The sequence below is a fragment of the Burkholderia sp. BCC1985 genome (assembly GCF_905339915.1).
In the GTDB taxonomy this organism is placed as follows: Bacteria; Pseudomonadota; Gammaproteobacteria; order Burkholderiales; family Burkholderiaceae; genus Burkholderia.
Genome location: NZ_CAJPGY010000014.1, coordinates 1 through 112,585 on the forward strand (window position 1 = coordinate 1; position 112,585 = coordinate 112,585).

At 67.5% G+C, this 112,585-nt stretch carries 104 protein-coding genes and 2 pseudogenes (1 of these 106 cut by a window edge); 43 read left to right on the forward strand and 63 right to left on the reverse strand.

Annotated features, from left to right (window positions below):
• Positions 1–235, forward strand: a pseudogene (locus U4Z31_RS16120) (hypothetical protein); the annotation flags it as partial.
• Positions 236–350: 115 nt separating this feature from the next.
• Here U4Z31_RS16120 and U4Z31_RS16125 read toward each other — a convergent pair.
• The 3 genes from U4Z31_RS16125 to U4Z31_RS16135 form a co-directional block, all read right to left on the reverse strand.
• Positions 351–707, reverse strand: a complete 357-nt coding sequence (locus U4Z31_RS16125) for an addiction module antidote protein (protein ID WP_124920616.1) — start codon at positions 705–707, stop codon at positions 351–353.
• A 2-nt stretch (positions 708–709) separates the two neighbouring features.
• The gene (locus U4Z31_RS16130) at positions 710–1,006 is read right to left on the reverse strand and encodes a type II toxin-antitoxin system RelE/ParE family toxin (protein ID WP_059449128.1); all 297 of its coding nucleotides are present in this window, start codon (positions 1,004–1,006) and stop codon (positions 710–712) included.
• An 89-nt stretch (positions 1,007–1,095) separates the two neighbouring features.
• Entirely contained in the window at positions 1,096–1,860 is a 765-nt protein-coding gene (locus U4Z31_RS16135) for a TetR/AcrR family transcriptional regulator (RefSeq protein WP_321810805.1), read from the reverse strand.
• A gap of 342 nt (positions 1,861–2,202) precedes the next feature.
• On the opposite strand from U4Z31_RS16135, the gene U4Z31_RS16140 reads away from it, so the two are divergent.
• From U4Z31_RS16140 to U4Z31_RS16170, 7 genes are all read left to right on the forward strand, one after another.
• A complete protein-coding gene (locus tag U4Z31_RS16140) occupies positions 2,203–3,369 on the forward strand; it encodes an efflux RND transporter periplasmic adaptor subunit (RefSeq protein ID WP_415750286.1) in 1,167 nt (388 codons plus the stop codon).
• Positions 3,366–6,536, forward strand: a complete 3,171-nt coding sequence (locus tag U4Z31_RS16145) for an efflux RND transporter permease subunit (RefSeq protein WP_321810807.1) — start codon at positions 3,366–3,368, stop codon at positions 6,534–6,536. The genes U4Z31_RS16140 and U4Z31_RS16145 overlap by 4 nt, the downstream gene beginning before the upstream one ends.
• On the forward strand, positions 6,536–8,002 hold the full coding sequence (locus tag U4Z31_RS16150; protein ID WP_321810808.1) for an efflux transporter outer membrane subunit: 1,467 nt from the start codon (positions 6,536–6,538) through the stop codon (positions 8,000–8,002). The genes U4Z31_RS16145 and U4Z31_RS16150 overlap by 1 nt, the downstream gene beginning before the upstream one ends.
• A gap of 129 nt (positions 8,003–8,131) precedes the next feature.
• On the forward strand, positions 8,132–9,466 hold the full coding sequence (locus U4Z31_RS16155) for a paraquat-inducible protein A (protein WP_321810809.1): 1,335 nt from the start codon (positions 8,132–8,134) through the stop codon (positions 9,464–9,466).
• Between the two features lie 39 nt (positions 9,467–9,505).
• Positions 9,506–11,101 carry an intermembrane transport protein PqiB gene (locus tag U4Z31_RS16160; RefSeq protein WP_321810810.1) on the forward strand — a complete coding sequence of 532 codons (1,596 nt, stop codon included), beginning with the start codon at positions 9,506–9,508 and terminating at the stop codon, positions 11,099–11,101.
• Positions 11,098–11,799, forward strand: coding sequence for a PqiC family protein (locus U4Z31_RS16165; protein ID WP_321810811.1), 702 nt, complete (start codon positions 11,098–11,100; stop codon positions 11,797–11,799). Before U4Z31_RS16160 ends, U4Z31_RS16165 begins: the two co-directional genes overlap by 4 nt.
• A 9-nt stretch (positions 11,800–11,808) precedes the next feature.
• Complete coding sequence (locus tag U4Z31_RS16170; protein WP_321810812.1) at positions 11,809–12,402, forward strand: helix-turn-helix domain-containing protein; 594 nt, start codon at positions 11,809–11,811, stop codon at positions 12,400–12,402.
• A gap of 126 nt (positions 12,403–12,528) precedes the next feature.
• Here U4Z31_RS16170 and U4Z31_RS16175 read toward each other — a convergent pair whose 3' ends face one another.
• From U4Z31_RS16175 to U4Z31_RS16210, 8 genes are all read right to left on the reverse strand, one after another.
• On the reverse strand, positions 12,529–13,254 hold the full coding sequence (locus U4Z31_RS16175) for an OmpW/AlkL family protein (RefSeq protein WP_321810813.1): 726 nt from the start codon (positions 13,252–13,254) through the stop codon (positions 12,529–12,531).
• A gap of 120 nt (positions 13,255–13,374) precedes the next feature.
• Complete coding sequence (locus tag U4Z31_RS16180) at positions 13,375–14,430, reverse strand: amidohydrolase family protein (RefSeq protein WP_321810814.1); 1,056 nt, start codon at positions 14,428–14,430, stop codon at positions 13,375–13,377.
• 78 nt (positions 14,431–14,508) lie between these two features.
• Entirely contained in the window at positions 14,509–15,540 is a 1,032-nt protein-coding gene (gene dmpG / locus U4Z31_RS16185) for a 4-hydroxy-2-oxovalerate aldolase (protein WP_321810815.1), read from the reverse strand.
• A gap of 11 nt (positions 15,541–15,551) precedes the next feature.
• Complete coding sequence (locus U4Z31_RS16190) at positions 15,552–16,499, reverse strand: acetaldehyde dehydrogenase (acetylating) (protein ID WP_321810816.1); 948 nt, start codon at positions 16,497–16,499, stop codon at positions 15,552–15,554.
• Entirely contained in the window at positions 16,496–17,305 is an 810-nt protein-coding gene (locus tag U4Z31_RS16195) for a 2-keto-4-pentenoate hydratase (RefSeq protein WP_321810817.1), read from the reverse strand. The genes U4Z31_RS16190 and U4Z31_RS16195 overlap by 4 nt, the downstream gene beginning before the upstream one ends.
• A gap of 26 nt (positions 17,306–17,331) precedes the next feature.
• Complete coding sequence (locus tag U4Z31_RS16200; protein ID WP_321810818.1) at positions 17,332–19,098, reverse strand: bifunctional 3-(3-hydroxy-phenyl)propionate/3-hydroxycinnamic acid hydroxylase; 1,767 nt, start codon at positions 19,096–19,098, stop codon at positions 17,332–17,334.
• On the reverse strand, positions 19,095–20,105 hold the full coding sequence (locus U4Z31_RS16205; protein ID WP_321810819.1) for a VOC family protein: 1,011 nt from the start codon (positions 20,103–20,105) through the stop codon (positions 19,095–19,097). The genes U4Z31_RS16200 and U4Z31_RS16205 overlap by 4 nt, the downstream gene beginning before the upstream one ends.
• 16 nt (positions 20,106–20,121) lie before the next feature.
• Positions 20,122–20,985 (reverse strand): alpha/beta fold hydrolase, encoded by an 864-nt coding sequence (locus U4Z31_RS16210; RefSeq protein WP_321810820.1) that lies wholly within the window; start codon positions 20,983–20,985, stop codon positions 20,122–20,124.
• Between the two features lie 155 nt (positions 20,986–21,140).
• Here U4Z31_RS16210 and U4Z31_RS16215 point away from each other — a divergent pair, with 155 nt between their 5' ends.
• Positions 21,141–21,842, forward strand: coding sequence for a TetR/AcrR family transcriptional regulator (locus tag U4Z31_RS16215; RefSeq protein ID WP_124519548.1), 702 nt, complete (start codon positions 21,141–21,143; stop codon positions 21,840–21,842).
• Between the two features lie 177 nt (positions 21,843–22,019).
• A complete protein-coding gene (locus U4Z31_RS37195) occupies positions 22,020–22,208 on the forward strand; it encodes a hypothetical protein (RefSeq protein WP_415750287.1) in 189 nt (62 codons plus the stop codon).
• A 212-nt stretch (positions 22,209–22,420) separates the two neighbouring features.
• Here U4Z31_RS37195 and U4Z31_RS16220 read toward each other — a convergent pair whose 3' ends face one another.
• Positions 22,421–23,170 (reverse strand): TetR/AcrR family transcriptional regulator, encoded by a 750-nt coding sequence (locus U4Z31_RS16220; RefSeq protein ID WP_124484818.1) that lies wholly within the window; start codon positions 23,168–23,170, stop codon positions 22,421–22,423.
• Positions 23,171–23,318: 148 nt separating this feature from the next.
• On the opposite strand from U4Z31_RS16220, the gene U4Z31_RS16225 reads away from it, so the two are divergent.
• The 7 genes from U4Z31_RS16225 (at position 23,319) to U4Z31_RS16255 (ending at position 32,460) form a co-directional block, all read left to right on the forward strand.
• Positions 23,319–23,627, forward strand: a complete 309-nt coding sequence (locus U4Z31_RS16225) for a hypothetical protein (protein WP_321810821.1) — start codon at positions 23,319–23,321, stop codon at positions 23,625–23,627.
• A gap of 12 nt (positions 23,628–23,639) precedes the next feature.
• Complete coding sequence (locus U4Z31_RS16230) at positions 23,640–24,710, forward strand: VOC family protein (RefSeq protein ID WP_044843128.1); 1,071 nt, start codon at positions 23,640–23,642, stop codon at positions 24,708–24,710.
• Positions 24,711–24,746: 36 nt separating this feature from the next.
• On the forward strand, positions 24,747–25,703 hold the full coding sequence (locus U4Z31_RS16235) for a fumarylacetoacetate hydrolase family protein (protein WP_321810822.1): 957 nt from the start codon (positions 24,747–24,749) through the stop codon (positions 25,701–25,703).
• On the forward strand, positions 25,700–27,694 hold the full coding sequence (locus U4Z31_RS16240; RefSeq protein WP_321810823.1) for an acyl-CoA synthetase: 1,995 nt from the start codon (positions 25,700–25,702) through the stop codon (positions 27,692–27,694). The genes U4Z31_RS16235 and U4Z31_RS16240 overlap by 4 nt, the downstream gene beginning before the upstream one ends.
• Positions 27,695–27,809: 115 nt before the next feature.
• A complete protein-coding gene (locus U4Z31_RS16245; protein WP_321810824.1) occupies positions 27,810–28,547 on the forward strand; it encodes an OmpW/AlkL family protein in 738 nt (245 codons plus the stop codon).
• Positions 28,548–28,601: 54 nt separating this feature from the next.
• Complete coding sequence (locus U4Z31_RS16250) at positions 28,602–31,580, forward strand: molybdopterin-dependent oxidoreductase (RefSeq protein WP_321810825.1); 2,979 nt, start codon at positions 28,602–28,604, stop codon at positions 31,578–31,580.
• Positions 31,581–31,590: 10 nt separating this feature from the next.
• Positions 31,591–32,460, forward strand: a complete 870-nt coding sequence (locus tag U4Z31_RS16255; protein WP_321810826.1) for a 4Fe-4S dicluster domain-containing protein — start codon at positions 31,591–31,593, stop codon at positions 32,458–32,460.
• Between the two features lie 139 nt (positions 32,461–32,599).
• Here U4Z31_RS16255 and U4Z31_RS16260 read toward each other — a convergent pair whose 3' ends face one another.
• The 9 genes from U4Z31_RS16260 to U4Z31_RS16300 form a co-directional block, all read right to left on the reverse strand.
• A complete protein-coding gene (locus U4Z31_RS16260) occupies positions 32,600–34,045 on the reverse strand; it encodes an NAD-dependent succinate-semialdehyde dehydrogenase (RefSeq protein ID WP_044843122.1) in 1,446 nt (481 codons plus the stop codon).
• 175 nt (positions 34,046–34,220) lie between these two features.
• The gene (locus U4Z31_RS16265; RefSeq protein WP_185733718.1) at positions 34,221–35,549 is read right to left on the reverse strand and encodes a c-type cytochrome; all 1,329 of its coding nucleotides are present in this window, start codon (positions 35,547–35,549) and stop codon (positions 34,221–34,223) included.
• Between the two features lie 16 nt (positions 35,550–35,565).
• Positions 35,566–37,785 (reverse strand): xanthine dehydrogenase family protein molybdopterin-binding subunit, encoded by a 2,220-nt coding sequence (locus U4Z31_RS16270; RefSeq protein ID WP_321810827.1) that lies wholly within the window; start codon positions 37,783–37,785, stop codon positions 35,566–35,568.
• 1 nt (position 37,786) lies between these two features.
• Positions 37,787–38,242, reverse strand: coding sequence for a (2Fe-2S)-binding protein (locus U4Z31_RS16275; protein WP_321810828.1), 456 nt, complete (start codon positions 38,240–38,242; stop codon positions 37,787–37,789).
• A 143-nt stretch (positions 38,243–38,385) separates the two neighbouring features.
• Entirely contained in the window at positions 38,386–38,685 is a 300-nt protein-coding gene (locus tag U4Z31_RS16280; protein WP_044843118.1) for a putative quinol monooxygenase, read from the reverse strand.
• A gap of 94 nt (positions 38,686–38,779) precedes the next feature.
• Positions 38,780–39,823 (reverse strand): NADP-dependent oxidoreductase, encoded by a 1,044-nt coding sequence (locus U4Z31_RS16285; protein ID WP_321810829.1) that lies wholly within the window; start codon positions 39,821–39,823, stop codon positions 38,780–38,782.
• A gap of 205 nt (positions 39,824–40,028) precedes the next feature.
• Positions 40,029–40,649 (reverse strand): TetR/AcrR family transcriptional regulator, encoded by a 621-nt coding sequence (locus U4Z31_RS16290; protein ID WP_044843116.1) that lies wholly within the window; start codon positions 40,647–40,649, stop codon positions 40,029–40,031.
• A 123-nt stretch (positions 40,650–40,772) separates the two neighbouring features.
• The gene (locus U4Z31_RS16295) at positions 40,773–41,783 is read right to left on the reverse strand and encodes a DNA-binding protein (RefSeq protein ID WP_044843115.1); all 1,011 of its coding nucleotides are present in this window, start codon (positions 41,781–41,783) and stop codon (positions 40,773–40,775) included.
• A gap of 246 nt (positions 41,784–42,029) precedes the next feature.
• Positions 42,030–43,376, reverse strand: coding sequence for a PLP-dependent aminotransferase family protein (locus U4Z31_RS16300; protein WP_124484830.1), 1,347 nt, complete (start codon positions 43,374–43,376; stop codon positions 42,030–42,032).
• A gap of 133 nt (positions 43,377–43,509) precedes the next feature.
• On the opposite strand from U4Z31_RS16300, the gene U4Z31_RS16305 reads away from it, so the two are divergent.
• From U4Z31_RS16305 to U4Z31_RS16315, 3 genes and pseudogenes are all read left to right on the forward strand, one after another.
• Positions 43,510–43,914, forward strand: coding sequence for a VOC family protein (locus U4Z31_RS16305; RefSeq protein ID WP_321810830.1), 405 nt, complete (start codon positions 43,510–43,512; stop codon positions 43,912–43,914).
• Positions 43,915–43,949: 35 nt separating this feature from the next.
• Positions 43,950–44,579, forward strand: coding sequence for a LysE family translocator (locus U4Z31_RS16310; RefSeq protein WP_321810831.1), 630 nt, complete (start codon positions 43,950–43,952; stop codon positions 44,577–44,579).
• A gap of 54 nt (positions 44,580–44,633) precedes the next feature.
• Positions 44,634–45,355, forward strand: a pseudogene (locus tag U4Z31_RS16315) (PhzF family phenazine biosynthesis protein).
• Between the two features lie 150 nt (positions 45,356–45,505).
• On the opposite strand, the gene U4Z31_RS16320 reads toward U4Z31_RS16315, so the two are convergent.
• On the reverse strand, positions 45,506–46,696 hold the full coding sequence (locus U4Z31_RS16320) for a helix-turn-helix transcriptional regulator (RefSeq protein ID WP_044843154.1): 1,191 nt from the start codon (positions 46,694–46,696) through the stop codon (positions 45,506–45,508).
• A gap of 281 nt (positions 46,697–46,977) precedes the next feature.
• Between U4Z31_RS16320 and U4Z31_RS16325 the strand changes: the two genes are divergently transcribed.
• The 5 genes from U4Z31_RS16325 (at position 46,978) to U4Z31_RS16345 (ending at position 52,329) form a co-directional block, all read left to right on the forward strand.
• The gene (locus U4Z31_RS16325; protein ID WP_321810832.1) at positions 46,978–47,916 is read left to right on the forward strand and encodes an alpha/beta hydrolase; all 939 of its coding nucleotides are present in this window, start codon (positions 46,978–46,980) and stop codon (positions 47,914–47,916) included.
• Positions 47,913–49,037 carry a bifunctional 3,4-dihydroxy-2-butanone-4-phosphate synthase/GTP cyclohydrolase II gene (gene ribBA, locus U4Z31_RS16330; RefSeq protein WP_321810833.1) on the forward strand — a complete coding sequence of 375 codons (1,125 nt, stop codon included), beginning with the start codon at positions 47,913–47,915 and terminating at the stop codon, positions 49,035–49,037. Before U4Z31_RS16325 ends, ribBA begins: the two co-directional genes overlap by 4 nt.
• 175 nt (positions 49,038–49,212) lie before the next feature.
• Entirely contained in the window at positions 49,213–49,635 is a 423-nt protein-coding gene (locus U4Z31_RS16335; RefSeq protein WP_321810834.1) for a helix-turn-helix transcriptional regulator, read from the forward strand.
• A 2-nt stretch (positions 49,636–49,637) separates the two neighbouring features.
• Positions 49,638–50,972 (forward strand): type II toxin-antitoxin system HipA family toxin, encoded by a 1,335-nt coding sequence (locus tag U4Z31_RS16340; RefSeq protein ID WP_321810835.1) that lies wholly within the window; start codon positions 49,638–49,640, stop codon positions 50,970–50,972.
• A gap of 121 nt (positions 50,973–51,093) precedes the next feature.
• The gene (locus U4Z31_RS16345; RefSeq protein WP_321810836.1) at positions 51,094–52,329 is read left to right on the forward strand and encodes an NADH:flavin oxidoreductase; all 1,236 of its coding nucleotides are present in this window, start codon (positions 51,094–51,096) and stop codon (positions 52,327–52,329) included.
• A 70-nt stretch (positions 52,330–52,399) separates the two neighbouring features.
• Here U4Z31_RS16345 and U4Z31_RS16350 read toward each other — a convergent pair whose 3' ends face one another.
• Complete coding sequence (locus tag U4Z31_RS16350; protein WP_321810837.1) at positions 52,400–53,527, reverse strand: 4-hydroxyphenylpyruvate dioxygenase family protein; 1,128 nt, start codon at positions 53,525–53,527, stop codon at positions 52,400–52,402.
• 357 nt (positions 53,528–53,884) lie between these two features.
• Between U4Z31_RS16350 and shiA the strand changes: the two genes are divergently transcribed.
• On the forward strand, positions 53,885–55,192 hold the full coding sequence (shiA, locus tag U4Z31_RS16355; RefSeq protein ID WP_321795535.1) for a shikimate transporter: 1,308 nt from the start codon (positions 53,885–53,887) through the stop codon (positions 55,190–55,192).
• Positions 55,193–55,223: 31 nt separating this feature from the next.
• Here shiA and U4Z31_RS16360 read toward each other — a convergent pair whose 3' ends face one another.
• The gene (locus U4Z31_RS16360; protein WP_321810838.1) at positions 55,224–55,964 is read right to left on the reverse strand and encodes an HNH endonuclease; all 741 of its coding nucleotides are present in this window, start codon (positions 55,962–55,964) and stop codon (positions 55,224–55,226) included.
• A 240-nt stretch (positions 55,965–56,204) separates the two neighbouring features.
• On the opposite strand from U4Z31_RS16360, the gene U4Z31_RS16365 reads away from it, so the two are divergent.
• Positions 56,205–57,506, forward strand: coding sequence for a UDP-N-acetylglucosamine 1-carboxyvinyltransferase (locus tag U4Z31_RS16365; RefSeq protein ID WP_044843107.1), 1,302 nt, complete (start codon positions 56,205–56,207; stop codon positions 57,504–57,506).
• A gap of 42 nt (positions 57,507–57,548) precedes the next feature.
• Here the strand turns inward: U4Z31_RS16365 and U4Z31_RS16370 are convergent, their stop codons facing one another.
• Complete coding sequence (locus tag U4Z31_RS16370; protein WP_044843106.1) at positions 57,549–57,962, reverse strand: PIN domain-containing protein; 414 nt, start codon at positions 57,960–57,962, stop codon at positions 57,549–57,551.
• Complete coding sequence (locus U4Z31_RS16375; RefSeq protein ID WP_044843105.1) at positions 57,949–58,182, reverse strand: AbrB/MazE/SpoVT family DNA-binding domain-containing protein; 234 nt, start codon at positions 58,180–58,182, stop codon at positions 57,949–57,951. Before U4Z31_RS16375 ends, U4Z31_RS16370 begins: the two co-directional genes overlap by 14 nt.
• A 162-nt stretch (positions 58,183–58,344) precedes the next feature.
• Here U4Z31_RS16375 and U4Z31_RS16380 point away from each other — a divergent pair, with 162 nt between their 5' ends.
• Positions 58,345–59,115 (forward strand): IclR family transcriptional regulator domain-containing protein, encoded by a 771-nt coding sequence (locus tag U4Z31_RS16380; RefSeq protein WP_044843104.1) that lies wholly within the window; start codon positions 58,345–58,347, stop codon positions 59,113–59,115.
• Between the two features lie 54 nt (positions 59,116–59,169).
• Here the strand turns inward: U4Z31_RS16380 and U4Z31_RS16385 are convergent, their stop codons facing one another.
• The 5 genes from U4Z31_RS16385 to U4Z31_RS16405 all read right to left on the reverse strand — a co-directional run bounded on the left by U4Z31_RS16385 (position 59,170) and on the right by U4Z31_RS16405 (position 65,264).
• A complete protein-coding gene (locus U4Z31_RS16385; RefSeq protein ID WP_321810839.1) occupies positions 59,170–61,470 on the reverse strand; it encodes an ATP-dependent DNA helicase in 2,301 nt (766 codons plus the stop codon).
• Positions 61,467–63,161, reverse strand: coding sequence for a VRR-NUC domain-containing protein (locus U4Z31_RS16390; protein ID WP_321810840.1), 1,695 nt, complete (start codon positions 63,159–63,161; stop codon positions 61,467–61,469). Before U4Z31_RS16390 ends, U4Z31_RS16385 begins: the two co-directional genes overlap by 4 nt.
• A 108-nt stretch (positions 63,162–63,269) precedes the next feature.
• On the reverse strand, positions 63,270–64,148 hold the full coding sequence (locus tag U4Z31_RS16395) for a MipA/OmpV family protein (protein ID WP_321810841.1): 879 nt from the start codon (positions 64,146–64,148) through the stop codon (positions 63,270–63,272).
• Between the two features lie 207 nt (positions 64,149–64,355).
• A complete protein-coding gene (locus tag U4Z31_RS16400; RefSeq protein ID WP_044843100.1) occupies positions 64,356–64,667 on the reverse strand; it encodes a hypothetical protein in 312 nt (103 codons plus the stop codon).
• A 297-nt stretch (positions 64,668–64,964) separates the two neighbouring features.
• The gene (locus U4Z31_RS16405) at positions 64,965–65,264 is read right to left on the reverse strand and encodes a hypothetical protein (protein WP_321810842.1); all 300 of its coding nucleotides are present in this window, start codon (positions 65,262–65,264) and stop codon (positions 64,965–64,967) included.
• A gap of 141 nt (positions 65,265–65,405) precedes the next feature.
• Between U4Z31_RS16405 and U4Z31_RS16410 the strand changes: the two genes are divergently transcribed.
• From U4Z31_RS16410 to U4Z31_RS16420, 3 genes are all read left to right on the forward strand, one after another.
• On the forward strand, positions 65,406–65,654 hold the full coding sequence (locus U4Z31_RS16410) for a hypothetical protein (protein WP_044843098.1): 249 nt from the start codon (positions 65,406–65,408) through the stop codon (positions 65,652–65,654).
• Positions 65,655–65,996: 342 nt separating this feature from the next.
• Positions 65,997–66,428, forward strand: a complete 432-nt coding sequence (locus tag U4Z31_RS16415; RefSeq protein ID WP_044843097.1) for a CBS domain-containing protein — start codon at positions 65,997–65,999, stop codon at positions 66,426–66,428.
• Between the two features lie 81 nt (positions 66,429–66,509).
• A complete protein-coding gene (locus U4Z31_RS16420; protein ID WP_321810843.1) occupies positions 66,510–67,010 on the forward strand; it encodes a PRC-barrel domain-containing protein in 501 nt (166 codons plus the stop codon).
• A 34-nt stretch (positions 67,011–67,044) separates the two neighbouring features.
• On the opposite strand, the gene U4Z31_RS16425 is transcribed toward U4Z31_RS16420, so the two are convergent.
• Both U4Z31_RS16425 and U4Z31_RS16430 read right to left on the reverse strand, forming a co-directional pair.
• A complete protein-coding gene (locus U4Z31_RS16425) occupies positions 67,045–67,689 on the reverse strand; it encodes a DUF4142 domain-containing protein (protein ID WP_321810903.1) in 645 nt (214 codons plus the stop codon).
• Positions 67,690–68,068: 379 nt separating this feature from the next.
• Positions 68,069–70,036 carry an ATP-binding protein gene (locus U4Z31_RS16430; RefSeq protein WP_321810844.1) on the reverse strand — a complete coding sequence of 656 codons (1,968 nt, stop codon included), beginning with the start codon at positions 70,034–70,036 and terminating at the stop codon, positions 68,069–68,071.
• A gap of 1 nt (position 70,037) precedes the next feature.
• Here U4Z31_RS16430 and U4Z31_RS16435 point away from each other — a divergent pair, with 1 nt between their 5' ends.
• Entirely contained in the window at positions 70,038–70,337 is a 300-nt protein-coding gene (locus U4Z31_RS16435) for a hypothetical protein (RefSeq protein WP_321810845.1), read from the forward strand.
• A 77-nt stretch (positions 70,338–70,414) separates the two neighbouring features.
• Positions 70,415–71,452 (forward strand): sigma-54 dependent transcriptional regulator, encoded by a 1,038-nt coding sequence (locus U4Z31_RS16440; RefSeq protein ID WP_321810904.1) that lies wholly within the window; start codon positions 70,415–70,417, stop codon positions 71,450–71,452.
• A 34-nt stretch (positions 71,453–71,486) separates the two neighbouring features.
• Here the strand turns inward: U4Z31_RS16440 and U4Z31_RS16445 are convergent, their stop codons facing one another.
• Positions 71,487–73,286: a methyl-accepting chemotaxis protein gene (locus U4Z31_RS16445; protein ID WP_321810846.1), complete on the reverse strand. Its 1,800-nt coding sequence runs from the start codon at positions 73,284–73,286 to the stop codon at positions 71,487–71,489.
• A gap of 242 nt (positions 73,287–73,528) precedes the next feature.
• Positions 73,529–73,783 carry a DUF3562 domain-containing protein gene (locus U4Z31_RS16450; protein ID WP_124484851.1) on the reverse strand — a complete coding sequence of 85 codons (255 nt, stop codon included), beginning with the start codon at positions 73,781–73,783 and terminating at the stop codon, positions 73,529–73,531.
• A 597-nt stretch (positions 73,784–74,380) separates the two neighbouring features.
• On the opposite strand from U4Z31_RS16450, the gene U4Z31_RS16455 reads away from it, so the two are divergent.
• Positions 74,381–74,791, forward strand: a complete 411-nt coding sequence (locus U4Z31_RS16455; protein WP_321810847.1) for a hypothetical protein — start codon at positions 74,381–74,383, stop codon at positions 74,789–74,791.
• A 530-nt stretch (positions 74,792–75,321) separates the two neighbouring features.
• Here U4Z31_RS16455 and U4Z31_RS16460 read toward each other — a convergent pair.
• The 8 genes from U4Z31_RS16460 to U4Z31_RS16495 form a co-directional block, all read right to left on the reverse strand.
• Positions 75,322–76,257, reverse strand: coding sequence for a universal stress protein (locus U4Z31_RS16460; RefSeq protein ID WP_321810848.1), 936 nt, complete (start codon positions 76,255–76,257; stop codon positions 75,322–75,324).
• A 259-nt stretch (positions 76,258–76,516) separates the two neighbouring features.
• A complete protein-coding gene (locus U4Z31_RS16465; RefSeq protein ID WP_321810849.1) occupies positions 76,517–77,899 on the reverse strand; it encodes an amino acid permease in 1,383 nt (460 codons plus the stop codon).
• Between the two features lie 269 nt (positions 77,900–78,168).
• Positions 78,169–78,438, reverse strand: a complete 270-nt coding sequence (locus tag U4Z31_RS16470) for a hypothetical protein (RefSeq protein ID WP_321810850.1) — start codon at positions 78,436–78,438, stop codon at positions 78,169–78,171.
• 44 nt (positions 78,439–78,482) lie between these two features.
• Entirely contained in the window at positions 78,483–79,685 is a 1,203-nt protein-coding gene (locus U4Z31_RS16475) for an MFS transporter (RefSeq protein ID WP_321810851.1), read from the reverse strand.
• A gap of 139 nt (positions 79,686–79,824) precedes the next feature.
• Positions 79,825–80,850, reverse strand: a complete 1,026-nt coding sequence (locus U4Z31_RS16480; RefSeq protein WP_321810852.1) for a DedA family protein/thiosulfate sulfurtransferase GlpE — start codon at positions 80,848–80,850, stop codon at positions 79,825–79,827.
• Between the two features lie 188 nt (positions 80,851–81,038).
• Positions 81,039–81,545 (reverse strand): cupin domain-containing protein, encoded by a 507-nt coding sequence (locus tag U4Z31_RS16485; protein WP_124519479.1) that lies wholly within the window; start codon positions 81,543–81,545, stop codon positions 81,039–81,041.
• Positions 81,546–81,895: 350 nt separating this feature from the next.
• A complete protein-coding gene (locus U4Z31_RS16490) occupies positions 81,896–82,366 on the reverse strand; it encodes a universal stress protein (protein ID WP_044843084.1) in 471 nt (156 codons plus the stop codon).
• A 174-nt stretch (positions 82,367–82,540) separates the two neighbouring features.
• Positions 82,541–82,693 carry a hypothetical protein gene (locus tag U4Z31_RS16495; protein WP_321810853.1) on the reverse strand — a complete coding sequence of 51 codons (153 nt, stop codon included), beginning with the start codon at positions 82,691–82,693 and terminating at the stop codon, positions 82,541–82,543.
• Between the two features lie 63 nt (positions 82,694–82,756).
• Here U4Z31_RS16495 and U4Z31_RS16500 point away from each other — a divergent pair, with 63 nt between their 5' ends.
• Together U4Z31_RS16500 and U4Z31_RS16505 are read left to right on the forward strand one after the other, a co-directional pair.
• Positions 82,757–84,799, forward strand: coding sequence for a PAS domain S-box protein (locus U4Z31_RS16500; protein WP_321810854.1), 2,043 nt, complete (start codon positions 82,757–82,759; stop codon positions 84,797–84,799).
• Positions 84,796–85,443 carry a response regulator transcription factor gene (locus U4Z31_RS16505; protein ID WP_124484860.1) on the forward strand — a complete coding sequence of 216 codons (648 nt, stop codon included), beginning with the start codon at positions 84,796–84,798 and terminating at the stop codon, positions 85,441–85,443. The genes U4Z31_RS16500 and U4Z31_RS16505 overlap by 4 nt, the downstream gene beginning before the upstream one ends.
• Before the next feature lie 69 nt (positions 85,444–85,512).
• On the opposite strand, the gene U4Z31_RS16510 is transcribed toward U4Z31_RS16505, so the two are convergent.
• The 7 genes from U4Z31_RS16510 to U4Z31_RS16540 form a co-directional block, all read right to left on the reverse strand.
• A complete protein-coding gene (locus U4Z31_RS16510; RefSeq protein ID WP_321810855.1) occupies positions 85,513–85,917 on the reverse strand; it encodes a lysozyme inhibitor LprI family protein in 405 nt (134 codons plus the stop codon).
• A gap of 281 nt (positions 85,918–86,198) precedes the next feature.
• Positions 86,199–86,528, reverse strand: a complete 330-nt coding sequence (locus U4Z31_RS16515; protein ID WP_321810856.1) for a DUF4148 domain-containing protein — start codon at positions 86,526–86,528, stop codon at positions 86,199–86,201.
• A gap of 296 nt (positions 86,529–86,824) precedes the next feature.
• Positions 86,825–87,700: a PilZ domain-containing protein gene (locus tag U4Z31_RS16520; protein ID WP_321810857.1), complete on the reverse strand. Its 876-nt coding sequence runs from the start codon at positions 87,698–87,700 to the stop codon at positions 86,825–86,827.
• A 78-nt stretch (positions 87,701–87,778) separates the two neighbouring features.
• On the reverse strand, positions 87,779–90,325 hold the full coding sequence (locus tag U4Z31_RS16525) for a penicillin-binding protein 1A (protein ID WP_321810858.1): 2,547 nt from the start codon (positions 90,323–90,325) through the stop codon (positions 87,779–87,781).
• A gap of 196 nt (positions 90,326–90,521) precedes the next feature.
• On the reverse strand, positions 90,522–91,529 hold the full coding sequence (gene lhpH / locus U4Z31_RS16530; RefSeq protein ID WP_124484865.1) for a trans-3-hydroxy-L-proline dehydratase: 1,008 nt from the start codon (positions 91,527–91,529) through the stop codon (positions 90,522–90,524).
• A gap of 60 nt (positions 91,530–91,589) precedes the next feature.
• The gene (locus U4Z31_RS16535) at positions 91,590–92,711 is read right to left on the reverse strand and encodes a branched-chain amino acid ABC transporter substrate-binding protein (protein WP_044843076.1); all 1,122 of its coding nucleotides are present in this window, start codon (positions 92,709–92,711) and stop codon (positions 91,590–91,592) included.
• A gap of 121 nt (positions 92,712–92,832) precedes the next feature.
• Positions 92,833–93,570: a FadR/GntR family transcriptional regulator gene (locus U4Z31_RS16540; RefSeq protein WP_044843075.1), complete on the reverse strand. Its 738-nt coding sequence runs from the start codon at positions 93,568–93,570 to the stop codon at positions 92,833–92,835.
• A gap of 261 nt (positions 93,571–93,831) precedes the next feature.
• Here U4Z31_RS16540 and lhpI point away from each other — a divergent pair, with 261 nt between their 5' ends.
• The 3 genes from lhpI (at position 93,832) to U4Z31_RS16555 (ending at position 96,153) form a co-directional block, all read left to right on the forward strand.
• Complete coding sequence (lhpI, locus tag U4Z31_RS16545) at positions 93,832–94,767, forward strand: bifunctional Delta(1)-pyrroline-2-carboxylate/Delta(1)-piperideine-2-carboxylate reductase (protein ID WP_321810859.1); 936 nt, start codon at positions 93,832–93,834, stop codon at positions 94,765–94,767.
• Between the two features lie 181 nt (positions 94,768–94,948).
• Entirely contained in the window at positions 94,949–95,356 is a 408-nt protein-coding gene (locus U4Z31_RS16550) for a response regulator transcription factor (protein ID WP_044843073.1), read from the forward strand.
• Positions 95,357–95,373: 17 nt separating this feature from the next.
• Entirely contained in the window at positions 95,374–96,153 is a 780-nt protein-coding gene (locus U4Z31_RS16555) for a helix-turn-helix domain-containing protein (protein ID WP_321810860.1), read from the forward strand.
• A 20-nt stretch (positions 96,154–96,173) separates the two neighbouring features.
• Here U4Z31_RS16555 and U4Z31_RS16560 read toward each other — a convergent pair whose 3' ends face one another.
• The 6 genes from U4Z31_RS16560 to U4Z31_RS16585 form a co-directional block, all read right to left on the reverse strand.
• Positions 96,174–96,527 (reverse strand): metal ABC transporter ATPase, encoded by a 354-nt coding sequence (locus U4Z31_RS16560; RefSeq protein WP_124665889.1) that lies wholly within the window; start codon positions 96,525–96,527, stop codon positions 96,174–96,176.
• Between the two features lie 169 nt (positions 96,528–96,696).
• Positions 96,697–96,936: a UDP-glucose 4-epimerase gene (locus U4Z31_RS16565; RefSeq protein WP_124519488.1), complete on the reverse strand. Its 240-nt coding sequence runs from the start codon at positions 96,934–96,936 to the stop codon at positions 96,697–96,699.
• Positions 96,937–96,952: 16 nt separating this feature from the next.
• Positions 96,953–97,243: a DUF1488 domain-containing protein gene (locus U4Z31_RS16570; RefSeq protein WP_044843069.1), complete on the reverse strand. Its 291-nt coding sequence runs from the start codon at positions 97,241–97,243 to the stop codon at positions 96,953–96,955.
• 103 nt (positions 97,244–97,346) lie between these two features.
• Positions 97,347–97,745 (reverse strand): DUF488 domain-containing protein, encoded by a 399-nt coding sequence (locus U4Z31_RS16575; RefSeq protein WP_321795472.1) that lies wholly within the window; start codon positions 97,743–97,745, stop codon positions 97,347–97,349.
• Positions 97,746–97,877: 132 nt separating this feature from the next.
• Positions 97,878–99,080, reverse strand: coding sequence for an amino acid aminotransferase (locus U4Z31_RS16580; RefSeq protein WP_124484872.1), 1,203 nt, complete (start codon positions 99,078–99,080; stop codon positions 97,878–97,880).
• A gap of 43 nt (positions 99,081–99,123) precedes the next feature.
• The gene (locus U4Z31_RS16585) at positions 99,124–100,509 is read right to left on the reverse strand and encodes an amino acid permease (RefSeq protein ID WP_124484873.1); all 1,386 of its coding nucleotides are present in this window, start codon (positions 100,507–100,509) and stop codon (positions 99,124–99,126) included.
• Positions 100,510–100,827: 318 nt separating this feature from the next.
• Here U4Z31_RS16585 and U4Z31_RS16590 point away from each other — a divergent pair, with 318 nt between their 5' ends.
• Positions 100,828–101,301 carry an Lrp/AsnC family transcriptional regulator gene (locus tag U4Z31_RS16590; RefSeq protein ID WP_044843065.1) on the forward strand — a complete coding sequence of 158 codons (474 nt, stop codon included), beginning with the start codon at positions 100,828–100,830 and terminating at the stop codon, positions 101,299–101,301.
• A gap of 48 nt (positions 101,302–101,349) precedes the next feature.
• Here the strand turns inward: U4Z31_RS16590 and U4Z31_RS16595 are convergent, their stop codons facing one another.
• Complete coding sequence (locus U4Z31_RS16595; RefSeq protein WP_321810861.1) at positions 101,350–102,261, reverse strand: EamA family transporter; 912 nt, start codon at positions 102,259–102,261, stop codon at positions 101,350–101,352.
• 343 nt (positions 102,262–102,604) lie between these two features.
• Here U4Z31_RS16595 and U4Z31_RS16600 point away from each other — a divergent pair, with 343 nt between their 5' ends.
• Both U4Z31_RS16600 and U4Z31_RS16605 read left to right on the forward strand, forming a co-directional pair.
• Complete coding sequence (locus U4Z31_RS16600) at positions 102,605–104,278, forward strand: alkaline phosphatase family protein (RefSeq protein ID WP_321810862.1); 1,674 nt, start codon at positions 102,605–102,607, stop codon at positions 104,276–104,278.
• Between the two features lie 111 nt (positions 104,279–104,389).
• A complete protein-coding gene (locus U4Z31_RS16605) occupies positions 104,390–105,808 on the forward strand; it encodes a cytochrome-c peroxidase (RefSeq protein ID WP_321810863.1) in 1,419 nt (472 codons plus the stop codon).
• Between the two features lie 24 nt (positions 105,809–105,832).
• On the opposite strand, the gene U4Z31_RS16610 is transcribed toward U4Z31_RS16605, so the two are convergent.
• From U4Z31_RS16610 to U4Z31_RS16630, 5 genes are all read right to left on the reverse strand, one after another.
• Complete coding sequence (locus U4Z31_RS16610; RefSeq protein ID WP_321810864.1) at positions 105,833–106,564, reverse strand: class I SAM-dependent methyltransferase; 732 nt, start codon at positions 106,562–106,564, stop codon at positions 105,833–105,835.
• A gap of 80 nt (positions 106,565–106,644) precedes the next feature.
• Entirely contained in the window at positions 106,645–107,955 is a 1,311-nt protein-coding gene (locus U4Z31_RS16615) for an FAD-binding oxidoreductase (RefSeq protein ID WP_321810865.1), read from the reverse strand.
• The gene (locus U4Z31_RS16620) at positions 107,952–108,707 is read right to left on the reverse strand and encodes an amino acid ABC transporter ATP-binding protein (protein WP_321810866.1); all 756 of its coding nucleotides are present in this window, start codon (positions 108,705–108,707) and stop codon (positions 107,952–107,954) included. Before U4Z31_RS16620 ends, U4Z31_RS16615 begins: the two co-directional genes overlap by 4 nt.
• Positions 108,704–109,360, reverse strand: coding sequence for an amino acid ABC transporter permease (locus U4Z31_RS16625; protein ID WP_059690035.1), 657 nt, complete (start codon positions 109,358–109,360; stop codon positions 108,704–108,706). The genes U4Z31_RS16620 and U4Z31_RS16625 overlap by 4 nt, the downstream gene beginning before the upstream one ends.
• Before the next feature lie 88 nt (positions 109,361–109,448).
• Positions 109,449–110,225, reverse strand: coding sequence for an ABC transporter substrate-binding protein (locus U4Z31_RS16630; protein ID WP_321810867.1), 777 nt, complete (start codon positions 110,223–110,225; stop codon positions 109,449–109,451).
• Between the two features lie 160 nt (positions 110,226–110,385).
• Between U4Z31_RS16630 and U4Z31_RS16635 the strand changes: the two genes are divergently transcribed.
• Complete coding sequence (locus tag U4Z31_RS16635) at positions 110,386–111,177, forward strand: IclR family transcriptional regulator (protein WP_321810868.1); 792 nt, start codon at positions 110,386–110,388, stop codon at positions 111,175–111,177.
• 203 nt (positions 111,178–111,380) lie between these two features.
• Here U4Z31_RS16635 and U4Z31_RS16640 read toward each other — a convergent pair whose 3' ends face one another.
• A protein-coding gene (locus U4Z31_RS16640; RefSeq protein WP_321810869.1) for a chloride channel protein crosses the window boundary here: on the reverse strand, positions 111,381–112,585 show its 3' portion. Its footprint extends 130 nt past the window's final position; the window shows 1,205 of its 1,335 coding nt (coding positions 131–1,335); its start codon lies off the right edge, out of view — the gene reads right to left on this strand; its stop codon occupies positions 111,381–111,383.

Consider the following 112,585-nt stretch of genomic DNA (forward strand, 5'->3'; position numbering starts at 1 on the left):
ACCAGTCATATCGATAATTCACGTTATGTCAACTACGAGGACTGACCAAACCGATGCCCCGAATCGGCAAAAACTGACGCCCGACGAAATGCTCGCTTGGCTCGGCGTGCACGCGTCGCATTACCTTTCGAGCCAGCGCAACCTCGTGCACTACGTGCGTGGCAGGAACGTCGTCGACGCGATTCGCGCGCGAAGCACGACGGCCCATTCGCCGCCGCCCTCGCGCGGTGATTGAACGACTGGCTCGACGAAGAAGTCGTGAGCTTCGATCCATACGCCATTCCGCCGGCCCAGCCGGCTGCATAGACCACGGTGGACCGGCGCGACATTCGCGGTCGGCCCCGGTGACGCTACGCATGCGCCGCAGTGCGGGCGCGCGTTCGTGTCGGAGCTGGCTCCGGCGTCGCTTCGGCCGCCGACTGTGCCGGCGCAACGGTCAGATGCAATCCCAACGCGCCGACAACCTTCATGATCGTTGCAAACTCCGCGTTCCCACCTTCCGACAGCGCACGATAGAGTGCTTCGCGCTTTACGCCGGACTCGCGCGCCAGCGCGGTCATGCCGCGCGCTTTCGCGACGTTCCCGAGCGCGGCCTGGATCAGGCGCGGATCGCCATCTTCGAACGCTTGCGCCAGGTAGTGACGAATCGTTTCCTCGTCCTTCAGGTACTTCGAGCCGTCGAATTCGGCCAGTTCGCTGATTTTCATCTTCAATCCTCCAGTTCACCGGCGATTTGCTTCGCCGTCTTGATGTCTTTTTTTTGCGTCGACTTGTCCCCGCCGCACAACACCACGACGATGATTTTTCCGCGCCGCACGAAGTAGGCCCGGTATCCCGGCCCTACGTCGATCTTCATTTCGTTGACACCGTCACCGACTGCGCGCCACTGGCCAAGGTTGCCGAGCTTCGCGCGCTCGATGCGCAGACTGATTGCCGCGCTGCCGACCGGATCGCGAAGCCCATCGAGCCAGCTATCAAATTGGGGGGTGGTCAGGACTTTGAACATGAATGAATTGTAACCCATAGGGGACACCATAGCCACTGCCTCGTCGCCCAACTGGATCGGCCGGCCCCCGCGTCGGCACCCACCAACCGTCAACTACTCTCCTCAGCGGAGAAGTCGCCGGGCGGCAATGGTCGATTCGCCACGTCCTTTGCTTCGGCGCGCGTCAGGCCGAGCGTCTGCAATACCATCGCCGCGGCCCGCTCGGGAAGCCGGCCTTCGTCTCCCGCCGGCTTCCTCGCTTCGCCCTCAGCCGTGTCGGCCGCGTAGCACTCCGCCGCGATCGCCGCCAGGATCGTCCCCGTCATCGCGAGCACGCTCATGAACGGATCGCCGACGACGAAGCGGCGTGCCGCGATTCCGCGCTCGCTGTCCCGCCGCAAGTGCCGGCCCAGCCCGTGGTCGAGCGCACGCGCGGAAAAGCCCTCCCGCATCAGGAACCGCCCCCAGAGCCGCTCGCGGCGCGCGCGCATCAGCGTGTGACGCACGCAAACCGACACGACCTCGGCCGGATCCGACAAACCGCTCGCAAGACGCTCAAGCCCGTCCGCGAAATCGTCGAACACCCACTCGGTCAGCGCGGCGAAGATGCCGTCCTTCGATTCGAAGTGGTAGTAAAACGAGCCGAACCCCACATCCGCCGCCTCGGTGATCTCGCTGATCGCGACGTTGTCCCTGCCCTTTTCCGCCATCAGGCCGAACGCCGCCCGCAGCAAGCGCATACGTGTCGCCTCCTTGCGCCGGGCGCCGCGCGGTTGACGCTGTCCCGCTTCGGCCACTGACGCATTCGGGCGACGCGGCCGGACCGGCTTGTCGTCCACGAGCGCACCTTCCCTTTCCATAAGAATTTTCTGCATGACGCAATTCTAGATGACTCACTCATACTTGACAACATTATCAGTTATGAGTCTAATCTCGAAAACAGCAGAACCGGTTCCTGTCCGGACACTGTTCCGGACCCACGTCAGCGAGCGTCGGTGACGCGCAGGCGGCCCCGTCGGCACACTCGGCGGCCATCGTCGCGCGCAAGCCGTGTCATGTCGGCAATCGGAACGATGTGCACCTCGAACGTCGGACTACTGATTGATCGTCATGCGCACCGTCGGCGGAGACGCCCTCGCGCGCCTGCATAAACCGGGGTGACCCGCCGTGGTCGCCGAACCATTTTTAGTTTGACCCTCACTTGTCTTGGAAACATCGTGAAATCACCCGGACTTGACGCGCGGACCCCAACGCGCCCGCTTCTGACACGCATCGCGCCACCGCTTCGGCGCGCCCCGATCGCATTCGCCTGCTGTGCGATTCTTCTCGCGGCTTGCCACTCGCACGAGGCCCCGGCGCCCGAACTGCAACCAGTGGTCGCGCTGCCGGTTCATGCGGACGACGGCGTAGTGCAGCGCGTGCTGCCCGCGCAGGTTCAGGCGCGATATTCGACGCCGCTGTCGTTCCGGGTCGGCGGCAAGATCGTCGAGCGGCGCGTGCGAATCGGCGACACCGTCAAGGCCGGCCAGGCCCTCGCGATGCTCGATCCGGCCGATCTGCACAACACGTTGCTGAACGCGCGCGCGCAGCTCGATGCCGCCGAGCATCGCGTCGCCTATGCGAAGCAGCAACTGGATCGCGACCGCGCGCAGGCTCAGGCCAACCTGATCGCGCCCGCGCAGCTCGAGACAACGCAGGACGCGTATGCATCGGCGGTCGCGCAACGCGATTCCGCGCTCGCGCAAATGGCGCTCGCGGGCGATCACCTGCGCTATGCGACGCTGGTCGCGGATCACGACGGCGTCATCACGTCGGAGGATGCCGATACCGGGCAGAACGTCGAGCCCGGCCAGGCGGTGTTTCATCTGGACTGGAGCGGCGACCTCGACATCGTCTGCGACGTCGCGGAGCGCGACCTGCGCGATCTCGCGGTCGGCCGCACCGCGCACGTCAGCCTGACGGCACTGCCGGGCAAGGTGCTCGACGCACGCGTGCGCGAAGTCGCGGCGGCCGCTGATCCGCAAAGCCGCACCTGGCGCGTGAAGCTGACGCTGGTCGCGCCGGGGCCGGACGTCCGCTCCGGGATGACCGCCAGCATCTCGTTCGACGGCGCCGCCGACACCACCGCGGACCACGCGATCACGCTGCCGGCCACCGCACTCTTCCATCGCGGCGAAGCGCCGGCGGTCTGGGTCATTCGCAAAGGCAGCGACACGCTGGAACTGCGCCCGGTGACGGTCGGACGCTACGACGAGCGTACGGTCACGGTCACGTCCGGCCTCGCGGAAAACGAGCGTGTCGTGATGCAAGGCGTCCATACGGTGAGTACCGGCCAGCACGTGCGCGTGGTGCCGCCGCTGCATGCGGAGGACTTCGCATCATGAACGGTCCAGAACACCGGTCCTCGACGGACGGTGCGCTCGGCGCACAAAGCGGTGCCGCGTCGCGCGACGACGGCGGTTTCAATCTGTCGGCATGGGCGCTGAAGCATCAGCAACTGGTGATCTTCCTGATCGGCCTCGCGACGATCTTCGGCATGATCGGCTATACGCGCCTCGCGCAATCGGAGGATCCGCCGTTCACGTTCCGCACCATGGTGATCCAGACCTATTGGCCGGGCGCCACCGCGCGCGAAGTGCAGGAACAGGTCACGGACCGGATCGGCCGCCAGCTCCAGGCCGCGCCTTACGTCGACAACATCAAGAGCTATTCGCGCCCCGGCGAGTCGATGATCTTCTTTGCGATGAAGGATTCGGCGCCGGTCGACCAGGTGCCGGAAACCTGGTATCAGGTGCGCAAGAAGGTCGGCGATATCCGGGCGACGCTGCCGAAGGGCACTGTCGGCCCGTTCTTCAACGACGAATTCGGCGACGTCTATACCAACATCTATGCGCTCGAAGGCGACGGCTACTCGCCCGCGCAACTGCACGATTACGCGGACAAGCTGCGCACCGTGCTGTTGCGCGTGCCGGGTGTCGCGAAGGTCGACTACTTTGGCGACCCCGCCCAGCACGTATTCGTCGAGATCTCGAACGCGCAACTGACGCGGCTCGCGATCACGCCGCAGCAGCTCGCGCAGGCCATCGACGCGCAAAACGCCGTCGCACCGGTCGGCACGATCACGACATCGGACGACCGCGTGTTCGTGCGGCCGAGCGGCGCGTTCAAGGACACGCAGGCGCTCGCCGACATGCTGATCACGGTGAACGGCCGGACGTTCCGGCTCGGCGACGTCGCGAAGGTCACGCGCGGCTACGACGATCCGCCCGTCACGCAGATGCGTACGAACGGTCACGCGGTGCTCGGCATCGGCGTCACGATGCAAAAAGGCGGTGACGTGATCGACCTCGGCAAGGCGCTCGACGCGAAGGCAGCCGAGCTCCGGGCCGGCTTGCCGGCCGGACTGAAGCTGGCCGCGGTGTCGAGCATGCCGCATGCCGTCAAGCACTCGGTGGACGATTTCGTCGAAGCGGTCGGCGAAGCCGTCGCGATCGTGCTCGTCGTCAGCCTCGTGTCGCTGGGCCTGCGCACCGGCATGGTCGTCGTCATCACGATTCCGATCGTGCTCGCCGTGACGGCACTGTGCATGCACGTGTTCGGCATCGGCCTCGACAAGGTGTCGCTCGGCACGCTCGTGCTCGCGCTGGGGCTGCTGGTGGACGATGCGATCATCGCCGTCGAAATGATGGCGGTGAAGCTCGAGCAGGGTTGGAGCCGCGCGCGCGCGGCGGCCTTCGCCTACACGAGCACGGCGTTCCCGATGCTGACCGGCACGCTCGTCACGGTATCGGGCTTCCTGCCGATCGCGCTCGCGAAATCGAGCACCGGCGAATACACGCGGTCGATCTTCGAGGTGTCCGCGATCTCGCTGATCGTGTCGTGGTTCGCGGCCGTCGTGCTGGTGCCGCTGCTGGGCTACCACATGCTGCCCGAGCAGCAGCGTCACGACGCTCATGCACATGGGCAGGACGTTTATGAAACGGGCTTTTACCGGCGGCTGTCCGGATGGATCTCGGCGTGCATCGAGCGCCGCTGGGTGGTGCTGGGCGTAACGGCCGTGCTTTTCGCGATCGCGATGGCGGCATTCACGCGCGTGCCACAGCAATTTTTCCCGAACTCGGAGCGCCCCGAACTGCTGGTCGACCTACGCCTGCCGGAAGGCGCTTCGTTCGACGCGACACTGCGTGAGGCCACGCGGCTCGAGAAGGTGCTCGACGGTCGGTCTGAAATCGATCACGTGGTCGATTTCGTCGGCACCGGTGCGCCGCGCTTCTACCTGCCGCTCGACCAGCAGCTCCAGCAGCCGAACTTCGCGCAGTTCGTGATCACGGCCAAGGACGTCGAATCGCGCGACCGCCTGTCGCATTGGCTCGAGTCGACGCTGGCAAGCCGCTTCCCGACCGTGCGCACGCGCGTCGCGCGCCTCGAGAACGGGCCGCCCGTCGGCTTTCCGATCAAGTTCCGCGTGAGCGGCGACGACATCGCAACCGTTCGCGGCATTGCCGAAAAAGTGGCGGACAAGATGCGCGCCGATGCCCGCACGCGCAACGTGCAGTTCGACTGGGACGAGCCGGCGGAGCGATCGGTGTCGTTCGAAATCGATCAACTGAAGGCACGCCAGCTCGGCGTGACGTCGGAAGACGTGTCGAGTTTCCTCGCGATGACGCTGTCCGGCTATACGGTCACGCAGTATCGCGAACGCGACAAGCTGATCGACGTCGACCTGCGCGCGCCGAAGCGCGAACGGATCGACCCTTCGCAGCTCGCCGGCCTGGCGATCCCGACGCCGCACGGCCCGGTGCCGCTCGGCACGATCGGCCACGTGCGCGACACGCTCGAATACGGCGTGATCTGGGAACGCGACCGCCAGCCGACCGTCACGGTGCAGGCCGACGTTCGTGGCGAAGCGCCGAGCATCGGCGTGACGCGCGCCATCGACGGCACCCTGGCGACGCTGCGCGCCACGCTGCCGACCGGTTACCGGATCGAGGTCGGCGGTGCAGCCGAGGAGAGCATGAAGGGCCAGACGTCGATCAACGCGCAGATGCCGCTCATGGTCATCGCGGTGGTGACGCTGCTGATGATCCAGCTCAAGCGCTTCTCGCGCACCTTCATCGTCGTGCTGACGGCGCCGCTCGGCCTGATCGGCGTGGTCGCGGCGCTGCTGCTGTTCGGCAAGCCGTTCGGCTTCGTCGCGCTGCTCGGCGTGATCGCGATGTTCGGGATCATCATGCGCAACTCGGTGATCCTGGTCGATCAGATCGACCAGGACATCGCGGCCGGGCAGCCACGCTTCACCGCGATCGTGGGCGCGACCGTGCGCCGCTTCCGGCCGATCATGCTGACCGCCGCGGCCGCCGTGCTCGCGCTGATTCCGCTGTTGCGTTCCGGCTTCTTCGGCCCGATGGCCACCGCGCTGATGGGCGGCATCACGATCGCGACGGTGCTGACCATCTTCTTCCTGCCGGCCCTCTACGCGACCTGCTTCAAGGTGCGCAGCGACGAACGCGAGTCGCGCGCGATGGACGTCGCGTCCTCGGAGACATGCTGATGAAATTTCCCCTTACCACATCGGTGCTCGCCGCGAGCGCGGCGCTCTGCCTGAGCGGCTGTGCAATGGCCCCGAGCAGCACGCCGCCCGCGATGCCGTCGCCGGCGCACTACGGCGCGACGCCTCAGGCGCCGCGCACCGCCGAAGCGGCAGGCGTCGCGCAGCAATTCGACGTCGGCGCCGCGCCCGTCCCGCAATGGTGGCGCCTGTATCGGTCCAGCGCGCTCGACGCGCTGGTCGACGAAGGCCTGCGCGCGAACCCGACGCTGGCCGCGGCGGAAAAGACGCTCGCCGCCGCGCAGGAGGAGCTGCGCGCGCAGATCGGCGCGTCGACGCTGCCGTCGATCGACGCGAACGCGCAGGTGGCCCGCACGCGCACACCGGACATCTCCGGCGCGGGCGCGCAAAGCCTGCGCTACAACGTCTTCGTCGGACAACTGCAGGCGCATTACACCTTCGACCTGTTCGGTGCCACGCGATATGCGAACGAGGCGAGCGCCGCGCGCGTCGACGTGCGCGGTTGCGAGCTCGAAGCGGCAAGGCGTGCGCTGGCGGCCAACATCGTCGGCACCGCCATCCGCGCCGCGACGCTCGACCGCCAGATCCTGCTGACGGAGCGCCTGGTCGCCGTTGCCGAGGCATCCGCGCTCGAAGACCAGCAGCGTTACGCGCTCGGCGCGGTGTCCCACGTGCAGTCGCTGGCGTCGACGCAGGGCGCGGCGTCGCTCGCCGCGACGCTGCCGCCGCTGCGCCAGCAGCGTGCGAGCGCGGTTCACGCGCTCGCGATCCTGCTGGGCCGCACGCCCGACGCGCCACCGCCGGTCCCCTCCTTCACCGGACTGTCGCTGCCGGAACACGTGCCCGTGGTCGTGCCGTCCGACCTGCTGAAGGCACGGCCGGACATCCGCGCGGCCGCGGCAACCGTGAAAGCGGCATCGGCGGACGTCGGCGAGGCGACCGCCCAGTTGTTCCCGAGCCTGTCGCTCACCGCGACGATGGGGCGCGGCGGCTTCAGCTGGCCAGCGCTGTTGTCGGGCGCGGGCGGGCTGTGGGCCGTCGGCGCCGGGCTGTCGCAGCCGATCTTCCACGGCGGTGCGCTGCTGGCTCACCGGCGGGCGTCGCGCGATGCGTACGACGCCGCGGTGCTGCAGTACAAGGCGGCGGTGCTGTCCGCATTCGGCGATGTCGCCGATTCGCTCGCCGCGCTGGACAACGACGCGCAAGGACTGGCCGCGAACGAACTCGCGGCGCGCGCGGCAGGCGAGGCTTTCCATGAAACGGCGCAACGCCGCACATTGGGTGCCGTTCCGATGTCCGCGCAACGGTCGAGCGAACAGCTCTATCTGAACGCGGAACTCGATGCGGTGCGTGCCGCGAGCCGCCGGATGACCGATACGGCGGCGCTGCTGCAGGCAATGGGCGAACTGCCGCCCGCCACCGGCACGACGGTCGCGGCCCGGCAATAGCCGCTGCTTGCGTCGATGGACCGGCTGCGCGCCTTCGGGCCGCACCGGTCCGCAATCTCGAAGCCCGATGCCCGGCGTACCGTGCATCGCGCGGCGCCGCGCCTTCATTACCCGCATGGTTGATTCCCGATGAAATCCGACAACCTGGTCGCCTGCCACGAATGCGACCTGCTGATTCAGCGTCCGCCGCGCCTGCGCGCGCTGACGGCGCACTGCCCGAGATGCCATGCTCGCGTGAGCGGTGCGGCGCACGGCCGCCGCTCGCTCGACCGGCTGTGCGCATTGACGGTCGCCGCGCTGGTGACGTGTTGCGTCGCGCAGGCCTTTCCGATCGTCGCGCTCGATGCGGCCGGCATCGCGTCGCATGCGACGCTCGGTGACGCGGTTCGCGCGCTATGGTCGAACGGTCAGCCGCTGGTGGCCGCGCTCGTGTTCTGCACGACGATGCTGTTTCCGATACTGGAGCTGGCCGCATGGATGTACCTGCTCGTGCCGTTGCGCGCGGGCCGCGTACCGCGCCACTTCGCGCAAGTGCTGCGCGGCATTCACCGATTGCGGCCGTGGAGCATGGTCGAGGTGCTGATGCTCGGCGTGCTCATCACGATCGTCAAACTGACGAGCCTCGCACACGTGCTTGCCGGGCCCGCGCTATTCGCGTTCGCCGGGCTTACCGTGATGCTCTGCGTGCTGTCGACGATCGAACCGGCCCGATTGTGGGAAGCGCACGACGAACTCGTCGCACTGCGGCCAGGCGATGCCGACCGTGCGAAACCGCCCCGCCCCGACACGACGCGACATGCGGCGCCCCGGGCCGCGGAAAGCAGCGGATCGGCGGGCATGACGGCCCGCGCCGCGGGATGGATCGCCTGTCACCTCTGCGCGCGCGTGCAGCCGGCACACACATGCGGCGAGCGCTGCACGCGCTGCGGATCGCCGCTGCACGCGCGCCGTCCGCACAGCATCGCGCGCACGGGCGCGCTCGTCGCTGCCGCTGCGTTGCTCTATATCCCGGCGAACCTGTTGCCCGTCATGCACGCGACCTCGCTCGGCCGGGCCGAGGACGACACGATCCTCGGCGGTGTCGCGTACTTCTGGACGTCCGGCGACTGGGCGCTCGCCGTCATCGTGTTCATCGCGAGTGTGCTCGTGCCGATGCTCAAACTTGCGGCCCTCGCATTCCAGGCGATCGCCGCCCATCGCGGCGTGCAATGGCGGCCGCTCGAACGAGCCCGGCTGCATCGGCTGGTCGAGCGCGTGGGCCGCTGGTCGATGCTCGACGTATTCGTCGTGGCGCTCACGATCGCGCTCGTGCATTTCGGCTCGCTCGCCGACATCACGCCCGGCCCCGGCGCGCTCGCGTTCGGCGCCGTGGTCGTGCTGACCATGTGCGCGTCGATGCAGTTCGATCCTCGGCTCATCTGGGACGGCGCGCCCCGCCCCGCCGCCGCCCATCACCAACCTTGAACCGGCGCAAGCGCCCGCTTTATTTCGAATTCCAAAACGATGTCTTCTTTCGATTTCTCGCCACCCGAGATCCGGCCGCGCAGCCGCTGGATCCCGTCTCTCGTCTGGATCGTGCCGCTCGTTTGCGCGCTGATCGGGCTGTCGCTCGTGATCCGGACCGTCACCGCCAACGGTCCGACGATCACGGTCACGTTCGCCAACGCCGAGGGCCTCGAAGCCGGCAAGACCAAGGTCCGCTACAAGGACGTCGATATCGGCTCCGTCCAGACCATCACGCTCACCCCTGATTTCAAGCGCGTGGTCGTCGGCATTCAGCTGACGCACGACGCCGCGCGCTTCGCGAACCGCGACACGCGCTTCTGGGTCGTTCGACCGCGCGTCGGTGCCACCGGCATTTCCGGCCTCGGCACGCTGCTCTCCGGCGCATTCATCGGCGCGGATCTCGGCCGCTCGTCGCAGAAGCAGACCGATTTCACCGGTCTCGAGACGCCGCCCGCCGTCACCGCGGACCAGCAGGGCCGACGCTTTCTGCTGCACGGCGACTCGCTGGGCTCGGTCGACATCGGCTCGCCGGTGTTCTACCGGCATGTGCAGGTCGGTCAGGTCGTGGGATTCTCGCTCGACAAGGACGGTACGGGCGTCGACGTTCAGGCGTTCGTGAAAGCGCCCTACGACAAGTACGTCAGCGTCAATACGCGCTGGTGGCACGCGAGCGGCGTGGATCTTCGGCTCGATTCGAGCGGCCTGAAACTCAACACGCAGTCGCTGGCGACCGTGATCGTCGGCGGTCTCGCGTTTCAGTCGCCGCCCGGACAAGCGGACGCGCCGCAGGCAGCCGACAACACGCCGTTCCGGCTCGCCCCCGACGAAGCCGACGCGATGCGCGACCCCGACGGCACGCCGCTGATGGTCGTCATGCGCTTCGACCAGTCGCTGCGCGGGCTGTCGGTCGGCGCGCCGGTCGATCTGCGGGGCATCGTGCTCGGTCAGGTCACGAACATCGGGATCGAGTACAACGAACACACGCGCAACTTCAGCATGAAGGTCGCGATGGCGCTGTATCCGTCGCGACTGAGCCGACACAGCGATACGGCGCTGCCCGCGCCCGATACGGCCGGCGGCCACGAACTGCTCCAGCACCTGGTGCTCCAGGGGCTGCGCGGGCAGTTGCGTACCGGCAGCCTGCTGACCGGTCAGCTCTATGTGGCGCTCGACATGTTCCCGAAGGCGCCGCACGCGAGCGTCGACGCGCGCCGCACGCCGGTGGAACTGCCGACCGTGCCCAACACGCTCGACGAACTGCAGGTGCAGATCGCCGACATCGCGCGCAAGCTCGATCAGGTGCCGTTCGACCGGATCGGCAACAATCTGAACGGCGCGCTTGCGCATGCGAACCAGTTGTTCGGTCACCTCGATGAGCAGGTCGTGCCGCAGGCGCGCGACACGCTGGCCGCCGCGCAACGCACGTTCAGCGCGGCAGAGTCGACGTTGGGGCAGAATTCGCCGATGCAGTCGGACGTTCATGAGGCGATGCAGTCGCTCACGCAAACGCTGCAGTCGTTGAATGCGCTTGCGGACTATCTGGAACGTCATCCCGAATCGCTGCTGTTCGGCAAGAAGGGAGACCGCCAATGAAAGCGCGTTCGTTCAGTCGTCTCCGTATGCCGGCGCGCATCGCGACGTGCGTCGCACTCGCGGTGCTGAGCGCGTGCGCGTCGCCGCCGGTGCATTTCCATACCCTCGCGGTGGCGGACGATGCGGGTGCCGAGGCCGCCGCATCGCATCCCGCCTGGCTGATCGACATCCAGGCCGTGCACGTCGTGGCGCCTGCGGACGGCAACCGGCTCGTCGTGCAACGCGGCCCCGATCGGACCGACATCCTGGAGCAGGAACGCTGGGCCGCGCCGCTCGGCGACGAGATGCGCGGCGGACTGTCGACGCGCGTCGCGTCCCGGCTCGGCACGATCGATGTTCATCGCGTCGCCCACCCGGACGGCGCGCCCGTCTACCGGGTCGCGGTGGACGTCCAGCGAATCGAATCCTGGCCGGCATCGCACGTGCTGCTCGATGCGACGTGGAGTGTGAGTTCCGGGTCCGGACAGCCGGCACTGACGTGCCGCAGCATCGTCCGGTCCGGTGCGTCGACGGGCTACGAAGCACTCGTCGACGCGCAGCGTCGCGCGCTCGATGCGCTCGCGCTCGGGATCGCCGCGGGCATTCGCGCGGCGGCCGCGCATGCCGCGCCGCCGGCCGATTGCCGCGCGGGCGCACTCGGGCGCCCGATCGCACGCCCCGCTGTCGATCGCGGCGCGCCGGACGCGCTCGACGATTGAATCTGCGCCGTGACGACGCGACATTTCCCGCGGCGCGATATCGCGCCGCTTCAGCCCTTTCCACTGCACGGACAGCCCAGGATGAAACCCGCCCGCCTCACCCGTATGCAGCGCCGGCTCGACACCCGCGAACGGCTCATCGCCGCCGCTCGCGAATGCTTCATTGCGAACGGCTTCGCCGATACGACCGTCGAGCACATCGTCGAACGCGCTGGCTATACGCGTGGCGCGTTCTATGCGAACTTCGGGCACAAGCGCGAGCTGTTGATCGAAATCCTGCGTCGCGACCGCCCGAAATTACTGGCGAAAATGCGGCCGGCAGCGCATGAGCACCGAGGCTCCCGCACCGCCAGCTCCGCAGACATCGCCGCCGGCTGGGAATGTTTCCCGCTGTGGGTCGAGGTGCACCTGTACGCGCTGCGCGATGCCGGGATCCGGCAGATCGTCGACAGGCTGCACGCCGAGCCTGCTGCGGCGAGCGGTGCGGCGGACACCTCGGAGCGCATGCCATCGTCGGCCGAATGCGCGGCAGTGCTCGGCGTCGCACTGATGCGTGCCGGTGCGTATGCGCACGTTACGACGAGCCGACGCAAGACGCCGTGATGCGCGCCGTTCGGGCGGCCGCCCGGTCCATCAATCCGGCCGTCCCGAACGACTGTCCGGACAATGGCGGACGCCAGCCTTCCACACAGGCTGGCTGTCGAATGGGCGCCAGCCGCTTGATCCCGTTCAGAACCGATACCCGACCGACACGAAAGTCGTGATCGGATCGATCTTGATCCGCGTCGAACTGGTCACGGTTCCGACCGCGGATCGCGTACTCAGGTCGGCTTTCGTCGACAGCCACACGTAGGCGACCGACACGCCGACCGACCAGTGCGGATCGATGTTGTACGTGAGCCCGGCGTTGACGATCGGCGCAAAGGAATGGCTCAGCGCCACCGACGTGGGGCCCTCCAGGCGATTGCCGAGCGTCGGCGAATACAGGAATGCGCCGCTCGCGACCTTGTTGCTCAGCTGTACGTCCCTGAACCATACATAGGTGAGGCCCGCGCCGACGTATGGCCGAAACCGGGCCGACGGTTCGCCGAAATGATATTGCGCGAGAATCGCCGGGCTCCATGCGCGAGCCGTCCCCAGTTCGCCGAGCGACGACAGGGAGCCCGTGCCGCTCAGATGCAATTTCGGCGGAATGCCCAGGATCGTCTCGACTGCGACGTGATCCGTGATGAAATAGGTCGCCGTCAGCGCGAACGTATCGGTATCGGCCACGCTCGCGCCGCTACCCGCCACCGTGCCCGAGCGCCCGAGCGCGTTGACCGTCAGCGGCTCGCTCGAATCCTGCGGCGCCATGTGCAGCCATCCGGCGTTCATGACCCACTGACCGGCCGATTGTGCGCGGGCGCACGACATCGCCGCGATCGACAGAAGAATTGCCGCGCTCGTATGCTTCATGGTGTCTCCGATTGTTGTGATGTGCAGGATGGCGCCGCCGGGGAAACGGCGGCATGCGTCGTCGCCGGACGGAGGTCATCCGCCCGGCATGCGCGTCCAGGGTTCCGGACGAAACGGGATTCAGCGGTCTCTGAGCCGGTCGATCAACCGGACGCCCGCGCCGGCAGCCGCGCGCCTGAGCGACGCCAGCGGGCCGTCCTCGGCCGAGGGCGTACCGGCGACACGCTCCGCGCCGCCGGCAAAACGCGGGAACAGGCGCAATGCGTTGCCGCGCTCGATGCCGGCGCGCGCGTCGGTATCCCACACGGGCGACCGTTCGAGCGTGTCGCGCTGCATGGCGGTGACCGGTGCCGGCGCGAACGGGAAATCGCTGCCGAAGAGGATCTGCGTCGGCTCGACCAGTTCGCGCAATGCGGCCTGCGGATACGTGGCGGGCGACAATGCCGTGTCGAAGTGGAATCGACGAATGGTCGTGAGCACGCCGGCCGGTACCGCAGCAAGGTATTCCGGCATCAGGTTGGCCAGCGACACACGCCACGCGACGTAAGGCAGGAATCCGCCCGCATGCGCGAGAATCCAGCGAATGTTCGGGTAACGCGCCAGCGTCCCCGTCAGCATCAGATTGACCGCCGCGCGCGTCGTGTCGCACAGGAATTCGATCAGGAATCCCGGCGCACCCAGCCCGAGCGCCTCGCTTGTCCGATGCAGGTTCGGATGCACGAACACGACGGCCTGCCGGCGATCGAGTTCGGCCATCAATTCGTCGAATTCCGGCGCGCCGAGAAACTTTCCTTCCGTACTGCCGAGCAGCACGACGCCGTCCGCCTTCAGCACGTCGAGTGCATGAACGGCTTCCGCGCAGGCCAGTTCGGTAAACGGCATCGGCAGAACCGCGAACGAACCGAAGCGGCCGGGATACGCATCGCAGAGCTGCGCCGAATATTCGTTACATTGACGTGCGAGCGTGCGTGCCTCTTCGACATCGCCGAAATACACGCCCGGCGCCGAGATCGACAGCAGTGCCGCCTGAATCCCGTTCACGTTCATCACGTCGAGCGACGCTTGCGCATGCCATTCCGGCAACGCCGCGCCGGCGACCTTCTGTATGCCATGCCTGGACATTGCGTCGCGATAGGCCGGCGGAACGAAATGATGATGGACGTCGATTCGGTGCACGATCTGCTCCGGCGCGAAACATTGATATGGATGACAAAATATTATTCAGGCGCGTCTTCGCGCAAAATGAATCGGTCGCTACGTTGCATACCCGGATGCGGCCCGTGCGTTCGACAGATCCAGCGCAACATCGACGATCATGTCTTCCTGCCCACCCACCATGCCGCGTCGCCCCAGCTCGACGAGGATATCGACCGTGCCGAGGCCATACTTTCGGGCGGCCAGTTCGGCATGGCGCAGGAAACTGGAGTACACCCCGGCATAACCGAGCGCGAGCGTTTCGCGGTCGACGCGCACCGGGCGATCCTGCAGCGGCCGAACGATTTCGTCCGCCGCATCCATCAGCCGGTACAGATCCGTACCGTGACGCCAACCAAGGCGCTCGGCCGCCGCGATGAATACCTCGAGCGGCGCGTTCCCCGCCCCGGCCCCCATCCCCGCCAAGCTCGCGTCGACGCGATCGCAGCCCTCCTCGACGGCGACGATCGAGTTCGCCACACCGAGACTCAGGTTGTGATGCGCGTGAATGCCCACCTCCGTTTCCGGTTTCAGCACGTCCTTGAACGCGCGGACGCGATCGCGCACGTCGTTCATGTTCATCGCGCCGCCGGAATCCACGACGTAGCAGCACGTCGCGCCATAGCTTTCCATCTGCTTCGCCTGCTCGGCGAGCCCGACGGGCGTGTGCATGTGACTCATCATCAGGAAGCCCACGGCCTCCATGCCGAGCTCACGCGCGGATTCGATGTGTTGGCGGGAAATGTCGGCTTCCGTGCAATGCGTGGCGACCCGCACGATGCGTGCGCCAGCGTCGTACGCGGCGCGCAGATCGTGCACGGTGCCGATACCGGGCAGCAGGAGCGTGGCGACCTTCGCGTGGGTGACGGCACCGGCGACCGCTTCGATCCATTCGATATCCGTGTGTGCGCCGAAACCGTAGTTGAAGCTGCCGCCCTGCAGGCCGTCGCCATGCGCGACTTCGATCGAATCGACCCGCGCAGCGTCGAGCGCCATGGCGATTTGCCGCGCCTGCGCGATGCTGTACTGGTGGCGAATCGCGTGGCTGCCGTCGCGCAATGTCACGTCGGAGATGTAAATCTTCTTGTCCATGGTCGGGAATCTCACGTTGCGTCGCGCAGCATGCGGGCGGCGACCCGTTCGGCCATCGCCATGGCTGCGCTCGTCATGATGTCGAGGTTGCCGGCGTAGGCGGGCAGGTAGTGGGCGGCCCCCTCGACTTCGAGGAAGATCGAAGTCTTGAGGCCCGACATGCGTTCGCCGACGCCCGGAATGCGGATCGGCCGATCGGATTCGATGCGATCGAACTGCACGCGCTGTTTCAGGCGATAGCCCGGCACGTACGACTGCACCGCTTTCACCATTCGCGCGACGGAGGCTTCGATGCGCGCTTCGTCGGCGAAATCGCTGAGGGCGTACACCGTATCGCGCATCATGAGCGGCGGCTCGGCCGGATTGAGTACGATGATGGCCTTGCCTCTCGCGGCGCCACCGACCGTTTCGATCGCGCGCGCCGTCGTTTCGGTGAATTCGTCGATATTGGCGCGTGTACCCGGCCCTGCGCTCCTGCTCGAGATCGATGCGACGATCTCGCCGTAGTGAACGTTGGCGACCTGCGACACCGCCGCAATCATCGGGATCGTCGCCTGTCCTCCGCACGTCACCATGTTGACGTTGGGCGCATCCAGATGGCGCTCGCCGTTCACCACCGGTACGCCGTACGGGCCGATCGCCGCCGGCGTCAGGTCGACCATGCGGATGCCGGGCTTGAACGCACGCAGGAGCGCATCGTTGTGCGCGTGGGCCGACGCCGACGTCGCGTCGAACACGATGTCGATGTCGTCGAAGCCGGGCATCCGCGCAAGCCCTTCGACGCCTTCGTGCGTCGTGGCGACACCCATCCGCGCCGCACGCCGCAGCCCGTCCGACGCCGCGTCGATGCCGACCATCGCGCCCATCTCGATGTGTTCGCCGTGCCGCAGGATCTTGATCATCAGATCCGTGCCGATGTTGCCGCTGCCGACGATACCGACCTTGAGTTTCCTGCTCATCGCGACGCTCCTTCGCCCAGGCGGCAATGCACGCTGCCGAGCGCGCCGATCTGCGCTCGAATGACGTCCCCGCTCGCCACCGCCACCATCGGGCCGAGCGCGCCGGACAGGATCACGTCGCCCTCGCGCAGCCTCTGTCCGTGACGCGCGATCGTGCAGGCGAGCCAGTAAACCGCGCGCAACGGATGGCCGAGACAGGCGGCGCCGACGCCTGTCGATACCACTGCATCCTGTTGCGTCATCGTCATTCCCAGTTCGCCGAGCGAAAGCCGGCCGAGTGCAATGGGCTGATGACCGAGCACGTATGCGCCGCACGACGCGTTGTCGGCGACGGTGTCCTCGAGCGCGATCCGCCAGTCGGCGATTGCGCTGTCGACGATCTCGAGCGCCGGCAGCGCATAGGCCAGCGATGACAGTACGCGGGCATAGCTCGGCGCGTCGTCGTCGAGATCGCGCCCGACGACGAATGCGATCTCGGCCTCGATCTTCGGTTGCAGCAGACGATTCATCGGCACATCGTCGCCGTCGAGATACGCCATGTCGTCGAACAGCACGCCGAAGTCGGGCTGATCGACACCGAGTTGCCGCTGCACCGCGCGCGACGTCAAGCCGATCTTCCTGCCGACGATGCGCGCGCCGGCGGCGATCCGCGCCGCCGTGTTCGTTTCGGCCACCGCATACGCGGCAGCGACCCCGGCAATGCCGAACCGCTCGGCAATCGGTTCGATCGGGATGCGCGTCGCGCGCGCACCGCGCAGCGCGTCGGCGGCGGCATGAATACGGGAGTTATCGGGCAATGGACACATGATCGGCGGATTGAGTGAGTCGGAATTCAGGCGGCCCTGGCGAGCGACGACGCCTCGGCCGGCACGGCAGCGCGGGTGCCGCTGCGGGTGTTCGGCACACCGAGCTGGTCGCGCAGGCGCGTCACGGTGCGTTCGAGTTCGGTCACTGGTACGACGGCGAATACGAACCGGTCGGGCCGCAGGATCGCCACGGCCTTGTCGCGAAACCCGGCCTTCGCGAACCACGCGATCATGTTGCCGTCGATGTCCTCGACCTCGGTTGCGCCGCCGTTGCGGTTGTCGCGTTCGACGCCTTCGAGCCCTTGCGGACGCCCGCCGTACGGATAGAGCGTGACGTACCGTACCGACAATGCCTGCAGCGCTTCGGCGGACGCATCGTCCAGATACCGGGAGGGATCGACGTTCAGGCCGACGAGCGAAAACCCGCGCCCGAGCACGTCGTCCATCCGTTGCCTCGCGCCGTCGAACCGGCGCACGTCTGGTTGCGGGGCGAGCGCGCCCTCCGGGCCGTTGCGGCGCCGCCGCGGCAAGCCGACGTACGCGTTCTTTTTATAGACCGGCGCCGGCTTGAAGCCCCCCTCCTGGAACCAGCGCTTGAGCGGAGGGATCATCCGGATGACCGCGAGCGAGGTGTCGCGCACGAGCGTGCCCAGCGGATTGCGCACGGACACGACGTTCTTGAGCAGCACGGACACGTCGATCATCGCCTTGGCGTGCGCGTGGCGCTCTGACTGATAGGTGTCCAGCAGTGCGTCGCCGGCGGCGCCGCGCAGCACGAGGTCGAGCTTCCATCCGAGGTTGTATGCATCGCGCACACCGGAACTGGCCCCCTGCCCCATGAACTGCGGCGTCATGTGTGCCGCGTCGCCCGCGAGCAGCACGCGGCCGACCCGCCATTTGGCCGCGATCAGCGCGTTGAACGTATAGACGAGCTTGCGCTTGACGACGAACTGGTCCGGATCGACGAACCGGGACAGGTACGCGCGCACCGTCTCCGGCCGTTCCATGTTCTCTTTCGTTTCACCGGGCATCAGCATGAATTCGAAGCGGTGGAACTTGTCGGGCTGAACGCAGCTCACGACCGGCAGCTTCGGGTCGACGACGAAATTGAAGTACGGCAGGTGACGCAGCGCGTCGGTACCCGGCTTGCGCTCGATGTCCACGACGAGCCACGGCTCGGGAAAGCTCTTGCCGGCCATGTCGATGCCGAGCCGCGTGCGAACGATGCTGCGCCCGCCGTCCGCGCCGACCATGTACCGCGCCCGCAACGACCGCACGTCGGGATCGTTGTTCATGCTCGTGCGTGCATCCGTCGCATCGCTGAAGCGCGCTTCACGCGTGGCCTGGTGCACGATGCCGACGCCGTCGGCGTCCTGCGAGAAATCGACGACTTCGCGCCCGCGCCGGATCGTGACGTTCGGATAGCGCGACAGCGTGTCCGACAGCGTCGTTTCGAGATACGGCTGGTAGAAGAAATTGATGATCGGCCAGCCGAGCGGCCGCTTGCGCGGCATGTATTGCGTGATCGGCGTGCCGTCGGGGCGCACGAGCTGCACCGGCGTTTCCATCATCATCCGTGCCTGCAATTCGTCGGCTACCGCCAGATGCTGGAAGATCCGCATGCATTCGTCGTCGGTATAAACAGCGCGGGCATTGCCGTAAAACACCGGCTCGCGCTCGAGCACGACGACGCGATGGCCAGCCTGGCCGAGCAGGTGCGCAAGCACGAGGCCGGTCGGTCCGAGCCCCACGATCGCGACGTCGCACGCATCGTCCTGATGCACTGCGTTCATGGTTGGTCTCCCTGGATGATGAATTCCGGATGCAGCAGCGATGCGAACGCACGCCGGGCACGGCCCAGCCGGCCGCGCAAAGTCAGGTTCTCCGGGCGATGGCCCCACAGGCTGATCCCCTGGTAGGTCGTCGTGCGCCACGCGCGCTCGTCCACCACGATCGGGTTCCAGCCCAGTTCAATCTCGAAGCCCGACGGTGTCCGAACGTAGAACGACAGCTCGCGGTCGTTCGGATGCTGGCCGATCGCATTGGCGATCGGGTATCCCATCGACCGGCACCGCAAGTAGGCCTGAGTCACGTCGTCCAGCGATACGCACTGAAGATTCAGGTGGTGGATCTGCGTGCGCAGCGGATTCATACGGATGCCGCGCGTCGACGCGGTTGCAAGCGAATGGTGGCGCTCGTTCAGTCGAAGAAACGCGAAGTTGAGATTCAGGCCGTCGATCTTGTCCTCGATCTCGTCCGACAAGCGTGCGTCGAACACCTTCTTCCAGAACGCCTGCATCGCTTCCGGCCGACGCGTCGTGATCGCGACGTGCCCCAGGCCGGATGCGCCGGTCACGAATCCGCTCGCCTTCATCTGCAATGGCGAATCGCTCAGCACCGCATCGGTGAACAGCTCGGTGCGCAACCGCTTCGGTCCGGTGAAGCACCAGAATCGCTGCACGCCTCGCAGCGCGGCTTCATTCGCGCTGCCCTGCCGGACATCGATGCCGAGCGCGGACAGCCGCGCGAGCACGAGCTGCAACGCCGCGTCATCGGCCAGTTGCCAGCCGATCGCGGTGACGTCTTCCGCTTGCCCCTCGTGGATAATCAATCGGCGCTGGTGCGCATCGATCCGACACGCGAGCACCGTGCGTAGCGGACGATCCGCATGCAGCCCGAGCCCCTCGGTGACGAATGTGCTCCACGCGTCCAGGCGGACGGACTGGATCAGCAAATAGCCGAGATGCACGCGACCGAACAAGCTGTCGGGCGCGGCCGGCGAACTGGCGATGGTAGGCATGGCGACGCGCTCCGGATCAGACGCGGCGGACGACGCGCGCGTCAACGCGGTCTTCGGCCAGAAACGCCACGACCATCGCGTTGAATTCGTCGGCGCGCTCCCACTGCACCCAGTGGCCGGTCTTGCTGAACAGGTGCACGTCGCAGTTCGGCATGCGCCGCTGCAGCGAGCGTGCGCCGCTTGGTCGATTGACCTTGTCCTCCGTTCCCCACAGCACGAGCGTCGGATTCTGTACGGCGGCCAGGCGCGGATCGCGCGTGAAATCGAGCTTCCTGAAATTCGGAATGCCTTTGGGCCCGAGCAACGGCGGGCTGGCGACGACCTCCGGATCGATGCTGGACTGAAAGCGCTCCTGGAGCGTCGCATCGGATACCAGGCTGCCGTCGTAGACGAGGTCGCCCCGGATGAACGCCGCGAGCTTTTGCAGTGTCGGGCCTTCGCCCTTGTAATAGTTCAGCAGACGTTTGAGGCCGGGCGTGGGCAATGCGCGCGTCGTGTCCACGCCGCCGGGCCCCATCAGCACGAGGCGCCCCACCGCGGCCGGACGCTCGATCGCCATGCGCAACGCACATGCCCCGCCGAGCGAGTTGCCGAGGACGTGCGCGCGCTCGATGCGCAGCGCATCGAGCATGCCGAGCATGCTCGCCGCCAGGTCGCCGAACGGATCGCCGCGATCCAGCCCCTTCGTCGATTTGCCGTAGCCCGGCATGTCGGGCACGACGACTCGGTGGACGCATGCGAGCGCGCCGACATTGCGGGCGTAATTGGACATGCCGGAAGCGCCGGGGCCGCCGCCGTGGAGCATGAGCACCACCGGACCCTCGCCTGCTTCGGTAAAGGAAATGGTCCGCGCACCGACCCGAACGGTACGTTGAATCATTGCGTGAGTCATGGACGGGGCATTCACGGCGTGGTCGCTCCAGACGGTTGATCGAACTTGCTTGGTGTTAATAATGAGACAGTTGTCATCATGACAATATTCTCGTTTTCACCTAGCGCCTCGGAGCGCCTGCTGCGTCGCCTTATAATTCCGCCATGAATGAAACGACCGTTGACCATCGGACCCGTGTGGCGGCAGAGCGTCGCGAGCGCATGCGTGCCCGGCTGATCGAAAGTGCGATGCTGGTGTTCGCAGAAAAGGGCGTCGGCGCAAGCGTCATCCAGGACGTCATTGCGGCCGCGGACGTATCGCAGGGCACGTTCTACAAGTACTTCCGCACCAACGAGGATCTGCTCGCGGCAGTGACGCAGGAGCTGAACGACGAGTTGCTGCGCCTGATCGAAACGGAAGTCCACGGCTATCGGGATCCGGCGCTGCGCATCGCGTGCGGTGTGCGCATGTTCCTGCACGCCGCGCGCGCGTATCCGCTGCTGGCGCGCTTCATTTGCGCGGCCGGCTTGCATTCGGCGGGGCCGAGCAGCCTGATTTACGTGTTCCTGCCACCCCACATCGAACAGGGGCTGGCGCTGGGACGTTTCAGCGATGTCGGCGTCGGAACCGCACTCGACGTGATCGCCGGAACCGCACTCGCGACGATCCTCAGAATCACCAATGAAGGCCCGCAAAACGTCGTTCCGGAGCCCGTGGTCGCAGCAATTCTGCGCGCACTGGGCGTCGGGCACCTCGAGGCGGAAAAGTTGGTCGAAACGGCATTGCCGCCGATTGAAACGCCCGTTGCATCACTGCTCGAACGCGGACAGGCACGGATGCAGGCCCAGGCGCAGCCCGCGATCTGACCGTTTCGGGAATGCTCGGTCCGGCACGAAGCGTCATGCTCGATGACGATCGCCGGGCCTCAGCCGTCGGCGACGAGTTTCGCGGTACGCCTTCAATCCTGGTAACGCGCCGGCCGAGCGCGATCGACGTGCATGGTGTCCGACACGACGAGGACCTTCCCTGTATAGCGTGTTGCCATCTCGATTCGGCGATGCCAATCGTCGCCAGGTTCGCAGGTCCTGATTGATGCGAGATGGAGCGCGCGCCAGGCGGACGACCGGCAAACGCCGACTTGCCACGGCGAGATCCGGGAAAACGCTCCAAAGACAGCGATACGCTCGTCGGTAGTCACCGTCTGGCACTGCAAGAAACTGCGTGTGAGGTAGTCGTCGGTATTCGCGGGATAGTCGCGAAGCCGGTCTTTCATGCGACGCCCGCGTGGGTTGCGTCCGAAATGACGCCCACGACATCGCCGCGCGCTATTCCACTTCGACAGGCGCCGGCTGAACAGCGCAGGCGTCGCATCGCCCCCGTCAGCTGACGGGTACCGCACGAGCGCTTGGGGTGGCTTGGCCGCCGCCTGCGTCACCCCATTACGTCACTGCGCCGTCTCGGCCGCATCCACAACGGGCAGCGGCCGGCTTGCGATCTTCTCGGCTTCCGCACGCTTGAGCCCCAGCGTATGCAGCAGCGTCGCCGCCGTGCGTTCCGGAAAATGCTCTCCGTTGAATCCGAGTTCCTTCAGGACACCGGCAGCCGGTGCGCCCGGAGCGACGAAGTTGAGTTCGGCGGCAATCGCGGTCAGCACCGTACCGCCAACCGAAAGGAAGCCGACGAATGGGTCGGCGACCACGAAGCGTTTCTCGGCGATACCGCGCTCCATGTCCCGCAGCAGGCGTTGACCCAGGCCGAGCGTCAGGACGCGCGCCGAAAAGCCCTCGCGTATCAGGAAGTGTCCCCACACCGGCTCGCGCCGCGCGCGCATCAGCGTATGTCGCACCGAGACGGAAATGATCTCCGCCGGGTCGGACAAGCCGCTGGCCAGGCGATCGAGCGAATCCGCGAACTCCTCGAATACCGATTCCACGAGGGTCGCGTAGATCGCCTCCTTCGATTCGAAGTGGTTGTAGAACGAGCCGAAGCCGACGTCGGCGGCCTCGGTGATTTCGTTGATGGCGACGCCTTCCATGCCCTTCTCGGCCATCAGTCTGAGCGCGGCATCCAGCAGGCGGGCACGGGTCTCCCGCTTGCGGCGCGCGCCACGCGGCTCGCGCTCTTCGGCGACCGCGGGACTGGATGCTTCCGGAGCGGAGCGCTTTGGTGTCCGGCGGCTCGGTGTATTCGTCATGACGTTTTCGATCCTTGTTCGTGCCCAAGTATAGATTCAAATGTCTACATTGACAAAGTCATCATCTATGATTTTAATGTCATCAAGGACGGCAGAACACGGCCTCAAGACCGATCGAACGACGAATGGAGATACGGTGGAGACACACATGCACACGGGCGCCAGCGCGTCCATTCACAACAGCTCGCACGCGTCGCCGAAGTGCGGGCTGCCTTCGATGCTCGGCGTATTGATCGCAGGATTCACGCCGGTCGGCGCCGCATCGGGCCATTTTTCGGCCAGTCACGGCGCCGCCGGCGAGGCGCGCCGCTCCCATGCGAAATCGACGAGCGACCTCGCGACATTCGTGGTCCGGCCAGTGATGTCCCGCGACGGTGAGATTGCATGCCCGCCGTTGCGCGGCAAGCCCCTCGATGCGACGGCGCCCGCCTTCGCGATTGTCATTCGACCTGCCTGATTGTCATCCGCCATGAAACTGACCACCACACAACCGGCTCGCCACCCGCACCCCACAACGAAGGCATCGGCGCTCGCCTATCTGATCTTCGATCGCCCCGATCTCGACGAGGCAGAGCACTTTCTCAACGACTTCGGTCTCCGAACGGTGCTGCGGGATGACACGCAATTGCTGCTGCGCGGAACCGGCAGCGCACACTTCTGTTATGTCGTTCGCCACGCGCCGAAGGCCCGCTTCGTAGGCTTCGGATTGCAGGTCGACAGTCGTGCCGATCTCGAGGCGCTCGCCAAAATCCCTGGCGCGTCGGAGATCGAGGCATCGGATTGGCCAGGCGGCGGCCTCCGGGTGCGGCTCGCCGATCCGTCGGGTTTTCGGGTCGACGCGATTGCCGGCCAGACCCGGGCCGACACGTTGCCGCACCGTGCCGCGCTTTCATTCAACTCGGTCGACACGCCGTTGCGGATCAACGAAACGCAGCGGCCGCCGGCGAGCGCGCCTGAAGTCATTCGGCTCGGACACGTCGTGCTCGAACTCGCCGACTACCAGGAAACCTGCGCGTGGTACACGCGACATTTCGGGTTCATCCCCAGCGATGTCCAGGTGCTGCCGGACGGCTCACCCGCGGTTGCCTTCATGCGGCTCGATCTCGGCGACCGGCCGGCCGACCACCATACGCTCGCGCTCGCCCAGGGGTTCGTGCCGACTTATAGCCACAGCGCGTACGAACTGGTCGACGCCGATGCCGTCGGCATGGGCCAGCGCACGCTCCGCGACAACGGGTGGGCACACGCGTGGGGCATCGGCCGGCACATTCTCGGCAGCCAGATCTTCGACTATTGGCAGGACCCGTGGGGCGACAAGCACGAACACTATTGCGACGGCGACCTGTTCACGGCCGACGAGCCGACGGGCGTGCACGCGGTCAGCCGCGAAGCGATGGCGCAGTGGGGCCCGACGATGCCGCGCAGCTTCACGAAGCCCCGGCTCACGCCGTCGAGCCTTGCGGCGCTGTTCCGCAACCTGCGCCGCAGTCCCGATCTGACGGTCAGCAAGCTGCTGACCCTGGCGAAGCTGTTCGCCTGATCCCCAACCGCCCATTCGACTCACGAGAGATCATTCATGTCACTGCATGTCCTGCACTTCCGGCATCATGGCCGCGCCCAATGGGGTGTGGTCGCCAACGGCGCCGTCAGGCCGATTCCCGGCGACTTCGAGACAACCGCGAGCTTTCTCGCGGCGAATCCGGTTGAACGACTCGTCTCGCTCGACGGACCGACGATTCCGGAGTCGGACGTGGAGTGGCTGCCACCGGTGACCGCCAACCAGCAGTTCGTTTGCCAGGGGGCGAATTACCGTCGGCACATGATCGAATCCGGCATGGATCCGGACGCGAAAAAGTTCAACATGATCTTCACCAAGGCGACGAGTTGCATCGTCGCCGCCGACTCACGAGTCGTGAAACCCCGGCACGTCCGGTTTCTCGACTACGAAATCGAGCTCGGTCTCATCCTCAAACGCGACATCACGTCTCATCAGCAGATCACGGACGCGAACCTGCACGACTATGTCGCCGGCACCGTGATCGTCAACGACTATTCCGCGCGCGATGTCCAGATCCCGCAGATGCAGTTCTACAAGGGCAAGAGCTTCCGGACGTTCGGCCCGGTCGGCCCCTATCTGTGCCTGCTCGAGCGGCATGACTTCCCGAAGCTGAAGGCGCTCGACCTGACGTTGACCGTCAACGGCGCGGTGCGCCAGCAGGACTCGACATCGAACCTCGTCTACGGTCCGGCGGAAACGTTGACCGAGTTGTCGGGCGTGCACGACCTTCGCGCCGGCGACCTGCTCGCGACCGGCACGCCGGCCGGTTGCGCACTCAGCATCCCGTCGCCGTTCAAGCAGCGGGCCGTCGCGCTTTTCCCCGAATCCGTCAAATGGAAGATGTTCATGAAGGTGCAGGCGGGGCGCGCGCAGTATCTGAAGGCCGGAGACATCGTCGAAGCCCGGATCGCGAGCCGCGACGGATCGATCGACCTGGGCGTGCAACGTAACGAGATCGTGGACGAAGCAGCATGAACGGCATCGCGACCCAAGACGACGTGCTGGCGATCGAAGCGCCGGGCCTTCCGCCGGACCTTCCGGCCAGCACGTACGAGATGATCTGCGCCGGTGCGGCCATCGATCCGTCCGCCCCCGCCCTTTCCTTTTTCATGACCGCCGACGCGCACCGCGACGCCGAGTGCTGGACCTATCGCGAGCTGGTTCGCGACATCACGCGCACGGCCAACATGTTCGCGCGCCTCGGTGTGAATTCGCAGTCGGTGATCGCTTATGTGCTGCCCAATCTGCCCGAAACGCATTTCGTGATCTGGGGCGGACAGGCAACCGGCATCGTATGCGCGATCAATCCGCTGCTTGAAGGCGAAGCGATCGGTCAGCTGCTCAAAGCCGCCGGCGCCAGCGTGCTCGTGACGCTCGCGCCATTTCCCGGGACCGATCTCTGGCAAAAAGTCGCGGACATCCTTCATGAGGTCGAGCCGCTGCGGCATCTCGTGCTGGTCAACCTGGCCGATCGCGTGCGGGGCATGGCGCAATCGGCGGCACGCACGCTCCAGCACGACGCGTGTGCGCAGTTGTACGGCGCTGGCGGTTTGCGCAGCGCCGTGCCTGCGCACATCCAGATCCACGACTTCGGTACGGCAATCGCGCAGGAATCCGGTACGGCGCTCGACAATGCGCGCCGCATTCGACCCGGCGACATGTCCTCTTACTTCTGTACCGGTGGAACCACCGGGTTGCCGAAAATCGCGATGCGCAGTCATGGCAACGAAGTGGCGAATGCCTGGAGCGCCGGCCGGTTCTTCGGCGACAGTATCGGCCCCGGCAAAACGACTTTTTGCGGCTTGCCGCTCTTTCACGTCAACGCTGCGATGGTGACCGGCCTCCTGCCGTTCTCGCGCGGTGCCCATGTCGTGCTCGGCACACCGCAGGGTTACCGGGGCGACGGCGTCGTCAAACGCTTCTGGGAAATCGTCGAACATCACCACATCAATTTCTTCAGTGGCGTCCCGACGCTTTATGCTTCGCTGCTCGACATTCCCTCCGAGGATCATGTCATCGACTCGCTCGAATACGGCCTGTGCGGTGCCGCGCCGATGCCGGTCGGCGTCTTCAGGGCCTTCCAGGAAAAAACGGGCATCCGGATTCTCGAAGGTTACGGCCTGACCGAAGGAACGTGCGTGAGCAGCGTCAACCCGCCGAACGGCGAGCGTCGGCTGGGATCAATCGGACTTCGCATCCCCTTCCAGGCGATGAAGGCGGTCGTCGTGGACGATGCGGGACGGTATCTGCGCGACTGCGCAGCCAACGAAGAGGGGTTGCTCGTCATCTCCGGGCCGAACGTGTTCACCGGCTACACGCGTGCCGACCAGAACGAGGCCCTGTGGCTCGATCTCGGCGACGGCAAGCGCTGGCTCAACACGGGCGACCTCGGCCGCTGCGACATCGACGGTTACTTCTGGCTGACCGGCCGCAAGAAGGAGTTGATCATCCGCGGCGGACACAATATCGACCCGGCGACGATCGAGGAACCGCTGCATCGACACCCGGCAGTCCAGATCGCAGCGGCGATCGGGCGCCCCGATGCCTATGCCGGCGAGTTGCCGGTCGCGTATGTTCAGCTCAAGCCGGGCATGACCGCTAGCGAACACGATCTGGAAGTGTTCATGCAGAAGGAGATCGCGGAACGCGCCGCCCTGCCCAAGCACGTCCGAATCGTCGAGGCGATCCCGCTCACCGGCGTCGGCAAGATATTCAAACCCGAACTCAAGCGCCGCGAGACGAGTGACGCACTCCGCGCGGCATTGGACCAGGGCGGAGCGCCCGGCGCATCAGTCGACGTCTCGACCAGTGGTTCCGGCGGAATGTCGGTCTCGGTCGAGCTGAGCAATCCCGGGCTCGAGACTGCCGCGCGCTTCGTGCTGGGGCGTTTTCCGTTTGCGTTTTCGATCTCGTTCGCAGCGGAACCCATTCGGTCGTCCGGACCGGCAGCAACAGATCTGCGGTGACGGAGGCGCGCGACTAGCCGCGACAACACAAATTCCGAGAGCGGCTTGTCACTATCAATAAGGTATCCAAATCAACTGTAGTTCTTTAATCGGACCGAGACAGAGGAGACGCAAAATGAAATTGAGGCGAACGACGAGTTTCGCAGGTGCGATGGTTTGCATCTGCACGGCTGCACTTGCCGACAACGCAGATGCGCAGACGGCCGGAAGCATCACTACGTCGGTTGGATGGCTGCACGTCGCGCCCCAGGGCGACGCGACGCCCCTGACCGTGCAAAGTGTCGGCGGCGTAACGGTGAATCAGCAAATGGCTGGTACCGGGGCGCATGCCAGCTCGACGGATACGATGGGCATCACCACCGAGTACTACATCACCGACAACATTGGTGTCGCCATGCTGTTCGGACTGCCACTGACAGTCAATCTGGTCGGTGACGGGACGTTGCAGAAGTACGGAACCCTCGGCACGACAAGGCCGATGCCGCCCGCCATCGAACTTCGATATCACCTGTTTTCAGCTGAATCGAAATTCCGTCCGTACGTAGGACTTGGCGTCAACTACACGTGGTTCACCCAGGTTCGGGCGACCAATCGCCAGTTCGTCACCGACAGCTTCGGGCCGGGCGGCTCGGCGCGCGCGACACTCAGTTCATCGTGGAACCCGGTGTTCGAGCTCGGGGCGAGTTACGCGATGACCAAACATTGGTCGGTCGGTGCTTCCGTCGGCTACATGCCGGTGAAGACCCACCTCACGTTATACGGACAGACCGCGACCGGCACGCAGATCGTTTCCACATCGACGCTCCGACTCAATCCCGTCAACGTTTTCCTGAACGTCGCTTACACGTTCTAGCGGGTGCGCCCGGATGCCAGCCCCCCGCATGGAAGCAACACTTTGGATCGAACGATGAAACGACAGGCTCTCAAGACCATTCTTTTTGCATTGCCCAAGGTTCTGGACCTGACGGCGCGCCGCTTCCCCGCCTATCGCGATCGCCTCAAGGAGCGCAATCTCGTCGCGTGGATCGGGCTCATGGATCAAAGCATCGGTCGCGCCATCGAGTTCAGGAATGGCCGCATTCGGTCGCGCGCCGGCAAGCATGCGCGGCCCGATGTGCGCATGGCCTTCAAGGACGTCGCCACCGCCCTGAAGTTCCTTTCCCCGAACCCGGACCAGGGCGAAATCGTCCACGCCGCCAAGAACTTCAAGGTGGTCACCGAGGGCGAGGACGAACTGCTGGTTTGGCTCATGCAAACCCTGAGCATGATGCGCACGGTCGGCCTGACGATGGGCACGCCCATGCGCGACGGCACCCGACGCTACACCACCTGTACCAATGGCGGGCCCCTGTTCGTCTACGTCAAGGATGGCCGCATCGTCCGCGTGACGCCCATCGAGCTGGACGATACGGATGCGTCAAGCTGGGTGATCGAGGCACGCGGACGCCGCTTCAGCCCGCCACGGCGCGGACTGGTCGCGCCCCACGCGTTGACCCTCAAGTCGCTGGTCTACTCCGACAAGCGCATCCTTCACCCGATGAAACGGGTCGACTTCGACCCGGACGGCGAGCGCAATCCGCAGAACCGGGGCAAGTCCGGCTATGTGCGCATCAGCTGGGACGAGGCCCTGGACATCGTCGCCAAGGAGATCAACCGGCAGAAGCGTGTTCACGGCCCCGGTTCCATCACGTTCCCGATGTCGTCCCACCACCAGTGGGGCAACGTCGGCTACTACCTGAGCGCGCTGACGCGCTTCGCCAACCTGATCGGCTTCACCCGGGTCGCCGCAAATCCGGACAGCTGGGAAGGCTGGTACTGGGGCGCCATGCATCATTTCGGCAACTCGATGCGCGTCGGCGTGCCCTCCGGCTACGGGGGCCTCGAGGACGGTCTCAAGGAAGCCGAAATGATCGTCTTCTGGTCCTGCGACCCCGAAAGTACCAACGGAGCCTACGCGGGATTCGAGGGAACCCCGCGCCGCCTGTGGGCCAAGGAACTCGGCATCGAGTTCGTTCACATCGACCCGCACTGCAATCCCACCGCACAGCTGCTGGGCGGGCGCTGGATCCCGATCCGGCCGCAAACCGATGCCGCGCTGGCGACCGCCATCATGTACGTCTGGACCGTGGAGGGCCTGTACGACAAGGATTACGTCGCGACCCGCACGACCGGTTTCGACGATTGGAAAGCCTACCTGCTGGGCGAAACCGACGGTACCCCCAAGACGCCCGAGTGGCAGGAGAGCGAGACCGGCGTGCCGGCCAAGGACGCCCGTGCGCTTGCGCACCTGTGGGGGAAGAAGAAGGTGCATCTCGCCGTCGGGATGACCGGCGCGGGATTCGGCGGCGCGGGCCGCGGGGCGACCGGCGCGCAATGGGCGCGCTGCATGATCATGATGATGTCCATGCAGGGCTGGGGCAAGCCGGGGGTGAATTTCGGCTGCCTCGAAATCGGCGTCCCGCACGATCTCCAGTTCTACTTCCCCGGCTACGCGGACGGCGGCATTTCAGGCGACCTGGCGTGGACCGCCAATGCGGTGGACAACTACCAGCGCATGCCGCATATCCTGACCATGAATCCCGTCAAGCAAATGGTGCCGCGACAGCAGATGCCCGATGCGATTCTCAACGGTCACGCCACCGGTTATCTATGGGACGGCATGTCCCAGGAAGCCCAGTTTGCGCCGTTCACGTACCCGATGCCCGGCTATTCGCCGATCCACATGATCTATCGCTACGGCGGATCCGCGTTCAGTACCGTGACGAATTCCGGACGCTGGACGCAGGCCTACCGGCACTCGAGCATCGAGTTCGTCGTCAATCAGTCGATCTGGATGGAAGGCGAAGCCCAGTTCGCCGACATCATCCTGCCCGCGTGCACTTCGCTGGAGCGCTGGGACATCGGAGAATGGGCGAATTCGGGCGGTTACGCCCACCACGGGTATGGCACGGTCAACCATCGCATGCTGACGCTGCAGCACAAGTGCATCGAACCCCTGGGCGAGTCCCGCTCCGACTACGACATTTTCACTGCCATCCTGACCCGGTTGGGCCTGGGTGGCATTTTCACCGAAGGCTGCGGGGATCTCGACTGGGTCAAGCGCGTCTTCGACTCGTCGGATCTGCCCGATCACATTTCGTGGCGCGAATTTTGCCGCAAGGGCTATTTCGTCGTGCCGCCCGAAAAGCCCGAGTTGCGCCATCCCGTGGACATGCGCTGGTATGCGGAAGACAGGAAGAAGGACCTGCCGGAACCTCATCCGCTGCCGTCACAGTTCTCGGAGCGGTTCGGCAAGGGCCTGCAGACGCCGAGCGGCAAGCTGGAGTTCGTGCCCGAGTTGCTGAAGCGGCACACCGCGGACAATCCGGAGCGCCCCCCGCTCAACCGATATATCCCGTCCTGGGAGGGGTTGCGCTCGGACCTGGCCCGGCGCTACCCGCTGCAACTGATCGCCACCCACAGCCGCTACAGCTTTCATACCCACGGTGACGGAAAGAATTCTGCCGTGAACGGCATCGACGATCATCGCGCGCTGATCGCGGGGCACCGGTTCTGGCTGCTGAGGCTCAACCCGGCAGACGCCGCTGTTCGATGCATCGCCCATCGCGATCTCGTCAAAGTACACAACGACCGCGGCGCCGTGATCTGTGCGGCCGACGTCTCGCCCCTGGTGAACGCCGGAGTGGTGAAATCCTATGAGGCGAGCGCTGAATTTCAGCTGATCGAAATCGATGGCGAGCAAGTCGAGATCGGCGGCTGCATGAACATGCTGACCCCCGACCGGCCTCAGACCGCCGGCACCAGCAGCATGAGCCCGAATTCCTGCCTGGTGCAGGTCGAGAAATGGCGCGGTGCCGAGGCATTCATGCTCGGTCGCGCAGTGTGAGGAATTTCAAATGAGCAAGTGGAACCTGATCATCAACGTCGGCCGTTGCGAGAACTGCCAGAACTGTGTGATCGCCGCGCGGGACGAGCACGTCGGCAATGACTTCCCCGGCTACGCGGCACCCGCTTCGGCCAGTGCCGAGAGCCCCATCCGCATCCTGCGTCGTGTACAGGGTGCTTCGCACATGATCGAGACCACTTATCTGCCGGTCATGTGCAACCACTGCGACGACGCGCCCTGCATGCGTGTGGGCGGCAGCGCCATTCGCAAGCGCGCCGACGGCATCGTCATCATCGATCCGGACAAGGCGCGAGGCCGAAAGGACATCGTCAAGGCGTGCCCTTACAAGGCGATCGTCTGGAACGAAGAGCTGCAACTGCCGCAGATCTGGATCTTCGATGCGCATTTGCTCGACCAGGGCTGGTCCCGCCCGCGTTGTCAGCAGTCGTGCCCCACCGATGTGTTCGAGACGGTCAAGCTCGATGACACGGCAATGGCCGAGAAGGCCAGGCGTGAGGGACTCAAGGTATTGCGACCCAACCTGAGCACGAAGCCCCGCGTGTGGTATAGCGGCCTCGAGCGTTGGGAAACGTGCTTCGTCGGCGGAAGTGTCAGTGCCCAGGCAGGAGACGTGGTCGAGTGTGTCACGGATGCGGTCGTCGTCTTATATGCAGGTAATCGGCAGGTAGCCGAAACCGTCTCGGACGACTTCGGCGATTTCCGGTTCGACGGCCTGGCCAGGGGCAGCGGCCTCTACAGAGTCCAAATCCGGCATGCCCGCGGCAATGCCTGGCGCGAGTGCAAATTGGGCGACAGCGCCTACCTGGGCGAGATCAGGCTCAGTCAATCGACAAACGCCGTGGCGATGGAGTGCTCATGATCCGGGCGAGACTGGACGCTGCGGTGACCGACGGTGAACGAATCAGAAAAAACAAGGCCGGGCGAAACACCCGGCTCTCGGCAACGCCATGCCGCGTACGCACCGCCCAAACGGCGGCACGCACGCGACCACGCGGTCGTCAGACCGCCATCACCGTCACCGACTTCGTGACGAGATACGGCTCCAGCGCTTCCGGCCCGCCTTCCGACCCGTAGCCTGAATCCTTCACCCCACCGAACGGCATTTCCGGCCACGGCGTCGCCGGCTGGTTGATCCACAGCATCCCGACTTCGAGGCGCTGCGTCAGCAGGTGCACGTTCGCGAACGAACGCGTGAACGCATAGCCGGCCAGCCCGAACGGCAGGCGATTGGCTTCGGCGATCGCATCCTCGAGCTTGTCGAAACCGCGGATCGCTGCGACCGGTCCGAACGGCTCGTTGTTGAACACGTCCGCTTCGAGCGGCACGTTCGCGATCACGGTCGGCGCGAAGAAGTTGCCTTCCGAGCCGATCCGTTCGCCGCCCGTCTCGATGCTCGCGCCGACCTTGCGCGCGTTCTCGACGACCGACGCCATCGCGGTCAGCCGGCGCGGGTTCGCCAGCGCGCCGAGCGTCGTGCCTTCCTCGAGGCCGTTGCCGACCTTCAGCCCCTGCGCATGCGCGACCAGCGCACGCGTGAATTCGTCGCGGATGCTGTTGTGCACGAGGAAACGCGTCGGCGAGATGCACACCTGGCCCGCGTTGCGGAACTTCGCGCCACCGGCGGCCTTCACCGCCAGCGCGACGTCCGCGTCCTCGGCGACGATCACCGGCGCGTGGCCGCCCAGCTCCATCGTCGCGCGCTTCATGTGCTGGCCCGCGAGCGCCGCGAGTTGCTTGCCGACCGGCGTCGAGCCCGTGAACGTCACCTTGCGGATCACCGGATGCGGAATCAGGTACGACGAGATTTCCGCCGGATCGCCGTACACGAGACCGACCACACCGGCCGGCACGCCCGCGTCGACGAACGCGCGCAGCAGCGCGGCCGGCGATGCCGGGGTTTCTTCCGGCGCCTTCACGAGGAACGAACAGCCGGTCGCCAGCGCGGCGCTCAGCTTGCGCACGACCTGGTTGACCGGGAAATTCCACGGCGTGAACGCCGCGACCGGTCCGACCGGCTCCTTCACGACGGTCTGCTGCGCGCCGAGATTGCGCGGCGGCACGATCCGGCCATACACGCGGCGGCCTTCGTCCGCGAACCATTCGATGATGTCGGCGGCCGACAGCACTTCCACACGCGCTTCCGTGAGCGGCTTGCCCTGCTCCTGCGTCATCAGCTGCGCGATCGTGTCGGCGCGCTCGCGCACCAGCGCGGCCGCCTTGCGCATCGTCGCCGCACGCTCGTGCGCGGGCACCTTGCGCCATGCTTCGAAACCGCGCTGCGCCGCGGCCAGCGCGCGATCGAGATCGGCGATGCCCGCGTGAGCCACCTTGCCGATCGCCTTGCCCGTCGCCGGGTTCACGACGTCGATCGTCTTGCCGCTCGCGGCGTCGACCCACTCGCCGTCGATCAGCAGTTGCGTATCCGTATAAGTCACGTTAGCCATCCAGACACCCCAGTTTTACGTCGATAAAACGCGCGCGGCCGCGAACGGCCGCACGCCGGTTGACAGAAAGAGCTGCGCCACCGGGCGCCCTGCACCCGGCAATGTGCGACGACCGGCGTGCGGCACGCATGCCCGTCGTCGTCCGCCGCGGTCGGCCGCGCTCGGCGCTCCGCGCTCAGCGCGCGGCCGCCGTCGCCTTGCGGAGTTTCGCGACCTCCGCCGCCTGCACGGCCGGCGCGCCGTTGTTCCAGCCGGCGCGCATGAACGTCAGCACGTCGGCGATCTGCTGGTCGTTCAGCTGGTTCGCGAACGCCGGCATCGGGTACGCGGACGGCACGCCACCGATCACGAGCGACTCGCTGCCGTTCAACGTCACGTTGATCAGCGACGCGGCATCGGCCTCGAGCACGTTCGGGTTGCCGGCGAGCGGCGCGAGCAGCGGCGCGTAGCCGCGGCCGTCCGCGCCATGACAATGCAGGCAGTAAGCGTTATACACCTTTGCGCCCGGATCGTTCGCCGGCCGGCCCAACACGACCTGCGTCGCCTTCGGCTCATAACGGTAAGGCGGCGCGCCCGTGCCGCCCGCTGCCGGCAGCGATTTCAGGTAGCGGGACATCGCCGCCAGATCGTCGTCGGTCAGTTCCTGCGTGCTGTGGTTGATCACGCTGACCATCGAGCCGAACGCGGTCGCATGCCGGTTCGCGCCGGTCTTCAGGAATTGCGCGATATCCGCATCGCTCCAGCGGCCCAGCCCGGTATTGTGCTCGCCGGTCAGGTTCGACGCGAACCAGTTGTCGATCGGCGCGCCCGACAGGAACGCCGAACCGCCCTCGTCCAGCGCCTTCTCCTGGAAGCCGACACCGCGCGGCGTATGGCACGATCCGCAGTGCCCGAGCCCCTGCACGAGATACGCGCCGCGGTTCCACATCGCGTCCTTGGCCGGCTTGTCGGCATAAGGCGTCGTATCGAGGAACACCATGTTCCACAACGCGAGCGGCCAGCGCATGTTGAGCGGCCACGGGATGTCGGACGCCCGGTTCGCCTGCTTCACCGGCTCGACGCCGTGCATGAAGTACGCGTACAGCGCCTTCACGTCGTCGTCCTTCAGCTTCGCGTACGACGGATACGGCATCGCCGGATACAGATTGTGGCCGTCCTTCGCGACGCCCTTGCGCAACGCGTTCGCAAAATCGGCTTCCGTATAGCCGCCGATGCCCGTGTCCGGGTCGGGCGTGATGTTGGTCGTGTAGATCGCGCCCATCGGCGTGACCATCTTCAGGCCGCCGGCGAACGGCGTGCCGCGCGGCGCGGTGTGGCACGCGACGCAATCGCCGGCCTTCGCGAGATACGCGCCGCGTGCGACCAGCGCGCTGTCGGCGGCCGCCGCTTGCGCGGCGTGCGCCGCCGTGCCGGCCATCAGTGCGGACAGCGCGATCAACGACGTGCCGAACGTGCGAGCGGCGCGATTCAGGCGGTTCGGACGATTCGAGGTGAGGTTTCGCATGGTTCGTGTCCTCCCCTCAAGCCGTCTTCAGCTGGTTGCCGACCGGCAGCTTGCGCAGCCGCGTGCCGGTCGCCGCGAAGATCGCGTTCGACACGGCAGCCGCGGTCGCCGCGGTGCCCGGCTCGCCGATTCCGCCCGGCGCCTCGGCGCTTTTGACGAGATGAACCTCGATCGGCGGCGTCTCGTTGATGCGCATCACCCGGTAGTCGGTGAAGTTGCTCTGCACGACGCGGCCGTCCTCGATCGTGATCTCGCCATACAGCGCGCCCGTGATCCCGAAGATGATGCCGCCCTGCACCTGCGCCTCGATCGTGCTCGGATTCACGGCCATCCCGCAGTCGACCGCGCACACGGCACGCTTGACCTGCACTTCGCCGCCTTCCACCGCGACGTCGATGACGATCGAGAAGAAGCTGCCGAACGCGTGCATCACCGATACGCCGCGCCCTTGCCCCTTCGGCAGCGGCGTGCCCCAGCCGGCCGCCTTCGTCGCGACGTCGAGCACGTTGCGCGCACGCGGCGTCTTGTCGAGCAGCGCGCGGCGGTACTGGACGGGATCGGTCTTGGCCTGCGCCGCGAGTTCGTCGATGAAGCTCTCGACGACGAACGTGCTGCGGGTCGGCCCGACGCCGCGCCAGAACGCGGTCGGCACGTGGCGCGGTTCCTGGCGCACGTAGTCGATCAACTGGTTCGGCAGGTCGTACGGCAGGTCGTTGGCAACCTCGACCGCGTCGGGATCGACGCCGTCCTTGAAGGCCGGCGGTGCGAAGCGCGCGAGGATCGACGAACCGACGATCCGGTGCTGCCATGCGACCGGCTTGCCGTTCGCGTCGAGGCCGGCCGAGATCCGGTCGTAGTAGTACGGGCGATACATGTCGTGCTGGATGTCTTCCTCGCGCGTCCACACGACCTTCACCGGCGCGTTGACCTGCTTCGCGATCTTCACGGCCTGGCCGATCATGTCCGTTTCGAGCCGTCGGCCGAAACCACCGCCGAGCAGGTGGTTGTGCACCACGATCCGGTCGGGCGCGAGACCCGTGAGCTTCTGCACGGTGTCGACCGCCCGCGTCGGCACCTGCGTGCCGACCCAGATCTCGCAGCCGTCGCCGCGCACGTGCACCGTGCAGTTCACGGGCTCCATCGTTGCGTGCGCAAGGAGCGGCTGTTCGTAGACGGCATCGATGCGCGTCTTCGCGTTCGCGAACGCGCGGCCGACGTCGCCGTCCTTGCGCGCGACCGCGCCCTTCCCGTTCGCGGCGGCCTGCGCGAGATCGGCAACGATGTCCTTCGTCGACACCTTCGCGCCCGCGCCTTCGTTCCACTTCACGACGAGCGCCGACGCGCCGCGCTTCGCGGCCCACGTGTGATCACCGACCACCGCGACCGCGTTGTCCGCGCGCACCACCTGGCGCACGCCGGGGATCTTCTTCGCGGCCGTGTCGTCGACGCTCGCGACCGTGCCGCCGAACACCGGGCTGTTCACGATCACCGCATACAGCATGCCGGGCACGCGCACGTCGAGCCCGAACTGCGCGGTGCCGTCGACCTTCTCCGGCGAGTCGAGCCGCTTCACCGGCTTGCCGATCAGCTTGAAATCGGCCGGCTGCTTCAGTGCGACGTCCTTCGGCACCGGCAGCTTCGACGCGGCATCCGCGAGCTGGCCGTACGATGCGCGCCGGCCGCTCGGCGTGTGCTGCACTTCGCCGTTCGCCGCCCGGCAGGTGGCCGGATCCACGTTCCATTGCTTCGCCGCCGCCGAAACCAGCAGCGTGCGCGCGGTCGCGCCCGCGCGGCGCAGCGGTTCCCACGCGTAGCGCACCGACGTCGAGCCGCCCGTCAGTTGGCCGCCGAGCAGCGGATCGAGGAACAGCTTCTCGTTCGGGGGCGCATGGTCGAGCGTGACGTTCGACAGCGGCACCTCGAGTTCCTCGGCGATCAGCATCGGCAGCGCCGTGTAGACGCCCTGGCCCATTTCGACCTTCGGCATCACCAGCGTGACCTTGCCGGCGCGGTCGATCTGCACGAACGCGTTCGGCGCGAATACACCGGCGCGCGCGCTTTCGTCCGCATCGCCGCCGATCACCGAGCGGCGTGCATCATCGCCCGCCGCCGGCATGCTGAAGCCGAGCAGCAGGCCGCCGCCCGCCGCCGCGCCGAGCGACATGCCCGCCTTGAGAAACGTACGGCGCGACACGCCCGCGCCGGCCCGACCTGCTTCGATCAGTCCTCGCGACATGTCATGCCCCCTTCGCGGCGTGTTTGACCGCCGCGCGAATCCGGTTGTAGGTACCACAGCGGCAGATGTTGCCGGCCATCGCCGCGTCGATGTCGGCGTCGCTCGGGTTCGGGTTCGATGCGATCAGCGCGGTGGCCGCCATCACCTGCCCGGACTGGCAGTAGCCGCACTGGACGACGTCCAGCTCGCGCCATGCCTGCTGGACCTTCTGCCCGGCCGGCGTCGCGCCGACGACTTCGATCGTCGTGATCTTGCGGCCCGCGACGGCCGCGACCGGCAGCACGCACGCGCGAGCGGCGACGCCGTCGAGATGCACGGTGCACGCACCGCATTGCGCGATCCCGCAGCCGAATTTCGTGCCGGTCAGGCCGACGACGTCGCGCAGGACCCACAGCAGGGGCATGTCGTCGGGGGCGTCGACCGTGCGGTTCTCGCCGTTGATGTTGAGGGTGACCATTCAGCCTCCGGGGGCGGTGTATTGGGGAAGCGGCGCGAACGATGCGCCGCGCCGCGTTGTCGTTGTCATCGCCGTTGCGTCAAGCGTGACGGCTGCCGTACGGTCCCGGGCGAGAACGGGCCGTGACGGGGGGGACCGCGTCGTTACTCGGCCACGTCGATGCCCGACAGCACCTTGATGACGGGCGGCGCCGCGAACCAGTCGGCCGACTTCACGCGAAATTCCGTGAAATGCGGGCTGGCGAGGTGCGCGTCGAACGCGGCCTGGTCGTCGTAGATCTCGTACAGGTGCAGGTTCGGCGAACCGTCCTGCTCGCGGAACAGGTCGTAGCGCCGGTTGCCCGGCTCGACGCGCGTCTTGGCGACCATGCTGCGCAATTCGGCCTCGGCGGCCTGCGCGTGTTCGGGTTTCAGGAACAGGGAAGCAATCACGTGAAGCGCCATCTTTGTCACTCCTTTCGAAACGGAATCGAGCATGCCACAAGCCGGCGTCTCGCGACGCCAGCGTGCAATCGTCGTGTGTCGTCTTGCGCCGGTGTCAGGCCAGTTCGTCCGGACCCACGCGCACGACGACCTTGCCGAAATTCTTGCCGGCGAGCAAGCCGATCAGCGCGTTCGGCGCATCGGCGAGATCGGGGATGACATCCTCGAGCGCCTTCACCTTGCCCTGCGCGAGCCACTCGCTCATCTCCGTCAGGAACTGCGCGTAGCCCGTCGCGTAATGATCGAAAATGATGAAGCCCTGCATCCGGATGCGCTTGCGCAGGATCGTCCCCATCAGCAGCGGCAGGCGATCGGGGCCGGCCGGCAACGCGGTGTCGTTGTAATGGGCGATCAGCCCGCATACCGGCACGCGCGCATGCTCGTTGAGCAGCGGCCACACCGCATCGAACACGGCGCCGCCGACGTTCTCGAAATAGACGTCGATGCCCTTCGGACAGGCTTCCTTCAGCCGGGCGGCGAATTGCGGATCGCGGTGGTCGACGCAATCGTCGAAGCCGAGCGTGCCCTTCACGTACGCGACCTTGTCGGCGCCGCCCGCGACGCCGATCACGCGGCAGCCCTTCAGCTTCGCGATCTGGCCGACCACCGCACCGACCGCCCCGCTCGCGGCGGCGACGACCACGGTTTCGCCGGCCTTCGGCTCGCCGATCTTCAGCAGCCCGGTGTACGCGGTGAACCCCGGCATGCCGAGCACGCCGAGTGCATGCGACGGATGCGCGAAGTCGCGGCCGAGCGGAATGAGACCGCTGCCGTCCGACAGCGAATAGTCCTGCCAGCCACCGCGCGCGAGGACCAGGTCGCCTTCGCGATACGCGGGCAGGTTCGACGCCACGACACGGCTGACCGTGCCGCCGACCATCACGTCGCCGAGCTCGACCGGCGGCGCATATGACGGCGCGTCGCTCATCCGGCCGCGCATGTACGGGTCGAGCGACAGCCAGATCGTGCGCAGCAGCACCTGGCCGGCGCCGGGCACCGGTACGTCGCCGGTTTCGAGACGAAAGTCGTTCGGGGTGGGCGCGCCGACCGGGCGCGCGTTCAGGATGATTCTGCGGTTTGCTGCCTTGCCTTGCGGCATGGGAACCTCCGTCAACAGGAAGGGACGTGCACGGGCACGATCGGATCAACGTTGGACAACCGTGATGCGCGAGGCTGCGGCCTTGCCGGCGAATCAGCCGGCGGCCGGGCCGCCGCCTCGCGGGTAAAACAATGTGACTTCAGCGTAAGTAGACCAGTCGTCTAGCGCTCACGCAAAAAACAAGGCGCGCCTGCGCGCGCCCACATTACGACTGCACTCCGTCGGGCTCGAAGGACGGCAGGTTCAGCATCCGCCGTGTTTCGAGCATCGCGCGTTCGAGCGGTTTGCGGTCGCGGTGAATCTTCTCCAGCAGCGTCGCGCCCAGCCACAGCTCGTAAAGGATCGCGGCCGTATGCGCCGGATCGTCGACGCCGCCCAGCGAACCGTCGGCCAACCCAGCCTCGATCCCGCCCGCGAGCCGCTCGATGATCTGGCCGGTGCCGCGCCGCAGGACCGCGCGCATCGCCTCCGACAAATCGGACACTTCCGCGCCGAGCTTTACCGCGAGGCACTTGCCTTCCGGATCGTCCGCGCACTGCGTGCGCAGCCAGTTGCCCCAGTACGTCATCAGGCGCTGCGCGCCCGTGCCGGCCGGGTGCTTGAGCAGGTTGTCGAGGTGCTCGAGATAGCCTTCGAAATACGATTCGAGCAGCGCCTCGCCGAACGCCTCCTTCGAGCCGAAGTAATGGTAGAACGAGCCCTTCGGGATGCCCGCCGCGGCGAGAATCTCGTTCAGACCGACCGCCGAAAACCCCTTGTGGAGCATGATCGGCTTCGCGATATTCAGGATGTGCTGGCGAACTTCCGCGCCTGAAGATGCATTCATGATGGCGTATCTTAACAACGATTAGACCGGTCGTCTAGTAACGTCGAGCCGGCAACTTGAGCGGCACTTTACCCGAATCGCACCGCGTCGCGGACGCGTCGTCGCCGCACCGTGGCGCCCACGTCACGCGGGTTTCGGGACGCGCTTCCTCGCGACCGGTTTCGCCGCACGCAGGGTGCCGCCCGCCGGTCGACCCGGCGCCCGGCGCGCGGGGGGGCGTGACGCGCGCTCGGCGCGCAATGCGTCGAGTTCGCCGACGTACGCGGCATTGGCCGCGCGGGCCCCGTCGAGCTGGCCTTCGAGCATGCCGCAGCGGTGTTGCGTGTCGGCCAGTTGCGCCTGCAGTGCCGCGAGATCCTTGCGGTGCTGCGTATCGCGCTGTTCGGCACGAGCCGTGGCCGCGTCGAATTCCTTCTGAACGCGTGCGGCCGCGAGCCGTTCGCGGTCGATCTCCTGAAGCGCTCGCCTCTCCGCTGCACGCAAGCGTTCCTCGGCCCGGCCCGCGTCGTCGCGCAGCCGGTCGAGTTGCGACGTGAAATCGGCGCGCGCCTGCGCCAGCGCGCGATCGGCGTCCGCGTTGTCGGACTTCAGCCGCTCGATTTCCGCTTGCAGCGCGCGGCGCGATGCTTCGTCGGCCGCCCTCGCCTGCTCGAGTTCCTGGATGCGCACCTGGGCCGCCAGCAACGCGCTCGTGCGGTGCTCCAGCGCGGTTTCGGTGCGGGACAGGTCGGCTTGCAATGCCGCGACCTCCGCTTTCGCCGCGGCCCGCTCGGCTTCGACTTCGGCGCGCAGTGCATCGAGCGCTGCGGCGGCATCGGTACTCGAGCGGCGCCACAACGCGGCGACGAGTTCGCCCGCTGCCGCCTGCAGATCGGCCGGCAAATCCGGATGCTCGATGCGCACCCGGCTCTTTTCCCGCAACTCGGCCCAGAACTCGCCGAGCACCGCCGTCGGCGTGCTCATGCTGCCCTTGCGCACGAGCTGGTAAAGGCGGTTCGCGGTGGGCGTGACGCCGAAACGGAAGAACATCAACGCGCAGACCTCGCGATAGAGCTCGCGGGTCTTCGGGAAATCGGCCCTCAGGCGGTCGATTTCGGCTATCAGGCGGGATTCGTCGGCAACGAGGTCGGACATGACGGTTTGAGTCGGTGGTTTCGTTAATAATATAACGTAAACCGTTAAATATCCAATTGTCACACCTCTATTGTTTGACATTATTTCTATAATGTTGAAATGAGCGAGGCGTGTGGCGTGTGGAATCGAAGCAGATCGTTTGCACGATTTTGTAATCGCCAGACCAAAGAGCTGCCAATTACCGGTAGTGGGGAGAGATACAAAACCCTGCGACCAAACGGCTAGTACGGTGCTCGCCCGGTGGCCTCACGCGCGCTGCTTCATCAGCCCTGCCAGAAGTGTCAGTGCTTCTGTCAGATCGTCGAACGACGGGCCGCCGAGGCAAAGTCGAATTCCGCTCGCCCGATCCTCCGGGTTCACCATCATGGATTCCGGAGGGGTCACCTTGATACGCATCGCTGCTGCGACGGATGCGACGCGATTGGCAGCGTCACGCTCCATCGGCAGCCACGCGTTGTAGGCGCCGGGATGCGAGACCACTTCGCTCGCGCCGAGCAGAGAGATGGCCAGATTGGATCGACGCCGCGCCTCATGGTGCAGGTCCCGCTGGATCGAGGAGATGACGTCGGTGGCCAGCCATTCCTCAACCACTGCGCAAGAGAGCGCCGACGGCGCCATTGGCAGGTCCCGCAGCGCGTCTTCCGCTGCGTCGTTGAGTCCGGCCGGCAGCGCGAGCACGCCGATCTGCAAACCGGGGCCGAGCGATTTGGACAGCCCGTTCACATGCAAGGTGATCTCGGGCGCCAACGCCGCAAGCGGTGGCGAAGCCGGCTCTGCCGACGCATAGACGCCGTCCTCGATGATCCACGCGCCCGCCCGGCGGCAAATATCCACGATGGCCTGCCTTCGTTCCGTGCCCATCGTTGCGGTGGTCGGGTTGTGCAGCGTCGGCGTGAGATAGACCGCCTTGCTGCCGGTCGATGCGATGCCGTCGAGTGCGTCCGCCAGTGCCCCCGGCGCCATCCCCTGCGCGTCGGTCTCGACGCCCTGCATCCGATATCCGCTGCGCCGAGCCAGCGCGATCGCGCCAGGATAGGTGATCCGCTCGGTCAGAAGCAGCCCCTGCGAGCCACAGGCAAGATCGAAGGCCAACGATAGCGCCTGACGGGCGCCGCTCGTTAGCACCAGATGCGTCGGTTCCACCATCAGGCCCAGCGTTTCGAGCCAGCGAGCCAGCACACGTCGGTGCTCCATATGTCCGGCGGGCGGGGCATAGAGATTGAGATGGTCCGCATCGATCTTGCGTGCGATCCCCGTCAACGTTCGCGCCAGTAAGCGCGCGTCGAGCATGGCTGGCGGCACATTGGACGAAAGGTCGATCTGGCGATCGTGATGCGCCTGGCGGATCGCCACGAAAGTTCCTCGGCCCTTGATGCTGCGCGTCAGGCCTCGCCGTTCAAGCGAGGCATAGGCTTTCGTCACCGTGCCAAGGCCAATCCCCAGTTTCAACGCGAGATCGCGGTGAGCGGGCAGACGGTCGCCTCCCGTCAGCCGCCCCTCGATGATGTCGTCGGCCAGGGCGAGGACCAACCGCTCGGCGGTATTCGCGTCGATGTCGGCAAGTCGTGGTGACCAAGGAGATTGCAGAAGCATGTTCGCCGCCCAGATATTAGTGTCACGTGACACTATTTATGAAAGCAACAAGCGTAACATGCGCGATGTGATTGGATGAGGTCATGCATTTCTGGAGGCGCCTGATCGCCATGACAGGCGTGTGGAGAGTCGAATGTTGAGCCATGTAACTGTTGGGGCGCGTGATCTTGGGCGGGCAGGCCGTTTCTATGACGCGCTGCTCGCTCCGCTCGGACTGAAGCGTCGCGTCGTCACGTCCGATGGCGGGCCTCCGGCGCTTTGCTGGGTAACCGGTCAATCGCCGCTGCCGCGCTTCTATGTCTACATCCCGTACGACGGTGAGCCGGCGACCATCGGCAACGGCAGCATGGTCGCCTTTCTGGCCCCCTCGCAAGAAGCCGTGAACACGGCCTACGCGAACGGTCTCGAGCACGGCGGGACGGACGAAGGTGCACCCGGGTTACGCCCCCACTACGGTGACGGCTACTTCGGCGCGTATCTGCGCGACCCCGACGGGAACAAGGTCCATATCGTTCATCGCGGAGACCTCCAGCCGTAACGCTGGAGACGCCCCGCATCCTTGGAGAAACTCGAATGATCGCCAGTCAGATCGCACTCGCCTACGGCACCTATCTCATCGCCATCGCCAGCCCCGGACCGAGCAACATGGCGATCATGGGAACAGCGATGCGCGACGGCCGTCTGCCGGCCCTCGCTCTGGCTGCCGGCGTCATCACGGGCTCACTCTTCTGGGCGATTCTGGCAGCGACCGGCGTTTCCGCCGTGCTGGCGGCCTATGCCGAGGCGCTTTTCGTCATCAAGATGGTTGGGGGTGTCTATCTGCTCTACCTGGCGTTCCGCACGGGCAGATCGGCGCTGAAACCGGGCTCCGGCTTCGCGAAGATGGAACCAGGACGCTCGACACCTCGCTATCGGCGGCTCTACCGCCAGGGCATTCTCATGCATATCGGGAACCCGAAGGCGGTTCTGGCCTGGATGGCAATCATGTCCCTTGGGCTTCAGGAGCACGCCCCCGGCGGCACCTTGCCGGCGATCATCGGTGGTTGCGCGTTCCTCGGCGTCATCGTGTTCGGTGGTTATGCGGTCCTCTTCTCGACCGCTGGGATGATCGCCCTGTATAGCCGTCTCCGGCGCTGGATCGAAGGCACGCTATCCGCGGTGTTCGCCGTTGCGGGAGTCAATCTGCTTGCCTGGCAACGTTGATATCCCGGCTTGTCGGCGCCATCACGAACTGACCTGAATTGAAAGAGCGATGTCATGACCTTTGCGATCCATATGATCGATGTCTTCGGCGCCGGGCCGCTTTCGGGCAATCCGCTGGCGGTCGTCATCGGTGCCGATGCCCTGGCAACGGATGACATGCAGCGGCTGACGCGGTGGTTCAACCTGTCCGAGACCGCTTTTCTCTTGCCACCCACGCATCCTGAGGCGGACTACCGGGTCAGGATTTTCACGCTGGACAGGGAGATGCCTTTTGCCGGGCACCCGACGCTCGGCAGCTGTCATGCGTGGCTCTCGACGGGCCGCGTGCCGAAGAGCGAAGCGGAAATCGTCCAGGAATGCGGAGCCGGGCTGGTTCCGATCCGACGCAATCACGAGCGGCTTTCCTTCGCCGCCCCGCCGCTGATCCGCTCCGGCGCGCCGACACAGGATGAATTGGACCAGGCCCGGCGATTGCTGGGGATCGAATCCGGCGATGTCCTTGATGCCGCCTGGATCGACAACGGTCCCGGATGGTTCGCGCCTTCTTCAGCGACCATCTGGGCACCGTCGTCGAAGACCCGGTCACTGGAAGCCTCAATGCTTCAATGGCGCAGTGGCTGTTCGCGACAGGTGTGGTTGACGACGACTATGTCGCCGCCCAGGGAACACGCCTCGGCCGCCATGGCCGCATTCATTTGACCCGCGACGAGGCTGGTCAAATCTGGGTCGGCGGCAAGACCCGCACGCATGTCGAAGGCCGGCTCCGCGGCCTTTGAAAAGGCAAACGAGAAAGCGGCAACCGGATGTACGGGCGAGCCTCTTTTGCATGATGCGTCCATCGCGGAGCGTCACGTGCCCCGTCGACCGTTGTCGCTGGCTTGCCAGAGGAATGCGGTCGACTCCGACGGATCGACATCGGCCTCTACTTATCCCAGCGGCACCACGCTCCCGAGCAGGATCCGCACGAGCGTCGCCTGGCGCGTCACACCCGTCTTCGAGAAGATCGCGCGCAGGTGCGTGCGCGCCGTGTTCTTGCTGATCCCCGATTCCTCCGCCGCCTCCTCGAGCGTCAGCCCGTTCGTCAGCAGCAGCGCGAGCGACGTCTCGGCGGGTGTCAGGTCGAACAGCTTGCGGATGATTTCCTGCGCGCCTTGCGGCTTGCGGTCGGGGTCGCGCAGGAACAGCGTGACGGCCGGCCGGCGCTTGTTGTCCTCCGACCAGTCGGACAGCAGCACGGTGCGCACCAGCAGCCCGAGGCGCGGCTTGTCGAAGCCGCGCGTGATCGGCATCGCCTCGACGATCGCCGCGGCCGTGCCGTGGTGCCCCATCACCGCGTGGCGGATCAGCCGCTTGAGCGTGCGATTCTCCTGCGCATCGGTCGCCTCGATCGTGCCGCGCGCAATCGTCAGACCGTTGTTCTGCTTCAGGATCTCGTCGGCGACGCCGTTCATGTCGATGATCGTGCCGTTCTCGTCGAGCGTGATCGTGCCGATCTGCATCCGGTTGATCGCGTTGGCATAGATCGACCGCTCGACCTCGGCCGTGTCGAGCCGCGAATGCAGTTCGACCGCCCGCTTCAGGTGCGGCAGCAGCAGCGCGCAGATCGCCTTGTCGCGCGCGGAGAACTGCTTCGACGCATGATTGCGGCACACGCGGAACCGGCACTCGACGCCCGACGGCGTGCGCAGGTCCGCGCCGAGGATGTAGCGCACGTCCTGCGGCTTCAGGAACTGCTTGTACAGTTCGCTCGACAGCCAGCCCGTATCGCCGAACACGTCGTCGACCGTAACCACGCGATCGGCCGGCAGGCCGACGAACGGGTCGAGCGAATAGTAGTAGTTGTTGTACGACGCCTCGCCGTCCCCCGGCACGACCGGGCCGAACTCCGATGCATGCACGGACAGCGGCGCGCGACGGTCGCTCGCGGCCGCGCGCAGGATCAGCGTCACGTAGCTGGCCTGCAGCAGCCGGCGAACCATCTCGAGCGCGCCGGCCCACGGCGGCGTTTCCATCGGCCCCTGGTAGATGCGCGCCATCAGCTCGCTGAAATCAGCGACGCCGATGTCGGCCTCCTCGCTCGTTGACTGGCTCTCTTGCGGGGCCCATCTCGTCTCCATCAGCACGCTCCATCCTCCATGCAACTTGTGTTCGGTGCGATTCATCCGCGCCGCCATGATTAAGACGTGTCTTAATTCCGGCGTCATCGGGACATTCACTGAATGGTGAGCTTTGGCCATCCGGACGCGCGAACCATCGTCCAATCGGATGATGTGGCGCCCTGCCCGCTGCGCTGGAATGCCCGTCAGGCCGTGCCGGCAAGCATCCGGCGCGGGCTCAGGGAAAACCGCGATGCGGGTTTACCTGATTCAGACCGCATCCGATTCAGACAGGAGTTCCAATGCCGCTCGACCCTCAGGCGCAGGCGCTGCTCGCCGCGCTCGCCCAAGTGCCCGCGATCGATTTCGATCGACTGACCGTGCCCGCGTACCGTGCGAGCCTCGCCGGAGGCAGCGCGTTCGCGCCCGGCGACGCGATTGCCGCCGAAGAGGACTGGCAGATCCCGGCGCCGGGTCGTCAGTTATCCGCACGACTGTATCGGCCCGATGCCGACGGGCCGTTGCCGCTGACCGTGTTTTTCCACGGTGGCGGCTTCGTCGCGTGCGGGATCGATTCGCACGCGAACCTGTGCCGCAGTCTTGCCAGGCGGGCGCGCACGCTCGTGCTGTCGGTCGATTACCGGCTCGCGCCCGAAGCGCGCTTCCCGGCAGCCGCGCAGGACGCTTGCGACGCGGTGCGCTGGGCCGCCGCCGGTGCGCGCGATCTCGGCGCGCGCGCCGGGGCGATCGCCGTGGCCGGCGACAGCGCGGGCGGCAACCTGGCCGCGGTCGCCGCGCTGCAGTTGCGCGGCTCGGGCATCGCGATCGCGCACCAGTTGCTGCTGTATCCGGTCGTCGATTGCGCGACCGAGCATCCGTCGTACGAATCGCTCGGCGAAGGCTATTTCCTGACGGCGGACGCGATGCGCTGGTTCAAGCGCCAGTATTTCGACGACGGCGCCGACCGTGCATCGCCGCTCGCGAGCCCGCTCTCCGTGGCGGACCTGTCGGGCGCGGCGCCGGCCACCATCGTCAGCGCGGAATTCGATCCGTTGCGCGACGAGGCCGAAGCGTACGCACTGCGTCTCGCGCAGGCCGGCACGCCGGTCTCGCTCGTGCGCTGGCCGGGCCAGCTGCACGGCTTCGCGAGCATGCTCGGCGCAGTCGACGCGGCCGATCGCGCGCTGACCTTCGGCGCCGACGCGCTGCGCCGCGCCTTCGACGCGACGGAGGCGCAATGACGCTCGCCAGCACGCCGGAAATCGTCGACGAGCTGCGTGCGGGACGGATGGTCCTGCTCGTCGACGAGGAGGACCGCGAAAACGAAGGCGACCTCGTGATCGCGGCCGATCACGTGACGCCCGACGCGATCAACTTCATGGCGCGCTTCGGGCGCGGGCTGATCTGCCTGACGCTGACCGCGGAGCGCTGCGAGCAACTGCGTCTGCCGCCGATGGCCGATCGCAACGGCACGCCGTTCGGCACCGCGTTCACTGTGAGCATCGAGGCGGCCGAGGGCGTGACGACCGGCATTTCGGCAGCCGATCGCGCCCGGACGATCCGCGCGGCGGTGCGCGCGGGCGCGCGTCCCGACGATCTCGTGCAGCCCGGCCACGTGTTTCCGATCGCCGCGCGCCCGGGCGGCGTGCTGGTGCGCGCGGGACACACGGAGGCCGGCTGCGATCTCGCGGCGCTCGCCGGGCTCACGCCCGCGTCGGTGATCTGCGAGGTGATGAACGACGACGGCACGATGGCGCGGCTGCCCGAGCTGCGGACGTTCGCCGCGCATCACGGGCTGAAGATCGGCACGATCGCGGACCTGATCCATTACCGCCGCGAGCACGAATCGCTCGTCGAGCGTGTCGGCGAACGGCCGCTGCATACGCCGTGGGGCCGGTTCCGCGCGATCGAGTATCGCGACACCGTGCACGGTGCGCCGCATCTTGCGCTGGTGCGCGGCGAGCCCGATCCGTCGACACCCGTGCTGACGCGCGTGCATGAATGCCATTCGCTGCTCGACCTGCTCGACGCGGAACCGTCCGCGCATTCGTGGCCGCTGCACGCGGCGCTGCAACGGATCGACGCGGCCGGTTCCGGCGTCGCGGTGCTGCTCGACTGCGACATGCGCGGCGACGCGATGCGAACGCCGGCCGGCCATGCACGCCGCGACGGCCGCGTGACCGGAATCGGCTCGCAGATCCTGCGTGACCTCGGCGTGCGGCGGCTGAATGTGCTGTCGAGTCCGTTCCGGCTGCCGGCGCTGTCGGGGCACGACCTGGAAATCATGGCGTTCATCCCGCTCGGCGACGACGATCCGGAAAGCGCGCGCTCCGCCGATGCGAGCCCGCTGCGGGCGGCGTGATGATGCCGGGCTGACGGGCGCGTGCCGCGCGTCCTGGCACCGCCCCACGGGTTTCCGCTTGACAGGCTATCGTTTGTTTTTATGAAATACAGTCTCGGGTTTGTATTTTGACGATACATACCATAGACTGTATTTTCCGATTACAAACGATCGCCTGTCATTGCGCGGAGAGCCCATGGCATTCCCTGTCCAGACCTTGAGCCAGTTGCGCCCGATCCTCGTCGGCTTCCGGAAGTCGGCGGGGTTCACGCAGGCGCAGCTCGCTGCCCGCCTCGGCGTGACGCAACAGTCGTACGCGCAGCTCGAAGCCAATCCGTCCGCGGTCAGTATCGAACGTCTTTTCAAGGTGCTGAACGTGCTCGGCGTTCGCCTGGCGCTCGAGCCGGGCACGCCGGACGACGCAGCGGCGCCCGCTGGCACCGCGCCGGCGCCCAAGCGCACGCCGGCCGCGCGCGGTCGCTCGCCCGGTTCGCCCGGTTCGTCCGAGCTGCCGGCTCGCCCGCCGGCCGCTGCGAAGGCCCCATCCGCCGCCACGCGGAAACGGCCCGCCGCCGCCACGCCCGGCAAGCCTCGGGGCACCACAAGGGAGGACTGGTGACGATGGCCCGCCGCCTCCGCCACGACCGCCTCGACCTGTGGATGAACGGCATCCCGGTCGGCTACTGGGAAGTCCGGCGCGGCGTCGAGCGCCTCGTCTACCTGCCGGCGTGGGTCGACGATCCGCAAGGCCGTCCGCTGTCGCTGTCGCTGCCGTTCACGCCGGGCAACCAGCCGCACCAGGGCGCGATCGTCGCCGACTACTTCGACAACCTGCTACCGGACAGCCAGCCGATCCGCCGCCGCATCGCGCAGCGCTACCGGCTCGGGTCGACGGCGCCGTTCGAACTGCTCGCGTCGATCGGCCGCGATTGCGTCGGGGCGCTGCAGTTGTTACCCCCCGACGAAGCACCGGTCGACCTCGAATCGATCGACGGCACCGCGCTCGACGATGCGGCCGTGGCCGACGTGCTGCGCCACGCGACCGCCGCGCCGCTGCCCGGCCACGCGGAGCCGGACGGCGAGCTGCGCCTGTCGATCGCCGGCGCGCAGGAAAAGACCGCGCTATTGCGCGACGGCAATCGCTGGCTGCTGCCGGCCGGCAGCACGCCGACCACGCATATCTTCAAGCTGCCGCTGGGGCGCGTCGGGAACATGCAGGCCGACATGCGCACGTCGGTCGAGAACGAATGGCTGTGTTCGAAGATCGTCGCCGCGTACGGCCTGCCGGTCGCCGCGTGCGACATCGGCCGGTTCGACGACCAGAAGGCGCTGATCGTCGAGCGTTTCGACCGCCGTCCGTCCCGCGACGGCACCTGGATCCTGCGGCTGCCGCAGGAGGACATGTGCCAGGCGACCGGCACGCCGTCGGGCGCCAAATACGAATCCGACGGCGGCCCCGGCATCGCGACGATCATGGGCATCCTCGCGAATTCCGCGGAGGCCGCGCGGGACCGGACGAACTTCTTCGTCACGCAGCTCGTGTTCTGGGTGCTCGCGGCCATCGACGGCCACGCGAAGAATTTCAGCATCGCGCACCTGCCGGGCAACACGTATCGCAGCACGCCGCTGTACGACGTGCTGTCCGCGCATCCGATCATCGGCACGCGCCGCAACCAGCTGCCGCCGCGGCGCGCCCGGCTCGCGATGGCCGTGTGCGGGAAGAATCGCCATTACGTGATCGGCGACATCCAGCCGCGTCACTGGATCGCGCAAGGCGCGCGTGTCGGTCTGACCGAAGACGCCGTACGCGCGGCCATGGCCGATGTGGCGGCACGCACCGAACCGGTAATCGCCGGCGTCGCGTCGCGCATTCCGGCGGATTTCCCGTCAGACGTGGCCGATGCGATCTTCGACGGGATGCGCCGCCAGGCGCGCAAGCTGGGCGCGGCCGACTAGGCGGTGCGGGCGCCCGGGCGGTGGGCGGTGGGCGGTGGGCGGCGGATCATCCACGTGGACGATGCGATCCGGCGTCGGCTCCGCACAATGGTCGCCATCCCCATTCCGACGCACGCCCGACATGGAACCTGCCGCCCTCGATACTGCGTTCAGCCCGCTGCAGATCGGCCCGCTGACGCTGCGCAACCGCCTGATCAAATCCGCGACCAACGAAGGGATGACGCCGAACGGCGTGCCGTCGCGTGCGCTCGTCGGGTTTCATGAACGCATCGCCGCGGGCGGCGCCGCGCTGACGACGGTCGCGTACTGCGCGGTCAGCGACGACGGCCGCACGTTCGTCGACCAGGCGCGACTCGATGCGCCCACGGTCCGGCAATTCCGCGCGCTGACCGACGCGGTGCATCGCCACGGCGCGGCGGCGTCCGCGCAGATCACCCACGGCGGCTGCTTCACGTTCCTGCCTTCGCTGTCGACGAAACGTCCGTTGAGTGCGTCGGGCGGGTTCAACAAGGTCGGCGTGATGAGCGGCCGCTTCCTGAAGCAGGCGATGACGCGCGACCAGATGACCGTCATCGCCGACGAATTCGCACGCGCGGCGCGCCACGCGCGCGACGCGGGCTTCGACGCGGTCGAGATCCATATGGGTCACGGTTATCTGCTGAGCCAGTTCCTGTCGCCGCTGTACAACCGCCGCCGCGACGCATACGGCGGCGATGCGGCGCGGCGCGCGACGTTCCCCGTCGAGGTGCTGCGCCGCGTGCTCGATGCGGTCGGCCACGATCTCGCCGTGGTCTGCAAGATCGGCGTGACCGAAGGCGTGCGTGGCGGCGGAACGCCCGACGACGCATCCGAGATCGCACGGCGGCTCGAGGCCGAGGGCGCGCACTTGCTGGTGCTGAGCGGCGGGATGAACGTCGAGTCGGTGTGGCAGCTGTTCGGCAGTCCGCTGCCCGGCGAGGCGCGCGCGAACGCCGACAACGCGATCGTGCGCACCGCGATGGCGCTGCAGAAGCTCACCGAGCCGAAGATGGGCGCGTTTCGGGAGATGTATTTCCTCGAGCATTCGCGGCAGGTGCGAGCGGCCGTCCGGATGCCGCTCGCCTATCTCGGCGGCGTGCGCTCGCGCGAGAACGTCGCGCTGGCGATGCGCGAAGGATTCGACGCGGTGGCGCTCGCCCGCGCGCTCGTGTTCGAGCCGGGTTTCGTGAACGAACTGCGCGACGGCCGCATCGCGCAATCGGGCTGCACGTCATGCAATCGCTGCGTCGTGTCGATGTACACGCCGGGCGGTACCGCATGCGCGCTCAAGGCGCCGAACGATCCGGCGCCGAACCGTGTGCCGGCCGCGGGCGTGTGAGGTTACGCGGTCGCTGATTCCGCAGTCGCACTCGCGGCCGTGGCCACTACGCGACCACGCCCTCTGTCGCTCACCCGGCGTCGCGGGCGCGGGCCAGCGCCGCGAGGTTCCCTTCCCCGAATCCGTGGTGCCCCTGCCGCTGTACGATCTCGAAGAAGATCTCGCCGGGCCGGCGCTTGACGAAGGTCTGGAAGAACAGGCGCGGCACGCCGTCGCTGCCGATTTCGCCGTCGACCAGCACCGCGCGGCGGCGCAGCGCGTCGAGATCGACGCCGTGCCCCGGCAGCCGCACATCGACTTCGTCGTAATAGCGCGCCGGCGGTTCGATGAATTCGACGCCGTTCGCGCGCAGCGCATCGACGCTCGCCAGGATGTCGTCGGTCGCCAGCGCAACGTGCTGGACGCCTTCGCCCGGATGGTCCGGCAAATACGCGTGCATCAGCTCGGTGCGGCGCGTGCCTTCCTCGTAGACCGGAATCCGCACCGCGCCGCACGGCGACACCATCACGCGCGACTCTTCCGACACATGCCAGTGCGCGTCGATTTCATGGATTTCGCGGAAGTGCAGCAGGTCGTGATAGAAGTCGAGCCACTCGCGCATGCGCCCCGCGCCGACCGTCTGCGTGAAATGGTCGACCTGCTGCAGGCCCGTGCCCGCGCAATCGAGATCGGTATGCGCGGTCGCGATGTCGATCGGCCGGAAATCGATGTCGAAGATCGAGATGTCGCCGACGCCGCCGCGCTGGCCGTCGCGCCCACGCCAGCGGTCGACGAAATAAAGGTGCGAATCGCCGATCCCCTGGATCGCCGGAATCTTCAGCTCGCCGACCCCGATCCGCTCGCCCTCGAACGCCCACGCGCCGAGCTCGATCGCACGCTCGAACGCGCGCCGTGCGCTGGCCACGCGCAGCCCGATCGCGCACACGCCCATCCCGTATTCCTCTGCATAGCGCGCAGCGAACGAATCGGGCTCGGCGTTGATCAGGAACTGCATCTGCCCTTGCCGGTACAGCGTGACGTTCTTGCTGACATGGCGCGCGATCGCCTTGAATCCGAGCTGCTCGAAGCGTTGCGCGAGCGCGTCCGGCACCGGCGCCGCGAACTCGACGAATTCGAGTCCGGCCATCCCGAGCGGATTGGCGGCCGGATCGGCAACGGGCGGCGTATCGCTGGACAGGGGGTGGGAATTGCCGGGCATTACAGTCTCCGGGGGTATGCGGTCGATGGGGATGACGCCCGGCGCGTGCGGCATGCCCGGCCGATGGGGTGGCCGGGTGTCCGCCCGATTCGGGCAAGGTTTTGATGGTCCCGATTTTAACCAGATCGTTCACGCCGGCACACCCTGGCCGAACGGGATACGAATGCCTCGCCTAGTGCAAACCCGGGATCCGTTCGATAATCGCACATAAAAGAGCGATAATCGCGCATTTTGTCCGATCGGCCAATTGCCGTCGCGCGGCGCGCGCCCTATTCTCCGTCCACCCATCGACTTCAATGCAGCATCGGACGCGGCGCCGCCACGATTCCACGATGCGCCATGCCAGGAGACTTCGCCATGACCCCAACCTTCGACACCCTCGACGCCGCCGCCGGCGCCCGCGCGCGCAGCCAGGCCCGCAAGGCCGCGATCGGCAGCTTCGTCGGTGCCGTCGTCGACTGGTACGACTTCCTGCTGTACGGGATCGTCGCCGCACTCGTCTTCAATTCCGAATTCTTTCCGAAGGTCAGCCCGACCATGGGCACGCTCGCGGCGTTCGCGACCTTCGGCGTCGGCTTCCTGTTCCGGCCGCTCGGCGGCGTCGTGTTCGGCCATTACGGCGACCGGCTCGGCCGCAAGCGGATGCTCGTGCTGACCGTGATGCTGATGGGGCTGTCGACCGTCGCGATCGGCCTGCTGCCGAGCTTCGCGACGATCGGCTGGTGGGCGCCCGTGCTGCTGGTGCTGATGCGTGCGATCCAGGGCTTCGCGGTCGGTGGCGAATGGGGCGGCGCAGCGCTGATGGCCGTCGAGAGCGCACCGAAGCAGAAAAAGGCGTTCTACAGCAGCGGCGTGCAGGTCGGCTACGGCGTCGGGCTCGTGCTGGCCACGGGGATCGTGTCGATCCTGAGCCATACGCTCGGCGAGGCCGCGTTCAAGTCGTGGGGCTGGCGCCTGCCGTTCGTGTTCAGCATCGTGCTGGTGCTGATCGGGCTGTGGGTCCGCAAGAGCATGGACGAGTCGCAGGAATTCGTCGAGAAGGTCGAGCACGGCAATCGCAAGCTGCGCCTGCCGGTGCTGGAGGCGCTGACGCGCCATCCGAAGGCTTTCCTGCTGATCGTCGCGCTGCGGCTCGCCGAACTGTTCACGATGTATATCGTCACCGCGTTCGCGCTCAGCTATTCGACGTCGAACCTCGGCATGTCGCGCGATCTGTTCCTGAACATCGGCCTGCTGGTCGGCGCGGTCAGCTGCTTGACGATCCCGTGCTTCGCATGGCTGGCGGATCGCTTCGGCCTGCGCCGCATCTACCTGATCGGCGCGCTGATCGGCCTCGCGTCGGCGGTGCCGTTCTTCGTCGCGCTGGAATCGCGCTCGATCGCGTGGATCGTGGTCTTCTCGATCCTGCTGGCCAATGCCGCGCACGACATGATCGTGAGCGTCCAGCAACCGCTCTTCACCGAGTTGTTCGGTGCGGAATACCGCTACAGCGGCGCGGGCGTCGGTTATCAGTTCGCGAGCGTCGTCGGCGGCGGGTTCACGCCGTTCATCGCGGTGGCGCTGGTCAGCCTGGCCGGCGGTTCGTGGCACCTGGTCGCCGGCTATCTCGCGGTGGGTTGCCTGATCTCGCTGGTGGTCGCCGCGCGGATGCGGGCGGCGGAGTGAGGACGCGCCCATGACCGGTGAGCGACGCCGGTCACGGGCGAACGAGGCGCGGCAATCGTTCGTAAAGGCGCTCGACGAGGAGCCGGGCGTTCTCACCGAAATGCAATGCACGGTGGCAATTCGGACAAACAGCCACCGTGTTCGACACGAGGTCGGGGCCCCGCTCCGCCAGTTTGCGGACGTGGTGTACTTCCAAGTAAGGCAATCCGTCCGCCCCCTTGAATGGGGCCGGTTCGCCACAGCATTCGCAGGTCCCGTTCGCTTGCGTTAGCACCCAAGCCTTCACCAACGGATCGCGGCGGATTTGAGTCACCGTCGAGCTAGTCGTCCCGGGGTTCGGATTGCCCGGCGGCGGCGCGAGCGGCGTTTTTTTCAGCGCGTCGCGCACGTCGAGTTCGAATTTCACGGTCGGGGCAGCCGACCGCTTCTCCCATTCGTTGATGAACTGCTCGATCAGCACGCCGTTCGCCCCGACGTTTTTAGCGGGTTTGAGTCCGGACAGCCACTCTCGGCCCATCAACGCCAGCACATACGAAATGTTCTGCATCCGGTACTCGAACGCCTTCGCGGTGCGATTGAATCGACCAGCCAACCCGTCGTAGACCGCCTTCTTGACGTATGGCTGCCTCCCGCGCTCACTCTCGAGCATTTTGAGATATTCCTCTACCGACGCTCGAAGTTCATCGCGCGTCCAAGGCCGCCCGTCAGCATTCTCCGGAGCCTCTTCAGCAAATGGGGATTGAGGGGATGATGTCGACATGGATGGAATCATTCGAAAATCCGGCCTCGATTTTACGAGATAAGGATCCGTCCCAATCCGGGCATTCGCGGCTGCCCCCCTTTTTGTCCTTACACTGCGATCGATCCGCGTCCGTGTCGGCCGCCCTCGCCCAACGTCAAACACGGTCAATCCCGCGCGCAGAAGCCCTTTTTCCCCTCTGAACATTCCACGTCACCCGCCGACCAATGGCATCATATGGGCCTACGTCAGTCACAGATACGCCCCCATATCATGTCGAATCTCATCGTCCACGGCGGCACTCCGCTGCGCGGGGACATCAAGCCGTCCGCGAACAAGAACGCCGTCCTGCCGATCCTGTGCGCCACCCTGTTGACCGATCAGCCGCTGCGCCTCGTCGGCGTACCGGACATCACCGACGTGCGCAAGATCCTCGACATCTTCCGCACGCTCGGCAGCGACGTGTCGGTCGACTTCACGACCGGCATTCTCGAACTCCACCATCGCAACACGACGTTCGACCCGGCCGTTCACCGCCTGCCCGAGGCGATGCGCTCGTCGATCATGCTGATTCCGCCGCTGCTCGCGCGCTTCGGCGTCGCGCGCCTCGAGAACGACGTGAAGGGTTGCACGCTCGGCGTGCGTGAAATCGATCCGCACGTCGAAGTGTTCGAGCGCTTCGGCGCGCACATCCAGCGCACGCCCGATTCGCTGATCGTCCGTGCCGACGGCCCGCTGACGGCCAACGATCACTGGCTCGACTACGCATCGGTGACGACCACCGAAAACTTCGCGCTGTGCGCGACGGCCGCCGGCGGCACCTCCACGCTGATGAATGCGGCGTCCGAGCCGCACGTGCAGGAGTTCTGCCAGTTCCTCGCGATGATCGGCGTCGCGATCGAAGGCATCGGCACGTCGCGCCTGTGCGTGACGGGCGGCGGCAAGCTCGGCGGCGGCGAATTCCGCTTCGCCGAGGATTTCCACGAAATCGCGACGTTCCTCGCACTGGGCGCGATCACCGGCGGCGACATCACGGTGCGCAACTCGTCGCCAGAGCATTTCCCGCTGATCGACCGCACGTTCGCGAAGTTCGGCGTGACCGTCACGCACCGCGACGGCTGGTCCCGTGCGGAACGCGACGGCCCGCTGCGCGTACGCCGGCCGTTCACGCAGAACATCCTGACCAAGGTCGAAGCCGCGCCTTGGCCGTACCTGCCGGTCGACCTGCTGCCGATCTTCATCGCGCTCGGCGTGCGCGCAGAAGGCAGCGCGATGTTCTGGAACAAGGTCTACGACGGCGCGCTCGGCTGGTCCGGCGAACTGTCGAAATTCGGCGCGCACGTGCTGCTGTCCGATCCGCACCGGCTGATCACGTTCGGCGGCCTGCAGCTGACGCCGGCGCGCGTCGAGAGCCCGTACATCATCCGTGTCGCGATCGCGCTGCTGATGGTGGCCGCGAGCATCGAAGGCCGCTCGGAAATCATGAACGCGCTGCCGATCCGCCGCGCGCACCCGCATTTCGTCGAAAACCTGCGTTCGGTCGGTGCGAACGTCGAGTGGACGAGCAGCGAGTAACGTCGACCCGGATGCGGCGCGTGTAACGTTCGCGCCGCATCCTCAGGCAAACGGATTTCGCAACTCCGGACCGCCCTCCACGCTCAAGCCGTCGTGCATGTCCTCGGTGTACAGGTATTCGCAACCCTCGATCGACGCAGCTGCCACGATGCACGCGTCGTAGAAGGACAAGCGATGCCGCTCCGCCAGCCTTCGAGCGAGGTCGTGCGTATCGACCGTGATCGGCACGACATGGCACAAACTCCTGATCGGCTCCAGAAACTGCCCAACCTCGCGCCAGGGCATCCGCAATTTGCGGCTGCAAACGCTGGCGACTTCGTTCAGTACCTGAACGCTGATGGTCGGCCGCCGAAGGAATAGCGCCTCCGCACGATTTGCCCTGGTTTCGTCCTCGGACAACAGATAAAGCACGACATTGCTGTCGACGAACGATTTCGCCGACTCAATCCCGCTCATTCGCGTCGTCCCGGCTGAACTTGAAGTCGGCGGGCAGCTTGCCCCTGAAACGCCTCAATCGCTGCAGAAGCTCGTCCGGCCTCGGCTTGCGACGCACGGCGAAAACGCGCGGACTGTCGACGACGATTTCGATATCGTCCCCCTCGCGAAGCTCCAGTGCGTCGACCACACTGGCCGGAAGGCGGACCGCCAGGCTATTGCCCCACTTTGCAACCTGCATACGAACCTCCATGGATATACAAGATAAATTGTATATCTGCGATGCGAGACCGCACAGCTGGCCGAACGGACAGCGCCGGCTCGCCGCATATCGCATTGTCCGCCGCGCCGCGCGATAATCGCCCACTCCCGCACGAACACCGCGCACGACGCGTCCCCGACCATGAAAAAGCCCGACCTCGACCGACGCGACTGGATTGCCGGCCTCGAAAAGGGCCTGATGATCCTCGAGGCATTCGACAGCCAGCACGCGCGAATGACGCCGACCCAGGCCGCCGCCCGCACCGGCCTCACGCGCACGGCCGCGCGGCGCTACCTGCTGACGCTCGAATCGCTCGGCTACGTGTACACCGACGGCAAGCTGTACGGCCTCACGCCGCGCGTGCTGCGGGTCGGCTGGTCGTACTTCGATTCGGCGCGCCTGCCGCGCACGGTCCAGCCCTATCTGCAGCAACTGAGCGCGTCGCTGAACGAATCGGCGTACGTGAGCGTGCTCGACGGCTGGGAACTCGTGTTCATCGCCCGCAACGGCGTGTCGCGCGTGATGACGACCGGTTTCGTGCTCGGCGCACGCGTGCCCGCCCCGCTGACGTCGCCGGGCGTCGTGCTGCTCGCGCATCATCCCGATCGCGAGGCCGTCCGTACGTGGCTCGACGACACCGAACTCGCGCCGTTCACGCCGCACACGATCACCAACAAAGCGCGCCTGCTCGAACAGGTCGACCACGCGCGCGACGCGGGCTTCGCGGTGATCGAGCAGCAATTGCAGGTCGGCGTGCGCGGCATCGCGGTGCCGCTGAAGAACCGTCACGGCGAAGTCGTCGCCGCACTGAGCACGAACATGCCGATCGGCACGGAGACGACCGACGCGGCCGTGCGGCGCGTGCTGCCGCATCTGCAGGAAACCGCGCTCGCGATGCTCAACGTGCTTTAGGGATTCACGCGAGCCGCGCGCACGACATCCCGCGCACGACATCCATCACGCCCGTCACCCGATCCGCCACCATCGCGGCAACAGATCGCGCACCTCCCGCCGCCGGTAACGATCGTCGATCAGATGCACGACGCCCTCGTCGTGTTCGGTGCGGATCACGCGCCCGGCCGCCTGCACGACCTTCTGCAGGCCCGGGTACAGATACATGTAGTCGTACCCGTTGCCGAAGCGCGCCTCCATCGCGCGCCGCATCTGTTCGTTGACATCGTTGACCTGCGGCAGCCCGAGCGTCGCGATGAACGCGCCGATCAGCCGCTCGCCGACGAGATCCACGCCTTCCGAGAACGCACCGCCCAGCACCGCGAAGCCGACCCCGCGCCCGCCCGCGTCGAATCGCGCGAGAAACGCGTCGCGCTCGCTTTCGGCCATGCCGGGCGCCTGGGCCCACACGGGCACGTCCGGATGACGCGTCTGCATCAGCGCGACGACGCGCCCGAGATAGTCGAAGCTGCTGAGGAAACCGAGGTAGTTGCCGGGCCGTGCCGCATACTGCGCGGCGATCAGGTCCACGATCGGTTCGAGCGAACGATCGCGGTCGCGCCAGCGCGTCGATACGTGGCTCGCGACGCGCACGGTCAGCTGCTCGGCGCGGAACGGCCCGTCGACGTCGAGCCAGCCGGTGTCGGCCGGCAACCCGAGCGTGTCGCGATAGAAATGAAACGGGCTCAACGTGCCGGAAAACAGCACGGTCGCGCGCGCGGCGTCGTAACGCGGCGCGAGAAAGCCGGCCGGAATCACGTTGCGCACGCACAGCGTCGACTGGATGCGGCGCCGGCGCCCGGCCGGTGCGACACCGTCGAGCCCGGACTGGCGCGGCAGCGGCTCGCCGTGCAGCGTCGCGTCGAAGATCGACGCGCTGTCGAACGCATCGGCGAGCACGCCGAACTGGATCGCCTCGAAATGAAAGCGCAGCAGCGCGTCGCCGTTCGCGCGCGGCGCATCGGTCAGGTGTTCGCCGATTGCCGCGACGAGGTTCTGCACGGCCGACACGATCGGCCCCGGAATCTCGGGGTATGCCGCATAGCGCTCGGCCTGTGCGCGATTGAGCGTGCCCCACGCGCGCGCGAGCCGGTCGAACGCCTTGCGCAGTGCCGCGGGCGCCGCCTCGCGCGCGGCCGCGAACGCGAACGGGTCGAGCGATGCGCTGTACATCTTGCGGGCGCGATCGAGCAGGTTGTGCGCCTCGTCGACGAGCACGCCGACGCGCCACTGGTTCTGCTGCGCGAGCGTATGCAGCATCGCGCTGCCGTCGTAGTAGTAGTTGTAGTCGCCGATCACCATGTCCGACCAGCGCGCCAGCTCCTGCGCGAGATAGTACGGACAGACGTCGTGCGCGAGCGCCGCCTCGCGCACGGTATCGCGATCGAGCAGCCCCGCGCCGATCGCCGCGTCGCGCGCCGCCGGCAGCCGGTCGTAGAAGCCTTGCGCAAGCGGGCACGATTCACCGTGACACGCGCGGTCGGGATGCTCGCACGCCTTGTCGCGCGCGACGAGCTCCAGCACGCGCAGCGGCAGCGCCGGCGTGCCGGCGCCGAGCGTGGTCGCCGCTTCCAGCGCGAGCGCGCGGCCGGGCGTCTTCGCGGTCAGGAAGAACACGTGATCGAGCTCGCCCCCGCCGCACGCCTTCAGCAGCGGAAACACCGTGCCGAGCGTCTTGCCGATGCCGGTCGGCGCCTGCGCCATCAGGCAGCGCTCATCGCGCGCCGCCCGATAGACGGACACGGCCAGCTCGCGCTGGCCGCTGCGGAACCGGCCGTGCGGAAACGTCAGCGCACGCAGCGCCGCATCGCGGGCCGAGCGGTGCGCGGTCTCGCGCTCGGCCCAGCCGACGAAGCACGCGCACTGCTCGGCGAAGAACGCGGCGAGTACGGGGGCGCTCAACGTTTCCGTTAGCACGGTCTCGCGCTCCGACACGATGTCGAAATACACGAGCGCGACGTCGATTTCCGCGAGGCCGCGTGCGTCGCACATCAGGTGAGCATAGACCTTCGCCTGCGCCCAGTGCAGCGCGCGATGGTTGGCCGGCATCGCGTCGAGGCTGCCGCGGTAGGTCTTGATCTCCTCGAGCCGGTTCGCGACCGGGTCGTAGCCGTCCGCGCGCCCGCGCACGGTGAGCGTGCCCCACGTGCCGGTCAGCGCGATCTCGGTTTCGTAGCGCGCGCCGCGCTTCGACGTGACGGCGCCGTGGCCGGCAATGCCTTCGAGTGCGGTCGGCGCGGGCGTGAAGCGCAGGTCGAGATCGCCGCGCCGCGCGGTGAATTCGCACATCGCCCGCACCGCGACGACGTAGCTCATGCGGACAATCCCGCCGCTTCGGCCTGCTCGACTCCGGCTCCGGCCCATTCGACATCGACGACACGCACCGGCATGCCGTGCGCGAGGCAGTACACGAGCCAGCGCGTCTGGTTGTCCTGCAGCCGGTCGCCGGGGCCCTTCACCTCGATCAATTCATAGCGCCGTTCGCCGGGCCAGAAACGGACGAGATCGGGCAGCCCCGAGCGGTTGCCGCGGATATCCGCGAGCAGGCGCGTGAACCACAGCCGCAGGTGCTCGGGCGGCAGGCAGGCCAACGCCTCGTCGAGCAGTTCGTCGGTCAGCACGCCCCAGAACACGAACGGCGATTGCAGCCCCGTCTTCGTCGCGAAGTGCCGGCGGATCGTGTCGCGGTACGCGCCCGAGTCGAGTTGCGCGAAACAGGCGGCGAACGCGTCCGTGCGGCGCACGGCGAAATCGGGCGCGTGCAGGTCGGCCGGGCCGCGCTGGAACGGGTGAAAGAACGCGCCGGGCACGGCCGCGAACACGGGCTCCCAGCACAGCAGGCCGAACAGCGAATTGATCAGCGTGTTCTCGACGTAGTGAACCGGCGCATCGGGCTGCGCAAGATGGTCGCGCACCGCGTATTCGACGCTGACGAACGCTTCAGGGCGCATCAGCACGAGCGTCTCGCGCGGCACCTCGGGCGTGCCGCCCGCGCGTTCGACCCGCTGCCCGAGACGGCGCTGCAGGCGCGGCAGCATCCGCTCGACGCGCTGGCGCTCCTCGTCGCTTTCGAAGCCGCCGCGCGCATCGAGCGCCAATGCGAGCGCATCGGTGTCGCGGCCGCAGCGTTCGAGTACGCGAATGCGCCGGTGCCGGCTGCCCGGCCACGCGCTGCGCGCATACGCGTCGAGCGCGGCAGCCCAGTCGGCGCGGCGCTCGCAGGTCTGCCCGAGCGTGAACAGCAGCTTCGCGCGGCGCGTCGCGAGCCACGGCTGCGCGCAGCCGACCGCGTCGATCGCCTGCAGCAGATCGTCGAACGGCTGGTCGTCGGGCCATGCGTCGAGTGCTTCGCGGCAGGTCTGCAGCGCGAGATACGCGTCGACGTCGTCGCGCTGCTGGAACGCGCGCGACGACGGCGCGAACGGCACGCTTTCGTACTGGAACACGCCGAGATCGGCGAGCACGAATTCGCTCCAGTCCTGATGAAGATTGCCGAAGAACATCAGCCGCAGGCGGTCGCACAGCGCGCCGACCGTCACGCGCAGCACGCGATCGTCGGCCTGCGCGCACCATGCGTCGAGCGGTTGCGCCACGTCGTGCGCGGGCCGCAACCGCTCGAGCCATTCGGGCTTGCGCTCGCCCGCGTGCGCGGCGAGCGACGGGAACACCTTCAGCAGGTCGGCCTTGGTCGACAGCACGAACAACTCGTCGAGCGTGAGCGCGGGTGCCGGATCGACCCAGCCGAGCTCGACGAGCGGCGCGGCCGCGTCGAGCGTGCTGCCGATTTCGTCGTACGCGAGCTTGCTCGCGCGGAAGTCGGTGCCGCTGCGCATCAGCATCCGCACGAGCAACGCACGCGACGCTTTCGGCAGTTGCGCGAAATGCGCGAGAAACGCATGTTCGCTCGCATCGAGCAGGTCGTCGTAACGCTCGCCGAGCCAGGCCAGCGCGCGTTCGAAATTGGTCAGGTAGTAAAACGCCGGGGGCGTCGGCGATGCAGGCGTCACGGGGATCGATCACTGTACGTTTGTACAGGTCGGAATCATATCAAATGTGACGAAAAATGCCGCATGCCGCGCACCGCCACGCGGCCGCCCGGCCGTCGCCGATCGCGGTCAGAACTGGTAATTCACCGACATGTCGAACACGCCGTTCGTCGACTGCTGCGTGATCGGGCTGCGCCGTGCGCGGCCGACGAGCTGTTCGATCGCGCCGTCCATCGTCACGAACCAGTGCTTGTTGACGAACCACACCATCGTCACGCCCGCGCCGAACGACTTCATCCCCGCACCCGACGAATAGGCCGGCAGCCCCGAACGCGCGGACGCCCCCGCGGGCACGCCGAACCAGCCGTTCATGTAGCGCGAATCGGCGAACGACACGGTCGGCCCGGCGAACCAGAAGAAGTGTTCGTTGCTGCCCGGCATCGGCATGTACGCGGAGAAATCGCCGACCCAGCCGTTCGAGCCGCCGATGCTGCGCCGCACATCCGCGCGCAGCACGAGCGGAAAATCCTTCGAGATCACGTAGTCGGCCGCGAGCTTCATCACCGGCGCCGCGTTGATGTTGTCGAGCCCGTTCAGGTGGTCGAGATCGTCGGCCGCGCGGCGTCCGAGGTCATAGCCGACCGACAGGCTCACGCGCCAGTTGGGCCCGCGCAACACGTTCGCGCCGAGCCCGTCGCCCGTCGACAGGAAGAACAGGTCGCGATAGCGCACGTCGAAATTCGGGCCGCCCATCACGCGATAGCGATCGGAACCCGCGTAGCGCGGCTGCAGCGTCATCGCCGCGCCGACGCTGACCTGCCAGGTGGGGACGGTCGGACTGAACAGTTTCTGCAGCGGGACGCCCGCCGAGTATTGCCATTCGCCGAGCGGCGACGGCGTCTGGGCCGACGCGTCGCGGGCACCGGCCGCCGCGAGCGCGGCGAAGGCCGACAGGCCGGACACGAACCGGCGGGTGCCGGGCGACAACAACGGGCGGGCAACGGTCATCAAGGCGGTCTCCGTCGGTTGCACGAAACGAACCTGAGGGAAAGCGCGTCGCAGCCTGGCCGGCTGCAACGGCGAGCAGCCGACGGCGCGAACGTAGCGTGCGCTGAATTGTGAACATCCTACGCTGGCGCACGCGAAGCCGCAAAGCGCCCGTTGAACGCGGGCACTTTGCCGTATTCCGGCATGAACCGGCGCAGGGTTGCGGAATCAGAAACGCTCGACGTGATAGTCGCCGGCGAGCGCGGCCGGGCTGCGCTTCGCCATCATGCGCGAGAAGCCGTCCGCGAGACGCCCGAGCGCGAGCTGCTTCTGGCTCGCGTCCCAGTGCGTGTAGGTGTCGTAGGCGGTGTCGTCGAACGACACGGTGACGGCGACCGGGCGCCCGCTCGCGCGAAAGCCGATATGCAGCACGCCGCCCGGCAACTCCTCGATGTGGTAACGCAACGAACGCGACTCGAAATAGCGGCCCAGCACCTGGGCGATCGCGCGCTTGTCGGGCGATTGCACGTGAATGTCCATGACGGTCCTCCTTTTGATGATCGCGCGGCCGGCCGCGGTTCGCTGCCCTCGCCCGGCATCCGCATCGGCGGCGGCTGCGACGGCGGATCGCCTTGCGGCAGGCCCGGGGGCACGGGCGGATCGAACGGATCGTCGTGCTCGGGCAGCGCCGGATCGGGATCGAAGTCGGGCGTCGGCTCCGGACGGTGCAGCATGGATCGTGTACTCATGTCGCTCCTGCGCGGCGGCTCGCGCGTGTCGATGGGTGCGGCGAGCGCGCGCAAGCGGCGTGCCTGCCCGGGTGCAGCGGTGCACCGGTTATGCATCGTAGGCCGCCATCACCAGCCACAGCGTCCGCCCTTCGGCGGCGAGACGCGCCGCGAGTGCGAATCGATCGGACGGCGCGCATCGCGCGGCGAGCGCCCGCTGTGCGCTTTCCGGCCCCGCGTAGACGGTAGGGTTCAGCTCGCGAACCTCGTCCTTCCCGTCGAACATGCGCCGCTCGGGCCGGTGGATCCGCGATTCGCGCTTCCATGTGTCGAAACGCTCGCGCACTTGACTGAAATCGCCGCCGCACACGTTCGCGTCGTAACGTATTCTTTCCCTGGGTTCATTCATCACGATGTCCTCTCGTCCACGCCGGCGGCGGGCCGGCCACGTCTCAGCCCGCCCGGCCGGCTCGACGGCTGCAAGCGTCATGCCGCCCGCGCTGCGCGGGTACGGTGCTTGCACCCCTGGTACCCGTAAGGAGGTTCGATCATGACCGCATCCGCCCCCGGTAGCCGAGACGCCGTGTCACCGGCTGCCAGCCCGCTCTCCCTGGCCACGTCGCGCAAGCCGTCCGACGACAAGACGGAAGAGCGCATCGACGAAGGGCTCGAGGAGACGTTCCCGGCCAGCGATCCGCCCGCCGTCGGCGGTGCGACCCGCATCGACCCCGCCAGGCCGTCCGGCGAACGCGAACGTCGCGCGCCCGACGCCCCGCAACCGCCCCGCGATCACGGCTGACGGCGGCACCCGGCCCGCGATGCGCGGCAGCGTAGCGTCGCCCGGCCGGCCCAACCGGAGTGAAGTGATGAAACGCATCGAACGTGCATGGCACGAAGTCAGCGGCGCCGCAGGCGTCGCGGCACTCGCCGCAATCGAGAGCGCGCTGGTCCTGGCAATCGTCGTGATGACGGGCGTGGGCCACTGAGCGTCGCTCGCGGCCCGGCCGCGGCTGCCGCCGTGGAAGATGTACAAGCCGGCTGGCAAATTTCTCCGTGGCGCGGCCGCGCAGGCCCGGCCTGTGCCGATTGAACGCGGCACGCGTTCTGCTTCCATGTCGTCTCGTTCACGAAGGAGGCGTTCATGTATCGCGTCAATGAAATCATGTCGCGCGACGTGGTCTGCGTCGCGCCGACCGACACGATTCGCCATGCGGCCGAATTGATGCAGCGCTTCGACATCGGCGTGCTGCCTGTCTGCGATGACACCGGGCTCGTCGCGATCGTGACGGACCGCGACCTCGCAGTGCGAGCGCTGTCGCACGGGCATTCGTCCGATACCCCGGTAAAGGTGGTCGCATCCGCGCCGGTGCAGTGGTGCGTGGAAGACGACGGCGTCGGCGACGTCCAGCAGCGGATGGCCGACGTGCAGTTGCACCGGATGCCGGTGCTCGACGCCAATCACCAGATCGTCGGCATCGTGTCGCTGGGCGACATCGCGACACGCGCGGGCGGCCCGGCACGCGACGAGCTGGCGAACACGCTCGAGGACGTGTCCCTGCCGCGCCGCCGCTGACCGCGGCCCTCACCCGTGCGGCCCTCACCCGTGCGGCCCGCGCGCCGTGTGCGCCGCGCCGCTTCGACCAGGAGAACAGCGATGACAACGGACAGACCGTCGCGCACGCAGGCGCGCATCGTCGGCGACCGCGGCCGTTCGGCCGGCGGGCCGGGGCCGGACGTGATGGCCGCCAGCACGTTGGAAGATGATCGCGTGCTGACGCTGGACGGCGACGACATCGGCAAGATCACGAACATCATGCTCGATATCCGCTCGGGCCGGATCGCGTATGCGGTCGTGTCGTCGGGCGGGTTGCTCGGGATCGGCGACAAGCTGCTCGCGGTGCCGTGGAACGTGCTGACGCTCGACGCCGGGCGCCGCTGCTTCGTGCTGCCCGTTTCGACCGAGCGCGTGCGCGACGCGCCCGGCTTCGAGAAAGACCGCTGGCCGACGATGGCCGATCCCACCTGGGCCGAGGGGCTGCACGCGTACTACGGCGCATCGCCGTACTGGCTGATCGAGGAAGGCGAAACGGTACTCGATGCGCCGCCCTTCGAGGCGTCGCCGGACGGCCCGGAAAGCGACACGCGGCCGCACTGACGGACGCGCCGGGCCGCGCGGATCGCCGTGCGGATCAGTGCGCGGCCGCGATCGCACGCTCGAGTGCGCGCGCGGCGCTCAGGTGCGCCTTCAGCGTCGGCAGCGCGTTGGCCGCGAACGCGCGAAGCTGCCGGTCGTGGCCGTCGCGCGCCTCGGCTGAGTAGAGCCTGATCGCCGCGTCGTGCGCGTTCGGTCCCGCCAGCTCGATGTACCCCTTGTCGAACGCATGGCCGTTCTTGCTTCGCAGCGCATTCACCGCCGGATCGACCAGCATCCGCGTCTGCACGGGCAAGCCCTTTTGCGCGCCGAGCCGGCGCAATTCCGCGGTCATGCGAACGTGATCGTCGATCATCCGGCGCGCGAAGGCCTTCACGCCCGGATTCGACGACCGGTCGAGCGCGAGCTGGCTCGCCTGCAACTCCGTCTTGCCGACGATGCCGGCCTTGTCGATGAATTCGGCGTCGATGCCGCTCGGCCGCCGCGTCATGTCCGCCTCGTCGGCGGTCGCGCCGGGACTGACGACGCCCGGCGCGACCTGAACGGACGATGCCGGCGGCGCCTGCGCATGCGCCGGCGCGAATGCCGGTACCCGCAACACCGCGAGCACGCCCGATCCCACCAGGCACACGATGCCGGCAACCGCGGTGGCTCGGAGGAGATTCCTGTCGCTCGTTTTCATCCGGACCTCCGTATCGGTCGACGGATCGGCCCCGCCGAACGCGGCAACCGGCCCGTCATGCGGACGATGCGCGGACGCGGGAAATCGGTCCACGCGCCTTTGCTCCATGCACCCTCGACATACTCGATCGACAATGCGGCGGTTACCCGCAGCGTGCGCTCCGCGAACGTCGTGTCATACGTGACTTCCCGCGGATCCGCAGCCTGTCGCACACACCGCGCGAACCGTCGATGTTGGGCACGACCCCAATCGCGGTCGCGCGTCGCCGCTCGTCGGGCACGCTGTCCGTCGACTCGGCCTGCCGCCGGTGCCGTCGCGCCGGGCAAGGTTCGATCCCTTCATCGTGCCGCCTGGCGCGGGATGCGGAGGCCGCCGCGCGTCAGCGATGCCGCTCGGCGCTCGACACGTCGACGATGACGCTGGCCAGCGTCGGCATGTCGACCGGCTTGCACAGATACGCGTCGAAGCCGGCGGCCATCACGCGGTTCCGGTCCGCCGCACCCGCATGCGCGGTCACCGCGACGACGGGCAGGCGCCCGCTGCCGTTCGGCAAATGGCGGATGTGGTCGAGCAGCCAGAAGCCGTCGCCGTCCGGCATCGCGAGATCCGACAGCACGACGCTCGGGTGCTGCCGCGCGACCACGTCGAGCGCGTCGCGCCCCGATTGCGCGGTCGACACCTGCGCACCGAGCGTTTCGAGCGCCGCCGCAAGGCTCGCGCGCGACGTCGCATCGTCATCGACCACCAGCACGCGCCGGCCGTCGAGTGCGACCGCCGTCGACGCACCGCTCGGCCGTAACGGCTGGCCGTTCGGCATGTCGGCGCCCCAGTCCACCGGCAGCATCACGGTCACGGTCGTGCCGCACCCGGCGCCATCGCTCGCAGCCGTCACCTCGCCGCCGTGGAGCCGTGCGATGTTGCGCACGATCGACAGGCCGAGTCCGAGCCCACGCTTGGGCGAGGCCGACGCGCCTTCCGGCCGGTTGAACGTATCGAACAGATGCGGCAGGCGTTCCGCCGAAATGCCCTGGCCGGTATCGGCGACCGACAGCCGCACGCGCGCGCCGGCCCGGGTCAGAGACACCTTGATGCTGCCGCCCGGCGGCGTGAACTTGATCGCGTTCGACAGCAGGTTCGACAGCATCTGGCGCACCCGCTCGCCGTCCGCGGAGATCACGCAGTTGGACATCGCGCACGCGATCGACAGTTCGAGACCGTTCGCCTCCGCCGTCGCGCCGAGTTCGCGCACCGCCTCCCGCACGACGCGCACGAGATCGACGGGCGCGCGCTCGAGCCGCATCCGCCCCGTCGCGAGCGACGAGGCGTCGAGCAGGTCGCCGACCATCCGCGACAGCGAGCGTGCGCTGCGGTCGATCGCATCGATCGCCTGGTGAGCGAAGCTCTGGCCGTCGGCGCTGCGCATCACCTCGACCCAGCCGTAGATCACGTTCAGCGGCGTGCGCAGTTCATGCGATACGGTGGCGAGCAGTTCGTCCTTCAGCCGGTTCGACTCGTCGGCCTGCACGCGCGCGTCGCGCGCGCCGCGCAACGAACGCAGGTTGCGCCGCTCGCTTCGGCGGCGTTCGCGCGCTTCGCGCAGCGTCATCGACAGGCCGGTGCAGTTGCCTTGCGCGTCGACGATCGGCGCCGCCACGAAGGTCGCGCGAAAGCGGCCGCCGTCGTGGCGCAGGCACAGAATGTCGAGCGGGCCTGCGGGCGGGCGCGCGTTCGCGAACGACGTGGGAACCGGATGCAATCGCAGCCAGCGCGGCGCGATCAGCGTCGTGACGTCGTGCCCGAGCACCGCCGCGGCATCGATGCCGAACAGGCGCCGCGCGGCCGGATTCCAGCTCGTGATCCGCCGGACGGCGTCGACGCCGACGATCGCGTCGGGCGACGCATCGACCACGCGGCGCAGCAGGATGTCGTCGAGCGAGCGCGCCGCGGGTGTCGGTTCGCGGCGCGGCATGCGTGCGTCGTTTCCCTCCGCATCCTCGGCCCCGTGCAGCCGATCGTTTGCGAGCAGCGGCTTGACGACCACCACGAGCACGCATTCGACGAAACCGATCGCGACGAAGGCGCCGGCCTGCGCGAGCAGCGCGGGCAGCGTCACCTCGCGCCAGCCCAACGCGCCGATCACGACCGCGCTCGCGGCCGTCGCGGCCAGGCCGCCGCCGAACGACGTCAGCCAGGCCGCAGCCGCAACACCGGCGTAGAAAGGCAGCTGTGCAAACGGTGCATGTACGCCGACGACGTGCATCGCCCACGCCTGCAGCGCGGACGCCACCCCGACGGCCAGCACGACCCATGCGCCCTGCCGGAACAGTTCACGGGTAAGGATCCTCATCGTGTCCCTGCATCGCCCCGGCGACCGTCGCTCGACGGCTCCCGCCTCGGCGGCCGGCATGTGCCGTCGAGCGTTCGGGGGCGAGCCCAAGGGCCGGCGCAACGCGCGTACCCGCGGCACGGCCGCGCGGCGGCTTCGCGGCGCGGCGCGCTGCGCGTGCCGCCGCGCCGCGTCGCTCGGCCGCCCCGCCGCGTTTGCGCGAAACGCGGGTGATGCCGACTTGCGATTTTTCATCGGTCGGCTGCAAAAAAGCATCGACACGCGGTGTCGGCTGCCGCCCGTCGGCATCGTGCCCCTGTGATCGCGTATTTCTTCGATCCCCGCACCGGACATTGTAAATTTCTAAATCGCGGCACCTTCCGTGCGGTTTCGCTGTCGATGATAGATATTGCAATGAAGGGAACCTGCGGTGCCGATTTTCAAAACGGCCCGCCGACGCTTATGGCTGAATCCGCAAACCGTCCGAAGCAAGGCGCCGACGCGCGCCGGCTGTCCGGCCGCTCCGCGGCGATGCGCACGCTGCTCGGCCGTATCGAGAAAATCGCTCCGACCCGCGCCAGCGTGATGATTGCCGGCGAAAGCGGGGTCGGCAAGGATATCGTCGCGCGCCGGCTGCACGACCTCAGCGCGCGACGCGACGGGCCGTTCGTGCCCGTCAACTGCGGCGCGATTCCGGCGGACATCGCCGAAGCGCAATTGTTCGGTCACGAAAAAGGCAGCTTCACCGGCGCGATCGCGCAACGGGAGGGTTTTTTCGAAGCCGCGTGCGGCGGCACGCTGCTGCTCGACGAGATCGCGGAGATGCCCGCGTCGCTGCAGGTGAAGCTGCTGCGGGCGCTCGAATCGAACACGATCGTGCGGGTCGGCGGCACCGACTCGATTCCGCTCGACGTGCGGATCCTGTCGGCGACCCGCCACAATCCGGCCGATGCCGTGCGCGACGGCCGGCTGCGCGAGGACCTGTTCTACCGTCTCGCCGCGTTCGCGCTGTATGTGCCGCCGCTGCGCCAGCGCAGCGGCGACGTCGAGGCGATCGCGCATGAGTTCGTCGATGCGCTCAACGCGCGGCACCGCTCGCACAAGCGGCTGACCGACGCGGCGATCGCCGCGCTGCGCGCCTATTCGTGGCCCGGCAACGTGCGCGAGTTGCACAACACGATCGAGCGCGCGTACATCCTCGCGGACGACGGCATCGACGTCGCATTGCCGAGGCCGGCAGCGCCGCCCGACCACACGTCGGACGACGCGATGGCGCTGCCGCTCGGCGCGACGCTGCACCATGCGCAGCAACGTTTCATCGCGGCGACGCTGCAGCACTTCGACGGCAACAAGCCGCAAGCCGCGAAAGCGCTCGGCATCAGCCTGAAGACGCTCTACAACCGGCTCGCGCTGATGCGCGACGACGGCCGCCCCTGAACGCCGCCGCGCGCCCTGCGTCAACCGGCGCAGGTCATGCGACCTTGAACTGCCCGACCGTCGTCGCGAGCGAGTTCGCCTGCGTCTGCAGCGCGGTCGCGGCCGCGGTCGACTGTTCGACGAGCGCCGCGTTCTGCTGCACCATTTCGTCGAGCTGGGTGACCGCGCGGTTCACTTCCTGGATGCCGCGCGTCTGCTCGTTCGCCGCGTGCGTGATCTCGGAGATGATCGTCGTCACGTTGGCGACGTTCGACACGATCTCGCGCATCGTCTCGCCGGCCTGGCGCACCTGGCCCGACCCGGCCGACACGCTTGCCACCGTCGATTCGACCAGCACCTTCACCTCGCGCGCGGCCTGCGCGCTGCGTTGCGCGAGACTGCGCACTTCCTGCGCGACGACCGCGAACCCACGGCCCTGCTCGCCGGCACGCGCCGCTTCGACGGCCGCGTTCAGCGCGAGGATGTTGGTCTGGAACGCGATCCCGTCGATCACGCCGATGATGTCGCCGATCCGGCCCGACGCTTCCTCGATCTTCTCCATCGTCGACACGACGTCCGATACGACCACGCCGCCGTGCGACGCGATCCGCGACGCCGCGGCCGCGCGTTCGTCGGCCTGGCCGGCAGCGGCCGCCGACTGGCCGACCGTCGCGGTGATTTCTTCCATCGACGCGGCCGTTTCCTCGAGGCTCGCCGCCGCCGATTCGGTGCGCGACGACAGGTCCTGGTTGCCCGCGGCGATTTCGTTCGCGGCCGTGCGCACCGATTCGCTCGCGTCGCGGATCTGCCGCATCACGTCGTTTAGCTTGTCGACGAAGCTGTTGAACGAGCGCGCGATATCGGCCACCTCGTCGCGGCCGTCGGCCGGCAGGCGCTGCGTCAGGTCGCCCGTGCCCGAGCCGATCGACGCCATCGCCTGACGCACCTGCGACAGGCGGCGGAACGCGGTCGTCGTGATCGCGCCGACGATCAGCGACGCGACGCCGACGATCACCACCAGCGTGATCAGCGACGCGGTGAGCAGCGAGCGCATCCCGGCCGTCGCTTCCGATTTGTCGAGCAGGACCAGCGCGTACCAGTCGGTGCCCGGCACGGCTTGCGCGCGCACCAGCTTCGCGTCGCCGCCGACGTGCACTTCGACCGGCGCGCTCGACGCCGCCAGCGTCGCGGCGCCGATGCCGCCGAGGTCGGGCGACACGTCGGCGACCGGCTTCAGCGTGAGCTTCGCGTCAGGATGCGCGACGACGTGGCCGCTGCTGTCGATCAACATCCCGAAGCTCGCGGGCGTCGGGTGGATCGACTTCACGTTCGCGATCACGCTGTCCATCGCGACGTCGGCGGCGACGACGCCCTTCAGCGCACCGTCGCGCAGGATCGGCACCGCGAACGTGACGACCAGGTTGCCGGTGCCCGCATCGACGTACGGCGGCGTGACGACGGGCTTGCCGGCCTGGGCGGCCTGCTTGTACCACGGACGGCCGGTCGGGTCGTAGTCGGGCGGGATGCCGGTCGGGTCGGAGAAATGGAACACCTTGTCGGCATAGCCCGCGTAGACGTTCGTGAAGCCGCCCGCCGCGGCCATCTGCTTGAACACCGGCAGCGGATCGGGCGACAGCGCGGCGTCCTGCAACGACGCGATCATCCGGCTTTTCGTCGCGACCCAGTCGCCGATGCCGACCACGTGGCCGCTCGCGACGGAGGTCAGGTTGCGGTCGATCGCGTCGTTGTTGTACGCGCGTGCGATGAAGTAATTGATCAGCGTGGTGGCGACGAGCGCGAACACGACGATGGCGACGCACGCGGCGAGGATGCGGGTGCGGATGGACGAGAACATGGCAACGACTCGGTAAGGGAGCGCGAACGCCCGGTGGACGAATTCACCGGGTATACGGCATCCGCGCCGCTTACTTGAGGCCGTTGTGTCGATTCGGTCAAATATATGAAGAAAGGCGCGACCGGCAGGCAGGCGCGTTGTCGGCATGCAGGCGTGCAGCGGTGCCGGTGCCGGAGGCGCGCGGCGCTCAGGGGCCTTCCGCTGTCATGAGGCACCGCGGCGCCGGTCGCGCCGATCGTCCCTTACAGACGGCGGCCGGTACGCGTATCCGGCTCGTCGCGCGGCGTACTGGCCGGCGTGTCGCGCTCGAGTTCGTCCTGCCTGCGCATCCGTTCGCGCAGGTGGCGGATCGCGAACACGTGGATGTAATCGTGCACGCGGGCATCGGACGACAACGCTCGCACTTCATCGTCGAGCATCGTGCGCAACTGATCGGCGCCGATCGCGCGCTCTGCGGCGACGGCCTTCAAGGCATCAAGCAAATTGTCCTGTGACATCGACGGGCTCCTGACGGTCGAGGAACGAAAGGAAAAATGACGCTACCGGAAGATTAAAGGCTGAACGGCCGCCCGGCGTACGATGCGCCGAAGCGTGGTTGCGCGCGATCAACGGCACCTTGCGTGCCGCCGCGCCGATCCGTCGCCGGACCGGCCCGCCCGCAGGATTCGCGGCGCCCAAGGCCCGCGAACGACTGGAAGGATTGTCACGCCACCCCGAGGCGCGGCACCGTGCGATCGCTCGGACGATGAACCGTCGCGCGATGCCGATGCAGTGTGGGACCTTAGACCCGCGAAAGTCCTGCGTCAAGCGACGCGCGACGGCCGCGATTCGTCTGTTCGAATGCACCGGATCGGGGCGCCGCACATCGCGCCTGCCCGCCTGCCCGCCTCGCGCCGCAGCGGCGGCTCGCCGGTCCGGCGTGTCAGCGGATTCCGATACCTCGCACGCAACGTCTGACAGCGACTTCAGCACGCACCGATTGGCAGCGCGGTCTCCGCGGCGGATACTGATGTCATGAACGAAGCGTTCATACCCGGTCATCGCTCAGCCGGCCCTCGAGCCGGCACGCGGGGTCGGGCGCAGGGAGACCCATCATGATTCATCGCAACTTCCCGGCGCGGGACGGACAGCGGCGCACGCGCATGCTGTCCGCGCCCGCCGTGCCGGCCGTAATCCACCCGCTCGAAGATCTCGACGCGTTGCTCGCACTCGCGCGCGAATCGGGTTTGCTCGTCACGCTCGACGGGCAGATCGGCCGCGAAAAGTACCAGAGCGTCGCGGGATCGGTGCTCGCGCTGCAGCGGTTCGCCGCGGCGCTCCGCGCGCGGGCCGGTGCCGGCGCAACGGTCGTCGTGAGGCAGCGCCGCAAGACGCGCCCCGGCTGGCCGCGACTGCGCAATCGCACGCCTGGCGGACGAGGCCGACTGCATCGCGTGCGTCGCGGTGCATGCGTATGCCGCGACGCGCACCGCCAGCGCGACCTGCGAGCGCCTCGCGCCGCGTAAAGGCCGGAACGCGGGGCCTAAACGCAGCGCCTTTACTCAGCCGATGCCGCACGCGGCCGTGTGAAGGCTGCGGCACCGCGCCGCGCGCGCAGCGCATGCCGCGCTCCGGACCGAATCCGCGATCGCGCGATCGCGTGGCATCACGCGCCGTTCCACACGGCGACATCGACGAAGACAATACCTGCGAGGAAAAGAGTCAGCACGGGGCCAGGAAAGCGGACGGGGTGCAATGCACCCCGTCCGTTATCCAAGGCAGCCGCCGGCTGCCTACCCTCGTGCCAGAGAGTTCGTGATCGGCCGATGCGCGATGCGCAGCGCGGCACGGCTCCGGAAATCGGCTGAATCGCAACGGCGTCGGACAGGCCGGTTCGCGCGGTTCCGGACCGACGTGTCGAATCGCGGCGTCGGGTACGGACGACGGACCATCCGCCGCATGCACACGCACGTCGTGCGACTATCTCATGCAAAACGCGCGACGTTTCTGATGCAGGTCAATGAAAGTCCGCTTCGCATTCGTCGCAGCGCAATCCTCACGCGGCCTCGCGCACGAGCAGCACCGGCACCTGCGCGAGATGCGCGACCCGGCGCGCCACGCTGCCGATCAGCCAGGCCGCAATGCCGCGCCGGCCGTGCGTGCCGACCACCAGCAGTTCCGCATGCCAGTGCACCGCGTCGCGCATCAGCGCATGGGCGACGTCGTCGCTGGTCGGACGGGTCTCGACGATGCCGCGCTTGGTCGGGTTCCCCGTTGCATGGAACAGCGGACCGATCCGCGCCAGCGCATCCTCGCCCTCCGCGCGATACGCATCCTCGAGCGCGCGCACCGGCACGAGATCCGTCAGACGAACCGCGCGATCGACGACGTAGGCCGCGTACAGCAGCGTCGTCGGCACCGCGAAGCCGAGCCCGACGCGCACCGCGTGCAGCGACGGCTCGCTGCCGTCGACCGCGAACATCAGGCGCTGCAGCGGCCCGTCCGACGGCCGCGCATAGTCGGCGGGCACGATCAGCAGCGCGCAGCGTGCGCGCGCGGCCAGCGTGTCGGACACCGCCCCCTCGACGAGCCGCAGCAGCCCATGGTGCGGATTGGCGCCGACCACGAGCACGTCGGCGTGCCATGCCGACGTGTCGTTCGCGAGCGCATCGGCCACCGTGCCGCCCGTGAGCGACGTATCGATGATCATCTGCTCGATCCCCGCGCCGCTGCCGGCGAACAGTTCCGCGATGCGTTCGAGCGTCGCCTGCGCTTCACGCGTCATCTCCTCGCGCGCGGAGGTCAGCAGCGCGTCGACGCGCGGGATGTCGGGCAGCACGAGACGCGGATTGTCGATCGCGCAGACGATGCGCACCTGCATGCCGGGACGCAGCAGCGTGCGCGTGTAGCGCGCGGCGGACAGCGACTCCGGTGTCAGATCGACGGCCAGCGAGATCCGCGCGAGCGGCGGGATGGTCGGGGTGGGCTGCATGGCGAAAGCCTCCTTGCGGACGCGTCGTCGCGAACGACGACCGGAGCTTCGCGCGGGCAGCGGCGGACGGCGGACGGCGGACGGACGGCCGACGCGGTCGCGGGGATCGGCGGACGGCCACGCGAAGCGCGGACAAGCGATTCAGACAGCATATGTCGTCCGGCCCGCACGTGCATGATCGCGATCAATACCCGTGCGGGCCGCGATGCGCCGCGCACGCCTGTGCGGCGCGCGGCGCGGCGACTTTCGGCCGCTTGGCTTACGACTTCGTCGACGCGGGCGCGCTCGCCCGGTTCGCATGGAACACCGCGTATGCGATGCCGAGCAGCACGATCCAGACCGGGCCGATCACGAGTGCGACGCGCGTATCCGGCGAGAACGCCATCAGCACGACGACCAGCGCCAGAAACCCGAGTGCGACGAACGAGCCGAGCGGATAGAACGGCACGCGGATCGGCAGGCGCGCGATCCTGTCGGCCGACAGCGTGCGGCGAAAGCGCATCTGCGCGATCAGGATCACGCACCACGTCCAGATCGCGCCGAACGTCGACACCGACGTCAGCCAAGTGAACACGTGCTGCGGCGCGAGATAGTTGAGCAGCACGCCGATCAGCAGCAGCGCGACCGACACGATCACGCCGTACACCGGCACGCCGTTGCGATTCACGCGGCCGAGCATGGCCGGCGCCTGGCCCTGCTGCGCGAGGTTGTAGAGCATCCGCGCGGTGCTGAACAGGCCGCTGTTGCACGACGACAGCGCCGCGGTCAACACGACGAAGTTGATGATGCCGGCGGCGGCCGGGATCCCGAGCCGCGAGAACGTCATCACGAACGGGCTGCCCTGCGTGCCGATCTGGTCCCACGGATAGAGCGACATGATCACGAACAGCGCGCCGATGTAGAAGATCAGCACGCGCCAGAACACCGAGTTCACCGCCTTCGTCAGCGACTTCTCCGGATTGCGCGCCTCGCCGGCCGTGAGGCCGAGCATCTCGACGCCGAGATACGCGAACATCACGATCGGCAGCGCGCCGATCACGCCGTCGATGCCGTTCGGCATGAAGCCGCCGTGGGCCCACAGGTTCGAGATGCCCGTCGCGACGCCGCCGTTACCGATGCCGAACGCGATCATGAGGCCGCCGCCGACGATCATCAGCACGATCGTGACGATCTTGATCAGCGCGAACCAGAACTCGAATTCGCCGTACAGCTTGACCGCGATGAAGTTCACCGCGCCCATCGCCGTGAGCGCCGCGAGCGCCCAGACCCAGTTCGGCACGCCGGGGAACCACATGTGCATGTAGACGCCCACCGCGGTGATTTCCGCCATGCAGGTGACGATCCACACGAACCAGTAGGTCCAGCCGGTCAGGTAGCCCGCGAGCGGGCCGAGGTAGTCGCGCGCATAGCGGCTGAAGGCGCCGGCGACCGGATTGGTGATCGCCATTTCGCCGAGCGCGCGCATGATCAGGAAAATCGCGATGCCGCCCAGCAGGTAGGTCAGCAGGATGGCCGGGCCGGCCGTGCGGATCGCGGCGGCCGAGCCGAGGAACAGGCCGACGCCGATCGTTGCGCCGAGCGCCATCAGGTTGATGTGCCGCTCTTCCAGCCCGCGGTGCAGCTGGTCTTTTGGTTGTTTCAAGTCAGTCTCCTGGCAGCCGCGAACGGGCCGCCGTCATTGTCGATGTCAATGCGCGACCGTTCATGCCGATACCGGCAAACCGAAAACGAAAAATCCCCGCCGCCGTTTTCCGGATGAAAAACGCTGCGGATACTGCGTCACTCCGATTGGAATTACCGTTGATTATCGGTATTTTCCGGAACAATCCGGAAAAACGGATCGGGCCTTTCACGGAATACGCCCGTGCGGCCCGCGCGACACGGCTGTGCGCGTGGCGGGCAGCAACGGGATCAATCGCTTTCGGCGCGAACGAACGCGCGTCGAATGTGCGCAATCAAGCGCACGCAATATGCAGGCGGGATTATAAGAATAATCGGAGGTTTCGCGCCAGCCGATTTTCCCGAAAACGGGAAGCGTGAAATCGGAGGCGAAATCGGCACGTGCGCGGCATTCCGCGCGCGATTTACTTCGACAACGACCGGACTGTCGAGCGCCTGCCCCGCCCCGGTCACGATCACGTCCGGGAATGCAGCGACTTCATCTCGCACCGCGCCGAACACCGGTTTCGCGTCGCCAGCGCCATATTCCTTGCGGTACCACCGCGTCAGTCCGAAACGCTTGCGGTCGATCGCGCCCGGCCGGCGCCAACGGCAACGACCACGCCACCCAGTATCGCCATGCCGATCGAGATCAGCGTCACGACGAGCGCAACGCGCCCGTGACCGGAGAAGAGCCCCACAAGCAGCCCGGCAAGCGGCTGCGTCGCGTTATTCAGCAGGACGATGACGCCCGTCGTCTTGCCATAGTCCCGAGGGGGAATGATGGCCTGCCGGGCGCTGCGTATGTACACGTTGAACATCTTGTCGAAACCGATGACCAAAAGGAAACCGGCGACGTACATCGCAATCGAGCCGGCCATGCCCATCGCGAGGCCGCCAGCCGCGATCGCGACGAATGCGACGATGCCGAGCCGCTCGCGCGCCACCTCGATACGCGCGACGAACAGCAGGATCGCGACTGTCGCGACGGCACCCGTGACCTGCAGTCCGGCATAGAAACCGCCGGACTGCCGAAACGCACCGGTGACCATCGCAGCCGACGTCGCAAGTGTCGTCCCGATCACGAGGTTTTCCGCCGCTGCGAGCAGGATCAGCCGCAACAGCCCCGGCAGCGTGACGACATGCTTCAGCGCCACACCGAACGGTGCATACCACGGCCCCACCGAGCGTTCCGGAGGCGCAACGCGTGCCGTGCTGGTCCGTTGCCAGACGAATGCCAGCAAATCCGCCGAGACGAACAGCAGCGCCGCGGAAGCGACAGCCCACTCCCAGTCGCGATACCCAAGCAGCGCCGCCGCGACGATCGGTCCAAGCACGACGCCCAACTGATCGGCGAGCTGCGTATAGGACAACACTTGTTCGAAGCGCTGCTGCGGAAAGATCTGCGGCAGCAACACCTCACGAGCGACGAGACCTTGGCTCGTGAGTGCGCCGCATACGGCGGACAATGCGATCAACCATCCGATTCCGCTCCAGGCGACATAGCCGGCGATGCCGATCACGCAAGCGACGGCCCGGCTGGTCTGGCTCGCTCGCAGCACGCGGATCGGTGACACACGGTCGCTCAGTGCGCCACAGACCGGAAAGGCGATGAATCGCGGGAACGCCTCGACGAAAAAGGCGAGCCCGGACCACGTCGCTTTCCGAGTGACCTGAAAGACGACGAGCGGCACGAGAAAGAGCAGCATCTGGTCTGCGAGCCGCGACAAAAAGAAAGAACCCAGAAAGGCCGGCTGATCGACGCGCATCCCGCGTATGCCCCTGCAGATTTATTCCACCTTCACGACGTGTTGGCAAAGGGACGGACTGATCCGCTTGTTTTTCGGGACCACACACGAATTAGGTGCACGCTTCACTTTCCGTCATGAACGGAATCCCGCGCACGACTCACTTCGACAACGTCGCGCGCACCGTATATTCGCCTGCGAGCGCCGCATGTTCCGGCCGCACGAAATACCTCGATGAATCGAGATCGGCCGGCAGCGGCTCGACCGGATAGCCGTGCTTCTCCCACGCGTCGAGGCCGCCCTTCAGCGCCTTGATGTTGTGCAGCATCTTCTTGCGCTGCATCTTCGCGATCAGGCGCTTCGCGGTCGCCTCGTTCGGGCACACGCAATACACGACGATCGGCCGCTTCAGCAGCTCCGGATCCAGCAGGTCCGGCGAATCGAGATCGACCGGCACCGCACCGGCAATCCGGTACGGCTCGCGTTCGCGAATCGCGCGCGGCCGCGCATCGAAGATCAGTGGCGGCTCGTTCGACGTCATCATCTCGACGAGTTGCGGCGGGGAGATGCGCACCTGCGCGAGGTAGCGGCGGAACTGCAAGCGGCGCACCCAGCGGTACAGCAGGAACGTGATGAAGATCGCGAGGAACGCGTCGAGGATCGTGCCGCCGCTCGCGCGCACCCACAGCACGAACTGGACGATCTGGTCGTGCACGGCCGCGCCGCCGATGAGCCAGAACGCGGCCCACAGCGACGCGCCGGCCAGATCCCAGAACAGGAACACGCCGACGCCGATCGCGGTCGTGCCGAGCAGCGGCGCCGACACGAGGCCGAGGCCCGGCAGGAATTTGGAGAGGACGAGCAGCGGCGCGCCGTATCTTTCGAATACGTTACGCGCGAAGCGCAGCGTCGTGTCGAGCGACAGCGAGAATCGCACGAGCCCGTTCAGCAAGCGCCGGCCGCGCGTGCGGCCCATGAAGAACCACAGCGAATCGGCGAGCATCGCCGCGCCGATCGCCGCCACGAACATGCTCGCCCAGGACGCCTGCCCCATCGCCGCCATCGTACCGCCGAGGATCAGCATCGGCACGGCCGGCACCGGCACGCCGAGCTGCGTGATCAGTACGCTCGCGAACACGGCCCACGGGCCGAGCGACGAGGGAATCGCGATGGGAAAGTGCCACACGGCGGCGCTCCTGGAAGACATGCGGACCGTGCGACGGGGGCGGCCGTCGATACGGCAAGCAGCGATCGCCGCGGCACGTCCGCGGCCGATCCTGCACCACCGTGCATTCTAAACGGGTTTGGCCGCGGCCGCGCGGAACGGCTGCCGTCGAAGGCGGCTCGGTGCGGCCGGCATGGCCGCCGGCACACTCATGCGTCGGAGCGCTGCGCGAGCCCCGCGACGTATTCCGCATACTCGGGGAATGCGGCGGCCAGCGCCGTCGCGTCCGCGAGCTCGAATTCCGCAAACTCGAACCCCGGCGCAACCGTGCAGCCGACGAGCGCGACGTGCTCCGGCGACGCGCAGCGCGCGCCGAACCAGCGCCCGGCCGGCACGACCGCCTGGAATACGGTACCCGGGTGCGTGAGCGGGTTGCCGAGCCGGTGGATCGTCAGGCCGTCGCGCTCGTCGAGCACCCATACTTCGAGCGGATCGCCCGCGTAGAAATGCCAGACCTCGTCGGAACGGATCCGGTGCCACGACGAATACGCGCCGTCGCACAACAGGTAGTAGATCGCGGTCGACGCCGCACGCGACGCGCCGTCGGCCGGACGCACGACCGTATCGGCCGCGCGGTAGGTTTCGCGGAAATAGCCGCCCTCGGGGTGCGGTTGCAGATCGAACTGTTGAATCAGGTCGGCGGCGGAGATCGGCATGGCGGATGACGTCGGTGAAGGAGTGAACCGGACACGCGACGCGCGGCCCGTCCGATCGACGATGCGATCGGCCGACGTCGCGTGCCGCTGCGTCGATCGCCGCGGCCATGCACGCGGCGACCGGGTTGCGCGCGGAACGCGGCGCGCGACGATGAAGCGAACGCCGGTCGATGCTGCCAGAAGTGCGGGCCACGATGCAACCGGCGCGACGTGACACCGCCGTTGCGGCGCAGCGTATGCGCGGCATGGCGATCGATGCAACGGACGAACCCTCGAGCCCGCCATCACGCCGGCGTCCGCGCGGCAGCCCCTGCCCGCCGCCGCTCACGCGTCGGTGCCGTACCGCCCCGTCACGCGGTCGCCGCCGCGGCCGGCTCGTCGTGCCGCACCAGCAGCACGGGCCGGTCAGCCGCGCGCAGCAGCGATTCCGCGACGCTGCCGAGCAGCAGCCGGCGCAGGCCGTGGCGCCCGCTCGTCCCCATCACGATCAGATCCGCGCCGACCTCGGCCGCCGTGCGCATCAGCACCGCGGCGATATCCTCGCCGTACGCGTCGATCGCGCGCACGGTGCCCGCCACTTGCCGCTGCGCGAGCGCCGCTTTCGCGTCGTCGAGCACGGGCGTCGCCGCAGCGGTTGCCGCCGCGTCGCCATCGCGTTCGGCCGCAAAACCCGCATCGACGTCGACGAGCTGCGGCCGGTGCTCGACGACATACGCGCACGTGACCTCGCCGCCGGATGCCGCCGCGATCCGGATTGCCTCGTTCAGCGCGAGACGCGCACTCGGGCTGCCATCGAGCCCGACGAAAATCCGCTTGTACATGGTCCACCCTCCGACCGGGCACCCGTCGCGCATCGCGCAAACGGCGTCCCCGTCACCGCAAGCCGGCCCGATGCCGGCTCGCCTGCCGAACAGTCTGCCCCACGTGCCGACGCGCCCGTTGACGCGCGTCAAATGCGGCCGGGACGCCCGCTACACCGCCCGGCTATCTCATTTTTAGCTGACCCTATTACAAAAAACGCGTAAAACGCGCACAATTTCATCTTGAAAATAGACGTCGCACGCGGCCGGTGCGAGTTTTTCCCGGTTTTTCCCGGTTTTGCCGCGCTGCCCGCGTGCCACGGGCGGCCCCGACACCAGAATGGCCATCGAATGACCACCGCCAGTGGAACCCCGTCGCGTGACGCCCGAGGGCCCGCGCGTTTCCAGATCATGTTACGCCAGCCGCTCGCGGCTGGCGTCGTTACGCTGTTCGCCGGCGCGGCGCTGTCGCTCGGCGTCGCGCTGCTCGTGCGCGAGCAGTGGCAAGGCGCCGTCCATACGCGCTTCGAACGCCGCACGACGCACGTGACGGCGATGCTGCGCCACGAGCTGCAAGGCAGCGTCGCCGTGCTCGAAAGCGCGCGCGGCGCATTCGCGCTTGCGCCGCAGATCACCGCCGAGCAATGGCGCCGGTATGCCGACACGCTCGATCTCGACAGCGGGCGTTCGCCGATCCGGCAGCTTGGCTATGCGCCGCTGTCGACCGCGACGCGCGGCGCCCTCGCCGGCCACGCGCCGATGCCGGCCGGCCCGCTCGCGGTGGCCACGCTCGTTGCGCCGGCATCGAGCTCGGCCGGCGTGCGCTTCGGCGCGCCGGACCAGGCTCCGCTGGCGCACGCGCTGCGGACCGGCGATATCGCGCTCGGCATCCATCCGGCCGACAACGATACGTCCCGCGATGCGCGCACCCTCACGCTGTTCGTCCCCGCGACGGCTTCGTCGCGCACAGCCGTCGCCCATGACGCCGGCGCCGACGGCGTGCTGTTCGCGGAAGTGAGCCCGAATCGCCTGGTCGAGCGCGCGCTCGACGCGGAACGCGGGCTCGACCTGCGGATGAGCGCGGGCGACGATCCGCACCCGATCGCGAGCGCCGAGACGACGACCGACGAAGCCTCCGCGTCGCCCGACCTGATGCGGCGCACCGACCAGCTGAATTTCGGCGGAACCGTGCTGAAGCTCGCCTATTCCGCGGACGGCCGCCCGAGCGCGACCGGCGCGCAGCGCGCGGCCGGCACGGTGCTCGCCGCGGGGCTGATCGCGTCGTTCGCGTTCGCGGCGCTCGTCCATGCGCTGCTGCGCGGCCGCGCCGGCCACGCCGATACGGGCGCCAGCAGCCGCGGCATCCTGAACGAGGCGCGGATGATGGGCATCATCCGTTCGTCGATGGAAGCGATCATCACGATCGACGAGAAGCAGACGGTGGTGATCTTCAACCCGATGGCCGAACAGGTCTTCGGCGTGTCGGCGATGGAAGCGATCGGCGCGCCGCTGTCGCGCTTCATCCCCGAGCGGTTTCGTGCCGCGCATGCGAAGCACGTCGACCAGTTCGGCGTGACGGGCGTGTCCGAGCGGCAGATGGGCCGCCAGCGCGTGCTGTTCGGGCTGCGCGGCAACGGCGAGGAGTTCCCGCTCGAGGCGTCGATCTCGCAGATCCGCGATGCGTCGGGCAAGCTCTATACGGTGATGCTGCGCGACATCACCGAGCGGCAGCGCGCCGAGAATGCGCTGAAGCAGTCGCGCCAGGAGCTGCGCGAACTCTCGGCGAACCTGCAGAACGTGCGCGAGGAGGAAAAAACCCGCATCGCGCGCGAACTGCACGACGACCTCGGCCAGCAACTCACCGCGCTGAAGATGGACCTGTCGGTCATCGAGCAGCAACTGCGCACGCCGGGCCATGCGCAACCCGAAGTCGGCGTGCTGTCGCACCTGCAGGGCATGCGCCGGCTGATCGACGCGACCGTCGCGTCGGTGCGGCGCATCGCGGCCGACCTGCGCCCGGTGATGCTCGACGATCTCGGCCTCGTGCCGGCGATCGAGTGGCTCGCGAACGACTTCACGAACCGCTACGGCATCGACGTCGAGCGCCACATCGAAACGGGCGGCCTCACGTTCACCAGCGCGGGGGCGACCACGCTGTTCCGGATCGTCCAGGAAGCGCTGACGAACGTCGCGCGCCATGCGGACGCGACGCGCGTCGCGCTGCGCCTCGACATCGAGGAAGGCTTTTGCGTGCTGCGCGTCGCGGACAACGGCCGCGGCGCGGCACCGGTCGGCACCGCCCATGAGGACAAATCTTTCGGCCTGATCGGCATTCGCGAACGCGCACACATGCTGGGCGGCAGCGTGACGATCGACACCGCGCTCGCGCGCGGCTTCTCGATCACCGTCGCATTCCCGCTCGGTTCCGTACAACAGGAAACCACCCTCACATGATCAAGGTGCTCATCGCCGACGACCATACGCTCGTGCGCGACGGTCTGCGGCACATCCTCCAGAACGCCACCGGATTCGAAGTAGCCGGCGAAGCATGCGACGGAGCGTCGACGATCGCGCTCATCCGGTCGACGCCTGCGCAGGTGCTGGTGCTCGACCTGTCGATGCCGGGCCGCAACGGCGTCGAACTGATCAAGCAGATCAAGGACGAGAAGCCCGCGCTGCGCGTGCTCGTGCTGACCATGCACGCGGAGCAGCAATACGCGGTGCGTGCGTTCCGCGCCGGTGCGTCGGGTTATCTGACCAAGGAAAGCGCGAGCGCCGAACTGGTCGGCGCGGTGACCAAGGTGGCGTCGGGCGGCGTCTACGTGAGCCTCGCGATGGCCGAACAGTTCGCGCAGAGCCTGAACGAGCCGGCCGAGACGCTGCCGCACCAGCGGCTGTCCGATCGCGAGTTCGACGTGTTCCGCCGCATCGCCGCCGGGCAGACGCTGACCGAGATCGCGCAGGCGCTGTGCGTCAGCGCGAAGACGGTCAGCACCTACAAGACCCGGATCCTGGAAAAGATGCAGATGCCGCACGAAGCGGCGCTGGTCCGCTACGCGCTGCGGCACAAGCTGCTCGACGAAACGGACGACGTCTAGGCGAACGGGCCGGCGAACCATGCCGGCCGCGCGACGCGGGCTGCGAGCTGGCCGGACGTCGCGCAGCCGTTACTTCGCCGGCACCGGGCACGCGAGATCGCCTTCCTCGCAGGACAGATACCCCTTCAGCGTCTCGGTGCGGGTCCTGGTCAGATCGTCGAGGCAAGTCGACACGACCATCGGATAGGCGCTGCCGCCTTCGGCATTCGCGCTGGAGAAGTTGCATTCGGCATCGCGGTAGGCGATCCACGCGCGCTGCGCGTTCACGAGTTTCTCTGCGAGCGGCTTCGCATCGCGCAGGCGCGCGGTGACGGCCTGGTAGGTGCGGTTCAGCTCCGCGTCGGATTTCTTGTACGCGCGATCGGCACATGCCGTCATCGCCGCCTGATCCGTCGCGTCCGCACAATTTGCCTGTGCATGGGCGACGTTCGCCGTCAGCGCCAGCGCGCACAGCAGACCGGTCAAGACACGCATGGATGCTCCTGTTTGTTTTCGTTGAAGTCGTGGAACGTGATGCCGGGCTTGCCGCCGCGCCTCGGCGCGCGGCGTCGCAGGCCGGCCGGCGCTACCCCATTCGCCGCGGCTGCGGCTACGGTAGCGTGGCGATGCCGACCGGGATGCTAGCGCACGCGCGGCGGATTGTCAGCCGGCGCCACGCTTGGCCGCGCACGCAAAAAAGCCCGCACTCGACATGAGTGCAGGCTTTTCGATACGGCTTTGCCGGCGGCCGGGAGGCCGCGCGGTGAACGGCTTGCTCAGTGACCGAAGTACACCGACGAACGATCGGCTGCGGCCGGCACGGTCACGCGCTCGCCCGACTGCGACGTCGCCACCGGGTTCGCGCCGTAGCCCGTTGCATCAGCCTGCGCACCGGTGTTCTGGGCTGCCGCGATCTTCGCCTGTGCGGCCTGGATGTTTTCCGGATAGTTGATCCAGTCGTTCGGGTTGTAGCCGGCCTTTTCCAGCTGGGCCAGCTCGGCACGCACTTGCGCGCGCGTCAGCGGCTGCTGGTTCGATTGAGCGAACGAGACGACCGGTGCGGCCACCAGAGCGGCCAGTGCAACTGCCTTGATCAGCGATTTCATGATGCGTTACCTCCAGATTTGTCTTGTCAGGCGCTTCGGACTGGGTAGTCGTTGCGCATGAGTGAAAGTCTAGGCGGCACAGCTATCAGGGTAAATACTTAAATCGCAAATTCACTGTTGACCGAAACCGTACAATTGCCGCGCATTCGATCGAATCATCAGATGATTATGGCCGCATCCGCAGCCAATAGGCTGCGGCGCGCTCTCGCCCGGCTCGCGCAGTGCGGATCGATTCACCGGGCCGTGGACGACCGCCCAGCGGTTGCCACGTTTGCCCCGCTTCTCCGTTCGACACATCAGCGGACCTGCTCCGCCTCCACCGCCCCCGACGACAGGTCGAACAGCAGCGCCTTGAGGCGCATCCGGTCGGCGGCAGCGACTTCGTCGAACGCCGCGTGGTGAAGCGTCCAGCCCGACCCGGCCGGATCGGCATGCACCGCACGCACCGTCCCGTCGAGCGTCAGCAGCGCGACACGGTCCTCGTCCGCATACGGCAACTGCACGCGCAACGTCTCGCCGGCCGCCGCGAGCGGCCGGTCGAGCGCGATCGACAGTCCGTTCAGGCTGAGATCGCGCACGATCCCGATGCCGTCGGCCTGCGCCGGCACGCCGGTGCAGCGGGCCGCGATCCGTACCAGCACGCGCGGCTCCGCGCGCGTGCGCAACCGGTCGACAAAGCCCGGCGGCGACAGCACCATGAACGGCGCGGCGCCCGCTGCCTGCACCGCTTCGACGGTCGCACCGAAGCGCGACACGGCCGACCGGCCGATCGCGACCGCCTCGACGTCGTCGCCGCGGGCGAACTCGAGCACGACCGCCGGCTGCGGCTCGACGAACAGCGCGCCCGATGCGCCGACCCCGATCAACCGGCAGCGCTGCAGCACGCGGGTCGCGCCGACCCGCCGCCGGATGCCGATCGCGGCGCCGGCCGACAGCCCCATGCGCGTGGCGGCCGGCACGGTGTCGTGCGCCGGCGCGGCAGGCTCGGCGTCATCGCGCCGGCGCACGGGCCGGAAGTGATCGAACAGGAAGTCATGCTGCGCGGGATCGCGCAGCGTCGTGCCGGCGGGCAGCAGCGCGGCGCCGCCGGCATCGTAGAGATCGAAGCCGAGCGGGACGCCGGCGGAGATGTCGTCGCGCGCGAGCGCGACGTGATCGGTGATGAGCCGCATCGGAAAGGCGCGGAGCGACCGCGCGAGCTGTCGTGACAACGTTATTACGGCAGCCTCGCGCGAAATCTGAACGGCTCGTTACTCCGAACCGCTGGTCGCGTCGGGTGAAGCCGGTGTCGGCGCCGGCGCCGGCGTAGCGGAAGGCGCGACGGCCGGGGCGGAGCCGAGGCCGCCCCCGGCGTTGCCCGGGCTCGTCGCATTGCCGCCCGTCGCCGGCGGCTGCGCGACCGGCGGTTGCGACGCCGACAACGCAGCGGCCGATGCCGCCACCTCGGACGCGGGCACCCATTCCTCGACGATGCCGCCGGATGCCGCCTCGGGCGCCGACGCGCCGAATGCGGCCGACGCCGCGGCTGCGTCCGCCTCCGGCTCGCGCTCGATACGCTGCGTCCTGACGGGCGCCGCCGCCTGCTTCGGCTCGGGCCCGAACCAGCCGTCGACCAGGTCCGTCACCCGTTCACGCACCGACGCGAACCAGCCGGGCGACGGTTCGGTGTCGAATTTCAGCTTCGTGTCGACGATCCGGGCGCGTTGCGCGCGCTGGAAGAACTCGCCGACGATCGGCAGCGCGCTGTGCGCGCCTTGCCCCCAGTAGTCGCTGCGCAGCGTCACGCGGCCGTCGTCGAAACCGACCCACGCGCCGGCCACCAGCCCGGGCTGCATCAGGATGAACCAGCCGTCCGCGTTGTCCTGCGTGGTGCCGGTCTTGCCGGCCACGTCGCCGCGAATGCCGAAGCGCGTACGGATGCTGCTGCCGGTGCCGCGCGTCACGACGCCGCGCATCACGTCGAGCAGCGTCTTGTCGGTTTCGGCGTCGAGCGCGCGCTCGGGCGGCGCCGGCGCGTATTCGGCGAGCACCTCGCCCCGGCGGTTCTCGATGCGCGTCACCATTTGCGGCTCGACGTACAGCCCGCCGTTCGCGATTGTCGCGTACGATGCGACCATCTCCTTCAGCGTCACGGGGCTCGTGCCGAGCGCAAGCGACGGCACGCGCTCGAGCGGGCTTTCGCGCACGCCCATGTCGCGCGCGAACCGCGCCACGGCCGCCGGACCGACCTTCTCCATCACCTGCGCGGTGATCCGGTTGCGCGACAGCGCGACCGCGTCGCGCAGCGTCATCGGCTTGCCCGTCGGCGGCGCGTCGTCGCTCGGCCGCCAGATCTCGCCGCCCTTCAGCGGAATCTCGACCGCCTGGTCGATGAAGGTGTCGTCCGGCTTCATCCCGTTCGCGAACGCGACGCCATAGACGAACGGCTTGAAGGTCGAGCCCGGCTGACGCCGCGCCTGCGCGACGTGATCGAACGGCTCGTTCGTGAAGTCGCGGCTGCCGACCCACGCGCGAATCTGCCCGTCGCGCGGATCGATCGCGACGAAGCCGGCCTGCACGTCGGTCTTCGCCTTGCACAGCGCGCGCATGAAGCCGCGGTCGGCGGCGAGCTGCTTCATCGCGACCGCATCGTTCTTGCCGGCGTCCTGCGCGGCCTTGTATTCGGGCGACTCGCGCATGAAGGTGCGAAACACCTCGTTGTCGGTGCCGCAGCCGTCGCGGCCGCTCCACGCATTGTTCGCGATGCCCTGCAGCTGGTTCGCCTGCAGCGTCAGCGCCTGGGTCGCCATCTGCTGCAGACGCGAATCGATCGTGGTGCGCACGATCAGCCCGTCCGAATAGATGTTGTAGTCGTTGCGGTCGGCCCAGCCGATCAGCCATTTACGCAGTTGCTGCGCGAAGTGCGGCGCGGGCCCCGGCGGCTCCTTCTGGCGCTCGAAGTCGATGCGCAGCGGCCGGCGCTGCAACTGCGCGAACTGCGCCGGCGACAGCTTGCCGTACTTCACCATCTGGCCGAGCACCGTGTTGCGCCGCTGCAGCGCGCGCTCGGGATTCAGCACCGGGTTGTAGTAGCTGTTGCCCTTCAGCATCCCGACGAGCGTCGCGCTGTCGAGCACGTCGAGCTCGTCGGCCGACTTGTCGAAATAGGTGCGCGCGGCCATCTCGACGCCGTACGCGTTGTACAGGAACGGCACCGTGTTCAGGTAGGTCTCGAGGATCTGGTCCTTGCTGTAGACGGCCTCGATCTTCAGCGCGGTGATCGCCTCCTTCACCTTGCGCGTGAGCGTCGGCGCGCGGCCGATCTCGTCCGGATACAGGTTGCGCGCGAGCTGTTGCGTGATCGTCGAGCCGCCCTGGCGGCTGCCCGAGAACGTATGGAGCGCGGCCGACGCCGTGCGCTTCCAGTCGAGACCGTGATGCTCGTAGAAACGATGGTCCTCGGTGGCGATCAGCGCGTCGACCATGTGCGGCGAGATTTGCTTGAGCGACACCCATTCGCGGTTCGACGGCTTGAATTCCGCCAGCACCTTGCCGTCGGCGGACAGCACCTGCGCCGGCTGGTCGACGCGCGCCTTGCGGATGTCGCCGATGCCCGGCGTGAACGGAATCAGCACCAGCACGTACAGCAGGAACAGTGCGGGCACGGCGGCAGCCGCGCGCAGCACGCCGCGGCGCGTCGGATGACGGAGATGGTGCCAGGCGCTGGCCAGGACACGCTTGACGAGCACGGCGGCAGCGGCCGCGACGGGTTGGGCGCGCGCGACCCATTTGGCACTGAGGTCACGCACTGACGACACGTTTCGGCGATTCACGCGGGTGGGGGATCTGCTGGAAAGGCTGCATCGTACCAAAACTCGCGCCGCCCACCGGCCGGCGGCCGTCCCGGGCCTGCGCGAACGGCGTCCGGGCGTGCGTTTTTACAACAAAAAAGGGCGCGCGCCCCGCAACGGGGCCGCGCGCCAAGCCTGGTACAACGGTGCCGTGCGCCGCTGCTCAGCGCACGAGAAAACCGTAGGTCAGCGGATCGCGCTCGTCGACGATCCAGTTCGCGAATCCGCAGATGTGCGCGCTGCCCTCCACTTCCGGGATCACGGCCGGGATGTCGCCGACCGTCGTCTCGCGCAGCACGCGCCCCTTGAACACGGTGCCGACGATCGACTCGTTGACGAGCGTGTCGCCGGCCGCGAGCCGGCCGCGCAGGTACAACTGCGCGACGCGGCCGCCGGTGCCGGAGCCGGTCGGCGAGCGGTCGACCTCGCGATCCGCGAACACGCAGCAATTTGCCTGCGTCGAGCCCGGATGGCGCGGCGCGTTCGCGATGATCGTGCCGTAGATATGGTTGATCTCCGGAATCTCCGGATGCACGACCGGATATTTCGCGTTCGCGGCGGCCTTCACTTCGGCGCCGAAGCGGATCAGCTTCTCCACGGCCGCCTCGCGCACCGGCAGGTCGAACGGCGCGCCGTCGACGTAGAAATAGAACGCGCCGCCATACGCGATGTCGCCGGTCACGGTGCCGAACGACGGCGTGTCGACCGACACGTCGCGCTGCCAGATGAACGACGGCACGTTGACGAAGCGCACCGGCCCCGCATGCTCGCCGTCCCATTTCACGAACGCCTCGATGAAGCCGCATGGCGCGTCGATGCCGACGCGCGTCTCCGGCACCGTGCGCTGCACCCAGCCGAGCTCGACCGCGGCGGTCGACAGCGCGATCACGCCGTGCCCGCAATGGTCGCTGTAGCCTTCGTTGTGCACGAAGATCACGCCGAAATCCGCGTTCGGCGACACCGGCTCGGTCAGGTAGCCGCCGTACATGTCGGCGTGGCCGCGCGGCTCGAACATCAGCGCGCGGCGGATCTCGTCCGCGTTCTCCTTGAGCCATGCGCGGCGCTGGACGATCGTGTCGCCGGGCAGGCGCGGCAACCCGCTCGTGACAATGCGGAACGCTTCTCCGCCGGTATGCACTTCGACGGTGGAAAGGGATCGGGAAATTTTCATGAAGATCGAAAGCGTGAAGACGAACGACGGCGCACCGGCGCCGTCGTTCCGGTAACGGTTTTACTTCGCGTACGGTACGGGCAGCCCGTTGCGGATCACGTAGACGCTGGTCGGCGCGCCCTTCAGGTCGCCGCGTTCGTCGAACGAATAGGTGCCCGCGACGCCCGCATAGTTCGACTTCGCCAGCTGCGCGATCAGCTTCGCCTTGTCGGTGGTCGTGCCGGCCTTGACCATCGCGTCGGCGAGCAGCTTCATGCCGTCGTAGTAGTTGACGCCGTAGACCTGCGTATCCGTGTGATAGGTGTCGTGGTACTTCTTCAGGAATTCGCGGCCGGCCGGCGTCTTCTCGAGCGCGACGCCGCCCTGCGCGCAATAGACGATCGACGCGGCCTCGCCCGCGACCTTGCCCATGTCGGCCGAGCAGATGCCGTCGCCGCCGAGCAGCTTCGCGCGCAAGCCGCGCTGCTTCATCTGCTTCGCCATCGGCGCGCCCTGCGCCGCATAGCCGCCGAGGAAGATCACGTCGGGATTGCTGGCCTTGATCTTGGTGAGAATGCCGAGGAAATCGGTGGCCGACGAGTTCGTGTACTCCTGGTCGACGATCTTGATCCCGTTCGCCTTCGCGACGTTCATGAACTGCTCGGCGACGCCCTGCCCGTACGCGGTGCGATCGTCGATGACCGCGGCGGTTTTCGCGTTCAGCGTCTTCGCGGCGAAGGTCGCCATCGTGCCGCCGAGCTGTTCGTCGCTCGCGCCGATCCGGAAGATGTTCTTGAAGCCCTGCCGCGTGAGTGCCGGATTCGACGCGACCGGCAACATCGGGACGCCTGCGTTGCTGTACACACGCGATGCCGGAATGGCGACGCCCGAGTTGTACGGCCCGAGCACCGCGACCACGCCCTTGTCGACCAGGTTCTGCGCGACCTGCACGCCCGCTTTCGGGTCGGCCTGGTCGTCGTCCGACACCAGCTTGAACGTGACCGTCTTGCCGGCCACCTTCACGCCCGCCTTGTTGAGCTCGTCGACGGCGAGGCGCGCGCCGTTTTCATTGTCCTTGCCGTTCGCGGCCTGCGGGCCGGTGAGCGGCGCCGAATGGCCGATCATCACGACTTCCTGCGCGTGCGCGGCGCTCAGCGCGCCGGCGGCAACGGCCACCGAGAGCGCGGTAACGAAGTGTCGCATGGTGTCTCCTGATTGGTTTTGTGTGAAACCAATGTAGGACACATGTGGTCACCATGCAAGCAATTTCAAAAAGATTTTTGCTATTCTGGTCATTTTTTAGACCAGAGTGAGGCGGCGCGCATTACTTCGGCGTGATGTCGCGACGCACGCGAAGAATGTGCTGCTCGACATAGAACGCGGCCGCATCGGCGTCGCCGGACACGATCGCCTCGTAGATCAGCCGGTGCTCGGACACGTAGAGCCGGATCCGGCCCGCGTCGTAGATGCCGTCGTCCTTCAGCCGCTTCCACAGCGGCTGGTCCATCGTCTTCGCGACTTCGTCCGCGATCTTCACGATCAGCGCGTCGCCGGTCATCAGCGCGAGCTGCCGGTGGAACAGCCGGTCGCTCTCGTTCCACAGCGCGCGCTGCTGCGGATCGTCGATGTCGGAGACGGTTTCCATCTGTGCGAGATAGCCTTCGGCGACGGGATCGGCGCGACCGTGCGCGGCCGCGAGGCGCGCGATCGCGGGCTCGAGGATGAGCCGCACGTCGAGCGTCGACGTCGGGCTGAAGTCGGCATCGGGCGCGCCTTGCGGGTCGCCGCGCTGCGCGAGTACGTCGAGCGGCGCCGGCACGACGTAGGTGCCCGAATTGCGCTTCGTGAACACCAGCCCTTCGTTCTGCAACGCGCCCAGCGCCTCGCGCACGGCCGGCCGGCCAACCTGGAACAGCGCCGCGAGCTCGCGCTCCGACGGCAGCCTGGAATCGGCCGCGTAGCGCCCCGCGCGAATCTCGTCGCGAATCCTTTCGGCGACCTGTTCGTAGATCTGCAGCGGCCGGAAACCGGCTTCGAGCGATTCGGGACGTGCGGACATCATCTGGGGCTCCTGCCCGGTCGGGTGGGGATCGGGAATGCGTCGCACTATACCGGAGCGGTACCGGCGCCGGTGCGCGCGACGCCCATCTGGACGGATATTAGAACCAAAATCGGCCGTCCGCTGGCTTTTCCGGCTTGCCGGGTGGCCGGAAACTGGTATAGATTTGATCCAGACCGCCTGCCGCCGCGACAGCCGGCCGCCTCCGTGGCGAGCGCGCGATGCGCCCGTCTCCCACGCCCACCGCCCCAACCGACCGACACGATGACCGCCCTCTCCCGGATTCCCTCTTTCGACGCCGCCGAAACGGCCGCGCTGCTCGACTACCCCGCGCTGCTCGCGACGCTCAGGCACACCGTCGCCGAATACGCGGCGGGCGAAATCGTCAGTCCCGAACGCCTGGTCGTGCCGCTGCAGGCCGGCGGCGTGATGCTGTCGATGCCGTCGAGCGCGCGCGACCTCGCGAGCCACAAGCTCGTGAACGTGTGCCCCGGCAACGGCGCGCGCGGGCTGCCGACGATCCTCGGGCAGGTGAGCGCATACGATGCGACGACCGGCGAGCTGCGCTTCGTGCTCGACGGCCCGACGGTCACCGGGCGCCGCACGGCGGCCGTTACCGCGCTGGGCATCCAGGCGCTGCACGGCGCCGCGCCGCGTGACATCCTGCTGATCGGCACCGGCAAGCAGGCGGCCAATCACGCGGAAGCGCTCGCGGCGATCTTTCCGGACGCGCGCCTGCGCGTGCGCGGCTCGCGCGCCGACAGCGCGGCCGCGTTCTGCGCCGCGCACCGCGCGCAGGCGCCGCAGCTCGCGCCGCTCGACGGCGATGCGATTCCCGATGCGATCGATGTCGTCGTCACGCTGACGACGAGCCGCACGCCCGTCTATCGCGAAGCGGCACGCGAAGGCCGCCTCGTGGTCGGGGTCGGCGCGTTCACCGCGGATGCCGCCGAAATCGACGCCGATACCGTGCGCCACAGCCGGCTCGTCGTCGACGATCCGGCCGGCGCGCGCCACGAGGCCGGCGACCTGATCGTCGCGCAGGTCGACTGGCAGCAGGTCGCGTCGCTCGCCGACGTGCTGCGCGGCGCCTTCGCGCGCAGCGGCCCGCTGCTGTTCAAGACCGTCGGCTGCGCCGCATGGGATCTGGCCGCGTGCCGCACGGCACGCGACGCGCTGGCCGCGCGCCGGCACGGCTGATTCGACGGCGGCGGCGGCGACCGGCAACCTTGCACCACGCACGCCAGCCAGCGCGGCTCGGGCGTCGCCGCCGCCTTCCCGTACGCGTTGTAGGAATCGCCCTACAACACGTCGAAGCGGCCTACACAAACTTCCAGTTCGGCCGATTTCATTTTTGGCGGCGCAACACGATACTGCCGGCATGAATGCCAGCCTGTCACCCGCCGTCGCGCTCAGGGTGTTTCTCGTCGATCACGCCATCGCCGTCCGGCAACGGATCGCGCTGCTCGTCGGCGCGATCCGCGGCGTCGCGGTCGTCGGCGAAGCGGAAGACGGCCAGGACGCGTGGATGCACATCCGCAGCAGCCACGCGGACGTCGTGATCGTCGACCTGCGGCTCGCGGACGGCAGCGGTCTCGACCTGATCGGGATGCTGTCGAAGGCCACGCCGCGCGTCATCACGATCGTGCTGACGAACCACTCGGCGGCGGCATTCAGAGAGGCATGCGCGGCGGCCGGCGCCGATTATTTCTTCGACAAGACCGCCGAATTCGACGCCGCATGCCGCGTCATCGAATCCCTGGTGCACGCTCGCGCGCACCACCCCTGATCGAGCCGGAGTGACTCATGTCTACCGCCACTGCCTGCGCCACCGCCCCGCCCGTCGTGCCTCGGCCAACGACTCCGCTTCGTGCGGTCGCGCGCACCGACGCCGTCAAAACCCCGGCCGCGCGCTGCTCGGGCTGCGCGATGCGCTCGATGTGCCTGCCGCCCGACCTGACTGCGGACGAGTACGGCCGCCTCGACGCGATCATCTGCTCGACCCGGCAGGTTCGCCAGGGCGACGCGCTGTTCCGCATCGACGACCCGTTCCACAGCATCTATGCAGTCCGTGCGGGCTCGTTCAAGACGGTGATGATGCATCGCGACGGCCGCGAGCACGTGACCGGCTTCCAGATCGCCGGTGAAACGCTCGGCATGGACGGCATCGGCAGCGGCCAGCACTGCTGCGACGCGATCGCGCTCGAGGACAGCGTCGTGTGCATCATCCCGTTCGGCGCGCTCGAGGCGGCGTGCCGCGAGATGAAGCCGATGCAGCATTTCCTCTACCAGATGCTGAGCAGCGAGATCGTCCGTGAATCGAGCCAGATGCTGCTGCTCGGCACGATGTCGGCCGAGCAGCGCGTCGCGCAGTTCCTGCTGAACCTGTCGGCGCGCTTCGAGGCGCGCGGCTATTCGGCATCGGAATTCAACCTGCGGATGACGCGCGAGGAAATCGGCTGCTATCTCGGCATGAAGCTCGAGACCGTCAGCCGGATGTTCTCGCGGTTCCATCGGGATTCGCTCGTCGAAACGCGCGGCAAGCGCGTGCGGATCCTCGACGCGCAGGCGCTCGCGCAGGTCTGACGCCCGACGCGCGGCCGGCGTCATTGCGCGGCCGCGCCCGTCGTGGCCGCATGCCGCGCGACCGCTTCGGGTTCGCCGGCCTGCCAGGCGGACAGCGCCTGTTCGGCTTGCGCGAACACGCGCCGGATCGTCTCGTTCACGTCGTCGCCGCTGCTGCCCGGCAGCACCGCCGGCGCGCGATCATGCATGAGCAGTTCGAGGCGCACGTCGTAGGTCCGGCCGCCGTCGCCGGTCGTGCGCGACTCGATCGCCAGCAGGCAATCGTCGAGCCGCGCGCGGAATCGTTCGAGCCGCACCAGCTGCGCCCCCGCTTCGCCTTCGAGCGCGGCGGAACCCGCGAATCCGACGCAGACGATCTGCATGCCCACGCCCATGTCGTTCCTCCTGACGCGGTCGCCGCTCGTCGACCGGATTGCCTGCCCCATGTTTCCCTGCCCTGCCCGCCGCGGAATCCGCCCGCACGCATGTCGCGCGGCGCGACGACCGATGCGGCGATCACTGCCGTGGCAGCATTGCCTCCGCGCGCCGTCGGCGCGAGGCGGTTCACATGCTGAACGTCTGCGACGCCTTCATTTCGATCCACGTCATCCCGGCCCGCAACCCTTCGATCGCGGCCTCGTGCTCCGTGGGATACGCATGACTGTGCTCGAACGTGTGGTGAAAGCGCGCCGGCCCGGTGCCGTGCTCGACCGACACACGGCAGCGGAACTCGCCGGATTCGCACTGTCGCGTCTCGATCTCGACCGACCAGTCGCGTTCATGAATCGTGCCTTGCAGTGTCATGCGTCCTCCTGCGGAATCAGCCGTCCATCCGGAAGTGACCACTGTGCAGCAACACCGGCCGGCCGCCGATTTCGTCGAGCATTTGTCGTGCCTTCGCCTCGATCGCCGACCGGTGCGCATCGAATGCATCCAGCAAATCCCGTTCCAGCAGCGACGGCGCACCGAAATGGTCTTCCAGTGCTTCGGCCGTGATCGCGCACTGCACGCAGCGGCCGTCGACCAGCGCCGAAAACGCGACGACCAGATCGCGCGCGCAATATTCGGGCGGTTCGGGTGGAAAGGCAATCTGCATCTGTCCGCCTGTCATCGTCGGGGCAATTCATGACATGAGCATAGCGGCCCGCGGCACCGCACGCTTGACCCACGTCAACCGGTTCGCTGCGCCGCACGAAGCGCCGCCCGACGGGCGCTTAGCCCGCTTCCGCGTCGATCGACGCGCCGCGCTCCGCCAGCAGTTCGCGCAGCACGCTGCGATGGCAGCGGCGCTCGTCCTCGCAATAGCAGCCGATCGAGAACGCGCTCGTCGCCGACAGCGCGGCGAGCAGGTCCAGCACCTTCGGTGCGTCGCCGTGCGCCATTTCCGCGCGGAAGTGGCGCGTGAACGCACGCCATTCGGCGTCGGTTTCGGCAGCCTGCGCCTGCGCGACCAGCTCGGGGCTCGGCGACAGCGTCGGCAGCCACACATCATAGTAGTTGCGCGATGCGAATTCCGCCTTGGGTACCCCGCGCGGCGGCCGCCGCACCGTGCCGATCCTCAGGCCCTCGCCGGCCGCGCGCGGCGTGCCGAGCCGTACGATTCGAATTGCCATGCCGCTCCCTCGTCTTGCGTTCGATCCGCCATCGTACCGCCGCGCCGCCGCCGCGCAAGAAAAAACCGGCTGCCTCCGCGGGGGAGACAGCCGGCTCATGCGATGCGATCGGGCGCCCGGGGGGCGCACCGGTCAGACGCCGCTCTTCAGCACCTTGCCGATCGCATCCGCGACGATGCCGACGTTCGAATCGTTCAGCCCCGCGACGCACATGCGGCCCGAACGCAGGATATACACGCCGTGCACTTCGCGCAGCGCATCGACCTGCGATTCGGTCAGGCCCGTGTACGTGAACATCCCGCGCTGCTTCACGTAGCGCGTGAGGGCTTCGCCGCTGACGTAGTCGCGCAGGCCGTCGTGGATCGACTGGCGCATCCGCGCGATCCGGCGGCACATCGCGGCGAGCTCCTCTTCCCACTGCTTGCGCAGCGCGGGCGTGTTCAGCACGGTCGCGACGACCTTCGCGCCGTAGGTTTGCGGGTTGCTGTAGTTCGAGCGCACCGCGCCGGCCAGCTGGCCCAGCACGCGCTCGGCCGCGGCCGCATCGTCGCAGACGACGCTCAGGCCGCCGACGCGCTCGCCATACAGCGAGAAGTTTTTCGAGAACGAGTTCGCGACGAGTGCCGGCACGCCGCGGCGGGCCAGTTCGCGCACGGCGAACGCGTCCGCGTCGAGGCCAGCGCCGAAGCCCTGGTACGCCATGTCGACGAACGGCAGCAGCCCGCGCGCCTCGATCACGTCGATCAGCTTCTCCCACTGGCCTTCGTCGAGATCGACGCCGGTCGGGTTATGGCAGCACGCGTGCAGCAATACGATGCTGCGCGCCGGCAGCGCGTCGATCGCCGCGAGCATCGCGTCGAACTTCAGGCCGCCCGTCGCTTCGTCGTAGTACGGGTACGTGTTCACCGTGAAACCCGCGCGCTCGAAGATGAAGCGGTGGTTTTCCCAGCTCGGGTCGCTGAGCCACACCTGCGCGTCCGGGAAGTAGCGCTTCAGGAAATCGGCGCCCACTTTCAGCGCGCCCGAGCCGCCCAGCGTCTGCACGGTCGCGATGCGGCCGGCCGCACGCGCCGGATGATCGGCGCCGAACACCAGCGCCTGCACGGCGTCGCGATACGCGGCGAGGCCGACCATCGGCAGGTAAGGCTTCGGGCCGAGGTCGCGCTGCAGCGCGGTTTCGGCTTCGCGCACGGCCCCCATCACGGGAATCCGGCCTTCGGCATCGAAATAGATGCCGATGCTCAGGTTGACCTTCTGATCGCGCGGATCTTTCTGGAAGTTCTCGTTGAGCGTCAGGATCGGATCGCCCGGGTACGCGTCGATGTGTTCGAACATGGCTATGTCGGTCTCGTTTGGAAGAATGGTCGGGATGCCCGTGTCAGCGCGCGGACGCGCCGTCGCGCATCACATAGTCCGCATTCTTCTGACGGAAGCGATACCCGACTGCGAGCACCGCGAGCCATACGGGAATCAGGTACACCGACAGGCGGAGATCCGGCGTCAGGTACATCACGACGAGAATGCCGGCCATGAACGCCAGGCACAGGTAATTCGTGAAAGGATAGCCCAGACTGCGGAACGAAGTCTGCTCTCCGGCGATGCGCTTGGCCTGGCGGAACTTCAGGTGGATCAGCGTGATCATCGCCCAGTTGATGATCAGCGCCGACACGACGAGGCCCATCAGCACCTCGAACGCCTTGCCCGGCATGAAGTAGTTGACCAGCACGCACGCGCCGGTGGCGAGCGCCGACGCGCCGAGCGCGGCGAGCGGAATGCCGCGCTTGTTCACCGAGCACAGCACCTTCGGCGCGTTGCCCTGCTTCGCGAGGCCGAACAGCATCCGGCTGTTGCTGTACACGCCGCTGTTGTAGACCGACAGCGCGGCCGTCAGCACGACCACGTTCAGCACGTTCGCGACCAGGTTGCTGCTCAGCGCGTGGAAGATCAGCACGAACGGGCTGCCGCCGGTGACGACCTTCTCCCACGGATACAGCGACAGCAGCACGGCGAGCGCGCCGATGTAGAAAATCAGGATCCGGTAGATCACCTGGTTGGTCGCGCGCGGAATGCTGTGCTTCGGATCGTCGGCCTCGGCCGCGGTGATGCCGATCAGCTCCAGCCCGCCGAACGAGAACATGATCGCCGCCATGGACATCACGAGCCCCGACACGCCGTTCGGGAAGAAGCCGCCGTGCTGCCACAGGTTCGCGACGCTCGCTTCCGGCCCCGCATGGCCGCTCGCGAGCAGCCAGCCGCCGAAGCCGATCATCCCGACGATCGCGGCGACCTTGATGATCGAGAACCAGAATTCCGTCTCGCCGTACGACTTCACGCTCGCCAGGTTCAGCAGGTTGATCGCGACGAAGAACACCAGCGCCGACACCCAGGTCGGCACGCCGGGCCACCAGTACTGCACGTAGATCCCGACGGCCGACAGCTCGGCCATGCTGACGAGGATGTACAGCACCCAGTAGTTCCAGCCGGACAGGAAGCCGGTGAAGTGGCCGACGTACTTGTCGGCGAAGTAGCTGAACGAGCCGGCGACCGGCTCGTCGACCACCATCTCGCCGAGCTGGCGCATGATGAAGAACGCGACGACGCCGGCCACCGCGTAGCCGAGCAGCACGGACGGGCCGGCCATCTTGATCGTCTGCGCGATGCCGAGGAACAACCCCGTGCCGAGCGCGCCGCCGAGCGCGATCAGCTGGATGTGCCGGTTCTTCAGCCCCCGCTTCAGGCCGTCCTTCTCGTTTCCAGAAACCATGTCTTCTCCATTTTGCCCGCCTCCGCCGGAAGCGGTGCGGCGCGCCTCGGTGTGCCGGGCGCTGTTTTGCTGTGCCGGCGGCCGTTCGTGGAGCCGCCGGGTTGGGGACTGCAATCTTCGCGTGGCGACCCCCGATTCCTGTCGGCGGGCCCGCCATACCGGCCGCCGACCGTCGCTCTTTCCGCCTTGCTGCAGGCGCACACGAAAATCCGGCGTCAGTTTAGCGTCGCGACAGCGAAATCGGGTTGCGTAACCGGCTCATGCAAACCCTACATTATGAGATAAGATTGCACGCGGGAGACAGATGAGGAAACAAAAATGCCTGAACCGGTTCTCGATCGCATCGATCGCCATTTGCTGTCGGTGCTGCAGGAGAACGGCCGTGCGTCGAACCTCGACCTGGCGAAGGCGGTCGGCCTGTCGCCCGCGCAGACGCTGCGACGCCACCGCCGGCTGGAGGAGATCGGCGCGATCCGCCGTTACGAAACCCGTCTGTGCCCCGACACGCTCGGGTTCGGCGTCACCGCGTTCGTGCACGTGACGATGGAGCGCGGGCATATCCGCGACCTGTCGAAGTTCCAGAAACTCGTGTCGGATCTCGCGCAGATCCAGGAGTGTTTCTCGGTGACGGGCGATATCGACTACGTGCTGAAGGTCGTCGCGCGCGACCTGAAGGGGCTGTCCACGTTCCTGCTCGAAACGCTGATGCGGATTCCCGGCGTGAGCGGCGTGCATTCGAGCGTGTGCCTCGACGAGATCAAGTGCACGAGTGCGATGCCGGTGGAAGGCTGATGCGGCGCCGCGCGACCGGCCGGGCGATGCCCGGTTCGGCAGCCGCGCTCAGCGCACCGCTTCGGACGCGCTGATCAGCAACGCCCCGCACGCAATCACCAGACACCCGCCGGCGCGACGCGGCGTCAGCCGCTCGCCGAGATAGACGCGCGCGATCAGCGCCGCGAACACCACGCTCGTTTCGCGCAGCGCCGACACCGGGCCCATCGGCGCACGCTCCATCGCCCAGATCACGATCCCGTATGCGAGCGCCGCGCACACGCCGCCGCATGCGGCCTTCGCCGTTTCACCGACATCCTGCGCGAGCCGCAGCGGCCCCGCCCGCAGCCGGTAGTACGCGGCCATCAGCAAGCCGGTCAGCACGAACATCCACGCCGTATAGCCGACCGTGCTGCCGCTTTCCCGCACGCCGATCCCGTCGACCACGCTGTACGCGGCGATCGATACGCCGGTGGCGAACGCAGTCGGCAGCACCTGCGTCATCCGGTGCCGCGCGCCGCGGCCGCGCTCCAGCCCGATCGCCATGATGCCGGCGCAGATCAGCACGAGCCCGCCTTGCGCACCCGCGTTCAGGCGCTCGCCCGCGAACGCCGCGGCGCCCAGCGTGATGAGCAGCGGCGCGGTGCCGCGTGCGACCGGATACGCGACGCTCAGGTCGCCGTGCTCGTAAGCGCGCACCAGCAGCAGCGTATAGACGACGTGGAGCACCGCCGACGCGACGACGCAGGCCCAGCTCGCCGGCGTGATCGGCACGGCGGCCGGCAGGAACAGCAGCGCGAACAGCCCGATCGCGATCTGCAGCACCGTGGCCGAGCGCAACCGGTCGCCGCTGCTGCGCACGAGCGCATTCCACGACGCATGCAGGAAGGCCGCGCACAGGACCGCAAACAGAACGGGAATCGGCACGTTGAGTCCTCGCTGACGGCCGGCAACGCGAAATCGTCGCCGCGGGCCAACCATCGTATGAATGCGTCACACGCTTGTCAAAAAAGAACGCGGCCCGGCACCCCACGAACCGGCCCGCCGCGCGCTGCCGCCCGCCCCGCGCGGCATGCGCGGCCGTGACCGTGCGCGCCGCCGAATGTGTCGCCCAGGTTGCATCCGCGTGGCCCCTTTCCGCTTTCTTTCGCGCCGCGCCGCGCCGTAATGGAATCGATACCGCGGCGCAACCGTCGCGAAACCGGTCCGCCCCCATATCTTCATACCGAACTGCTTCAATGCCGGTGCTTTATCGCGTTCCGCGCCGGACCGACACGGCGACGGGGCCGATCTTCACCGTCGAAAGCCTACCTGGAGTTTCCCGATGTTCCGTCAAGCCTTGCTCGTCACCGCCTGCGCAGCCGCGGCGCTTGCGCTGTTCGCCTGCGGCGGCAGCGACGATCCCACCTCGACGCCCGCCGTGTCGTCGCAGGACGCGCTGCAGACCGCCACGCCGATCAAGCACGTCGTCGTGATCTACGGCGAAAACGTGTCGTTCGACCACTACTTCGGTACCTACCCGAACGCGTCGAACCCGTCCGGCGAACCGGCCTTCAACGCGAAGCCCGGCACGCCGGCGATCAACGGGCTGACGGGCACGCTGCTCACCGCGAACCCGAACTTCACGAACACGGCCAACGGCACCGACGCCGCGAACCCGTTCCGCCTCGACCGCACGCAGGCCGCGACCGCCGACCAGAACCATGCGTACACGGCCGAGCAGCAGGCCGAGGACAACGGCCTCGCCGACCTGTTCCCGAAGTACACGGGCAAGGGTTCGTCCGGCGGCGCCGGCGCGTTCGGCACGAAGGGCCAGGTGATGGGCTACTTCGACGGCAACACCGTGACCGCGCTGTGGAACTACGCGCAGCGCTTCGCGATGAGCGACAACGCGTACACGACGGTCTACGGCCCGTCGACGCCGGGCGCGCTGAACGTCGTGTCGGGCCAGACCAACGGGATGCAGATCGTCAAGACGTCGAAGCAGCCGTCGACGCTCGCCGCCACCTCGTACTACATCAACGACGGCCAGGGCGGCTTCACGATGATCAACGACGTCGACCCGGGCTTCGACGTGTGCTCGAGCACGACCGACCAGGCGATGATGAGCGGCAAGAACATCGGCGACCTGCTGAACGGCGCGAAGATCACGTGGGGCGGCTTCATGGGCGGCTTCAACCTGTCGACGACCAACAGCAACGGCACGACCGGCTGCAGCCGCAGCACGGTCGCCACCGCCGTGAACGCCGCGACGACCGACTACATCCCGCACCACAACTGGTTCCAGTACTACGCGTCGACCGCGAACCCGCAGCACACGCGCCCGAGCGCGGTCGCGGCGATCGGCTCGAGCTTCGAAGCCGACGGCAAGACGGCCGAACCGGCGAACCACCAGTACGACACCGACGACTTCTTCGCGGCCGTGAAGGCCGGCAACTTCCCGTCGGTCAGCTTCCTGAAGGCGCCGGCCGCGCAGGATGCGCACGCCGGCTACTCGGATCCGCTCGACGAGCAGGCGTTCGTGACGAAGGTCGTCAACTTCCTGCAGCAGCAGCCCGACTGGCAGAACACGGCCGTGATCGTCACCTATGACGACTCGGACGGCTGGTACGACCACGCGTACACGGCACCGACCCGCGCGTCGTCCGACGCGGTCGACCAGGTGAACGGCAACGGCAAGTGCGGCTCGGGCGGCACCACCGGCGTGAACGGCGGCACGGTGAATGGCCGCTGCGGCCCGGGTGTGCGCATTCCGCTCGTCGTGATCTCGCCGTACGCGAAGCAGAACTACGTCGACCACACGTTGATCGACCAGGCGTCCGTCGTGCGCTTCATCGAGGACAACTGGCTCGGCGGCCAGCGCATCGGCGGCGGTTCGTTCGATGCGACGGCCGGCGACCTGCGCGGGCTGTTCGACTTCTCGTCGAAGCCGAACACGGCGCCGCTGTATCTCGATCCGGCGCAAGGCACCGTGCTGAGCGCGGCGCCGTCGATCTGACCGGCATCGCGTAACCGGTCGCAGCAGGCAACAGCAGGCCGGCGCATCGTGCGCCGGCCGTTTCCGTTTAACGCGCCGCTTTCACACGGTGCCCGATTTTCGACCGACAGCATGACAGCTCGTCCCGCGTTCCCGTCTCCCGACGCATCCGGCGGCGCCGCGCCGCGTTCCCCTGCCCGCGTGCTGCGCCGCGCGGCGTTCGTGCTCGGCGCGGCCGTGTTCGCTTATGGCGCATTCGCGATCGCGTTTCCGGCCCGTACGCCGGCGGCGATCGGCGACGTCGTCGCCGACTGGACGGGTGCGAATCCGCATCCGGTCGTACTGCAGCGCCCAGCCGCGCAGCCGTTGTCGGCGGTCGCACAGCTCGGGCGCGCGCTGTTTGCCGATCCGTCGCTGTCGGCATCCGGCAAGCAGTCGTGCGCGTCGTGCCACAGCCCCAATCATGCGTACGGGCCGCCGAACGGGCTCGACGTGCAGCCGGGCGGCCTCGCGATGACGCAGCAGGGCTACCGCCCGCCGCCGTCGCTGATGTACCTGTATCGCCAGCCCAACTTCAGCATCGGCCCCGATGCCGGCGAAAACGACGCCGCGCCGAGCGTCGCGCAGCAGGCGGCATCCGCGGCCGGCGTAGTCAAGGCGCAGAAGGTGGCCGGCACGTCGGCCGCGCCGCAGCTCGTGCCGCAAGGCGGGATGTTCTGGGACGGCCGCGCCGATACGTTGCAGCAGCAAGCGTTCGGGCCGCTGCTGAATCCGGTCGAGATGGCCAATGCGAGCATCGACGACGTCGTGCGCAAGCTCGCGCAGTCGCCGGATCGCGCGCAGTTCGAGCAGCTGTTCGGGCCACGCGTGTTCTCCACGCCGCAGCTCGCGGTGTCGGAGGCGATGTTCGCGATCGCGCGCTATCAGGTCGAGGATCCGTCGTTCCATCCGTACAGCAGCAAGTACGATCGCTGGCTCGAAGGCCGCGCGCGCCTCACGCAGGCCGAGTTGCGCGGGCTGAAGCTCTTCAACGATCCGGACAAGGCGAATTGCGCGGGCTGCCACCTGTCGAAGCCCGGCAAGGACGGCTTGCCGCCGATGTTTACCGACTACCAGTACGAGGCGCTCGGCGCGCCGCGCAACAAGGCGCTCGCGCAGAACCGCAACCCGGCGTTCTTCGATCTCGGCGTGTGCGGGCCGTTCCGCGCGGACCTGAAGGACCAGACGCAATACTGCGCGATGTTCCTCACGCCGACGCTGCGCAACGCGGCGACGCGCCACGTGTTCTTCCACAACGGCGTGTTCCATACGCTCGACCAGGTGATGGCGTTCTACAACGAACGCAGCATCTCGCCGCAGAAGTTCTATCCGCGCGGCGCGGACGGCAAGGTCGACGTGTACGACGACATCCCGGCGAAGTACCGCGCGAACGTCGACGTGACGGATGCGCCGTTCGATCGCAAGCCCGGCGACCAGCCCGCGATGACCGAGCAGGACATCAAGGATATCGAAGCGTTTCTCGGCACGCTGACCGACGAGCCGGCACGCTGACGGCTGGCCCGCCGCCGCTTTTGGTCAGCGCTGCGCGCGGATGCAGAGGAACGCCGGCGCCAGCGACAGCTCCGCATGGAGCCGCTCCGACACGGCCTTCATCTCGGGCAGCGGCGTCGGTTCGACGAACCGGTCGAGCCGCCAGCCGGCGTCGGCGAGCGCGTTCAGGATGTCGGCAAGCGGCCGGCGCCACGCTTCGACATAGGGCTTCGGTTCGCCGAAACCCGACCAGTGGAAGCCGAAACGGCTCGTATCGAAGTACGTGGCGCCCCCGCGTGTACGCTCGTCCATCCAGTCGCGCATCGGGTGCGCCATCGAGAACACGAGCGTCCCGCCGGGCCGTGCGACGCGTCTGAATTCACGCAGCGTCGGTGCGAGGTCGCGCACGTAGTCGAGCGCGAGCGAGCACAGGATCTTGTCGAACGACGCGTCGGGCAGCCACGCGAGCGGCACCTCCAGGTCGCCCTCCACGACGTCGACCGTGAGGCCTGCGCAGCGCGTTTGCGCGAGCGCGACCATCTCGGGCGTGATGTCGAATGCGTGGACGGTCGCGCCGTGGCGCGCGAGATGCGCGCTGCAGATGCCGGGCCCGCAGCCGGCGTCGAGCACCGTCAGGCCGTCGACGTCGCCGAGCAGCGCCATCGTTGCCGGACGCTCGTAGAGTGCGTTGTGCGCCTTGGTCGGCGCGATGTCCGCGTAGCGTTGCGCGAAGCTCGCGTAAGCGCGGCGGGCGGGAGGTTCGGTCGGGTCGGTCATGCGGCGTCCGTCGGGGGAAAGGCGGCAGGCCGATTCTGCCCGATCGAACGATGGATGGCGACCCGCCCCTCGCGCCGGCGTCAGGACAGGCTGTCGAGCAGACGATACCAGGCGACCCCGGCCGCGATATAGAAGCGCTGCAGCCCGTGCAATGGAATCGGTCGGATCGGCGTGACCCGGAACGGCAGCGGCAGTTGCGCATCGCCCGACAGATGCGCGGCCAGATGTTTGCCGAGCGTCGTCGCCATCGCGATACCGCGACCGTTGTAGCCGAGCGCGATCGTCACGCCCGGCGCGGGCTCGTGCACGTGCGGCAGGAAATCCGCGGTGATCGCGACGCGCCCCGCCCAGCGGTATTCGAACCGGACGCCCTTCAGTTGCGGATAGAGCAGCGTCGTCGCGCGCTCGAGATGGCGCCAGTCGCCCGGCGCACGCGGTTCGGCGAACGGGCCGCGGCCGCCCATCAGCAGGCGCCCGGCGGCGTCACGGCGGAAATACAGCAGCAGACGCCGCGCATCCGATGCGACTTCGCCGCCGGCGAGGATGTCGCGACCAAGCTCCGGCGCGAGCGGTTCCGTCGCGACGATGAAACTGTTCGCGGCGATCACCGACTGGCGCAAGCCGGGCCACAGCCCGTCCGTGTAGCCGTTGGTCGCGATCACGACGCGCTGGGCGGACAGCGTCGCGCCGCCCGACGTCGCGATCCGCCAGCGGCCGTCGACGCGCGTCAGCCCGACGGCGCGGGTCGAGCCGTGCACGACGGCCCCGCTCGCCTGCGCGGCGCGCACCAGGCCGCGCGTATAGCTGAGCGGCTGCACGCTGCCCGCGCGGCGATCGATCCAGCCACCCGCATACGCATGCGTGCCGAGCCGTCGCGCGACGTCGTCGCGGCCGAGCACCTCGACCGGTGCACCGCGCGCGGCCCATTGCTGCGCCCGGCGTGCGACCGTGTCGAGCATCGCGGCGGTCGGCGCCGGCTGGATCCAGCCGTGGCGACGCGCATCGCAGTCGATCGCATGCCGCGCGATCAGGTCGAACACGGTGTCGGCCGCGCCGCCGACGATGCCGGCAAGCTGCTCGCCGGCCGTATCGCCGAACCGGCGCACCAGTTCGTCCGGGTCGTATTTCAGCCCGGGAATCACCTGCCCGCCGTTGCGGCCCGACGCGCCCCAGCCCGGCTGCGCGCCGTCGATCACGCGAACGTTCACGCCGCGCTCGGCCAGGTGAAGTGCGGTCGACAGGCCCGTGAAGCCGGCGCCGACGATCGCCACGTCGCACGACACGGACGCGTCGAGCGCGGGCGTATCGGGTGCCGGCGCGGCGGTCGCCGCCCATAGCGAATCCGGCCACGGCGAGTCGGGCCGTCCGGGTGCCGCGTTCGTTGCACTCATGTTCGATCCGGGTTGTCGGCGCCGTCCGACGCCAGCAGGCGGCGCAGGAATTCCTGCGTGCGGGGATGCGTCGGCTGCGTCAGCACGGCGCGCGCCGACCCGCTTTCGCAGATGGTGCCGTCGTGGAGGAAGCACACGCGATCGGCCACCTCGCGTGCGAACGCCATCTCGTGCGTGACGACCACCATCGTCATTCCGTCGCGGGCGAGCCCGCGCATCACGCCGAGCACTTCGCCGACGAGTTCGGGGTCGAGCGCCGACGTCGGCTCGTCGAACAGGATCGCCTGCGGCTCCATCGCGAGCGCGCGTGCGATCGCGACGCGCTGCTGCTGGCCGCCCGACAGCTCCGACGGATACGCATTCATCCGGTGCGCGAGCCCGACCTTGTCGAGCAGCGCGCGGGCCTGCTCGCGCGCTTGCGCGGCCGGCCTACGACGCACGTGCACCGGCCCTTCCATCACGTTCTCGAGCGCCGTGCGGTGCGCGAACAGATTGAAGCGCTGGAACACCATGCCGACGCGCATCCGGAGCTCGTGGATGCGCTTCGAATGTGCGTCGACCTTCACGCCGTCGATCGTGATCGACCCTTCGTCGTAGGTCTCGAAACCGTTGATACAGCGCAGCACGGTCGACTTGCCGGAACCGGACGGCCCGATCAGGCACACGACTTCACCCTGCTGCACGTCGAGGCTCACGCCCTTCAGCACCGCGTGTTGCTGAAACCGCTTGTGTATCGAATCGATCGTGATCATGCGCCCCTCCTCAGTGCGAGCCGCTTGCCGAGCCGGTTCACGCCGAACATCAGCGGCAGGCCGAGCGCGAGATACAGCAGCGCGACGAGCGTGTAGACGCTCATGTTCTGGAACGTCGACGACGCGATCAGTTGGCCGGCGCGCGTGATTTCCGCGACCGTGATCGTCGACGCGACCGATGAATCCTTCAGCAACATCACGAGCGTATTGCCGTACGGCGGCAGCGCGATGCGGAACGCCTGCGGCAGCACCACGCGCCGCATGATCATCGGGCCGCGCATGCCGATTGCGTGCGCGGCTTCGATCTGGCCGCGATCGATCGCCTCGATGCCGGCGCGGAAGTTCTCGGCCTGGTACGCCGAATACGCGATGCCAAGGCCGAGCACGCCGGCCTGGAACGCCGACAGTTGCACGCCGAGATCGGGCAGCACGAAGTACATGTAGAACAGCTGCACGATGATCGGCAGCCCGCGGATCACGTTGACGATCGTGCTGCCGGCCGTCGACACCGCCCGGTTGCGCGACACTTTCATCAGCGCGAGGATCAGTCCGAGCACCGAGCTGAGCACGAACGCGCATGCCGTGATCTCGACGGTGATCACCGCGCCCTTCAGCAGGATCGGCAGGAAATCGATCGCGTTCTGAAAAAACATGAGGTCTCCTATGCGACGCCCGAACGGCGCGCCGCGGTGGATGCCCGCGACGCGCGGGCGATGCCGGACGGGAATCGGGCGCCGGTGCTCAGCTCATGTGCCACTTCTGCAGGATCTGCTGCAGCGTGCCGTCGCTCTTCATCTTGCGGATCGCGCCGTTGAGCTGTTCGAGCGTCGCGGTGTCGCCTTTGCGCACGATGAAGCAGACCTGCCCCTTCACCACGCTCTGGTATTCCGGCACGAGCCGCACCTGGCGATTGACGCCGTGCTCGATCTGGTACGCGACGATCGGCTGGTCGGCGAAGCCGGCCTTGATGCGCCCGAGTGCGACGTCGCGCATGATGTCGGCGATCGAATCATAGGTCCGGACTTCCTTGAAGATGCCCTTCTTGTTGAGCGCATCGACGAACGCGGTGCCGACCTGCGCGCCGACCACCTGCCCGTTGAAATCGTCCATCGACGTATAGCGGCCCGGATCGTCAGCCTTCACGATCAGGCCTTCGCCGAACGAGTAGACGGTGTCGGAGAAATCGACGACCTGCTGGCGCGCCGGCGTCTTCAGCATCGCGGCCGAGATGATGTCGATCTTCTGCGTGGTGAGCGACGGGATCAGCGCCGAGAACACGGTCTGCTGCACGTCGACGCGAAACCCGGCCGACTTCCCGGCCGCGGTGATCGCATCGACCATCATCCCCTGGATCGAATTGCTCTTGACGTCGAGAAACGTGAACGGCACGCCGGTGGCCGTCGCGCCGACCTTCAGCGTGGGCTCGGCCGCAACGGCGCTCGCAGAAGCCGTCGAGAGTGCGATACAGGTGGCGAAACCGGCGGCCAGTGCGCCGAACCGCTTGATGAACGAAACCATGACGTCTCCTTCTCGATTAACCCGGTGCGTCGGCCGGCCGCTGATCGACACTGCGACGATGACCCGATCTTAAAACGAATCAAAAATATCGCGAAAAGATTTTTGTGTATCGATATTCGATACGATAGGATGCGATATCGAATCGATCACGCCCCTCGCCATGGAAACGTCATCCGATCAATCAAACGATCTGCTGTTCAATCAGTCGCTGGAAAAAGGGCTCAACGTGCTGCGCGCGTTCAGCGCGAAGCGGCGCACGATGACGCTGGCGGAAGTGGCCGACGCGGCAGGGATCACGAAAAGCTCCGCGCAGCGGATGGTCTATACGCTCGAGCAGCTCGGTTACATCCGCAAGCATCCGATCACGCGGCGTTTTCAGCTCACGCCGCACGTGATGCGGATCGGCTTCAACTATCTCGCGGCCGATACGTTGATCGACGTCGCGAATCCGTTCCTGTCCGAGCTCACGAACCTGACCGGCGAGACCACCAATCTCACCGAGCCGGACGACGACGAAATGGTCTACGTCGCGCGTTTCGTATCGACGAAGTTCGTGCCGATCCACATGCCGATCGGCAGCCGTATCCCGATGTACTGCACTGGCAGTGGCCGTGCGTTCCTGAGCGCGTTGCCGCCGGAAGAAGCGCGTGTGCGGCTCGACGGCATGGTGCGTACGCCGCATACGCCGCGTACGGTCACGGCGCTCGACGAGCTCGTCGCATTGCTCGACGGTGCACGGCGCGAAGGCTACGCGACCAACCAGGAAGAACTGTTCATCGGGGACATGTCGATTGCCGCGCCCGTGCTCGGCAGCCAGGGGCAGCCGGTCGCGGCCGTGCACGTGGTCGCGCCGACGAGCCGCTGGACGTTCGACGATGCGCGCCGCAAGCTCGCGCCAGCGGTGATCGACTGCGCACGCGGAATCAGCAATTCGATCCGGACGCTTGAATAGCGTCGGCGAAACGGCATACGGCGCGCCGTTGCATTGCGCAACGGCGTCTTATCGCTACTGCGGCTTCGGCGAATGCTCGATCCGATAGGTGCTGTTCGGGCGTAATACGTGCTGCTTCGCGGCGGCGTCCCGTTCCTTGCCGTGATATAGATCGATGCACTTCAGCGGCGCAGCCCGCGCGCCGCAGCCTGTGCCGAGGAGGGCTACCGGGTCGCCGTCACCGGCGTGGCGACGGCCGCGACCGCCCCCATCCGCCCCTCCACCACCCACTGCGCGAACCGGTACGCAACCAGCGAGCCCGCCACGGCCAGCAGCATCGGCACCAGGCTGTCGTGATTCGCGCGCGTGAATTCGAGCAGCAGCACGACGGCCGTGATCGGCATCTGCATCGACGCGGCGAGGAACGCGGTCGCGCCGACCAGCGCGCATCCGCCGATCGACGCGCCCGGCCACACGAGGCTCCACAGCCCGCCGAGCACGACGCCGAGCAGCGCGCCGTTCGCGAGACCGGGCGTCAGCAGCCCGCCCTCCGCCCCCGCGCGCAGGCTGCCCGCCTCGATCGCCACCTTCAGCACGAGCAGCGTCGCCGCGAGCCCGATCGTCAGCGTGCCGTCGAAGCCCATCGAAGCCGGCCCCTTGCCGTTGCCGAGCAGTTGCGGAAAGCGCATCGCCAGCACGCCGATCACCGCAAAATTGACCAGCGCGAGCACCGGCAGCAGCCGGCCCTTCGGCGCATCCGCCCGTGCGCGGCTCGTGAGCCGCACGAAGCCGTACGCGGCGAAACCGAACAGCGGTCCGCAGACGATCGACCACGCGACGAGCGGCGTGCTCAGCACGAACGCAGGCACCGTGTACTGATGTTCGTTGCCGAGCCCGATCCATGCGACGGCCGCCGCGATCGCCGACGTGACGACGGCGACCACCAGCGCGCGCAGTTCGAACGTGCCGAGCAGCACTTCGAGCACGAACACCGCACCGCCGAGCGGCACGTTGTAGACGGCGGCGAGCCCGGCACCCGCACCGCACGCGACCATCAGCCGGCAGTCGGCGGGCGTCAACCCCGCGCGGTGCGCGAGCTGCCCGGCCAGCAGCGAGCCGATCTCGCGCGGCGCGACTTCGCGGCCGAGCGGCGAACCGAGCGCGACGGTGACGATCTGCAGCAGCGCGTGCACCGTCGTGCTGACGAACGGCATCCGCGGATCGGCGGCACGCACCGCACGGCGGATGCTGACGAGCGGCCGGCCATAGCGGTACAGCGCCCACCAGCCGCCGCCCGCGACGAGCCCGCAGACGACGAGCACCGCGAGCCGGCGCTGCGCGTCGGCCTGGCTCACGCCGGTAAGGAAGCTCTCGGTGCCGACCACGTGCGCGAGGCTGTAGCCGTACGCGACGTGCTGGATCGCGTGCA

Bases quoted from the DNA above. Each gene is read 5' to 3' on its own strand.
- U4Z31_RS16125 (WP_124920616.1), bottom strand. From the start codon at position 707: ATGAAAATCAGCGAACTGGCCGAATTCGACGGCTCGAAGTACCTGAAG.
- U4Z31_RS16130 (WP_059449128.1), bottom strand. From the start codon at position 1,006: ATGTTCAAAGTCCTGACCACCCCCCAATTTGATAGCTGGCTCGATGGG.
- U4Z31_RS16135 (WP_321810805.1), bottom strand. From the start codon at position 1,860: ATGCAGAAAATTCTTATGGAAAGGGAAGGTGCGCTCGTGGACGACAAG.
- U4Z31_RS16145 (WP_321810807.1), top strand. From the start codon at position 3,366: ATGAACGGTCCAGAACACCGGTCCTCGACGGACGGTGCGCTCGGCGCA.
- U4Z31_RS16150 (WP_321810808.1), top strand. From the start codon at position 6,536: ATGAAATTTCCCCTTACCACATCGGTGCTCGCCGCGAGCGCGGCGCTC.
- U4Z31_RS16155 (WP_321810809.1), top strand. From the start codon at position 8,132: ATGAAATCCGACAACCTGGTCGCCTGCCACGAATGCGACCTGCTGATT.
- U4Z31_RS16160 (WP_321810810.1), top strand. From the start codon at position 9,506: ATGTCTTCTTTCGATTTCTCGCCACCCGAGATCCGGCCGCGCAGCCGC.
- U4Z31_RS16165 (WP_321810811.1), top strand. From the start codon at position 11,098: ATGAAAGCGCGTTCGTTCAGTCGTCTCCGTATGCCGGCGCGCATCGCG.
- U4Z31_RS16175 (WP_321810813.1), bottom strand. From the start codon at position 13,254: ATGAAGCATACGAGCGCGGCAATTCTTCTGTCGATCGCGGCGATGTCG.
- dmpG (WP_321810815.1), bottom strand. From the start codon at position 15,540: ATGGACAAGAAGATTTACATCTCCGACGTGACATTGCGCGACGGCAGC.
- U4Z31_RS16190 (WP_321810816.1), bottom strand. From the start codon at position 16,499: ATGAGCAGGAAACTCAAGGTCGGTATCGTCGGCAGCGGCAACATCGGC.
- U4Z31_RS16195 (WP_321810817.1), bottom strand. From the start codon at position 17,305: ATGTGTCCATTGCCCGATAACTCCCGTATTCATGCCGCCGCCGACGCG.
- U4Z31_RS16200 (WP_321810818.1), bottom strand. From the start codon at position 19,098: ATGAACGCAGTGCATCAGGACGATGCGTGCGACGTCGCGATCGTGGGG.
- U4Z31_RS16205 (WP_321810819.1), bottom strand. From the start codon at position 20,105: ATGCCTACCATCGCCAGTTCGCCGGCCGCGCCCGACAGCTTGTTCGGT.
- U4Z31_RS16210 (WP_321810820.1), bottom strand. From the start codon at position 20,985: ATGATTCAACGTACCGTTCGGGTCGGTGCGCGGACCATTTCCTTTACC.
- U4Z31_RS16215 (WP_124519548.1), top strand. From the start codon at position 21,141: ATGAATGAAACGACCGTTGACCATCGGACCCGTGTGGCGGCAGAGCGT.
- U4Z31_RS16220 (WP_124484818.1), bottom strand. From the start codon at position 23,170: ATGACGAATACACCGAGCCGCCGGACACCAAAGCGCTCCGCTCCGGAA.
- U4Z31_RS16225 (WP_321810821.1), top strand. From the start codon at position 23,319: ATGCACACGGGCGCCAGCGCGTCCATTCACAACAGCTCGCACGCGTCG.
- U4Z31_RS16230 (WP_044843128.1), top strand. From the start codon at position 23,640: ATGAAACTGACCACCACACAACCGGCTCGCCACCCGCACCCCACAACG.
- U4Z31_RS16235 (WP_321810822.1), top strand. From the start codon at position 24,747: ATGTCACTGCATGTCCTGCACTTCCGGCATCATGGCCGCGCCCAATGG.
- U4Z31_RS16240 (WP_321810823.1), top strand. From the start codon at position 25,700: ATGAACGGCATCGCGACCCAAGACGACGTGCTGGCGATCGAAGCGCCG.
- U4Z31_RS16245 (WP_321810824.1), top strand. From the start codon at position 27,810: ATGAAATTGAGGCGAACGACGAGTTTCGCAGGTGCGATGGTTTGCATC.
- U4Z31_RS16250 (WP_321810825.1), top strand. From the start codon at position 28,602: ATGAAACGACAGGCTCTCAAGACCATTCTTTTTGCATTGCCCAAGGTT.
- U4Z31_RS16255 (WP_321810826.1), top strand. From the start codon at position 31,591: ATGAGCAAGTGGAACCTGATCATCAACGTCGGCCGTTGCGAGAACTGC.
- U4Z31_RS16260 (WP_044843122.1), bottom strand. From the start codon at position 34,045: ATGGCTAACGTGACTTATACGGATACGCAACTGCTGATCGACGGCGAG.
- U4Z31_RS16265 (WP_185733718.1), bottom strand. From the start codon at position 35,549: ATGCGAAACCTCACCTCGAATCGTCCGAACCGCCTGAATCGCGCCGCT.
- U4Z31_RS16270 (WP_321810827.1), bottom strand. From the start codon at position 37,785: ATGTCGCGAGGACTGATCGAAGCAGGTCGGGCCGGCGCGGGCGTGTCG.
- U4Z31_RS16275 (WP_321810828.1), bottom strand. From the start codon at position 38,242: ATGGTCACCCTCAACATCAACGGCGAGAACCGCACGGTCGACGCCCCC.
- U4Z31_RS16280 (WP_044843118.1), bottom strand. From the start codon at position 38,685: ATGGCGCTTCACGTGATTGCTTCCCTGTTCCTGAAACCCGAACACGCG.
- U4Z31_RS16285 (WP_321810829.1), bottom strand. From the start codon at position 39,823: ATGCCGCAAGGCAAGGCAGCAAACCGCAGAATCATCCTGAACGCGCGC.
- U4Z31_RS16290 (WP_044843116.1), bottom strand. From the start codon at position 40,649: ATGAATGCATCTTCAGGCGCGGAAGTTCGCCAGCACATCCTGAATATC.
- U4Z31_RS16295 (WP_044843115.1), bottom strand. From the start codon at position 41,783: ATGTCCGACCTCGTTGCCGACGAATCCCGCCTGATAGCCGAAATCGAC.
- U4Z31_RS16300 (WP_124484830.1), bottom strand. From the start codon at position 43,376: ATGCTTCTGCAATCTCCTTGGTCACCACGACTTGCCGACATCGACGCG.
- U4Z31_RS16305 (WP_321810830.1), top strand. From the start codon at position 43,510: ATGTTGAGCCATGTAACTGTTGGGGCGCGTGATCTTGGGCGGGCAGGC.
- U4Z31_RS16310 (WP_321810831.1), top strand. From the start codon at position 43,950: ATGATCGCCAGTCAGATCGCACTCGCCTACGGCACCTATCTCATCGCC.
- U4Z31_RS16320 (WP_044843154.1), bottom strand. From the start codon at position 46,696: ATGGAGACGAGATGGGCCCCGCAAGAGAGCCAGTCAACGAGCGAGGAG.
- U4Z31_RS16325 (WP_321810832.1), top strand. From the start codon at position 46,978: ATGCCGCTCGACCCTCAGGCGCAGGCGCTGCTCGCCGCGCTCGCCCAA.
- ribBA (WP_321810833.1), top strand. From the start codon at position 47,913: ATGACGCTCGCCAGCACGCCGGAAATCGTCGACGAGCTGCGTGCGGGA.
- U4Z31_RS16335 (WP_321810834.1), top strand. From the start codon at position 49,213: ATGGCATTCCCTGTCCAGACCTTGAGCCAGTTGCGCCCGATCCTCGTC.
- U4Z31_RS16340 (WP_321810835.1), top strand. From the start codon at position 49,638: ATGGCCCGCCGCCTCCGCCACGACCGCCTCGACCTGTGGATGAACGGC.
- U4Z31_RS16345 (WP_321810836.1), top strand. From the start codon at position 51,094: ATGGAACCTGCCGCCCTCGATACTGCGTTCAGCCCGCTGCAGATCGGC.
- U4Z31_RS16350 (WP_321810837.1), bottom strand. From the start codon at position 53,527: ATGCCCGGCAATTCCCACCCCCTGTCCAGCGATACGCCGCCCGTTGCC.
- shiA (WP_321795535.1), top strand. From the start codon at position 53,885: ATGACCCCAACCTTCGACACCCTCGACGCCGCCGCCGGCGCCCGCGCG.
- U4Z31_RS16360 (WP_321810838.1), bottom strand. From the start codon at position 55,964: ATGATTCCATCCATGTCGACATCATCCCCTCAATCCCCATTTGCTGAA.
- U4Z31_RS16365 (WP_044843107.1), top strand. From the start codon at position 56,205: ATGTCGAATCTCATCGTCCACGGCGGCACTCCGCTGCGCGGGGACATC.
- U4Z31_RS16370 (WP_044843106.1), bottom strand. From the start codon at position 57,962: ATGAGCGGGATTGAGTCGGCGAAATCGTTCGTCGACAGCAATGTCGTG.
- U4Z31_RS16375 (WP_044843105.1), bottom strand. From the start codon at position 58,182: ATGCAGGTTGCAAAGTGGGGCAATAGCCTGGCGGTCCGCCTTCCGGCC.
- U4Z31_RS16380 (WP_044843104.1), top strand. From the start codon at position 58,345: ATGAAAAAGCCCGACCTCGACCGACGCGACTGGATTGCCGGCCTCGAA.
- U4Z31_RS16385 (WP_321810839.1), bottom strand. From the start codon at position 61,470: ATGAGCTACGTCGTCGCGGTGCGGGCGATGTGCGAATTCACCGCGCGG.
- U4Z31_RS16395 (WP_321810841.1), bottom strand. From the start codon at position 64,148: ATGACCGTTGCCCGCCCGTTGTTGTCGCCCGGCACCCGCCGGTTCGTG.
- U4Z31_RS16400 (WP_044843100.1), bottom strand. From the start codon at position 64,667: ATGGACATTCACGTGCAATCGCCCGACAAGCGCGCGATCGCCCAGGTG.
- U4Z31_RS16405 (WP_321810842.1), bottom strand. From the start codon at position 65,264: ATGAATGAACCCAGGGAAAGAATACGTTACGACGCGAACGTGTGCGGC.
- U4Z31_RS16410 (WP_044843098.1), top strand. From the start codon at position 65,406: ATGACCGCATCCGCCCCCGGTAGCCGAGACGCCGTGTCACCGGCTGCC.
- U4Z31_RS16415 (WP_044843097.1), top strand. From the start codon at position 65,997: ATGTATCGCGTCAATGAAATCATGTCGCGCGACGTGGTCTGCGTCGCG.
- U4Z31_RS16420 (WP_321810843.1), top strand. From the start codon at position 66,510: ATGACAACGGACAGACCGTCGCGCACGCAGGCGCGCATCGTCGGCGAC.
- U4Z31_RS16425 (WP_321810903.1), bottom strand. From the start codon at position 67,689: ATGAAAACGAGCGACAGGAATCTCCTCCGAGCCACCGCGGTTGCCGGC.
- U4Z31_RS16430 (WP_321810844.1), bottom strand. From the start codon at position 70,036: ATGAGGATCCTTACCCGTGAACTGTTCCGGCAGGGCGCATGGGTCGTG.
- U4Z31_RS16440 (WP_321810904.1), top strand. From the start codon at position 70,415: ATGATAGATATTGCAATGAAGGGAACCTGCGGTGCCGATTTTCAAAAC.
- U4Z31_RS16445 (WP_321810846.1), bottom strand. From the start codon at position 73,286: ATGTTCTCGTCCATCCGCACCCGCATCCTCGCCGCGTGCGTCGCCATC.
- U4Z31_RS16450 (WP_124484851.1), bottom strand. From the start codon at position 73,783: ATGTCACAGGACAATTTGCTTGATGCCTTGAAGGCCGTCGCCGCAGAG.
- U4Z31_RS16455 (WP_321810847.1), top strand. From the start codon at position 74,381: ATGATTCATCGCAACTTCCCGGCGCGGGACGGACAGCGGCGCACGCGC.
- U4Z31_RS16460 (WP_321810848.1), bottom strand. From the start codon at position 76,257: ATGCAGCCCACCCCGACCATCCCGCCGCTCGCGCGGATCTCGCTGGCC.
- U4Z31_RS16475 (WP_321810851.1), bottom strand. From the start codon at position 79,685: ATGCGCGTCGATCAGCCGGCCTTTCTGGGTTCTTTCTTTTTGTCGCGG.
- U4Z31_RS16485 (WP_124519479.1), bottom strand. From the start codon at position 81,545: ATGCCGATCTCCGCCGCCGACCTGATTCAACAGTTCGATCTGCAACCG.
- U4Z31_RS16490 (WP_044843084.1), bottom strand. From the start codon at position 82,366: ATGTACAAGCGGATTTTCGTCGGGCTCGATGGCAGCCCGAGTGCGCGT.
- U4Z31_RS16495 (WP_321810853.1), bottom strand. From the start codon at position 82,693: ATGGCCATTCTGGTGTCGGGGCCGCCCGTGGCACGCGGGCAGCGCGGC.
- U4Z31_RS16500 (WP_321810854.1), top strand. From the start codon at position 82,757: ATGTTACGCCAGCCGCTCGCGGCTGGCGTCGTTACGCTGTTCGCCGGC.
- U4Z31_RS16505 (WP_124484860.1), top strand. From the start codon at position 84,796: ATGATCAAGGTGCTCATCGCCGACGACCATACGCTCGTGCGCGACGGT.
- U4Z31_RS16510 (WP_321810855.1), bottom strand. From the start codon at position 85,917: ATGCGTGTCTTGACCGGTCTGCTGTGCGCGCTGGCGCTGACGGCGAAC.
- U4Z31_RS16515 (WP_321810856.1), bottom strand. From the start codon at position 86,528: ATGAAATCGCTGATCAAGGCAGTTGCACTGGCCGCTCTGGTGGCCGCA.
- U4Z31_RS16520 (WP_321810857.1), bottom strand. From the start codon at position 87,700: ATGCGGCTCATCACCGATCACGTCGCGCTCGCGCGCGACGACATCTCC.
- lhpH (WP_124484865.1), bottom strand. From the start codon at position 91,529: ATGAAAATTTCCCGATCCCTTTCCACCGTCGAAGTGCATACCGGCGGA.
- U4Z31_RS16535 (WP_044843076.1), bottom strand. From the start codon at position 92,711: ATGCGACACTTCGTTACCGCGCTCTCGGTGGCCGTTGCCGCCGGCGCG.
- U4Z31_RS16540 (WP_044843075.1), bottom strand. From the start codon at position 93,570: ATGATGTCCGCACGTCCCGAATCGCTCGAAGCCGGTTTCCGGCCGCTG.
- lhpI (WP_321810859.1), top strand. From the start codon at position 93,832: ATGACCGCCCTCTCCCGGATTCCCTCTTTCGACGCCGCCGAAACGGCC.
- U4Z31_RS16550 (WP_044843073.1), top strand. From the start codon at position 94,949: ATGAATGCCAGCCTGTCACCCGCCGTCGCGCTCAGGGTGTTTCTCGTC.
- U4Z31_RS16555 (WP_321810860.1), top strand. From the start codon at position 95,374: ATGTCTACCGCCACTGCCTGCGCCACCGCCCCGCCCGTCGTGCCTCGG.
- U4Z31_RS16560 (WP_124665889.1), bottom strand. From the start codon at position 96,527: ATGGGCGTGGGCATGCAGATCGTCTGCGTCGGATTCGCGGGTTCCGCC.
- U4Z31_RS16565 (WP_124519488.1), bottom strand. From the start codon at position 96,936: ATGACACTGCAAGGCACGATTCATGAACGCGACTGGTCGGTCGAGATC.
- U4Z31_RS16570 (WP_044843069.1), bottom strand. From the start codon at position 97,243: ATGACAGGCGGACAGATGCAGATTGCCTTTCCACCCGAACCGCCCGAA.
- U4Z31_RS16575 (WP_321795472.1), bottom strand. From the start codon at position 97,745: ATGGCAATTCGAATCGTACGGCTCGGCACGCCGCGCGCGGCCGGCGAG.
- U4Z31_RS16580 (WP_124484872.1), bottom strand. From the start codon at position 99,080: ATGTTCGAACACATCGACGCGTACCCGGGCGATCCGATCCTGACGCTC.
- U4Z31_RS16585 (WP_124484873.1), bottom strand. From the start codon at position 100,509: ATGGTTTCTGGAAACGAGAAGGACGGCCTGAAGCGGGGGCTGAAGAAC.
- U4Z31_RS16590 (WP_044843065.1), top strand. From the start codon at position 100,828: ATGCCTGAACCGGTTCTCGATCGCATCGATCGCCATTTGCTGTCGGTG.
- U4Z31_RS16595 (WP_321810861.1), bottom strand. From the start codon at position 102,261: ATGGTTGGCCCGCGGCGACGATTTCGCGTTGCCGGCCGTCAGCGAGGA.
- U4Z31_RS16600 (WP_321810862.1), top strand. From the start codon at position 102,605: ATGTTCCGTCAAGCCTTGCTCGTCACCGCCTGCGCAGCCGCGGCGCTT.
- U4Z31_RS16605 (WP_321810863.1), top strand. From the start codon at position 104,390: ATGACAGCTCGTCCCGCGTTCCCGTCTCCCGACGCATCCGGCGGCGCC.
- U4Z31_RS16610 (WP_321810864.1), bottom strand. From the start codon at position 106,564: ATGACCGACCCGACCGAACCTCCCGCCCGCCGCGCTTACGCGAGCTTC.
- U4Z31_RS16615 (WP_321810865.1), bottom strand. From the start codon at position 107,955: ATGAGTGCAACGAACGCGGCACCCGGACGGCCCGACTCGCCGTGGCCG.
- U4Z31_RS16620 (WP_321810866.1), bottom strand. From the start codon at position 108,707: ATGATCACGATCGATTCGATACACAAGCGGTTTCAGCAACACGCGGTG.
- U4Z31_RS16625 (WP_059690035.1), bottom strand. From the start codon at position 109,360: ATGTTTTTTCAGAACGCGATCGATTTCCTGCCGATCCTGCTGAAGGGC.
- U4Z31_RS16630 (WP_321810867.1), bottom strand. From the start codon at position 110,225: ATGGTTTCGTTCATCAAGCGGTTCGGCGCACTGGCCGCCGGTTTCGCC.
- U4Z31_RS16635 (WP_321810868.1), top strand. From the start codon at position 110,386: ATGGAAACGTCATCCGATCAATCAAACGATCTGCTGTTCAATCAGTCG.